Annotated in this window: 107 protein-coding genes, 1 tRNA gene and 4 pseudogenes (2 of these 112 running past the window's edge); 49 read left to right on the forward strand and 63 right to left on the reverse strand. The window is 63.7% G+C overall.

Annotated features, from left to right (window positions below):
* From nrdR to I6F35_RS09300, 6 genes are all read right to left on the reverse strand, one after another.
* On the reverse strand, positions 1-450 hold the 5' portion of the coding sequence (gene nrdR, locus I6F35_RS09275) for a transcriptional regulator NrdR (protein WP_225117345.1). Its footprint begins 33 nt before the window's first position; the window shows 450 of its 483 coding nt (coding positions 1-450); it begins with the start codon at positions 448-450; its stop codon lies off the left edge, out of view.
* An 11-nt stretch (positions 451-461) separates the two neighbouring features.
* Entirely contained in the window at positions 462-1,772 is a 1,311-nt protein-coding gene (gene glyA, locus I6F35_RS09280) for a serine hydroxymethyltransferase (RefSeq protein ID WP_225117346.1), read from the reverse strand.
* 1,247 nt (positions 1,773-3,019) lie between these two features.
* Entirely contained in the window at positions 3,020-3,241 is a 222-nt protein-coding gene (locus tag I6F35_RS09285; protein WP_225117347.1) for a hypothetical protein, read from the reverse strand.
* A gap of 21 nt (positions 3,242-3,262) precedes the next feature.
* Positions 3,263-3,490, reverse strand: coding sequence for a hypothetical protein (locus I6F35_RS09290; RefSeq protein WP_225117348.1), 228 nt, complete (start codon positions 3,488-3,490; stop codon positions 3,263-3,265).
* A 203-nt stretch (positions 3,491-3,693) separates the two neighbouring features.
* Positions 3,694-4,212 carry a MarR family winged helix-turn-helix transcriptional regulator gene (locus I6F35_RS09295; protein WP_225117349.1) on the reverse strand — a complete coding sequence of 173 codons (519 nt, stop codon included), beginning with the start codon at positions 4,210-4,212 and terminating at the stop codon, positions 3,694-3,696.
* A 372-nt stretch (positions 4,213-4,584) separates the two neighbouring features.
* A complete protein-coding gene (locus I6F35_RS09300; protein ID WP_225117350.1) occupies positions 4,585-5,046 on the reverse strand; it encodes a DUF6163 family protein in 462 nt (153 codons plus the stop codon).
* 171 nt (positions 5,047-5,217) lie between these two features.
* Between I6F35_RS09300 and hemB the strand changes: the two genes are divergently transcribed.
* The 3 genes from hemB to I6F35_RS09315 all read left to right on the forward strand — a co-directional run bounded on the left by hemB (position 5,218) and on the right by I6F35_RS09315 (position 7,838).
* A complete protein-coding gene (hemB, locus tag I6F35_RS09305; protein WP_225117351.1) occupies positions 5,218-6,279 on the forward strand; it encodes a porphobilinogen synthase in 1,062 nt (353 codons plus the stop codon).
* Between the two features lie 148 nt (positions 6,280-6,427).
* A complete protein-coding gene (locus I6F35_RS09310; protein ID WP_225117352.1) occupies positions 6,428-6,973 on the forward strand; it encodes an RDD family protein in 546 nt (181 codons plus the stop codon).
* An 88-nt stretch (positions 6,974-7,061) separates the two neighbouring features.
* Positions 7,062-7,838: an arginyltransferase gene (locus I6F35_RS09315; RefSeq protein ID WP_225117353.1), complete on the forward strand. Its 777-nt coding sequence runs from the start codon at positions 7,062-7,064 to the stop codon at positions 7,836-7,838.
* Between the two features lies 1 nt (position 7,839).
* Here I6F35_RS09315 and I6F35_RS09320 read toward each other — a convergent pair whose 3' ends face one another.
* Positions 7,840-9,216 (reverse strand): Nramp family divalent metal transporter, encoded by a 1,377-nt coding sequence (locus I6F35_RS09320; RefSeq protein ID WP_225117354.1) that lies wholly within the window; start codon positions 9,214-9,216, stop codon positions 7,840-7,842.
* A gap of 288 nt (positions 9,217-9,504) precedes the next feature.
* Between I6F35_RS09320 and I6F35_RS09325 the strand changes: the two genes are divergently transcribed.
* From I6F35_RS09325 to I6F35_RS09350, 6 genes and pseudogenes are all read left to right on the forward strand, one after another.
* Positions 9,505-10,629: a porin gene (locus tag I6F35_RS09325; RefSeq protein ID WP_225117514.1), complete on the forward strand. Its 1,125-nt coding sequence runs from the start codon at positions 9,505-9,507 to the stop codon at positions 10,627-10,629.
* Positions 10,575-11,636, forward strand: a pseudogene (locus I6F35_RS09330) (MFS transporter); the annotation flags it as partial. The gene I6F35_RS09325 and the pseudogene I6F35_RS09330, both read left to right, overlap by 55 nt.
* A gap of 130 nt (positions 11,637-11,766) precedes the next feature.
* Positions 11,767-12,984 carry a Bcr/CflA family efflux MFS transporter gene (locus tag I6F35_RS09335; RefSeq protein WP_225117355.1) on the forward strand — a complete coding sequence of 406 codons (1,218 nt, stop codon included), beginning with the start codon at positions 11,767-11,769 and terminating at the stop codon, positions 12,982-12,984.
* Positions 12,985-13,453: 469 nt separating this feature from the next.
* The gene (locus tag I6F35_RS09340) at positions 13,454-14,590 is read left to right on the forward strand and encodes a TRAP transporter substrate-binding protein (protein ID WP_225117356.1); all 1,137 of its coding nucleotides are present in this window, start codon (positions 13,454-13,456) and stop codon (positions 14,588-14,590) included.
* A 136-nt stretch (positions 14,591-14,726) separates the two neighbouring features.
* Positions 14,727-15,317, forward strand: a complete 591-nt coding sequence (locus I6F35_RS09345; RefSeq protein WP_225117357.1) for a TRAP transporter small permease subunit — start codon at positions 14,727-14,729, stop codon at positions 15,315-15,317.
* Positions 15,314-16,720: a TRAP transporter large permease subunit gene (locus I6F35_RS09350; RefSeq protein ID WP_225117358.1), complete on the forward strand. Its 1,407-nt coding sequence runs from the start codon at positions 15,314-15,316 to the stop codon at positions 16,718-16,720. Before I6F35_RS09345 ends, I6F35_RS09350 begins: the two co-directional genes overlap by 4 nt.
* A 92-nt stretch (positions 16,721-16,812) precedes the next feature.
* On the opposite strand, the gene I6F35_RS09355 is transcribed toward I6F35_RS09350, so the two are convergent.
* Complete coding sequence (locus tag I6F35_RS09355) at positions 16,813-18,072, reverse strand: adenylate/guanylate cyclase domain-containing protein (RefSeq protein WP_225117359.1); 1,260 nt, start codon at positions 18,070-18,072, stop codon at positions 16,813-16,815.
* Between the two features lie 111 nt (positions 18,073-18,183).
* On the opposite strand from I6F35_RS09355, the gene I6F35_RS09360 reads away from it, so the two are divergent.
* Positions 18,184-19,344 carry an MFS transporter gene (locus tag I6F35_RS09360; RefSeq protein ID WP_225117360.1) on the forward strand — a complete coding sequence of 387 codons (1,161 nt, stop codon included), beginning with the start codon at positions 18,184-18,186 and terminating at the stop codon, positions 19,342-19,344.
* A gap of 77 nt (positions 19,345-19,421) precedes the next feature.
* The gene (locus tag I6F35_RS09365; protein ID WP_225117361.1) at positions 19,422-19,838 is read left to right on the forward strand and encodes a RidA family protein; all 417 of its coding nucleotides are present in this window, start codon (positions 19,422-19,424) and stop codon (positions 19,836-19,838) included.
* Between the two features lie 24 nt (positions 19,839-19,862).
* Here I6F35_RS09365 and dmeF read toward each other — a convergent pair whose 3' ends face one another.
* From dmeF to rpoZ, 16 genes are all read right to left on the reverse strand, one after another.
* On the reverse strand, positions 19,863-20,822 hold the full coding sequence (gene dmeF / locus I6F35_RS09370) for a CDF family Co(II)/Ni(II) efflux transporter DmeF (RefSeq protein ID WP_225117362.1): 960 nt from the start codon (positions 20,820-20,822) through the stop codon (positions 19,863-19,865).
* Positions 20,823-20,897: 75 nt separating this feature from the next.
* Positions 20,898-21,824, reverse strand: coding sequence for a cation diffusion facilitator family transporter (locus I6F35_RS09375; protein ID WP_225117363.1), 927 nt, complete (start codon positions 21,822-21,824; stop codon positions 20,898-20,900).
* A 100-nt stretch (positions 21,825-21,924) separates the two neighbouring features.
* Positions 21,925-24,177, reverse strand: coding sequence for a DNA topoisomerase IV subunit A (gene parC, locus I6F35_RS09380; protein ID WP_225117364.1), 2,253 nt, complete (start codon positions 24,175-24,177; stop codon positions 21,925-21,927).
* Positions 24,178-24,253: 76 nt separating this feature from the next.
* Positions 24,254-24,883: a phosphoribosyltransferase family protein gene (locus I6F35_RS09385; RefSeq protein ID WP_225117365.1), complete on the reverse strand. Its 630-nt coding sequence runs from the start codon at positions 24,881-24,883 to the stop codon at positions 24,254-24,256.
* Entirely contained in the window at positions 24,880-25,563 is a 684-nt protein-coding gene (locus I6F35_RS09390; protein WP_225117366.1) for an energy-coupling factor transporter transmembrane component T, read from the reverse strand. Before I6F35_RS09390 ends, I6F35_RS09385 begins: the two co-directional genes overlap by 4 nt.
* Positions 25,550-27,100 carry an ATP-binding cassette domain-containing protein gene (locus I6F35_RS09395; protein WP_225117367.1) on the reverse strand — a complete coding sequence of 517 codons (1,551 nt, stop codon included), beginning with the start codon at positions 27,098-27,100 and terminating at the stop codon, positions 25,550-25,552. The genes I6F35_RS09390 and I6F35_RS09395 overlap by 14 nt, the downstream gene beginning before the upstream one ends.
* A gap of 21 nt (positions 27,101-27,121) precedes the next feature.
* On the reverse strand, positions 27,122-27,703 hold the full coding sequence (locus I6F35_RS09400) for an aminotriazole resistance protein (protein ID WP_225117368.1): 582 nt from the start codon (positions 27,701-27,703) through the stop codon (positions 27,122-27,124).
* 202 nt (positions 27,704-27,905) lie between these two features.
* Positions 27,906-28,661: a DNA repair protein RecO gene (recO, locus tag I6F35_RS09405; RefSeq protein ID WP_225117369.1), complete on the reverse strand. Its 756-nt coding sequence runs from the start codon at positions 28,659-28,661 to the stop codon at positions 27,906-27,908.
* A gap of 114 nt (positions 28,662-28,775) precedes the next feature.
* On the reverse strand, positions 28,776-29,156 hold the full coding sequence (locus I6F35_RS09410) for a hypothetical protein (protein WP_225117370.1): 381 nt from the start codon (positions 29,154-29,156) through the stop codon (positions 28,776-28,778).
* A 13-nt stretch (positions 29,157-29,169) separates the two neighbouring features.
* The gene (gene era / locus I6F35_RS09415) at positions 29,170-30,099 is read right to left on the reverse strand and encodes a GTPase Era (protein ID WP_225117371.1); all 930 of its coding nucleotides are present in this window, start codon (positions 30,097-30,099) and stop codon (positions 29,170-29,172) included.
* The gene (gene rnc, locus I6F35_RS09420) at positions 30,089-30,913 is read right to left on the reverse strand and encodes a ribonuclease III (RefSeq protein WP_225117372.1); all 825 of its coding nucleotides are present in this window, start codon (positions 30,911-30,913) and stop codon (positions 30,089-30,091) included. Before rnc ends, era begins: the two co-directional genes overlap by 11 nt.
* Positions 30,910-31,668, reverse strand: coding sequence for a signal peptidase I (gene lepB, locus I6F35_RS09425; protein ID WP_225117373.1), 759 nt, complete (start codon positions 31,666-31,668; stop codon positions 30,910-30,912). The genes rnc and lepB overlap by 4 nt, the downstream gene beginning before the upstream one ends.
* Positions 31,669-31,947: 279 nt before the next feature.
* Positions 31,948-32,367 (reverse strand): holo-ACP synthase, encoded by a 420-nt coding sequence (gene acpS, locus I6F35_RS09430; protein ID WP_225117374.1) that lies wholly within the window; start codon positions 32,365-32,367, stop codon positions 31,948-31,950.
* A complete protein-coding gene (locus I6F35_RS09435) occupies positions 32,364-33,134 on the reverse strand; it encodes a pyridoxine 5'-phosphate synthase (protein ID WP_225117375.1) in 771 nt (256 codons plus the stop codon). The genes acpS and I6F35_RS09435 overlap by 4 nt, the downstream gene beginning before the upstream one ends.
* A 153-nt stretch (positions 33,135-33,287) precedes the next feature.
* On the reverse strand, positions 33,288-35,570 hold the full coding sequence (locus tag I6F35_RS09440; protein ID WP_225117376.1) for a bifunctional (p)ppGpp synthetase/guanosine-3',5'-bis(diphosphate) 3'-pyrophosphohydrolase: 2,283 nt from the start codon (positions 35,568-35,570) through the stop codon (positions 33,288-33,290).
* 218 nt (positions 35,571-35,788) lie between these two features.
* On the reverse strand, positions 35,789-36,181 hold the full coding sequence (gene rpoZ, locus I6F35_RS09445) for a DNA-directed RNA polymerase subunit omega (protein WP_027583153.1): 393 nt from the start codon (positions 36,179-36,181) through the stop codon (positions 35,789-35,791).
* A gap of 350 nt (positions 36,182-36,531) precedes the next feature.
* Here rpoZ and I6F35_RS09450 point away from each other — a divergent pair, with 350 nt between their 5' ends.
* Both I6F35_RS09450 and I6F35_RS09455 read left to right on the forward strand, forming a co-directional pair.
* Positions 36,532-37,173, forward strand: coding sequence for an NYN domain-containing protein (locus I6F35_RS09450; protein WP_225117377.1), 642 nt, complete (start codon positions 36,532-36,534; stop codon positions 37,171-37,173).
* Complete coding sequence (locus I6F35_RS09455) at positions 37,151-37,813, forward strand: uracil-DNA glycosylase (protein WP_225117378.1); 663 nt, start codon at positions 37,151-37,153, stop codon at positions 37,811-37,813. Before I6F35_RS09450 ends, I6F35_RS09455 begins: the two co-directional genes overlap by 23 nt.
* On the opposite strand, the gene I6F35_RS09460 is transcribed toward I6F35_RS09455, so the two are convergent.
* From I6F35_RS09460 to dapA, 4 genes are all read right to left on the reverse strand, one after another.
* Positions 37,810-38,391, reverse strand: a complete 582-nt coding sequence (locus I6F35_RS09460; RefSeq protein WP_225117379.1) for a peroxiredoxin — start codon at positions 38,389-38,391, stop codon at positions 37,810-37,812. The genes I6F35_RS09455 and I6F35_RS09460 overlap by 4 nt on opposite strands.
* A gap of 120 nt (positions 38,392-38,511) precedes the next feature.
* A complete protein-coding gene (gene smpB, locus I6F35_RS09465) occupies positions 38,512-38,985 on the reverse strand; it encodes an SsrA-binding protein SmpB (RefSeq protein ID WP_225117380.1) in 474 nt (157 codons plus the stop codon).
* 1 nt (position 38,986) lies between these two features.
* A complete protein-coding gene (gene mscL, locus I6F35_RS09470) occupies positions 38,987-39,400 on the reverse strand; it encodes a large conductance mechanosensitive channel protein MscL (protein ID WP_225117515.1) in 414 nt (137 codons plus the stop codon).
* A 55-nt stretch (positions 39,401-39,455) separates the two neighbouring features.
* Positions 39,456-40,346 carry a 4-hydroxy-tetrahydrodipicolinate synthase gene (gene dapA / locus I6F35_RS09475; protein WP_225117381.1) on the reverse strand — a complete coding sequence of 297 codons (891 nt, stop codon included), beginning with the start codon at positions 40,344-40,346 and terminating at the stop codon, positions 39,456-39,458.
* A 319-nt stretch (positions 40,347-40,665) separates the two neighbouring features.
* Here dapA and I6F35_RS09480 point away from each other — a divergent pair, with 319 nt between their 5' ends.
* The gene (locus tag I6F35_RS09480) at positions 40,666-42,825 is read left to right on the forward strand and encodes a lytic transglycosylase domain-containing protein (RefSeq protein ID WP_225117516.1); all 2,160 of its coding nucleotides are present in this window, start codon (positions 40,666-40,668) and stop codon (positions 42,823-42,825) included.
* A gap of 51 nt (positions 42,826-42,876) precedes the next feature.
* On the opposite strand, the gene I6F35_RS09485 is transcribed toward I6F35_RS09480, so the two are convergent.
* The 5 genes from I6F35_RS09485 to I6F35_RS09505 all read right to left on the reverse strand — a co-directional run bounded on the left by I6F35_RS09485 (position 42,877) and on the right by I6F35_RS09505 (position 47,196).
* Positions 42,877-43,185 carry a hypothetical protein gene (locus tag I6F35_RS09485; protein WP_225117382.1) on the reverse strand — a complete coding sequence of 103 codons (309 nt, stop codon included), beginning with the start codon at positions 43,183-43,185 and terminating at the stop codon, positions 42,877-42,879.
* A 50-nt stretch (positions 43,186-43,235) separates the two neighbouring features.
* Positions 43,236-43,574, reverse strand: coding sequence for a response regulator (locus I6F35_RS09490; RefSeq protein ID WP_346283149.1), 339 nt, complete (start codon positions 43,572-43,574; stop codon positions 43,236-43,238).
* A 92-nt stretch (positions 43,575-43,666) separates the two neighbouring features.
* A complete protein-coding gene (locus tag I6F35_RS09495) occupies positions 43,667-44,284 on the reverse strand; it encodes a response regulator (protein ID WP_225117384.1) in 618 nt (205 codons plus the stop codon).
* Positions 44,281-46,518: an ABC transporter substrate binding protein gene (locus I6F35_RS09500; protein ID WP_225117385.1), complete on the reverse strand. Its 2,238-nt coding sequence runs from the start codon at positions 46,516-46,518 to the stop codon at positions 44,281-44,283. Before I6F35_RS09500 ends, I6F35_RS09495 begins: the two co-directional genes overlap by 4 nt.
* Positions 46,519-46,767: 249 nt before the next feature.
* A complete protein-coding gene (locus I6F35_RS09505) occupies positions 46,768-47,196 on the reverse strand; it encodes a hypothetical protein (protein WP_225117386.1) in 429 nt (142 codons plus the stop codon).
* Between the two features lie 249 nt (positions 47,197-47,445).
* Here I6F35_RS09505 and I6F35_RS09510 point away from each other — a divergent pair, with 249 nt between their 5' ends.
* From I6F35_RS09510 to I6F35_RS09530, 5 genes are all read left to right on the forward strand, one after another.
* Positions 47,446-48,372 (forward strand): formylglycine-generating enzyme family protein, encoded by a 927-nt coding sequence (locus tag I6F35_RS09510; RefSeq protein WP_225117387.1) that lies wholly within the window; start codon positions 47,446-47,448, stop codon positions 48,370-48,372.
* A 118-nt stretch (positions 48,373-48,490) separates the two neighbouring features.
* A complete protein-coding gene (locus I6F35_RS09515; protein ID WP_225117517.1) occupies positions 48,491-50,167 on the forward strand; it encodes an arylsulfatase in 1,677 nt (558 codons plus the stop codon).
* Between the two features lie 217 nt (positions 50,168-50,384).
* Entirely contained in the window at positions 50,385-51,434 is a 1,050-nt protein-coding gene (locus I6F35_RS09520; RefSeq protein WP_225117388.1) for an HAD family hydrolase, read from the forward strand.
* A gap of 324 nt (positions 51,435-51,758) precedes the next feature.
* Positions 51,759-52,847 carry a transporter gene (locus tag I6F35_RS09525; protein WP_225117389.1) on the forward strand — a complete coding sequence of 363 codons (1,089 nt, stop codon included), beginning with the start codon at positions 51,759-51,761 and terminating at the stop codon, positions 52,845-52,847.
* Between the two features lie 70 nt (positions 52,848-52,917).
* Positions 52,918-53,148: a hypothetical protein gene (locus tag I6F35_RS09530; protein ID WP_225117390.1), complete on the forward strand. Its 231-nt coding sequence runs from the start codon at positions 52,918-52,920 to the stop codon at positions 53,146-53,148.
* Between the two features lie 59 nt (positions 53,149-53,207).
* Here I6F35_RS09530 and I6F35_RS09535 read toward each other — a convergent pair whose 3' ends face one another.
* The 4 genes and pseudogenes from I6F35_RS09535 to I6F35_RS09550 all read right to left on the reverse strand — a co-directional run bounded on the left by I6F35_RS09535 (position 53,208) and on the right by I6F35_RS09550 (position 58,102).
* The gene (locus I6F35_RS09535) at positions 53,208-54,794 is read right to left on the reverse strand and encodes a porin (protein WP_225117391.1); all 1,587 of its coding nucleotides are present in this window, start codon (positions 54,792-54,794) and stop codon (positions 53,208-53,210) included.
* A gap of 780 nt (positions 54,795-55,574) precedes the next feature.
* Positions 55,575-55,661 (reverse strand): annotated as a pseudogene (locus tag I6F35_RS09540) (dihydrofolate reductase); the annotation flags it as partial.
* A gap of 55 nt (positions 55,662-55,716) precedes the next feature.
* Positions 55,717-57,201: an FAD-dependent monooxygenase gene (locus I6F35_RS09545; RefSeq protein ID WP_225117392.1), complete on the reverse strand. Its 1,485-nt coding sequence runs from the start codon at positions 57,199-57,201 to the stop codon at positions 55,717-55,719.
* 220 nt (positions 57,202-57,421) lie between these two features.
* Positions 57,422-58,102 carry a TetR family transcriptional regulator gene (locus I6F35_RS09550; protein ID WP_225117393.1) on the reverse strand — a complete coding sequence of 227 codons (681 nt, stop codon included), beginning with the start codon at positions 58,100-58,102 and terminating at the stop codon, positions 57,422-57,424.
* A gap of 82 nt (positions 58,103-58,184) precedes the next feature.
* Here I6F35_RS09550 and I6F35_RS09555 point away from each other — a divergent pair, with 82 nt between their 5' ends.
* Positions 58,185-59,366, forward strand: coding sequence for an NAD(P)/FAD-dependent oxidoreductase (locus I6F35_RS09555; RefSeq protein ID WP_225117518.1), 1,182 nt, complete (start codon positions 58,185-58,187; stop codon positions 59,364-59,366).
* On the forward strand, positions 59,363-60,931 hold the full coding sequence (locus tag I6F35_RS09560) for an FAD-dependent monooxygenase (protein ID WP_225117394.1): 1,569 nt from the start codon (positions 59,363-59,365) through the stop codon (positions 60,929-60,931). Before I6F35_RS09555 ends, I6F35_RS09560 begins: the two co-directional genes overlap by 4 nt.
* Positions 60,932-61,050: 119 nt before the next feature.
* Here the strand turns inward: I6F35_RS09560 and I6F35_RS09565 are convergent.
* Positions 61,051-61,144, reverse strand: a tRNA-Ser gene (locus I6F35_RS09565).
* 435 nt (positions 61,145-61,579) lie between these two features.
* Between I6F35_RS09565 and I6F35_RS09570 the strand changes: the two are divergent.
* Together I6F35_RS09570 and I6F35_RS40470 are read left to right on the forward strand one after the other, a co-directional pair.
* Positions 61,580-62,344: pseudogene (locus I6F35_RS09570) on the forward strand (DUF1186 domain-containing protein); the annotation flags it as partial.
* 90 nt (positions 62,345-62,434) lie between these two features.
* Positions 62,435-62,542: pseudogene (locus I6F35_RS40470) on the forward strand (SEC-C metal-binding domain-containing protein); the annotation flags it as partial.
* A 48-nt stretch (positions 62,543-62,590) separates the two neighbouring features.
* Here I6F35_RS40470 and I6F35_RS09575 read toward each other — a convergent pair.
* Complete coding sequence (locus I6F35_RS09575) at positions 62,591-63,256, reverse strand: O-methyltransferase (protein WP_225117396.1); 666 nt, start codon at positions 63,254-63,256, stop codon at positions 62,591-62,593.
* A gap of 95 nt (positions 63,257-63,351) precedes the next feature.
* Here I6F35_RS09575 and I6F35_RS09580 point away from each other — a divergent pair, with 95 nt between their 5' ends.
* On the forward strand, positions 63,352-63,984 hold the full coding sequence (locus I6F35_RS09580; protein ID WP_225117397.1) for a TetR family transcriptional regulator: 633 nt from the start codon (positions 63,352-63,354) through the stop codon (positions 63,982-63,984).
* A 73-nt stretch (positions 63,985-64,057) separates the two neighbouring features.
* Here the strand turns inward: I6F35_RS09580 and I6F35_RS09585 are convergent, their stop codons facing one another.
* From I6F35_RS09585 to I6F35_RS09620, 8 genes are all read right to left on the reverse strand, one after another.
* Positions 64,058-64,324 (reverse strand): hypothetical protein, encoded by a 267-nt coding sequence (locus I6F35_RS09585; protein WP_225117398.1) that lies wholly within the window; start codon positions 64,322-64,324, stop codon positions 64,058-64,060.
* 1,341 nt (positions 64,325-65,665) lie between these two features.
* Positions 65,666-67,150: an Asp-tRNA(Asn)/Glu-tRNA(Gln) amidotransferase subunit GatB gene (gene gatB, locus I6F35_RS09590; RefSeq protein ID WP_225117399.1), complete on the reverse strand. Its 1,485-nt coding sequence runs from the start codon at positions 67,148-67,150 to the stop codon at positions 65,666-65,668.
* Between the two features lie 123 nt (positions 67,151-67,273).
* Complete coding sequence (locus I6F35_RS09595) at positions 67,274-68,635, reverse strand: patatin-like phospholipase family protein (protein WP_225117519.1); 1,362 nt, start codon at positions 68,633-68,635, stop codon at positions 67,274-67,276.
* A gap of 209 nt (positions 68,636-68,844) precedes the next feature.
* Positions 68,845-69,126, reverse strand: a complete 282-nt coding sequence (locus tag I6F35_RS09600; RefSeq protein WP_225117400.1) for a hypothetical protein — start codon at positions 69,124-69,126, stop codon at positions 68,845-68,847.
* Between the two features lies 1 nt (position 69,127).
* Positions 69,128-70,603 carry an Asp-tRNA(Asn)/Glu-tRNA(Gln) amidotransferase subunit GatA gene (gene gatA, locus I6F35_RS09605; RefSeq protein ID WP_225117401.1) on the reverse strand — a complete coding sequence of 492 codons (1,476 nt, stop codon included), beginning with the start codon at positions 70,601-70,603 and terminating at the stop codon, positions 69,128-69,130.
* Positions 70,600-70,812 carry a hypothetical protein gene (locus I6F35_RS09610; RefSeq protein ID WP_225117402.1) on the reverse strand — a complete coding sequence of 71 codons (213 nt, stop codon included), beginning with the start codon at positions 70,810-70,812 and terminating at the stop codon, positions 70,600-70,602. The genes gatA and I6F35_RS09610 overlap by 4 nt, the downstream gene beginning before the upstream one ends.
* Before the next feature lie 25 nt (positions 70,813-70,837).
* Positions 70,838-71,125 (reverse strand): Asp-tRNA(Asn)/Glu-tRNA(Gln) amidotransferase subunit GatC, encoded by a 288-nt coding sequence (gatC, locus tag I6F35_RS09615; protein WP_225117403.1) that lies wholly within the window; start codon positions 71,123-71,125, stop codon positions 70,838-70,840.
* A gap of 195 nt (positions 71,126-71,320) precedes the next feature.
* The gene (locus I6F35_RS09620; RefSeq protein ID WP_225117404.1) at positions 71,321-72,397 is read right to left on the reverse strand and encodes a nitronate monooxygenase; all 1,077 of its coding nucleotides are present in this window, start codon (positions 72,395-72,397) and stop codon (positions 71,321-71,323) included.
* Between the two features lie 153 nt (positions 72,398-72,550).
* Between I6F35_RS09620 and I6F35_RS09625 the strand changes: the two genes are divergently transcribed.
* The 4 genes from I6F35_RS09625 to I6F35_RS09640 all read left to right on the forward strand — a co-directional run bounded on the left by I6F35_RS09625 (position 72,551) and on the right by I6F35_RS09640 (position 76,135).
* Positions 72,551-73,438, forward strand: a complete 888-nt coding sequence (locus tag I6F35_RS09625; protein WP_225117405.1) for a LysR family transcriptional regulator — start codon at positions 72,551-72,553, stop codon at positions 73,436-73,438.
* 164 nt (positions 73,439-73,602) lie between these two features.
* Entirely contained in the window at positions 73,603-74,538 is a 936-nt protein-coding gene (locus tag I6F35_RS09630; protein ID WP_225117406.1) for a cyclase family protein, read from the forward strand.
* Positions 74,539-74,725: 187 nt separating this feature from the next.
* The gene (ruvX, locus tag I6F35_RS09635; protein ID WP_225117407.1) at positions 74,726-75,208 is read left to right on the forward strand and encodes a Holliday junction resolvase RuvX; all 483 of its coding nucleotides are present in this window, start codon (positions 74,726-74,728) and stop codon (positions 75,206-75,208) included.
* Positions 75,209-75,211: 3 nt separating this feature from the next.
* Positions 75,212-76,135 carry an AEC family transporter gene (locus I6F35_RS09640; RefSeq protein WP_225117408.1) on the forward strand — a complete coding sequence of 308 codons (924 nt, stop codon included), beginning with the start codon at positions 75,212-75,214 and terminating at the stop codon, positions 76,133-76,135.
* 105 nt (positions 76,136-76,240) lie between these two features.
* Here I6F35_RS09640 and I6F35_RS09645 read toward each other — a convergent pair whose 3' ends face one another.
* The 3 genes from I6F35_RS09645 to I6F35_RS09655 all read right to left on the reverse strand — a co-directional run bounded on the left by I6F35_RS09645 (position 76,241) and on the right by I6F35_RS09655 (position 79,550).
* Entirely contained in the window at positions 76,241-77,014 is a 774-nt protein-coding gene (locus I6F35_RS09645) for a type II CAAX endopeptidase family protein (RefSeq protein ID WP_225117409.1), read from the reverse strand.
* Positions 77,015-77,081: 67 nt separating this feature from the next.
* Positions 77,082-78,728, reverse strand: a complete 1,647-nt coding sequence (locus I6F35_RS09650) for an acyl-CoA dehydrogenase family protein (protein WP_225117410.1) — start codon at positions 78,726-78,728, stop codon at positions 77,082-77,084.
* Between the two features lie 108 nt (positions 78,729-78,836).
* A complete protein-coding gene (locus I6F35_RS09655; RefSeq protein WP_225117411.1) occupies positions 78,837-79,550 on the reverse strand; it encodes a M15 family metallopeptidase in 714 nt (237 codons plus the stop codon).
* Between the two features lie 225 nt (positions 79,551-79,775).
* Between I6F35_RS09655 and I6F35_RS09660 the strand changes: the two genes are divergently transcribed.
* The 4 genes from I6F35_RS09660 (at position 79,776) to I6F35_RS09675 (ending at position 84,091) form a co-directional block, all read left to right on the forward strand.
* Positions 79,776-80,729 carry an aspartate carbamoyltransferase catalytic subunit gene (locus I6F35_RS09660; RefSeq protein ID WP_130579598.1) on the forward strand — a complete coding sequence of 318 codons (954 nt, stop codon included), beginning with the start codon at positions 79,776-79,778 and terminating at the stop codon, positions 80,727-80,729.
* A gap of 4 nt (positions 80,730-80,733) precedes the next feature.
* Positions 80,734-82,035 carry a dihydroorotase gene (locus tag I6F35_RS09665; RefSeq protein WP_225117412.1) on the forward strand — a complete coding sequence of 434 codons (1,302 nt, stop codon included), beginning with the start codon at positions 80,734-80,736 and terminating at the stop codon, positions 82,033-82,035.
* A gap of 95 nt (positions 82,036-82,130) precedes the next feature.
* Complete coding sequence (gene plsY / locus I6F35_RS09670; RefSeq protein WP_225117413.1) at positions 82,131-82,727, forward strand: glycerol-3-phosphate 1-O-acyltransferase PlsY; 597 nt, start codon at positions 82,131-82,133, stop codon at positions 82,725-82,727.
* A gap of 152 nt (positions 82,728-82,879) precedes the next feature.
* Positions 82,880-84,091: a patatin-like phospholipase family protein gene (locus I6F35_RS09675; protein WP_225117414.1), complete on the forward strand. Its 1,212-nt coding sequence runs from the start codon at positions 82,880-82,882 to the stop codon at positions 84,089-84,091.
* On the opposite strand, the gene I6F35_RS09680 is transcribed toward I6F35_RS09675, so the two are convergent.
* Entirely contained in the window at positions 84,086-85,327 is a 1,242-nt protein-coding gene (locus tag I6F35_RS09680) for an amidase (RefSeq protein WP_225117415.1), read from the reverse strand. The genes I6F35_RS09675 and I6F35_RS09680 overlap by 6 nt on opposite strands.
* 123 nt (positions 85,328-85,450) lie before the next feature.
* Here I6F35_RS09680 and dprA point away from each other — a divergent pair, with 123 nt between their 5' ends.
* Positions 85,451-86,563 (forward strand): DNA-processing protein DprA, encoded by a 1,113-nt coding sequence (gene dprA, locus I6F35_RS09685; RefSeq protein ID WP_225117416.1) that lies wholly within the window; start codon positions 85,451-85,453, stop codon positions 86,561-86,563.
* A 129-nt stretch (positions 86,564-86,692) separates the two neighbouring features.
* On the opposite strand, the gene I6F35_RS09690 is transcribed toward dprA, so the two are convergent.
* A complete protein-coding gene (locus tag I6F35_RS09690; RefSeq protein ID WP_225117417.1) occupies positions 86,693-87,094 on the reverse strand; it encodes a helix-turn-helix domain-containing protein in 402 nt (133 codons plus the stop codon).
* A gap of 100 nt (positions 87,095-87,194) precedes the next feature.
* Here I6F35_RS09690 and I6F35_RS09695 point away from each other — a divergent pair, with 100 nt between their 5' ends.
* Positions 87,195-87,803 (forward strand): NAD(P)H-dependent oxidoreductase, encoded by a 609-nt coding sequence (locus tag I6F35_RS09695; protein WP_225117418.1) that lies wholly within the window; start codon positions 87,195-87,197, stop codon positions 87,801-87,803.
* Positions 87,804-87,853: 50 nt separating this feature from the next.
* On the opposite strand, the gene I6F35_RS09700 is transcribed toward I6F35_RS09695, so the two are convergent.
* Both I6F35_RS09700 and I6F35_RS09705 read right to left on the reverse strand, forming a co-directional pair.
* Positions 87,854-88,012: a hypothetical protein gene (locus I6F35_RS09700; protein ID WP_225117419.1), complete on the reverse strand. Its 159-nt coding sequence runs from the start codon at positions 88,010-88,012 to the stop codon at positions 87,854-87,856.
* A 265-nt stretch (positions 88,013-88,277) separates the two neighbouring features.
* Positions 88,278-89,066: an SDR family oxidoreductase gene (locus I6F35_RS09705; protein ID WP_225117520.1), complete on the reverse strand. Its 789-nt coding sequence runs from the start codon at positions 89,064-89,066 to the stop codon at positions 88,278-88,280.
* A 102-nt stretch (positions 89,067-89,168) separates the two neighbouring features.
* Between I6F35_RS09705 and I6F35_RS09710 the strand changes: the two genes are divergently transcribed.
* On the forward strand, positions 89,169-89,642 hold the full coding sequence (locus I6F35_RS09710; protein WP_225117420.1) for a helix-turn-helix domain-containing protein: 474 nt from the start codon (positions 89,169-89,171) through the stop codon (positions 89,640-89,642).
* A gap of 979 nt (positions 89,643-90,621) precedes the next feature.
* On the opposite strand, the gene I6F35_RS09715 is transcribed toward I6F35_RS09710, so the two are convergent.
* On the reverse strand, positions 90,622-90,765 hold the full coding sequence (locus tag I6F35_RS09715) for a hypothetical protein (protein WP_225117421.1): 144 nt from the start codon (positions 90,763-90,765) through the stop codon (positions 90,622-90,624).
* 325 nt (positions 90,766-91,090) lie between these two features.
* On the opposite strand from I6F35_RS09715, the gene topA reads away from it, so the two are divergent.
* From topA to I6F35_RS09750, 7 genes are all read left to right on the forward strand, one after another.
* The gene (gene topA, locus I6F35_RS09720; RefSeq protein ID WP_225117422.1) at positions 91,091-93,832 is read left to right on the forward strand and encodes a type I DNA topoisomerase; all 2,742 of its coding nucleotides are present in this window, start codon (positions 91,091-91,093) and stop codon (positions 93,830-93,832) included.
* Complete coding sequence (gene rnr, locus I6F35_RS09725; protein ID WP_225117423.1) at positions 93,833-96,163, forward strand: ribonuclease R; 2,331 nt, start codon at positions 93,833-93,835, stop codon at positions 96,161-96,163.
* Complete coding sequence (locus tag I6F35_RS09730; RefSeq protein ID WP_225117424.1) at positions 96,151-96,591, forward strand: DUF983 domain-containing protein; 441 nt, start codon at positions 96,151-96,153, stop codon at positions 96,589-96,591. The genes rnr and I6F35_RS09730 overlap by 13 nt, the downstream gene beginning before the upstream one ends.
* A gap of 35 nt (positions 96,592-96,626) precedes the next feature.
* Positions 96,627-97,376, forward strand: a complete 750-nt coding sequence (locus tag I6F35_RS09735) for an NUDIX domain-containing protein (RefSeq protein WP_225117425.1) — start codon at positions 96,627-96,629, stop codon at positions 97,374-97,376.
* Between the two features lie 103 nt (positions 97,377-97,479).
* Positions 97,480-98,805, forward strand: a complete 1,326-nt coding sequence (locus I6F35_RS09740; protein WP_225117426.1) for an LLM class flavin-dependent oxidoreductase — start codon at positions 97,480-97,482, stop codon at positions 98,803-98,805.
* 127 nt (positions 98,806-98,932) lie between these two features.
* The gene (gene rpmG / locus I6F35_RS09745) at positions 98,933-99,100 is read left to right on the forward strand and encodes a 50S ribosomal protein L33 (protein WP_027581235.1); all 168 of its coding nucleotides are present in this window, start codon (positions 98,933-98,935) and stop codon (positions 99,098-99,100) included.
* Between the two features lie 110 nt (positions 99,101-99,210).
* Positions 99,211-99,741, forward strand: a complete 531-nt coding sequence (locus tag I6F35_RS09750; RefSeq protein ID WP_225117427.1) for a hypothetical protein — start codon at positions 99,211-99,213, stop codon at positions 99,739-99,741.
* On the opposite strand, the gene I6F35_RS09755 is transcribed toward I6F35_RS09750, so the two are convergent.
* Positions 99,738-101,132 carry an ammonium transporter gene (locus I6F35_RS09755; protein WP_275945449.1) on the reverse strand — a complete coding sequence of 465 codons (1,395 nt, stop codon included), beginning with the start codon at positions 101,130-101,132 and terminating at the stop codon, positions 99,738-99,740. The genes I6F35_RS09750 and I6F35_RS09755 overlap by 4 nt on opposite strands.
* A gap of 503 nt (positions 101,133-101,635) precedes the next feature.
* The gene (locus I6F35_RS09760; protein WP_225117428.1) at positions 101,636-102,871 is read right to left on the reverse strand and encodes an MFS transporter; all 1,236 of its coding nucleotides are present in this window, start codon (positions 102,869-102,871) and stop codon (positions 101,636-101,638) included.
* Between the two features lie 161 nt (positions 102,872-103,032).
* Here I6F35_RS09760 and I6F35_RS09765 point away from each other — a divergent pair, with 161 nt between their 5' ends.
* Positions 103,033-103,590, forward strand: coding sequence for a TetR/AcrR family transcriptional regulator (locus tag I6F35_RS09765; protein ID WP_225117522.1), 558 nt, complete (start codon positions 103,033-103,035; stop codon positions 103,588-103,590).
* A gap of 198 nt (positions 103,591-103,788) precedes the next feature.
* Here the strand turns inward: I6F35_RS09765 and I6F35_RS09770 are convergent, their stop codons facing one another.
* Together I6F35_RS09770 and I6F35_RS09775 are read right to left on the reverse strand one after the other, a co-directional pair.
* Positions 103,789-105,162: a PleD family two-component system response regulator gene (locus I6F35_RS09770; RefSeq protein ID WP_225117429.1), complete on the reverse strand. Its 1,374-nt coding sequence runs from the start codon at positions 105,160-105,162 to the stop codon at positions 103,789-103,791.
* 15 nt (positions 105,163-105,177) lie between these two features.
* A complete protein-coding gene (locus I6F35_RS09775) occupies positions 105,178-105,543 on the reverse strand; it encodes a response regulator (protein WP_027581229.1) in 366 nt (121 codons plus the stop codon).
* A 226-nt stretch (positions 105,544-105,769) separates the two neighbouring features.
* On the opposite strand from I6F35_RS09775, the gene I6F35_RS09780 reads away from it, so the two are divergent.
* Positions 105,770-106,069, forward strand: a complete 300-nt coding sequence (locus I6F35_RS09780; protein WP_225117430.1) for a DUF3572 domain-containing protein — start codon at positions 105,770-105,772, stop codon at positions 106,067-106,069.
* Entirely contained in the window at positions 106,048-107,355 is a 1,308-nt protein-coding gene (locus I6F35_RS09785; RefSeq protein WP_225117431.1) for a DNA polymerase IV, read from the forward strand. Before I6F35_RS09780 ends, I6F35_RS09785 begins: the two co-directional genes overlap by 22 nt.
* Positions 107,356-107,471: 116 nt before the next feature.
* Here the strand turns inward: I6F35_RS09785 and I6F35_RS09790 are convergent, their stop codons facing one another.
* Positions 107,472-108,296, reverse strand: coding sequence for a cell envelope integrity EipB family protein (locus tag I6F35_RS09790; protein WP_225117523.1), 825 nt, complete (start codon positions 108,294-108,296; stop codon positions 107,472-107,474).
* A gap of 274 nt (positions 108,297-108,570) precedes the next feature.
* On the opposite strand from I6F35_RS09790, the gene I6F35_RS09795 reads away from it, so the two are divergent.
* The 4 genes from I6F35_RS09795 (at position 108,571) to I6F35_RS09810 (ending at position 111,624) form a co-directional block, all read left to right on the forward strand.
* On the forward strand, positions 108,571-109,038 hold the full coding sequence (locus I6F35_RS09795; protein ID WP_225117432.1) for a RidA family protein: 468 nt from the start codon (positions 108,571-108,573) through the stop codon (positions 109,036-109,038).
* 3 nt (positions 109,039-109,041) lie between these two features.
* On the forward strand, positions 109,042-109,794 hold the full coding sequence (locus I6F35_RS09800) for a glycerophosphodiester phosphodiesterase (protein WP_225117433.1): 753 nt from the start codon (positions 109,042-109,044) through the stop codon (positions 109,792-109,794).
* 106 nt (positions 109,795-109,900) lie between these two features.
* Positions 109,901-111,148, forward strand: coding sequence for a GNAT family N-acetyltransferase (locus I6F35_RS09805; protein ID WP_225117434.1), 1,248 nt, complete (start codon positions 109,901-109,903; stop codon positions 111,146-111,148).
* Between the two features lie 50 nt (positions 111,149-111,198).
* Positions 111,199-111,624, forward strand: coding sequence for an HIT family protein (locus I6F35_RS09810; protein WP_225117435.1), 426 nt, complete (start codon positions 111,199-111,201; stop codon positions 111,622-111,624).
* Between the two features lie 130 nt (positions 111,625-111,754).
* On the opposite strand, the gene tsaA is transcribed toward I6F35_RS09810, so the two are convergent.
* The 3 genes in view from tsaA to I6F35_RS09825 are tightly spaced (at most 60 nt apart) and all read right to left on the reverse strand, a layout consistent with a single transcriptional unit that may run on beyond the window.
* Positions 111,755-112,246: a tRNA (N6-threonylcarbamoyladenosine(37)-N6)-methyltransferase TrmO gene (gene tsaA / locus I6F35_RS09815; RefSeq protein WP_225117436.1), complete on the reverse strand. Its 492-nt coding sequence runs from the start codon at positions 112,244-112,246 to the stop codon at positions 111,755-111,757.
* Positions 112,247-112,306: 60 nt separating this feature from the next.
* Positions 112,307-112,651 (reverse strand): AzlD domain-containing protein, encoded by a 345-nt coding sequence (locus tag I6F35_RS09820; protein ID WP_225117437.1) that lies wholly within the window; start codon positions 112,649-112,651, stop codon positions 112,307-112,309.
* Positions 112,648-112,951: the 3' portion of an AzlC family ABC transporter permease gene (locus I6F35_RS09825; protein WP_225117438.1), read on the reverse strand. The gene runs 440 nt beyond the window's last position; only the last 304 of its 744 coding nucleotides appear in the window; its start codon lies beyond the right edge, outside the window; its stop codon occupies positions 112,648-112,650. The genes I6F35_RS09820 and I6F35_RS09825 overlap by 4 nt, the downstream gene beginning before the upstream one ends.

Below are 112,951 nucleotides of genomic sequence, written 5' to 3' on the forward strand. Positions count from 1 at the left end.
TTCGCTGGTGAGCTCGCCGAGCACCGCCTCGAAATCCTTGGCTTCGCGGAAGTTGCGGTAGACCGAGGCGAAGCGGACATAGGCGACGTCATCGAGCTGGCGCAGATGCTCCATCACGATCTCGCCGATGGCCTCGGAGGAAACCTCGGCCTCGCCGCTGCTTTCGAGCTCACGCACGATCGTGGACACCATCTTTTCCAGGCGTTCGGTATCCACCGGCCGCTTGCGCAACGAGATCTGCAGCGAGCGCACCAGCTTGTCGCGATCGAACGGCACGCGGCGGCCGTTGCGCTTGATGACCGTCAGCTCACGAAGCTGCACCCGCTCGAATGTCGTGAAGCGGAAATTGCAGGTGATGCAGACGCGCCGCCGCCGGATCACAGCCGAATCCTCGGTCGGACGCGAGTCCTTGACCTGCGTATCCAGACTGTTGCAACTCGGGCAGCGCATCTAACGAGCCTTTACTGATAGATCGGGAAGCGGTCGGTCAGCGCCCTCACGCGTTCCTTGATCGCGGCTTCCACCAGCGGCGCCCTGCCGTCCGGCGACTGCTGCAGCGCGTTGAGGACTTCGGCGATCATGCCGCCGACTTCCTTGAACTCGGCGACGCCGAAGCCGCGCGTGGTCGTCGCCGGCGTGCCGAGACGCAGGCCGGAGGTGACGAACGGCGTCTCGGGATCGAACGGAATGCCATTCTTGTTGCAGGTGATGGCAGCGCGCACCAGCGCCTTCTCCGAGACGTTGCCCTTCAGCCCCTTGGGCCGGAGGTCGACCAGCATCAGATGGTTGTCGGTGCCGCCGGAGACGATGTCGAGCCCATGGCCGCGCAGCGTTTCCGCGAGCGCCTTGGCGTTCTCGACAACATTCTTGGCGTAGACCTTGAAGTCCGGCCGCAGCGCCTCGCCGAGCGCGACCGCCTTCGCCGCGATCACATGCATCAAGGGGCCGCCCTGGAGGCCCGGGAAGATCGCCGAGTTGAGCTTCTTGGTCAGCGTCTCGTCATTCCACAGCATCAACCCGCCGCGCGGACCGCGCAGCGACTTGTGCGTCGTCGTGGTCGTGACATGCGCGTGCGGCACCGGCGAAGCATGCACGCCGCCGGCGACGAGACCAGCGAAATGCGCCATGTCGACCACGAGATAGGCGCCGACACTGTCGGCGATCTCGCGGAAGCGCTTGAAGTCCCAGGCGCGCGAATAGGCCGACCCGCCGGCGATGATCAGCTTCGGCTTGACCTGTTCGGCCTGCTTGGCGACCGCATCCATGTCGATGAGCTGGTCCTCGCGCCGCACCGTGTAGTGCGCTGCCTTGAACCATTTGCCGGACATGTTGACGGGCGAGCCGTGGGTGAGATGACCGCCTGCGGCGAGGTCGAGACCCATGAAGGTGTCGCCGGGCTGCAGCAGCGCCAGGAACACCGCCTGGTTCATCTGGCTGCCGGAGTTCGGCTGCACGTTGGCGAATTTCGCGCCGAACAGTTTCTTGGCGCGCTCGATCGCCAGCGTCTCGGCGACATCGACCCATTCGCAGCCGCCATAGTAGCGCGCGCCCGGATAGCCTTCCGCATATTTGTTGGTCATCACCGAGCCCTGCGCTTCCAGCACCGCGCGGCTGACGATGTTCTCGGACGCGATCAGCTCGATCTCGTGGCGCTGCCGGCCCAGCTCGCCCTTGATCGCATCGGCGATTTCGGGATCGGCCTCAGCGAGGGTCGCCCTGAAGAAGGAATCAGGCGCGGAACCGGATTTGGCGCTCGGGGAGGAAGAGGTCATCGGCGAAATATCTCCACCGCCGCAAGCCTTTAGAGGACGCGGTCGGTCAATTGTGGGCGGTCGAAGCTGGTCCGTGAGCGTTATCACATCGCCGGGTGCCGGCCAAGCGATTGCGGTAGGCGCTTGATAATTATGCAAGATATGGTGGGCCTCGACGTGGTTTGCCAGTTCCGCAAGTGGCTGCTCTCCCCGCCGCCACCTCCGTCATCCGGGGGGCGTCCGAAGGACGAGCCCGGAATCCATCGGGCCGCAGGCGCAAGCGGCCCCTCATCCCGAGGAGCCGCGCAAGCGGCGTCTCGAGGGATGGGCCGCGGGCGAGGCTGGGGCCTCATGGTTCTCAAGGCGATGCGAAGCATCGTCCGGAGACGCGCCTTTGGCGCTCCTCACCATGAGGGGCTGATAGCGCATGCGCGGCGGGACGAATTAAGCGAGTAATTCCAACGTGATTTGCCCCGTCCAGCCTTGCCGCAAAAAACATTCCGCTTTCGCCGTCGGGCAAATCAGCATTATGACTCTGCGCGTCTCACCCGAATGAGGGGCGGCTCGCGATCGTCACGAACGTTGCGGTGAGATGCGGTGGACGCGAAGCGTGTGACTGACGAGCACGCGCGTTGCGGACGGCGAAGTCGTGTGGTTCTGGCGCCCCGACGCTGGCGCTAAGTTTTCTTGCGCGAAGAAGTTCGCGCGAGAGATGACGGTGGCAAGAAAGCCCGGTCACCGAGAAGAGCACGAAGTAAGCCTGTAAACCATCGCGCAGGGAAAGCCGGTGTTGCTCCGGTTGACCTGTGGTCCTACCCCCGTGCTTTTTGTTGCACGGGGCCCACGGGTGCAACCGGCACCCGGCTTTCCCTGCGCCCTCACTTCAATAAGAGGGTGAAACGAGACGCAAACCTCGGACGCATCGCGCCGCGAGAACGCGAACTCACATCCTCTTCCCACACTCCACCGTCATGCCCCGCGCAGGCGGGGCATCCAGTACCCGGCGGCTTCTCGGCTCAAGCACCACTGCCTCTGGAATACTGGATCGCCCGCCGGAGCCTGTCATCGGGCGGCCGTTCAGCCGACCCAGTGGCGGACGAGGACAGCGGAGAGCTGTTTGAAATTTGAATCAGAACTCTTCGCCGTCATTGCGAGGAGCGCAAGCGACGAAGCAATCCATGTCTCCGCAATCGGCGCTATGGATTGCTTCGCTCCGCTCGCAATGACGGCGTCGTTTTTCGCTGCGACAATAACAGCGAAGACCGTGGCTACAATCCCGTGTACCCCGCCTTCACGTGGTCCGTAGAGCCGTCGAGCTGACGCAGATAGGTCAATCCGCACACCGTCAACCGGTGCGGGTCGGTCTCGCCCGCTTCGAACAAGGTGCGGACATATTCCGTCACCTTGGCCCGCGCCTCGTCGCTCGCCGCGGCAGTGCGGTTCGCCAGCAGGTCATAGGTCTGCATGATGCGGTCGATCGCGGCTTCCATCTACTTCTCCGGTGGGAATGATCAGATCACGAGGGTTGCAGCTTCGAACTCGGCGATCGCCTTGTTGGCGAGCTTGATCTTGTTGGTCTCGCCGCGGCGGAACATCTGCACGATGATCGTGAGCAATTGCTCGTTGGTGGCATAGCTGTCCGGAATGGTTCCGGTCCTGCGCAGATAATTCGAGGCAATGGCGTAGGCCTCGCCGACCACTTCGACATTCATTGCCCAGATTCCGCGCTCGACCAGCATCTCGCCTTTCTCCGTAGCCGGCGATAAAGCGCGAGCGCGCAATTGGTTCCCGTTTTCGCACAACTCTTTTTGCGGTGCAAAAGCCAGCGCGCACCGGCCGGGCACAGCCGATGCGCTTGCTGGAGGATGAGGGGCTTGCCGGTCTTCTGTCGGGCCGGCTTGGCCGCTCTGGCGAAGTCTTTAGAGGCGAAGTCTTGGAGGCGTTAGAGGCGATACAGGATCTGGTCGGTCCAGAACCGCTCGAGCCGGTGCAGCGACTTGTTCAGCGTCGCGAACTCCTCGTTCGAGATGCCGCCGACCTGCTCCACGGTCTTGACGTGCTTCTGGTAGAGCGCGTCGACGATACGGCGGATCTCCTGGCCCTGCGGCGTCAGGCGAATGCGCACCGAGCGGCGATCAACGCGCGAGCGCTGGTGATCGAGGAAGCCGAGCTCGACGAGCTTCTTCAGATTGTAGGAGACGTTGGAGCCGAGATAATAGCCGCGCGTGCGCAGTTCGCCCGCGGTCAACTCCTTGTCGCCGATATTGTAGAGCAGGAGCGCCTGCACCGAATTGATGTCGGCGCGCCCGCGGCGGTCGAATTCGTCCTTGATGACGTCGAGCAGCCGGCGATGCAGCCGCTCCACCAAAGTCAGGGCTTCGAGATAGAGCGACTGCACCGTCGGCTGGCCGGCGGCGCGATCAGCGGTTTCCACCGCCGTTGAGGCAACGGCTTTGATCATGACACTTCCCCTGTTGTCGTTTTATCGACTTATTCGACGAAACTTGTGTCCCGCCTGATAGGTTCAACTTAAGGGGGCCGTTTGAACATCAGCTTAAATAAGACAATAAAGAGATCATGAATTTAAGACAGTGAATCGCGGATTAAGCCCGTCAATCAAGGACTTTTCGCAACCCTTCATTGACGGTGGAGCGCCCCTGTTCACGCTTCGTCTTCGCGGGTTGTCGCAATCGGAAACAGCTTCACTCGAATTCGAAACGACCGCGTAAGAGGTATGAGGGAACCCTTTACGGTGAGCGAAAAGTTACCCGAGAATTTTCTGAAAATTTTTGCGGTGTCGGTCGCACCCGGTGCATGCGCGGCCGTTAACACGCTATGGCGGCCGCTCGCGGGCGGCCATCCAGGCGAGCGCGAGATAGCCGGCGAGCATCAGCGCTTCGAACGCCACCACCATCAGGCTGCCGCCATAGATGGTCGGAAACATCAATTCGATCACCGCCATCGAGACGACGGTGGTCAGCCACACCACCGCGCCCCAGGGTGTGGCGAGCCACAGCCCGACGGCGGCGACGAGTTCGATGACGGCGAAATAGACGGTCGCGGTCTGCCAGGCCATCGACTGGTTCTCGAACGCCTCCTCCTCGGAGCCGACGAAGCCGGTCACCTGCGCCCAGTGGTAGAGGCCCTTGGCGATCGAGACCACCGCCATGATGCGGAGGAAGAACACGAGCCGCCGCGTCCATACATTGTCGTCCCGCTCGATCCGGTCCGACGACATCGCCGTAACGGATATCGCATTGTCCCGCGGTTGGTCGCGCGCGGAGGTATCAGACATCGCCGAGGTTATCCGTGGAAGCGAAATGGGTCATCGGGGCAGTCTTGGCCCGCCGGGGCGGCAAAATCAATCGCACTTGCGGCAAATCAACGGCGCCGTGACGTTGCCGGACGAGGATGCTAGAATTAGATCAAATCGAAATCCGTCTGCCGTCTTCAGGAGAACAAGCCCATGGCGATCAAATTGGGGCGCCCGATCGAACTGCGCGATGCGCCAAAGCGGCAGACCACTCCCGCCTCCCCGCCTCTGGACCTGACCATACGGCCCCGCCGCAACCGCAAGGCGGAATGGGCGCGGCGGCTGGTGCGCGAAAACGTGCTGACAACGGACGATTTGATCTGGCCCTTGTTCGTCGCTGACGGCCACAATGTCCGCAACCCGATCGCCTCGATGCCCGGCGTCGACCGGCTCAGCGTCGACCAGGCGGTGCGTGACGCCGAGCGCGCGGCCAAGCTCGACATCCCCTGTATCGCGCTGTTTCCCTACACCGAGCCGTCGCTGCGCGACGAGCAGGGCTCGGAGGCACTCAATCCCGACAATCTCGTCTGTCAGGCGGTGCGCGCGATCAAGAAGGAATTCCCCGACATCGGCGTGCTCTGCGATGTCGCGCTCGATCCCTTCACCAGCCACGGCCATGACGGGCTGCTCGAGGACGGCAGAATTCTCAACGACGAGACGGTCGCGGTACTGGTGAGGCAGGCGCTGGTCCAGGCCGAGGCCGGCTGTGACATCATCGCGCCGTCCGACATGATGGATGGGCGCGTCGGCGCCATCCGCGAGGCGCTCGACGCCGAGGGGTTTGGCGACGTGCAGATCATGGCCTATGCGGCCAAATACGCCTCCGCCTTCTATGGCCCGTTCCGCGACGCGATCGGCTCGGCCAAGACGCTGACCGGCGACAAGCGCACCTATCAGATGGACAGCGCCAATTCGGACGAGGCCCTGCGCGAGGTCGAACTCGATATTGCCGAAGGCGCCGACATGGTGATGGTGAAGCCCGGCATGCCCTATCTCGACATCGTGCGGAGGGTGAAGGACACCTTCGCGATGCCGACCTTCGTGTACCAGGTGTCCGGCGAATACGCGATGCTGGCGGGCGCCGCCCGCAATGGCTGGATCGATGGCGAACGCGCGATGATGGAGAGCCTGGTCGCCTTCAAGCGCGCCGGCGCCGACGGCATCCTCACCTATTTCGCCCCGCAGGCCGCGGAGAAGCTGAAGGGGCAGTCGTAGCTGGCTTTGCCTACCCTTGACTGCGCTCGCGGCATCACGCCGCGGAATCGCCGGAATATTTTCGTTCGCTGATGTTCCGAGGCCTTGGCACCCGGGCGGCCCGTTCCCATGTGCTGCCCGGGATAGGGTCCCAGTCGGGAGGGAAATTATGTCTTACGGCGGTTCGGGTAACTACGGTGCCTGGCGTAACGACGGCGGCGTCCCGCCGCACGCATTCGATCCGCAATTGCAGCCGGAACTGTTTCGCGGCGTACTGACTCGCCGGGTGTTTGCCTTCCTGATCGACCTGGTTGTACTTTCGGTACCCGTCATCCTCGGGTATTTGTTCATCGCCGTCTTCGGCCTGCTCACCCTGGGCCTCGGTTGGGCGCTGTTCTGGCTGGCGTGGCCGGCCACGATCGTCTGGGCAATCGTCTATTACGGCATATCGATCGGTGGCCCCTCCTCGGCAACCGTCGGCATGCGCGTGATGGATCTGGAGTTGCGCACCTGGTACGGCGCGCCCGGTTACTTCGTGCTCGGCGCCACGCATGCGGTGCTGTTCTGGCTGTCGGTCTCGTTCCTGTCGCCGCTTGTGCTGCTGTTCGGCCTCTTCAACAGCCGGCGGCGGTTGCTGCACGACATCGTGCTCGGAACCGTGGTCATCAACAGTTCGGTCCGCGGCCACGCGGCATCCGCAGCGCACACTTATTGAGCCAGCCAATTGAGCCCGCCAAGATGATTGACCGCTAGCCTCCGGGGCGCGATGCTGGGAGGCTGTTTGGGAGGCCTGACGACCTGACGTGACCCAGCATTCGCGTGATACACCGCAGTTCTACCTGACGGCGCCGTCGCCCTGCCCCTATCTGCCGGGTCGCCACGAGCGCAAGGTGTTCACGCATCTGGTCGGCGACAAAGCGGGCGATCTCAACGATCTGCTCACCCATGGCGGGTTCCGCCGCAGCCAATCGATCGCCTATCGGCCGGCCTGCGACCAGTGCCGGGCCTGCGTGTCGGTGCGCGTGATCGCCAACGAGTTCCGGCCCTCGCGCAGCTTCCGCAAGATCATGGCTCGCAACGCCGACCTCATTGGCGAGCAGCGTTCCGCGGTGCCGACCTCCGAGCAATATTCCGTGTTCCGCGCCTATCTCGACCGCCGCCACCGCCACGGCGGCATGGCTGACATGACGGTGCTCGACTACGCGATGATGGTGGAAGACAGCCATGTCGAGACCCGGATCATCGAGTATCGCAGGCGCGGCGTCGACAGCGGCATCACCGGTCGCGGCGAGGAATTGATCGCGGTGGCGCTGACCGACGTGCTGAGCGACGGCTTGTCGATGGTCTATTCGTTCTTCGAGCCCTCGCTCGAGAACCGCTCGCTCGGCACTTTCATGATCCTGGATCACATCGCCCGCGCGCGTCGGCTCGGACTGCCCTACGTCTATCTCGGCTACTGGATCGAGGGCTCCAAGAAGATGGACTACAAGGCGCGCTTCCTGCCGCAGCAGCGCCTCGCGCCGAGCGGCTGGCTCCGGGTCGATGCGGACGGCGACATGGCCTCCGAGCCGCAGGATTGATTCAGCCGAGAAACGTGTCGAACAGCAGCTTCACGTTCAGGACGACGATGACGCCGGCCACGAACCAGGCGACCGCAGCGACCGGCATCGATATCGCGAACTTGCCCATCTTGCGTCGGTCGGACACAAACCGCACCAGCGGAATGACCGCGAACGGAAGCTGCATCGACAGCACGACCTGGCTGAACACCAGGAGGTCGGCGGTGCCGCGCTCGCCATAGACCGCCGTGACGACGACGACGGGCACGATCGCGATGCCGCGCGTGAGCAGCCGCCGCGCCCAGCTTGGCAGTCGCAGGTCGAGAAAGCCTTCCATCACGATCTGGCCCGCCAGCGTCGCCGTCACCGTCGAGTTGAGGCCGGAGGCGAGCAACGCCACCGCGAACAGCGTCGAGGCGATGCCGAGGCCGAGCAGCGGCGACAGTAGTTCGAAGGCCTGGCTGATCTCGGCGACTTCGGAATGGCCGGTCCGGTAGAAGGTCGCGGCCGCGACCACCAGGATCGCCGCGTTGATGAACAGCGCCAGCATCAGCGCGATCGTCGAGTCGGTGGTCGCCCATTTGATCGCGTCCCGCCGCCCCTTTTCGGTGCGCTCATAGGCGCGGGTCTGCACGATCGACGAATGCAGATAGAGGTTATGCGGCATCACGGTCGCGCCGATGATGCCGATCGCGATGTAGAGCATCTCGGGATTGGTGAAGATCTCGCTCGACGGCGCAAAGCCGCGCAGCATCGCGGCAACCGGCGGTGCCGCGGCGGTGACCTGGATCGCAAAACAGGTCGCGATCACGACCAGAAGCGCAATCACGAAGGCTTCAAGGAAGCGGAAGCCGCGGTTCATCAGGAGCAGCAGCAGGAAGGCGTCGAGTGCGGTGAGCAGCGCGCCGCCGATCAGGGGAATGCCGAACAGGAGTTTCAGCGCGATCGCGGTGCCGATCACCTCCGCCAGATCGCAGGCGATGATCGCGGCTTCGCAGGCGACCCACAGCAGAAAATTCACCGGCCGCGAAAAGGTCGCGCGGCAAGCCTGGGCCAGGTCGCGGTCGGTGACGATGCCAAGCCGGGCTGCGAGCGCCTGCAGCAGGATCGCCATCAGGTTGGACAGCAGGATGACGGAAAGCAGCGTGTAGCCGAACTTCGAGCCGCCCGCGATGTCAGTGGCCCAGTTGCCGGGATCCATATAACCGACCGACACGAGATAGCCCGGCCCTGCGAAGGCAAGCAGTCGGCGCCACCACCGGCCGGCCGCGGGAATCTCGACCGTCGAGTTCACCTCGGGAAGGCTGCGGGTATCCGGCGCGTCGGCGCGCCATCCGGTGGAAGTCGTCAGCACCTGTGGAAGGTTATCAGGGGTCAATTCGGGCGATCGGGCATCCATAATGCCACAATGGCGGAAAACAGTTTTTGTTGCAACTCACTTGCAACTGCATCTGCAAAGCTGCTGAGCACCATTCGGTGATGGTCGCAGCCGCGGCGTTGGGGGTCAGCACGACTGCGTTGCGGTAAAGTCACACTCCGACGTGAACCGACCTGCGTTAGGTCCCCGTCACACCGCGACATAACGTTCCGCGCTAGAGATGCCGGTGGTATTTGGGGCGTGCTTCACAGCGGGACGTCGGCGATGGCGATAATGCGAACCTTCATCCTTGGCACTGCCGCGGGTCTGATGGCCGCCAGCAGTGCGCACGCGGCCGATCTTCCGGTCAAGGCGAAGGCCGTCGAATATGTGAAGGTCTGCTCGGCCTACGGCGCGGGCTTCTTCTACATCCCCGGTACCGACACCTGCATGAAGATCGGCGGCTATCTCCGGGTCGACGCCACATTCAATGGCGGCGTGCAGGGTTCACCGGCGTGGAACGGTGACGCAGGACAACATAACCGCTATTTCGACTACTTCGCCGCCCGATCCCGTATGCTCTTGTCAATCGATACCCGCACTGCGACTGAATATGGCGTGGTCCGGACTTTCGGGCAGGGCCGGTTTCAGTTCTCTACGCTCGGCAACAACACCTTCAACCCGAACGCGATCAACGGCTCGCTTCCGGTCGCCGGCTCGCAACTGCTCGACACTCCCGGCGGCGGCTACACGACCATCCAGTTCCTGTTTATCCAGTTCGCCGGCTTTACCTTCGGTCAGTCGGCGTCGGCCTACGCGTCGCCTTGGCAGGGCTTCCCCGGCAACATCTCGGACTTCCTGCTCGGAGGCCACAACAATGATACCGGCGTCAACAACATCCAGTACACAGCGGATTTCGGCAACGGAGTGACCGGCACCATCGGCCTCGACGATCCGACGGTGTGGGACCGCACCGCGGTCTACAACCTGTCGCTGCCGCTGAACGCCACGCTGAACACAGGCAACGCCTATGCCGGCGTTCATGCGCCCGATGTGGTCGGCAACATCCGCATCGACCAGGCCTGGGGTCTGTTCCAGATTTCCGCCGCGGCGCATGAGGTCAGCGGCTCCTACAATACGCTCAACGCGCTCGGCGCGCCGGCGGGCGCCGTCGGCCTGCCAGGCGCCGCGCCGACGCCGCTGTCGGAGATCTCCGGCCATCCGGACACCAAGTGGGGCGGCGCGGTGCAGGCCGCGCTGCAGATCAAGAATCTTCCGACTGGTGCCGGCGACGACATCAAGATGGACGCGAGCTATTCCAAGGGGGCGACGAAGTACATCATCTCCTCGTCTTCAACCTCGCCAAGCTTTGCCATGTTCGGCAGCACCAGCGCTCCCGGCTGTTCGCGATTCCCGCGGGCCTGCTTGCCGACCGCTTCTCACGGCGCGTCCTGATGGCGGGCTCCGAAGCGCTGCGCGCGGCGGCGCTGGCCGCAACGCTGCTGCTGATCTGGCTCGGCCTGCTGACGCTGCCCCTGCTTTCCGTGCTCGGCTTCGTCGCCGTGTGCGGGACCGTCGCCTATAGCGTCGCCGCGCCGGCGCTGGTGCCGTCGCTGGTGACGCCGGAACGGCTGTCCGTCGCGAACGCGCGGATCGAGCTGGCGCGCACCGTTGCTTTCGCCAGCGGCCCTGCGCTTGGCGGCGTGCTGGTGGGATGGCTCGGTGCCGCGCCCGCGTTCGGATTTGCCGCCGTACTCTCGGTGATCGCCGTGGTGCTGCTGGCCGGCATCCACGAGCCGGCCCGCACGCCCGCTCCGCGTCGGCATCCGCTGCTGGAGATCAAGGAAGGCGCCGTGTTCGTGTTCCGTCATGAGTTGCTGCGGCCGGTGTTCATCACCCAGTTCATCTTCAACACCGCCTCCTTCCTGCTGCTCGCGGTGTTCGTGCCCTATGCCGTCAGGCATCTCGACCTCTCCGCAACCGGCGTCGGCGCCACGCTCGCGATGTACGGCGTCGGCATGGTGGTCGGCGCGCTTGCCGCGACGCGGGTGATGCAGCGCCTTGCGTTCGGCACCGTGATCGGGCTCGGCCCGGTAACGGGCTTCATTGCCTCCGCCATCATGGCGCTGACAACGGTCGTCGCCACGCCGCTGCTTGCGGGCCTGAGCTTCTTCCTGCTCGGCGTCGGCCCCATCCTGTGGGTGATCTCGACCACCACGCTCCGGCAATCGGTCACGCCGCCCTCGCTGCTCGGCCGTGTCTCCGCCATCAACATCATGAGCTACGGCGCCCGCCCGCTCGGCTCCGCACTGGGCGCGATCGTCGGCGGATTTTTCGGCGCCGAGACCTGCCTCTACCTCGCTGCCGGAATCTTCGGCGCACAGGCGCTGGTGATCCTGCTTTCGCCCGCGGTCTCCCTCGTCAGGCAGCCTGATATGGTGAGCGAACCGGCGGCGTGTTGACGAGAGAAAGATCCAACTGATCTGATCCGCAACCGGAGAATGTTTTGCGTCATGGCCGAATATCCGGCCATGACGCTGGTCTTTCCCGCTTTGTATGATATACGTCATTCAATAGCGAAGCGGGAACATCATGACCGACCAGACTGCGACCCTCGACGCCGCCGAATCTCGCCTACAAGCCTCCTCCGGCGTCGTGCAGATCGCGGTTCTGGCTGCCCTTGCGGCCACCGGCACGCTGGCCACCAACATCCTGCTGCCGTCGCTGCCGCAGATGGCGGCCTCGCTGAAGGTGACGACCCCGGCGGTCACGTCGGCCATCACGATCTTTCTTGCCGTGTTCGCCCTTGGCCAGCTCGTGGTCGGCCCGATTTCGGACCGCTTCGGCCGTCGCTGGCCGGTCCTGATCGGTTTCGCGGTGTTCTTCGCCGGCAGCGTCTGGTGCAGTCTCGCAGAAGACCTCCCGAACCTTTTGATCGGCCGCGTCGTCCAGGCCGCCGGCGCCTGCGCAACCTCGGTGCTGTCGCGCGCCATTGCCCGCGACCTGTTCACGGGAGCCGCCCTGGCACGCGCGATGGCGCTGATCATGATCGCGATGGCGGCGGCGCCCGGCTTCTCTCCGCTGCTTGGCGGTGCGCTCGATCATTATTTCGGCTGGCGCTCGGAATTCGTGCTCGTCGCGGCCTTTGCGGCGCTCGGCGCCATCGCCTATGGCACCGCGCTCGGGGAAACCCATCATTCGACGCGGATCCCGCTAAACCCCCTCGCCATCACGCGCACTTATCTCGGCCTGATCGCAGATCGCCGCTTTGTGGTGCCGGCGGCGACTGTCAGTTTGATCCTGGGGAGCCTGTTTGCGATGTTCTCCGCCGCGCCGCGTATCTTGATCGAGGCGCTGCACTTTTCGCCGATCGAACTCGGCCTGTTCTTTGCCGGCACGGTGCTGATCGTGTTCGCCTCCGGCTGGCTCGCCACCAGGCTCGCACCGCGTCTTGGTCTCGATCGCTCGATCAAAGGCGCATTATGGGCGGCAGCCGCCGGAGGCGTCGCGATGCTCCTGGTCTCGCTCTTCACCCCGGCCTTCCTGCCATTCCTCGGCGCGATGAGCGTGTTCCTGCTCGGCATGGGCATCGTCAATCCGCTCGGCACCGCACAGGCGCTTTCGCCGTTCGGCGAGAAGGCAGGTGCGGCTTCCGCGCTGCTCGGCTTCTGGCAGATGATGAATGCTGCAATCGGGGTTTGGCTCGCCGCGACCGTGTCGCACGCGGCGATGTTCGGCCTCGGCGTGGTGTTGACCGCATTCTCACTGATGGCGGTCGGCCTGTACGCGCTGCGGGCGAAACGAAGCTAGTTCGGCGCTGCGCGTTCTGCCCGACCGGGCGTCTGCCCTTCAATTTGTAGACTCGGCGGGCTCGTCGCGAAAAGCCAGACAAAGTCGTGTCCTCGTCTAGAACATGATCTCCGCGCAAACGCTTCGCGTTTGTCTCCACTTTTCCGGATCATGTTCTAGCCAGACGTCCGTCGGTTGCCGTGGTCGTTTTTCCGAAGAGTCCACTTGAATTTTCGAGCGCATCTCTCCGGGCGCCATTGTCCTTCGCGATGAATCGCATGCGAGAAAATCCTCGGTCGCTGAGCTTTTGGCAGCTCCTGATGGCAATGCCATCCCGGAGCGGGCAAGGCGCTAGCTGAGCGAGGCGTGCCAAAATGCCCTAAGGCGGGGCGGGCGATTGATTTGACCCGCCAAAGCTTCTCACCTACGCTGCCAGCCTTAGAACTGCGCCAATAAAAAAACCAAAGGCGCCTTTGGGAGGAGACGGGAAATGCGCAAACGCATAACGGTCCTGTTCGCCTTCGTGGTGGCAGGTCTTTTCATGGCTTCGCCGGCCCCAGTGCTGTCCCAGGCCGCTCCGACGCCCTTGCTTCTGAAGGGACAGTCCTCACACCCCGCGGCAGCTAACTTCCACCAGATATTCAAGCTCTGGGCCGAAGAGGTCGAGAAGATGTCCGGTGGCCGGCTGAAGATCGAGACCATGCCGGGCGGGGCAATCGTCCCGCCGTTCGAAGTTTTCGACGCGACTTCGAAGGGCGTGCTTGACGTCGGCATGGCGCCCTTCGGGTACATCCAGGGTAGAAACACGGCCACAATTCCGATGTCGCACGGTCCGCTGTTCGGCATGGACGGGCAGGATTACTACGCCTGGTACTACGATGGCGGCGGCACCAAGCTGCTCGACGAATTCTACCGAGACGTGCTCAAACTGAACGTCGTCGGCTTCCCCATCCCGACCGACTACCCGCAAGGGCTTGGCTGGTTCAAGAAGCCGATCAATGGCCTGGCCGACCTCAAGGGCTTGAAGTACCGCATCTACGGCATCGGCGCTGAGACCTACGGACGGCTTGGCGTCGCGGTCGTGACGATACCCGGGCAAGAAATCGTGCCGGCGATGGAGCGCGGCGTGATCGAGGGCGCGGAATGGATCAATTGCCTGGAGGACAAGAAGCTCGGTTTGCACAAGGTTGCCAAGCACTATTACACGCCGGGCATGCATGAGCCGGTGACCGGCGGGCAGCTTATGATCAATGCAGACGTCTGGAAGAAGCTTACGCCCGACCTGCAGGAGATCGTCAAGGTGGCGTCCGTGTACGCCACGAACATGCGCAATTTCGCGTTCAACCGCGAAACCGCGGACGCCTGCCAGGAACTGCTGAAGGAAGGAGTTCAGATCCATCGCACGCCGGACGAGGTTCTGAAGAACTTCCTGGACGAGTGGGAAAAGATCCAGGCCGAGTACGCCGCGAAGAATCCCTTCTATCAGAAGGTGATCGACAGTCAGAAGAAGTACGCGGAGACCGTGGTGCCCTTCCGCCTGTCGTGGTGGCCACCGTACGACTTTGCGGGGCTCTATTACTGGAAGGACAAGATCTACCGCAAGGCGGCGGAAGCGCCTGCGAAATAGAGAGCCGGCACGCGTAGCCCGCGACCTGTGCTGCGGCGGGCCGCCGGATTCTCCGGCGCCTTCCCGGCGCAGGTACTTCCTCGTGAGGGGTACTGGCGGGCTGTGCTTCGCATGACACTGGCAAAGGGGAGCATCGATGCCGGCAGACACCGCGACGTCGCGCGCTGACGGCCCAAGCGGCGATTTCCCGCGGGCGTTCTACGCGGTCATTCGCGGGATCGACCATTTCTCCGATATCACCGGGAAGCTGATCGCCCTCTCGATGCTTTTCCTCGTGGTGTCGATCACCTACGAAGTCGTCGCGCGCTATTTCTTTCGCGCGCCGACAATCTGGGTCTACGAATCAAGCTACATGGTGAACGGCGCGGCGTTCATGCTGGGCTGCGGCTATGCGCTGCTCAAGGGCGCGCATGTCCGCACCGATATCTTCTGGGACAATTATTCCGAACGTGCCAAGGGCATCATCGATCTCGCCTCGTACCTGATCCTCTTCTTCCCGACGATGATCACCATGATGATGATCAGCGTCGATGATGCCTGGAGTTCGTACATACTCGACGAACGTTCGCAGGAGAGCATCTGGCGGGCGATCATGTGGCCCTTCCGCGCTTCGATCCCGTTGTCAGCGCTTCTCTTCATGATTCAGGGCATCTCCGAAGCGCTCAAGTGCTGGTACCAGATTCGTTTCGGGCGCGAGTTCCAGCATCGGGAGAAACTCGAAGTATGACCGGGCTCGAGCTCCTCGGCATGGTGATGTTGCTGGTGATGCTGGCAGCGATCTTCATCGGCCTGCCGATCAGCTTCACCCTGCTCTTCCTCGCGCTGATCTTCGGCTACTTTGGTCTTGGCGTCCGCGTCTTCAACCTCGCATATCTGCAAACCATTGGTCTGATGAAGCAGGATGAGTTCGTTGCGGTCCCGATGTTTATCCTGATGGGATATGTGTGCGACCAGGCGGGCCTCATGGAACGGCTGTTCAAGGCGTTCCGTGATCTGTTCGCGCCGGTGCATGGCGCGCTCTATGTGGTGGTGATCGTGACCGCGACCCTGTTCGGCATCGCCGCGGGCACGGTCGGAGCGACGGTTGCGCTGCTCGGCATCATGGCCGGCCCGATGATGATCAAGGCCGGCTACGACGTGCGCATGTCCGCCGGCGCCATCGCGGCCGGCGGCACGCTGGGCATCCTCATCCCGCCATCCGTGATGCTCGTGGTGATGGCGCCTGTGCTCGATATCTCGATCATCGATCTGTACGCGGCCGCGTTCGGCCCCGGCTTTCTGCTGTCGGGCATGTACATCGTCTACACGCTGGCGCGCAGCTACTGGAATCCCAAGCTCGGCCCGCCCGTCCCGAAGGAGGAGCGGCCCGACTCGATAAGAACCGTATTGTGGGAGTGCCTCGTCGGCCTCGTCCCGGTCACCGTTCTCACCATCATGACTCTGGGCGTGATCCTCGCTGGCCTGACCACGGCTGCCGAAGCCGCCGCACTTGGCGCGCTCGGCGCCATCCTGCTCGTCATCGCATACGGCCGCTTCACCTGGCGCGGGCTGCTCGACGCCTGCTACAACACGCTCGCGACGACCAGCATGGTGTTGTTCCTCGCAGTCGCCTCCAATGTTTTTGGCGCCGTGTTCGCCTGGCTTGGCACCGCCAACTGGATCACCAACGTGCTGCTTGCAGCGCCGTTGCCCGCATGGGGGACGATGACGCTGCTGCTGACCGTCATCTTCCTGCTCGGCTGGCCTTTCGAATGGCCGGCGATCGTGCTCATCTTCCTGCCGTTGCTCGCCCCCGTCGCCAAGGGGCTGGGGTACGACATGGTGTGGTTCGGCTGCATCGTGGCAGTGGTGTTGCAGACCGCATTCCTTTCGCCGCCGGTGGCGATGTCAGCCTATTACCTCAAGCAAGTGGTCAAGGAGTGGAATCTGAAACTCATTTACCGCGGCATGGCGGATTTCATGGTGATCCAGTGCATATGCGTGGCACTGGTCCTGGCGTTTCCGGCAATTGCCATGTGGTTCCCGAACTGGCTCGACGCGCGCCGCAAAGCGGAGCAGTCCATTCAGCTCATGCATCCTCTGCCAGCCAACGCCCTGTTGGAGGAGGGGAGAGTCAGGATCATGCGCTGACGCGGGTAGATTCCGCGCGAAGGCGCTGGACTATCCTTGCCTATGGCGAATCCGCGCGGCCTCACCGAGGACAACCTCTTGAGGCTCCACAGCTAGCTCGCGAGGTAGCGCTCGTACTTTCCGGCCACGACCTCGTCCGCAGCGACGTCCGGATTAAGCGTATAGAGATCCTGCGCCCGGCTGATGCCGCGCAGCGCAAAGCGGCCGGTCGAAACCAGATAGTTCCGCCCTGCCCCATCCAGGCCGTCCCGGAACGCCTGCGAGGTCAAGAGCTCCCGATCGACCGAGCTGCACATCGAAGCGATCCGGCTGACTTCATTGACCGCAGGTCCCACCACCGTGAAATCAAGCCGGTCCTCGCTGCCGATATTGCCATAGAACACCTCGCCCACATGCAATCCGACATAGGCTGACGTGGTCGGCCGCCCCTGAGTGGCGCGGCGGGCGTTGAGCGCCTGCAAATTGCGGCGGAAGCGGTGCTCGGCGCGGAGCGCCGCCCGTTTTGCGATCCCCATGTTCTCCTGCGTGAACATCGCCAGCACGCCGTCGCCGATCAGCTTCAGCACCTCGCCGCCGGCGTCATGGATGGCGTCGATCGAAGCCTGCGCATAATCGTTGAGGAAAGGGATGATCTCGTCCGGCCCGATGCGCTCGCTGATCGCGGTCGAGCCGCGAACGTCCGAATACCACAACACCGCCTTGATACGCTCGGTGATGCCGCGCGAGATGCGGCCGCGCATCACCTGCTCGGCGGTCTCTCGCCCCAGATAGACGCGCGCCAAGGTGCGCGCGATGTCGACTTGCGCTGCCGACTTCACCGCGAGCCCCAGCACCGGCACCAGATCGCGCAGCGCCGCCATGTGATGTGCGTCGAACCCCTCGGACCGGCGGGTGGTCCAGTAGGAGTAGAAGCAGTCCATCTCGCCGATCGTGCCGGCTTCGCCGAACCGGTGCACGAAGGCGACGAAATGCTTGTGGCCCTTCTCCGCAATCTCGTTGATCATCGAGAAATCGAGCGTGGCGCAATCGGCCAGGTCGATCGCCATCTCGTCGTGCCCGTTTTGCAGCATGTGGTAGAAGATCGAACGTCGCCAGGTCTGCCCGGCATCGCCGCTGGAGGTCGAGCCATACTCAAAAATGTCGCTCTCGTTGGTCTCGGCGTCGTTCCAGCGGAACCCGCGGCCCTCGAAGATCGGGTGGAGCGTGTCGATGAAGACCAAGCCGCGCGACAACGGTATGCCGCCGGCGCGGCAGCGCTCGCAGAAACCGCGCAACAGATCGTTCTCGGAGAGGCCTGTCAGGCCCTGGCTGACCAGCCAGTTCATCAGGCGCAGGCGGGGAGCAAGTTCCATGCGCCGATTATGCCGGGCAATCGTGTCGCCCGAAAGATCGGTTGGCGGCCTTGACGACACTTCTGTGACCGGGGCAAATGCCTAAACAGAAGACAGAAACGCGACGGCCCGATGAGCGCCCGGCAGCTCCCGATCATTCTGGCGCTCGGCACCACCCAGACCCTGGCCTGGGCCTCGAGCTATTACCTGCCCGCGGTGCTCGCCGATCCCATCGCGCGCGATCTCGGCATTGCACCCAACTGGATCTTCGCCGCTTTCTCCGCCTCATTGGTGCTTTCGGCCCTGCTCGGCCCCCGGATCGGCCGCCAGATCGACCTCGTCGGCGGCAGGTCCGTGCTGTCGATCTCAAATCTGACCCTGGCGGCCGGGCTGGTGCTGCTCGGCCTCACGCAGTCCATTCCGCTGCTGTTGCTTGCATGGCTCTTCCTCGGCATCGGCATGGGATACGGCCTCTATGATGCCGCGTTCGGTGCGCTCGGGCGCATCTATGGCGAAGCGGCGCGGCGGCCGATCACGGGCATCACGCTGATGGCGGGCTTTGCCTCCACCGTCGGCTGGCCACTGAGCGCGTGGGGGCTGGAGACGATCGGCTGGCGCGACACCTGCTTTGCCTGGGCGGCGGCCCACCTTCTGATCGGCCTGCCGCTCAACTGGCTGATGCTGCCGCCAGTGCCCGGCGCCAAGGCCGCGGCGGCAAATGCGGTGAAGCCGCATATCCCGATCGACCGCCCCATGATCCTGCTGGCGTTTGCGTTTGCGACCGCCTGGACCGTCACCGGCGCGATGGCGGCGCATTTCCCGCGCATCCTGGAGGCGGCCGGCGCGACCCCGGTGCAGGCAATCGCCGCCGGCGCCCTGATCGGTCCGGCGCAGGTCGGGGCGCGCGTGATCGAGGCATGGCTGCTCAGCCGTTATCACCCGCTGCTCTCGACCGAGCTCGCCTGTCTCGGCCACCCGATCGGCGCCGCGATCGTGGCAATCGCCGGCGGCGGCGCAGCAAGCGTCTTCGCGCTTTGCCACGGCGCCGGCAACGGCATCCTGACGATTTCCCGCGGCACCTTGCCGCTCGCGATCTTCGGCGCGCAGAACTACGCCTACCGCCTCGGCATCATCGGCGCACCGGCCCGGATGGCGCAGGCAGCAGCCCCGCTGCTCTTCGGGCTGCTGCTCGACCATATGGGTAGCGGCATCCTGATCGTCTCCTCGGCGCTCAGCCTGGCGGCGCTCGGCGCACTGCTCTTGCTGCGCCAGAAGCGCGTGTCGCCGCAATAGGCACCCTTCCCTTCGCGCGCCGTTTCGCGCACAACTTGATCCCAGAAGCCCGACAATCGATTGGGAAGGCAGTAGTCATGGCAAGCGAAATGCCGCCGTCGATCCGACGCATCAATCCGCCAGAGCTCGGGACACCTCCCGGCTATTCACAGGTTGTGGAAGCCACCGCTCGCCGCTTCATCTTCATCGCCGGCCAAACCGCCGCGGACCAGGACGGGGCTGTCATTGGAAAAGGTGATTTCGGTGTCCAGGCAGAGCGGGTGTTTGAGAATCTTACCGCCGCGCTTCGCGCAAGCGGCTGCACGCCAGCCAATCTCGTGAAACTTACCGTGTTTCTCACGGACATGAACAATCTCGCTCGCTATCGCGAAGCGCGCAGCCGTTTCTTCGCTTCGGTTACGCCCGCAGCCGCGCCGGCGGTAACGCTGGTGGAAGTATCAAAGCTCTACGGCCCCGATTTCCTGATCGAGGTCGAGGCGATCGCAGCCGCTTGAGGCTTCGCCCAATCGCGCCTGGCCTCAAGGCGCGTGCGCCGGCTCGTGGTGCGGACAGGCCTCGACCTCGATCGTGATATGGCTGAGGCCGAGCAGACCGCCGAGGCGGCGCTTGTAGGTGACGGGCGGCAGCGGATGGTCGGAAACGACCGAGATTACCGCCGCGCGATGGCCGGGGCCGACCTGCCAGAGATGCAGATCAGTCACGCGGTCACCCTTGATCTCGAGCCGCTCGCGAATGACGGCTTCGAGCTTCTTGTCGGGGCTGACATCGAGCAGAACAGCGCCTGACGCCTTGATCAGGCCGTAGGCCCAGCTCGCGATCACCGCACTGCCGATGATCCCGACCGCCGGATCGGCCCAAACCCATCCCGCGGACATCGCAACCAGCAACGCCGCAATGGCGAGAATGGAGGTCGCGGCATCCGCCATCACGTGGACATAGGCGGCACGAAGATTGTTGTCGTGGTGGTGATGATGATCGTCGTCGTGATCATGGGCATGGCCACGACCGTGATGATGGTCGTGATCGTCGCGGAGCAGCCAGGCGCTGGTGAGATTGACGGCAAGTCCGAGCACCGCAACTGAAATCGCCTCCCCGTAAGCAATCGAGACCGGATGAAGCAGCCGGTCCACACTCTCCCAGGCAACCTGCACGGCAATCATCGCCAGGATGATCGCGCTCGCAAAGGCGGCGAGATCGCCGAACTTGCCGGTGCCGAAACTGAAATGCGCATTGCCGGCCTGCCGCCGCGCGAACAAATAAGCCAGCCCGGCAATGCCCAGCGCCGCCGCATGCGTTCCCATGTGCCAGCCGTCGGCAAGCAGCGCCATCGAGCCGGACCACCACCCCGCCGCGATCTCGCCGATCATCATGACCGTGGTCAATGCCACCACGAGCCAGGTGCGCCGTTCGTTATGCTCGTGCTTTGCGCCCAGGAACATATGCTCGTGGGTCCACTGATCGATCGAATGCGAGTGCATGGCTCATTCCTCGGATATTGCGTACGTCACAATATAGGCGCTCCAGCGGGAAGGTCCTAAATGGGACCGTCGCTGTTAGACCAATTCTTCCGGCGCCAGCTTGCAGGCCGCGCCGTCGGCCTCGACCTGCAGCGTTGCATGGTGAATCCTGAAGCGGTGCGAGAGCTCCGCGCAGACGTGGTGCAGGAACGCATCGTCGTGTCCGCCCGGCCGGACCAGATGCGCAGTCAGCGCGGTCTCGTTGGTGCTCATCGCCCAGATGTGCAGATCGTGCACCTCGGAGACGCCATCGAGCCTGCGGAGAAACTCCCTCACCTCGGCAAGTTCGATACCCCGCGGCACCGCATCGAGCGCGAGGTTGACGCTGTCGCGCATCAGACCCCAGCCGCTCACCACCACGACCAGCGCGATGAGGAGGCTGATCGCCGGATCGATCCACAGCCATCCCGTTGACATGATCAGGAGCGCTGCGATGACGACGCCCAGCGAGACGCTGGCATCGGCGGCCATATGGAGGTAGGCGCCGCGGATGTTGAGGTCGCCGTGCCGACCGCGCATGAACAGCAGTGCCGTGCCGCCATTGATGAGAATGCCGAGCGCCGCGACCCAGACCACCGTCCAGCTCGCCACCTCGGCCGGCTCGCGCAGCCGGTCGAGCGCCTCCACCGCGATGCCGCCGACGGCGATCAAGAGCAGCCCGGCATTGAACAGCGCGGCCAGGATCGAGGCGCGGCGATAGCCGTAAGTGTGCGTATCCGTCGGCCGCCTCCCCGCCAGCCACGCTGCGCCCCATGCCAGCAGCAGCGAGAACACGTCGGAGAGATTGTGGACGGCATCAGAGATCAGCGCCAGCGAATTGGCGGCATAGCCGAACACCAGCTCTGCGATCACGAAGGCGGTGTTGAGCGAGGCGCCAATGGCAAAGGCCCGGCCGAAATCATCCGGCGCGTGGCTGTGCCCGGCATGATCGTGCGCATGGGAATGATCGTGATGATGCGCCATGCCGATGGTTATAGCGCGCCGATTTACGAATACTATTACAGCAATTCCGCTGTCGTCCCGGCCTTGAGCGGGGACGGCGAGATTTCCATGCCGCGCAGGACTACTCCACCGCGCGATTGAACTTGTTGGACTTCGGCAGGCCGTGCGCGAGGCGGCCGGCATCGGCGCGGTTGCCGCGCCAGTCGGAGAGCTCCTTCATGCTCATGCCGTGCTCGCGGCCGGCGGAATCCTTCCAGGTCAAGCCCACGCTGGAATCGAACACCGCGACGTCGGACAGCGAGGCGCTGGTATATTTCTGCAGCCGCACGCCGCGGCCGCGGGCCATTTCCGGCACCTGATCGAGCGGAAACAGCACCATCTTGTGGTTGGTACCGATCACCGCGACGGTGTCGCCCGCCACGGTCGCGATCGCGCGCGCCTCGTTCGGCATCTCGACGTTCAGCACCTGCTTGCCCTTGCGGGTGGTGCCGACGCAGTCGTCCTCGTTGACGACGAAGCCCTGCCCCTCGCTGCTCGCGATCAGGAACTTGCGGCCGCCCTTGTTGACGAACAGCGACACGATTGCTGCATCCTGCTCCATGTCGATGAACATGCGGATCGGCTCGCCATGGCCGCGCCCGCCCGGCAGCTTTGCAACGTCGAGCGAGTAGAACTTGCCATTGGTGGCGAACAGCAGCAGTTTCGACGTGGTCTCGGCGAAGAAGGCGTGGTCGAGCTTGTCGTCGGTCTTGAAGGCGAGCCCCGAGAGATCGGCGACATGGCCCTTGAGCGTGCGCACCCAGCCTTTCTCGGAGATCACGATCGTCACCGGCTCGCGTTCGACGAAGGCTTCCTCGATCGCAGCGAGATCGTGCTCGGGCGCGTCGGCAAAAGTGGTGCGGCGCTTGCCGAGCGGCGTCTTCGGTCCGAACATGTCGCGGACCTTCCGCACCTGCTCGCCGACCTTGGACCACTGCTCGGGCTCGGAGCGGAGCAGCGCCTCGATACCCTTCAGCTCCTTGCGGAGGTCCTTGTCCTCGGTCCGGATCTCCATCTCCTCGAGCCTGCGCAGGGAGCGCAGGCGCATGTTGAGAATGGCGTCGGCCTGGACATCGCTGAGCTTGAACGTCTTCATCAGCACCGGCTTCGGCTCGTCCTCGGTGCGGATGATCTTGATCACCTTGTCGATGTTCAGATAGGCGATCAGGTAGCCGCCGAGGATCTCCAGCCGGTTCTCGATCTGGCCCTTGCGATAGTTGGTGCGGCGCACCAGCACATCGCGCAGGTGGTCGAGCCATTCGCGAAGGCACTCGGCGAGGCCGACCACCTTGGGAATTTTCCCTTTCACCAGCACGTTGAGATTCAGCGAAATCTTGCTTTCCAGCTCGGTCAACCGGAACAGCGATTCCATCATCAGCTCTGGGTCGACATTGCGCGACTTCGGCTCGATCACCAGCCGAACGTCATCCGCCGACTCGTCCCTGACCTCGCCGACCAGCGGCAGCTTCTTCTGGTCGATGAGCTCGGAAATCTTCTCGACCAGGCGTGACTTCTGCACCAGCCACGGGATCTCAGTGACCACGATCACCCAGGTGCCGCGTGCACCCTCTTCCTGCTTCCAGCGCGCACGCGTGCGGAACGAGCCGCGGCCGGTGCTGTAGGCCTCGGTGATCGCTTCCTTGGAATCGATGATGATGCCGCCGGTCGGGAAATCCGGTCCCTTGACCCATCTGAGCAGCGCCTTCGACTTGGCATCGGGCTTCTCGATCAGGTGCAGCGCGGCGTCGCAGAGCTCGGCGGCGTTGTGCGGCGGGATCGAGGTCGCCATGCCCACCGCGATGCCCTGCGAGCCGTTGGCCAGCAGGTTCGGGAAGCCGCCGGGCAGGACCACCGGCTCTTTGCCACTGTTGTCGTAGGTCGGGCGGAACTCGACCGCGTCCTCGTCGATGCCGTCCAGCAGCAACCGGGCGACGTCGGTCAGCCGCGCCTCGGTGTAACGCATCGCGGCGGGGTTATCGCCGTCGATGTTGCCGAAATTGCCCTGACCGTCGACCAGCGGATAGCGCGAGGAGAAATCCTGCGCGAGGCGCACCATGGCGTCATAGATCGCCTGGTCGCCATGGGGATGGTACGAGCCCATCACCTCGCCGACGATCTTGGCTGACTTCTTTGGGATAACGCCCGGATCGAGCCGCAGCAGCCGCATCCCGTAGAGGATGCGCCGATGCACCGGTTTCAACCCGTCGCGGGCGTCCGGCAGCGCGCGATGCATGATGGTCGAGAGCGCGTAAGCGAGATAGCGCTCTTCCAGCGCATCGCGCAGCGGCACCTCGTGAATTTCAGGCCGTTCCGGCGGAATCAGTGGCTTTCCCATGCCGACGGGTTAACCGCTTCGGGCGAATCGGGCAAGAATCGATTCGGCTTCGTACCCCGCAGAAAAGCCCGATTTTTCAGCCCGCGCCAGCCAGGGTCGCCGGATCCGGCGTGGCATGGCCATTGGCGATGGTGAATTGCGGGATATGGCCGAGCCCGGTCACGAGCGCGGCATCCGCGCCGAGCGGCTTCTTCCACTCGTGCCCCTCGGTCAGGATCACGCCGATGCCGACCACATCGGCGCCGGCCTGCCGCACCAGCTTCAGGGTTGCCGCCAGGCTCGAGCCGGTCGCCACGACGTCATCGACCACAACGACCCGCCTGCCCTTCAGCAACGGGATGGCGCGGCGGTCGAGCAGCAGACGCTGCGATCCTGATGAGGTCACCGATTGCACATATTCGACCAGCGCGTCGCCGAGATGAATCTTCGGCGATTTCTGCACGATGACGTATTGATCGAGCCCGAGATGACGCGAGACTTCGATCGCGACGGGAATGCCGAGCGTCGCCGCGCCGACCACGATGTCCGGCTTCTTCTCCTTCAGCCGCGCGGCCAGCGCCTTCCCGATCCGCTCGCCGAAGCCGACGCCCATGTCGATCACCATCAGCAGCGAGATCGCCAGCCGCTCGTTGATGGCGACGAGCGGCAGCTCCGTCGGCTCGCCGGCGATGTCGACGGTATAGGTGGCGGGGGTCAGTGCGTTCATGTGGTCTTGCCCGGGTTCGTTAGTGGGAAGTCGGTTTGGATCGTGAGCCAGCCGATGTCGCGCCAGCTCGTGCGCGCCATCTTCGGATCGAAGCCGTAGATGGACAGCGAAAGCGCGATCGTTTCGGCCATGCGGAAGGTCTGCACCATCAGCGGCACGCCGCGCGCCAGCGCATAGAGAATGCGCCGCGGCAGCGGACCGCGATCGAGCTCAAGGCCGCGCGCCCGCTGGGTCTCACCGATGCTCTGGAACTCCTCACGCATCAGGGGGATCATGCCGACGACGAGCACCAGCACGAGCGTCAGCGAGCCCGGCAAGCGGAGCCGGCTGCAGGCCGCGAGCAGGGTGCCGGCCGAGGTGGTCTCGATCGCGACGAAGAAGCTGCCGGTGGTGGCGATCAGGCGGAACGCCATGCGCAGCGCATCGTCGATCGCGACGACGAGCGGTGTCCCGTTCCAGACGAAGCTCAAGGTCCAGCTCAGCGTCACCAGGGCGCCGACCAGCGCCATCAGTTTCAGGTAGCCTTTGGTCTGCGGCAGACGGCAGGCGATCACGACCGCCAGCACGATCGCGGCGATCGCGCCGGCAGTCAGCGCGCTGCCGGCGACCCAGCCGAGCGACGATAGCAGCAACGCCGCCAGCAATTTGAGGAACGGATTGATGCGATCAAGCCGATGCACGCTGTCCTCCTCCGATCGTCCCGACGTGATGATCCGGGCGCGGCCAGCCGCGGCGCGCAAATACGTCCGAGGACCAGGCCACCTCGGTGGTTCCGTCAAAGGCCAGCCGCCCATCCTCCAGGATCAGCACGCGGTCTGCGGCGCAGTCGACAAGCTGCAGATCGTGCGAAACCAAAAGCGCCGCGCAACCCCTTGTACGGCAACGATCGAGAAAGGCCAGCACGCCGGCGCGGGAGACGCTGTCGCAGGCGATCAGCGGCTCGTCCAGGATCACGACCGAAGGCGCAGTTGCCTCGATGCACACAAGCGCCAGCATCAGTTGCTCGCGCGCCGACAGCGCGAATGGCGAAAGCTCAGCCCGGTCGGCAAGGCCGACGCCCTTCAGAAGTTCGATCGCGCGGTCGCGATGCGCAGCCACGGCCTTGGCGCCGGCATCGCCGCCGGACAGCGAGAACACGACCTCCTCCACCACCGAGAGCAGGAAGAACATCCGCCGCAAATTCTGCGCGACATAGCCGATCTGGCCCGCCCGCCGCGCGATGGTCCAGCCGGCGCTATCGTGACCATTGATTTCGATCGTCCCGCCAGCCGCCTTCTGCAGGCCGAGCAGCGTGCGCATCAGCGTCGTCTTGCCGGCGCCGTTGCTGCCGATCAGCGCGGCCACCTCGCCCTTGCCGAGTGCCAGGTCGATCGACCGCAGCACCGGCTCGCCGTTCGGACGGCGAAGCGTGCTCGAAAGCTGCCTGACCGAGAGCGCCGCACCCGACTGCACCAGCGGTACTACGGCACGCGGCAGTGGCGGCGCAAAGGGCGGCTCGATACCGGCGACCGCATACGGCGCTGTGGCGCGAGCGGCCGCCTGCCACGGCAGATCATCGATGATCCGCCCCTCCTTCAGGAACACCACGCGATCAGCCACGCCGTCGAACCAGGCAAGGTCTTGCTCGGCGATCAACAGCGTCAGCTTCGTCTTCCTGAGTTCGCGCAGGATGCCGATCATGCGCAGCCGCGCGTCGGGATCGATTCCGCTGGTCGGCTCATCCAGGATCAGCACATCCGGCTGCCAGACCAGCGCCGAGGCGAGCGCCGCGATCCGGCGTTCGCCGCCGGAGAGCGTCCGCACCGTGCGCCCGATCAGCCGGCCGATGTTCATCTGTTCGATCACGCCGGCGACGCGCGCGCGGATCTCCGCCCGCGGCACACCCCGGTTCTCCAGCGGAAAGGCGATCAGATCCTCGACGGACAGATCCCAGACCTGGTCCTCGACCGATTGCAGCACGAGGCCGACGCGGCGAAACAGCTCACTCCCACTGATCGCGCCGAGATCTGTGCCGTCGAGCGCCACCGCGCCCTGCATGTGGTGAGGCCGGATCAGCTTCGGAATGAGACCGGCCGCGACCGCAAGCAGCGTCGATTTTCCCGAACCGCCCGCCCCCGTCACCATCGTGGTGCTGCCGGCTTCGAGACAGAGATTGATATCGGACAGCACGTCGGCGTCGGCCCGAAAGCCGACGCTCACCTCGCGCAGATCGAGCATCCAATGCGCTCCCGACGGCGGTCAGAACCGGTGCAGCGTGCCGCGGCTGATGCCGGCCAGCAGTTTTGCGCCTGGCCGCACCAGCAGCGGCGTTCCAATCACCATCGGCACGATGTCGGACAGGCCGAGATAGAGCATCGCATACCAGAACGGGAAAATGCCGAGCATCGCGAGACTGGCCGACACCGCCGCCACCATGATGATGCCGACCACCGCGCAGATCACCGCGATCTTGAGCAGCACCGGCATCGACAGGTCGAAATTGGTCTTGCGCAGATTGATCAGCAGCGGCGGTGCGGCGCCGGTCAGCCCGACCATGATGCCGTCGACGATAAGCGAATGCGCTGGAATGAATGTGCCGGCCAGCAGCGACCACACGATGGTGCCGATATAGCCGCAGATGAACCCGCTCTTCGGCCCGAGCAGCAGCCCGATCAACGGCGGCAGGAACGCAAAGATGCGCCATTGGATCACGCCCGGCACGAGCTGGATCGGATTGGCATAGGCCCACAACACCCCCGTCGCCACACCGCAGACGACCGCAAGGACGATGGGAAAGAAACCGACCGAGTCGGATTCGCTGTAGGTGATTTGCGTACTCATTGCATGCTCCCCGTCATGAGTTTGCCCAGAGATTTTCAGGCAAGTTTCGGGCCATGCGCTATGGAACAAGGCTGAGGATCGCACGCAATCGAACCACTACAGATGCATTCGCAATTTCGACGGGCATCCCGTGAGTGATTTGCTAGCCGGGGTGTTGCCCCAGATGGAACGCACCGCTCGCTGCGCGTGGCGGCAGTCGCGGTCAGAACGGGTCGATGCCGGTCCTGACGCGGCGGCGAGCCACCGCGTTGATAAAGCCTTCCCTGGCGTCGGAATGCCCCTGCCCGCGCGGCTCGAGCACGTTGCGCAGCAGGAAGCGGCCGGTGAGCGCAAAGCCGTCGAGCAGGTCCTGGTCCGACCAGATGCTGCCGTCGTCAACGTCCTCGCGCAGGAAGGGCGGCAGCGGCATCAGGCGGTCGCGCCAGGGTTCGCCGGCGGCGCGGGAGACCGCCCCGCCGGATTTCGGCGAGACGTAGACCAGTTCGGATGTCGCCCCGGTCGCCGCGCAGTTCGAGAGGTCGAGCCCGAAGCCGAGTTCGGCCAGCATCGCCAGTTCGAAGCGGATGAGATGGACCGCGGCGGCGCCGGCGTCCTCGAAATCATCCAGCGTCTGCTCCAGCATCTCATAGATGTCCTGGTGCGGATCGCGCTCGGGCAACAGCCGCGCCAGAGAAGCCAGATGAGTGACGCCGTAGACGGCATGCGACGACGCCAGCAAATTGGCAGCGCGCAGCCGCGTGCCATCGAGCTGGTAATAGCCGAGATGCTCGTCGAGCCGCGCCCGCCACATCGCGGTGACGCTGTTGCCGGGCTGCAGCAGCGGCCGCATCCGCGCGCTGGCCCCGCCGCGCACCAGGCCGAGATGGCGGCCGTGCTCGCGCGTCAACAGTTCGACAATGGCGGACGATTCGCCATGCCGCCGCACCCCGAGCACGATGCCTTCGTCGGTCCATTCCATGGCGCGGAGATTAGCATGCAGGGTGGGCAAAGCGTAGCGTGCCCAATACCTCTTGCACCGATCGTGAATGGAGGGCACGCTTCGCTTGCCCACCTTGCGCGCGACCACACGCTCCTACGCGTTGAACCAGCCCTGAGCGTCGCCGGTGAAGGAGAAATAGAGCCCGGCCGCCGTCAGCGCGCAGGAGATCACCTCGACGCCGCTGTCGAACTGAACCCCAGCGCTGCCGATCACCTGCAACAGCGAGATCATGGACAGGAAGAGCACCGCGGCCAGCACCCAGCGCGGCCAGTTCTTGCGCCGCTGCGCAGCCAGGTAGACGAAATAGACCAGGAGCATGATCAGGCCGGCCTGCATCAAGGTGACGGCCGTGATCATCTGTTCCGTCATCTCGCCACTCGGGGTGCGGTCCTGGAACGCCACCGACAGTGCGTCCAGCGTCAGCGACAGATACAGCAGCACCTCGAACAGAAGCACGTTTCTGGGTACTTTCATCGGAAGAACCCGATCATTCCTTGGGAAACTCCAGTCCCATTTCCCGGTAGCGGTCGGGATCGTCGCCCCAATTCTCGCGCACCTTGACGAACAGGAACAGGTGCACGGGAACACCCATGATCTCGGCGATCTCCTTCCGCGCCTCGGCGCCGATCGACTTGATCGTGGCACCTCCTTTGCCGAGCACGATCTTGCGCTGACTCTCGCGCTCGACAAAAATCGTCTGCTCGATGCGGATCGACTTGTCGTTGCGCTCGGTCCAGCTATCGGTCTCCACCGTCGATTGATACGGCAGCTCCTGGTGGAGCTTCTGGTAGATCTTCTCCCGCGTGATCTCGGCCGCCAGGTGCCGCATCGGCGCGTCCGACATCTGGTCCTCGGGATAGAGGAACGGCCCGGCCGGCACCATGCCTGCCAGCGCCCGGCGCAGGTCGTCGACACCATCGCCAGACAACGCCGAGATCATGAAAGTGTTCTCGAACCGCAGGCGGTCATTGGCGGCCTTCGCCAGCGCCAGCAATTTTTCGCGCGGCACCAGGTCGATCTTGTTCAGCACCAGGATCTTTGGATGGGCGACGCTGTCGAGCCTGGCGAAGATCGCCTCCGCTTCCGGATCGATGCCGGACTTGGCGTCGAGCAGCACGCAGACGAGGTCGGCATCGTGCGCTCCGCTCCAGGCGGTCGACACCATGGCGCGATCGAGCCGCCGTCTCGGCGCGAAGATGCCGGGCGTGTCGACCAGGATAATCTGCGCATTGGCCTCGATCACGATGCCGCGGATCAGCGCCCGCGTGGTCTGCACCTTGCGCGAGACGATGGTGACCTTCGAGCCGACCAGCGCGTTCACGAGCGTCGACTTGCCGACGTTCGGCGCGCCGATCAGGGCGACGAAGCCGCAGCGCGTCCCGGCTGGACCAGCTTCCGCCTGCGCCTCAGCCGTCATGACTGCCGGCGCCTTCGCGGGCGATCATTGCGGACGCCGCCGCCTTCTCCGCAGCGCGCTTGTTGGGGCCGACACCCTCGGCCGGCGCCAGGCCCGGAAGATCGACGGCGACGCGGAATTGCGGGTCGTGATGCGGCCCGGTGCGTTCGACCTCGCGGTAGACGGGCGTCGGCAGACCCCTGCTCTGCGCCCATTCCTGCAGCATGGTCTTGGGATCGCGCAGCGGCCGGCGCAGCTTGCGCATCCGCTCGATCCAGTTGCGCTCCACGAACTTCGCGGCGGCGTCATAGCCTCCATCGACGAAGATGGCCCCGATCACGGCCTCACAGACGTCACCCAGCACGGATTTGCGCAACCGCGCGCCCTCGACCGCCTTGACCATGCCGAGCTTGATGTCGTCGAGCAGGCCGAGCTGCTCGGCAACGTCGGCGCAGCTTTCCTTGCGCACGAGATCGGCGAGACGCTTCGACAATTCGCCCTCGTCCGCACGCGGATGGGCGCGATAGAGCATGTCCGAGATGATCAATCCAAGCACGTGATCGCCAAGGAACTCCAGCCGCTGGTAGCTGTCGGCGCGGTGGCGGGTCGCCGGCTTCAGCGCGGAGACATGCGTGAACGCCGTCATCAACAGCGCCGGATCGGAGAACTTGTAGCCGATCCGCGCTTCGGTTGCGGCGATCGCCTCCTTCTCGGCGGCCGCCTTGCTGGCCTTGCTGCGCTTCTTCTTCGGCGCAAGGGTGCTGCCCGCGTCGGGCTGCTCGCTCGGCTCGCCGGCAGTCGGAAGACTCTGGATGACAGGCGTATCGTCGTTCATCGCACGATAGTGAATAGGCGATTCCAGCGCACCGCGGTCGGCCAGCGCCAGAACATCCAGGCGTGCTCGCCTTCGGCGATCGAGAAGAAGATCATCTGCGCCCTCCCGACGATGTTCTCGAACGGCACGTAGCCCACCGCCGACAGCACCCGGCTGTCGGTCGAATTGTCGCGATTGTCTCCCATCATGAAGAAATGGCCGGCCGGCACGGTGTAGACATTGGTGTTGTCGTAGAAGCCGTTGTCGACGCAATCCAGCGTCTCATAGCTGACGCCGTTGGGCAGCGTCTCCTTCCAGCGCTTGACGCGCGCGGTGGCGTCGGACCCGCAGGGGTCCTCGCCCATGAAATCGCTCAGCCGCTCGCGCTTGACCGGGGTGTCGTTGATGTAGAGCAGCCCCTCCTTCATCTGGATGCGGTCGCCCGGCAGCCCGATCACGCGCTTGATGTAGTCGGTCGAATCGTCCTTCGGCAGGCGGAAGACGACGATGTCGCCGCGGTTCGGCTCCTGACCGAAGATGCGGCCGGAAAACAAGGGCGGCGACAGCGGGATCGAGTAGTGGCTATAGCCGTAGGAATATTTCGACACGAACAGGTAGTCGCCGACCAGGAGCGTCGCCTTCATCGAGCCGGAAGGGATATTGAAAGGCTGGAACAGGAAGGTTCGGATGACGAGCGCGATGATCAGCGCGTGGATGACGACCCGGACTGTCTCGCCGAGGCCGCTTTCGGATTTCGTCCCTGTGGTCACGCTCATCGCTTTCCCAATTCCCGCAACTGCCTGCGCCGTGGCAGAACGCGCTCCTCACGCGAATCGCGCTTTCCGCGTTCGCGTCACGAAGATGGTTCCTACGTCTGATGTAGAGAGCAAGTCCCGGCGCGAACCCGAATTTGCCCTGGCTCGGTTTACTCTGCGGCGTTTTAGACGGTTGTTAAGGGGCGCGCAATCAAGGGCCGCGTCAAAACTTCATAATCGATTGAAAAATCAACGATTTTTAGTTTTTCCCGATTCCGGACCGCCGCACCGCCCGCCGACTCAAGGTTTGGCTGGTGCGACCGCCGAAATTATGACGAAGGCCTGCGCGAGTGGCCAGTCATCGGTGATCGAAAGGTCGATCTGCGCCTCGAAGCCAGCAGGGGTGATCTGCTTCAGGCGCTCCAGCGCTCCCCCGGTCAGTCGCATGGTCGGCCGTCCGCCCGGCAGGTTCACCACCCCCATGTCACGCCACCAGACGCCGCGCATGATCCCGGTACCGAGCGCCTTGGCGCAGGCCTCCTTGGCGGCAAAGCGCTTGGCATAGGTCGCGACCACCATCTTTTCGCTGTTGGCGCGGCGCAAGGCCTTGGCGCGCTCGACGTCGGTGAAGATGCGGTCGAGGAAGCGGTCGCCGTGGCGGTCGATCACCTTGGCGATCCGGGTGATGTCGATCAGGTCGGAGCCGATGCCGAGGATCATGCCGCGCCCGTGCCCGCGATCGTCCCGCGGCCGCGGTCCATCGCCGCGCGCATGTTCCGGACGGTCTCCTTGAGGCCGACCAGGATCGCCTCGCCGATCATGAAGTAGCCGATGTTGAGCTCCCTGATCTCGGGCAGCGCCGAAATCGTCTCGGCGGTATCATAGTCGAGACCGTGGCCGGCATGGACCTCGAGACCGGCCGCCTGGGCCAGCCTGGCGCCTTCGACAATGCGCCGCCATTCGGCTTCCGCTTTTTCCCGGTCGCCGTCGACCACGGCATCGCACCAGCCGCCGGTATGGATCTCGATCACCGGCGCCTTCAACTTCGCCGCCATCTCGATCTGCCTGGGATCAGCGGCGATGAACAGCGACACCCGGATGCCGGCGTCGCTCAGCCGCGCGATGAACGGGGCCAGGGCATTGTGCTGGCCGATCACGTCCAGCCCGCCCTCGGTGGTGAGCTCCTGCCGCCGTTCGGGCACCAGGCACACGGCATGCGGCTTGGTGGCGAGCGAAATCCGCAGCATCTCGTCGGTCGCAGCCATCTCGAAATTCAGCGGCTTGGAGATTTCCGCCTTCAGGCGCGCCATGTCCGCATCGCGGATGTGGCGGCGGTCCTCGCGCAGATGCGCAGTGATGCCGTCGGCGCCGGCCTCGATGGCGAGCAGCGCCGCGCGCACCGGATCGGGCCGCGCCCCGCCCCGCGCATTACGCAGCGTCGCGACGTGGTCGACATTGACTCCAAGGCGGAGCGGCGGAACGGCCATGATGAACTCGCGAATAAACCTGCTGAACTATCCCCTCATCCTGAGGAGCGGCGTCTCCGCCGCGTCTCGAAGGACGAAGGCCCGGCCGGGGCCTCATGGTTCGAGACGGCGCAAGAGCGCCTCCTCACCATGAGGATTGGCAGTGCGTAAAGTCTACCCATTGACGCGCTCAACCCGTGCGACCACGGCCTTCGCGCGCAACTGGGCGATAATAGCGCTCAAATGCTTGAGGTCATAGACCTCGAGGTCGATGGTCAGCTCGGTGAAGTCGGGCGAGCGGCGCGACATGTGGATGTTGTCGATATTGCCGTCATGCTCGGCGATCACGGTCGCGATCTGCGCGAGGCTGCCGGGCTCGTTGACGTTGTGAACGAGGATGCGCGCCGGGAAGCGCTGCGGCATGGTCTCGTCGATGTCCCAGCGCACGTCGAGCCAGCGCTCGGGCTCGTCCTCGAAATCCTTCAGGGCCGGCGACTGGATCGGATAGATCGTGATCCCCTCGCCCGGCGTCACGATGCCGACGATGCGGTCGCCCGGCACTGCGCCGCCGTTGGGCGCAAACTTGACGGGCAGTTCGGAATTGATGCCGCGCACCGGGATCACCGAAGCCGCGCGCGCCGGATGCGGCGGCGTCTGGGCCTTGGCGGCCAGCGCCTTCCTGGTGCCGTAGCGCACCAGCCGCTCTTCCTTGTAGTCCGGATACATCGCGCGCGCGACGTCGGAGGCTTTCAGTTCGCCACGGCCGACGGACACCAGGACGTCCTCGATCGAGGTGCGCGCCAGCCGCGGCAATGCGCCCTTCAGCTTGTCGTCGGCATATTCGATCTTGGCGCGGGCGAACAGGCGGTCGATGATCCGACGGCCGAGCCCGGCATATTGGTCACGCACGGCGGCACGGGTGGCGCGCCGGATCGCGGCACGCGCCTTGCCGGTGACCGCGAGCGCTTCCCAGGCCGATGGCGGCGCCGACTGCGCCTTCGAGGTCAGGACCTCGACTTCGTCGCCGTTCTGCAGCTCGGAGGACAGCGGCGCGAACTTGCCGTTGATCTTGCAGCCGACCGCGCTGTTGCCGACGTCGGTGTGCACGGCATAGGCGAAGTCGATCACATTGGCGTTGCGCGGCAGCGCGATCAGCTTGCCCTTCGGCGTGAAGCAGAACACCTGGTCGTGAAACAGCTCCAGCTTGGTGTGCTCCAGGAACTCTTCCGGATTGGCGCTCTCCGAGAGGATGCCGATGGTGTGGCGCAGCCAGGCAAAGGCGTTGGACTCGTGCTTCAGCCGCTCGGTCGGCGAGCCCCCTTCCTTGTAGAAGGCATGCGCCGCGATGCCGAATTCGGCGATCTGATTCATTTCCTCGGTGCGGATCTGCAGCTCGACGCGCTGCTTGCCGGGGCCGATCACAGTGGTGTGAATCGAGCGGTAGTCGTTCTGCTTCGGCGTCGAGATGTAGTCCTTGAACCGCCCGGGCACGACCGGCCAGGTCGTATGCACGACGCCGAGCGCACGATAGCAGGCCTCGATGTCGCCAAGCACGATGCGGAAGCCGTAGATATCGGACAATTGCTCGAAGCCGACCGACTTGCGCTCCATCTTGGTCCAGATCGAAAACGGCTGCTTGCGCCGGCCGTAGACGCGCGCGGCGAGGCCGTTCTTCTGCAGGTTCTTCGAGAGTTGGCTTTCGATCTCGCCGATCAGATTGCGGTTGCGGTCGGCGAGCGCATCCAGCCGATGCTTGACCACCGCATAGGCTTCCGGATCGAGCACGTGGAAGGACAGGTCCTCAAGCTCCTCCCGCATCTCCTGCATGCCCATGCGGCCGGCGAGCGGGGCGTAGATATCCAGCGTCTCCTCGGCGATGCGGCGGCGTGAGGCCGGCGGCACGAATTCGAGCGTGCGCATGTTGTGCAGGCGATCGGCGAGCTTGATCAGGAGCACGCGGACGTCGTCGGCGATCGCCAGCAGGAGCTTGCGCAGGTTCTCGGCCTGCTTGGCCTCGCGCGAGACGAGCTCGAGCCGCTTCAACTTGGTGAGCCCCTCCACCAGCGCGCCGATCTCGTGGCCGAACACCTGGTCGATCTCGGCCCGCGTCGCCTCGGTGTCCTCGATAGTGTCGTGCAGCAGCGCCGCGACGATGGTGGCGTCGTCGAGCTTGAGGCCGGTCAGGATCGCCGCCACCTCGAGCGGGTGAGAGAAATAGGGATCGCCCGACGCCCGGGTCTGGGTACCATGCGCCTTCATGGCGTAGACATAGGCGCGGTTCAAAAGGTCTTCGTTGGTATCGGGATTGTAGGAGCGGACACGCTCGACCAGGTCGTACTGCCGCATCATGCGCCCGCGCGGCTTGGGCGGCTTCTGCACCACCGCAGAGTCAGGCGCCACGGCGACCGCGTCGGTCGCGGCCTGCATCTGGCGGGGAGTGCGACGCCAATACGCCATGGGATGACCTGCCTCAGTGAACGAGCCGACCGGGCTCGCGCCTCTAATCTAGTGCGATTTCGAACCAAGCTTTAGCCTGTTCGAACCGAAAATCGTTCAATTTCCGTCAAGCCTTCAGGGACGCATCTGGGCGTCGGAATGTCAACAAAAGCAAAGGCCCGGACAACGCCCGGGCCTTCAGCCAGCTCAACCGTGTTTGGGGGCCGCTCGCCGCGGACCTATTCGTCCTCTTCGGGCTGCTCCTCGGGCGGCGCGAGGCCTTCCAGACCCTTCAGCAACTCTTCCTCGGTCATCCGCTCCATCGCCACTTCGGTGTCGTCGGCATCGACGCTGGCGCCGGCCGAACCGATCAGCGGCACGGTGTCGGGTTCGGGCTCGTCGACCTCGACGAACTTCTGCAGCGAGTGCACGAGTTCCTCGCGCAGGTCCTCCGGGGAGATCGTCTGGTCGGCGATCTCGCGCAGCGAGACGACCGGGTTCTTGTCGTTGTCCCGGTCAACCGTGAGTTGTGATCCCGAGGAGATCATCCGGGCGCGATGGGCAGCCAGCAGGACCAGGTCGAACCGGTTGTCGACCTTATCAATGCAATCTTCGACGGTGACGCGCGCCATATGCTGTCGCTCCGTTAAGTGGACAGGAATTTGTTGATTATTGTGCGTTAGTTATAGGGCGAAGCGGGGTTTCGCAAGATTAAATTTGTGATTTGCCTTCGCCCCAACCTCTGCTAACCCGTGACGGGGCCAGAAGGCCGGAGCGTCCGTAACGCGGCGGAGCGCCGTTGTGGACAAGTAAGTCTCTTCATTGCATCGTCAAAAGTATAGGTATTTCGCCCTCGCCTCACCATAATTGCGATGGTGACTGTCGTTGGGGGAAGATTCACCGAACTTTAGGCTGCAAGGCAGAAAAGGTGCGCGGTTTGTTGCCGCTGCGCCGAGAAGCTAACAAAAGGCGAGAAACTTTGATGTCGTCACCCGTTTCCAACAAGATCGCGCTCTTTATCGATGGAGCCAATCTATATGCAACCGCCAAGACGCTGGGGTTCGACATCGACTACAAGCGCCTCCTGAAGGAATTCCAGAGCCGCGGCACGCTGCTCCGTGCGTTCTACTACACGGCGATCATCGAGGATCAGGAATATTCATCAATTCGGCCGTTGATCGACTGGCTCGACTACAACGGCTACACCGTCGTCACCAAGGCCACGAAAGAGTTCATCGACGCCAGCGGCCGCCGCAAGGTGAAGGGCAACATGGACATCGAGCTCGCGGTCGACGCGATGGAACTCGCCGAGCACATCGACCAGATGGTGCTGTTCTCCGGCGACGGCGATTTCCGCTCGCTGGTCGAGGCGGTGCAGCGCCGCGGCGTCCGGGTGACGGTGGTCTCGACCATCGCAAGCCAGCCGCCGATGATTGCCGACGAACTCCGCCGCCAGGCCGACGTCTTCACCGACCTGGTGGAACTGCAATCCAAGCTCGGCCGCGACCCCTCCGAGCGCCCGGCCCCGCGCGAGCGCGGCGAGTCGCGCCACCACGCGCCGCAATTCCTGCAGCGCGCCACCACGATGGCGCCCCGGGCCGATGACGAAGATTTCGACGACTAGCCTCGTCCCCGCCTCTATCGAACCTGACCGCAACTGCCCGCTCTGCCCGCGGCTCGCCGAGTTTCGCGCCGAGGCGCGTGCGAAGCAGCCCGCCTGGTTCAATTCGCCGGTGGCGTCCTTCGGCGATGCCGAGGCGCGCCTGCTGATCGTCGGGCTGGCGCCGGGGCTGCAGGGCGCCAACCGCACGGGGCGCCCCTTCACCGGCGATTATGCCGGCGACCTGCTCTATGCCACGCTGCTGGAATACGGGTTTGCCGAAGGCGTCTACGAGGCGCGGCCGGACGACGGCTTGAGGCTGATCGATTGCCGGATCAGCAACGCGGTGCGCTGCGTGCCGCCGCAGAACAAGCCGTTGCCGATCGAGATCAATACTTGCCGAAAGTTCCTGGCGGCAACCATCGCGACCATGCCCAGGCTGCGCGCCATCGTGCTGCTCGGCCGCATCGCGCATGAATCGACGGTGAAGGCGCTCGGCCTGCGCAATGCCGCCGCGCCCTTTGCGCACGGTGCCGTGCACAAGGCCGGCAGTATCCGCCTGTACGACAGCTATCACTGCTCGCGCTACAACACGAATACGGGCGTGCTCACGCCCAAGATGTTCCGCGACGTCTTCGCGCAGGTGCGCGCGGACCTGAGCTAGCTACTTACCGGATTTTCCCGCAGCCATTCCAGCACGTCGCCGGCGTTCCGGTCGGGCGGGAACACCGGGTAGAAGACGTGAGTGATGCGCCCATTGTCGATGATCAGCGCCAGCCGCTTGAGCAGGGTCAGCCCCGCCACTTCCATGGCCGGCAGCTTGAGCGCCCGCGTCAGCGCGAGCTTCTCGTCCGAGAGCACCGGGAACGGCAGATGCAGGCGCGAGGCCATCTCGGTCTGGTATTCGTTGCTCTGCGTCGACAGGCCGAACACGTGGCTGGCGCCGGCACCCTTGAGCTCGGCGAACAGGTCTCGGAAGGCGCAGGTCTGCGGCGTGCAGCCGCGCGCGCCCGGGATCATGTCCCAGTCGTCCACCAGCGCGATCTTGCCAGGCTCGCCAGTGCGCGGATAGGCGAACACCACGGTCCGCCCCTTCAACGAAGACAGCATCACTGACGTATCATCGGTCGCCACCAGGCCGACCGGCGGTATCGCCATGCCCTTCAGATGCGCGGCGCCACCATCATCGGTCGGCGCCGGGATCTTGCTCCAGTCGACTTCGAGCAGGCTCTTCTGGTTCATTGGGCCATTCTCCATCCGCAGTCATTGCGAGGAGCGAAAGCGACGAAGCAATCCATCCTTCCGCTTGCGGCGCCGTGGATTGCTTCGCTTCGGTCGCAATGACGGATGGACATGGAAACGTTATCCCCGCGCGCGCATCAGGCGGCCCTTCTCACGGCCCCAGTCACGTTTCTTCACGGTTTCGCGCTTATCGTGCAGCTTCTTGCCCTTGGCGACCGCGAGCTGCAGCTTGGCGCGTCCGCGTTCGTTGAAATAGAGCTTCAGCGGGATCAGCGTCATGCCCTCGCGGTCGACGGCGCCGATCAATTTGTTGATCTGCTTCCTGTGCAGCAGCAGCTTCCGCGGACGCTTCGGCTCGTGGTTGAAGCGGTTGGCCTGCAGGTATTCGGGGATATTGGCGTTGATCAGCCAGATCTCGCCGTTGCGCGCATCGGCATATGACTCCGCGATCGTGCTCTTGCCGCCGCGGATCGACTTCACCTCGGTGCCGGTCAGCGCGATGCCCGCCTCGATCGTGTCCTCGATCGCATAGTTGAAGCGCGCCTTGCGGTTCTCGGCGACGACTTTGATCGGACGTTCGTTCTTCTCGGCCACTTCAGGATTTCTTGAGGAGATCGCGGATTTCGGTCAGCAGTTCTTCCTGCCGGGTCAATTTGGGCGTCGCCGGCGCCGCCTCTTCCTTGCGCTTCAACTGATTCATCAGCCGGATCACGATGAACAGCACGAAGGCGACGATCAGGAAATTCAGGGTCAGCGTCAGGAAACTGCCCCAAGCCAATACGGCACCTTGCTTCTTGGCGTCGGCGAGGTTGGTGGCGGTGACCGACTTCGCCAGCGGCGTGAAATAGTTGGAGAAGTCGAGCCCGCCGGTGACGGCGCCGATCACGGGCATGATGACATCGCCAACCAGCGAATTCACGATCGCGCCGAAGGCCGCGCCGATGATGACGCCGACCGCGAGGTCGACGACATTGCCCTTCATCGCGAACTCGCGGAATTCCTTGAGCATGCGAAGCCCCTTCTCCTCGACTTGGCCGACCGGACCAGTCATTGGCGCAACCGCCCTAGTTGATCAGGCCGGCATGCACCATGGCGCTGCGCACCGCCACGCGCGTGGATTCGGCAACCGGGACCATCGGCAGCCGCAGCCGCTCCTCCAGTTTGCCGAGCAGCGACATCGCGTATTTCACGGGCCCGGGATTGCTCTCGATGAAGAGGTTGGTGTGCAGCGGCATCAACTTGTCGTGCACCTTCAGCGCGGTCGCGACATCGCCCTTCTGCCAGGCCGCATGGAACTCGGCGCACAGCCGCGGCGCCACATTCGAGGTGACGGAGATGCAGCCGTGGCCGCCATGGGCCATGTAGCCGAGCACGGTCGCGTCCTCGCCGGAGAGCTGGTTGAAGTCCTCACCCATCGCCGCGCGCTGCTGCGACACCCGCACCATGCTCGCAGTGGCGTCCTTGACCCCGGCAATGTTCTTCAGTTCCCACAGCCGCTTCATGGTGTCGACCGACATGTCGATCACCGAGCGCGGCGGGATGTTGTAGATAATGATCGGGATTCCAATGGCATCATTGATGGCCTTGAAGTGCTGGTAGAGCCCCTCCTGGGTCGGCTTGTTGTAATAGGGCGTGACCACCAGCACAGCATCGGCGCCGGCCTGCTCAGCGTGCTCGGACAGCTCGATCGCCTCTTTTGTCGAATTGGAACCGGCGCCTGCGATGACCGGCACCCTGCCCTTGGCCTCGGCGATACACCATTCGACCACGCGCTTGTGTTCGTCATGGCTGAGCGTCGGGCTCTCGCCCGTGGTGCCGACTGGAACCAGGCCGTTGGTGCCCTCGGCGATCTGCCAGTTCACCAGGCCGCGGAAAGCCGCCTCGTCCACGGAACCGTTCTTGAATGGCGTCACCAAGGCGGTGAACGAGCCGCGGAAATTTGTCTTGGCTGCCATGGACTTCCTCCAAACGCTTATAAGGGTTGCGGCGCGCGGGTCATCAGGGCCAATTCATATCGGGTCCGACGACCAGGCGAAAGGGCCCGTAGTCTCCCGTCCATAGCCAGCCGCGATTTTGCCGCTGTCATGCGGCAGACATCGCTCCCGGCGACACTTTTAGCATTTTGTCCACATATTCAATCAAATACAGCTAAGGCTTCAGCGAGCAGATGATTCGCCGCCGCAGAGGAAAGTCGTGACCCCTTCCCCCCGCGCCGCCGCATTGCGATCGACCGCCCTGGCGACATCGCTGGCGTTTGTATTCAGCTTCGCCGCGATGGCAGAAGCCGCGGCCAATACAAACGTTCCAGTGCCGAAAGCACGGCCGATCGCCCGCAGTGTGGTTCCCAAAACCGCACCCGCGACGACCGCTACGCCCGCGCCTGCGGCTGCCAAGAATGCCGCCGCGGCCCGAGCGCCATCCAGTGCACCCGCTCCACCCCCACCCCATTTGGCGCCGGCCACGCGACAGCATGCGGCGCCGACCCGGAGCAAGCCGACGGTGCCCGCCGCAGTGGCCGCGACCTCGTCGACCTCGCGGAGCGACAAGGAAGCGCTCGAGAACGTCATCGAGCTGATCCGCAAGCAGAAGCCCGACGATGCGACGCAGGTCGAGGCCACGATCTCCGACCCCGTCGCCAGAAAGCTCGCCGAGTGGCTGATTCTGCGCAGCGACAACAACGGCGCTACGTTCGAACGCTACCGCGCCTTCATCTCGGCCAATCCGAGCTGGCCCTCGCAGACCTTCCTGCGCCGCCGCCTCGAGGCGGCGTTGTGGGACGACCGCCGCGAGGACACCGCGGTCTGGTCGTGGTTCGAGGGCGAATCCCCCGTCTCGGCCAAAGGACGGTTCGCGCTGGCGAAGGCGATGCTCGCGCGCGGCGACCGCGCCAATGCGGAGCGGCTGGTGCGCGAGGCCTGGCGCAGCGACCCCATGAGCGAGGACACGGAGACCGCCGCCCTCGATTTGTTCGGCGCGCTGCTCACCGCCGGCGATCACAAGGCGCGCATGGACACGATGCTCTATGGCACCGAGCAGGAGGCGGCCGGGCTGCGCGCGGCCAAGCGGCTGGGCTCGGGCTATCTCGCGCTTGCCAAGGCGCGTATCGCCGCCAATAAGAAAGCGTCCAACCTGCGGGCGCTGCTCGACGCCGTGCCACGCGAGCTGCACGACACCGGCTATCTCTTCGCCCGCATCCAGTTGCTCCGCCGCGAGGAGAAGTTCGCGGAAGCGGCGCAGTTGATGCTGAGCGCGCCGAAAGATCCGGCCAGGCTCTTCAATGTCGACGAATGGTGGATCGAGCGGCGCCTGTTGGCGCGCAAGATGATCGATGTCGGCGAGCACCGCACCGCCTATCTGATCGCGCGCGATGCGGCGCTGCCCGCCCGCGACATCTACAAGACCGAGCAGGAGTTCACCGCCGGCTGGATCGCGCTGCGCTTCCTCAGAGATCCGGCGCTCGCCGCACAGCATTTCGCCCGCATCGGCGTCGGCAGCGTCAATCCGACCGCGCTGGCACGTGCCGGTTACTGGCAAGGCCGCGCCGCCGAGGCCGCCGGCCGCAACCAGGAGGCGCGCGCGGCCTATCTGCGCGCGGCCGAGCAATCCACGAGCTATTACGGCCAGCTTGCCCGCGCGAAGCTCGGCTTGCCGCAGATCGAGCTAAACGGCGTCCCGCGCGCACGCGGCCTCGGCATCGAGCGATTGGAGATCGTGCGCGCGGCGCAACTGCTCTACGAGCTCGACGCACGCGAGTTCGCGATCCCCATGCTTGCCGACATGGGTGAGAACGGCGATCCCGACGCGCTGGTCGGGCTCGGCGAACTGACGGCGCGCCACGGCGATGCGCGCGGCATGCTGCTGATGGGCAAGGCCGCGCTCAACCGCGGCCTGCCGTTCGACTTCTACGCCTATCCGATCAACGGGATTCCGTCGTTCAAATCGATCGGCCCGGACATCGAGCGAAGCATCGTCTATGCGATCGCGCGGCAGGAAAGCGCGTTCAATCCGGCCGTGGTTTCGCCGGCGCAGGCCTACGGCCTGATGCAGGTCACGCCCGACGCCGGCCGCTATGTCTGCAAGCGCGCCGGTATCACGTTCGATCTCAACCGGATGAAGACGGACTCGGTCTACAACGCCGCGCTTGGCGCCGCCGAGCTCGGCGGGTTGCTCGAGGACTATCGCGGCTCTTACATCCTGACCTTCGCGGCCTACAACGCCGGTCGCGGCAGCGTCAGGAAATGGATCGATCGCTACGGCGATCCGCGCGATCCCAAGGTCGACGCCGTCGACTGGGTCGAGCTGATTCCGTTCTCCGAGACACGCAACTATGTGCAGCGGATCATGGAGAACCTGCAGGTCTATCGTGCCCGCTTCGGCGGCGGCACGCGACTGCAGATCGAGGCCGACCTCCACCGCGGCGCCAGCGTCGAATAATTCTCGTCGCAGCCACCGGCGCGCCGGAAAGCAATGTCAGCACCCTGACGATCAGCGAGCCCATTTGCCTAGTTGCAGACACGTCAAGAGACTGACGTAGCTCGGCGAGCCGCCGATACTCTCCTGCGGAATACACTCCGCCTTCGCAGGGGCAGAGAACGTGGACCACTGGGTCACCAACTGCTGACGCGCCCCTTCCTCATCACTAATGCAGGTTTTTGTCGATTGATCAACTGTGAGTCCGGCTGTTGCCGCCAGGTCAAGCTTGCAGCTTCTGGCGATGTCGAATGCCGGCACTCCGTCGGCCACTGTGACGACGAGTTGCGAACTCACAATAATCATGGAGATTGAAATAGGCATCTCTACACTCCTCTTCTTCTTGTGCGCCTGCAGCAGCAGCTCTTCACTCCTTAGTGCGAGCCACTAAGCGCGCCGTTGATGGCATTAAGCAGGGCCTGTTCCTGCAATGGCTTCCTGAGGCTAGCAACAGGCTCTCCCCGATGACGCAACGCGACGTCGCCGTGCGCCGTGATCAAAATTGTCGGGATTGCTACGCCGTTACTCACCAGATGCTGCTGAAGCTCCAACCCGTTCATCTCTGGCATTTGGAAATCAACAATCAGGCAATCCGGAAGATCGGATGGCGGCGCCGCCAGAAACTCAAGTGCCGATCCGTAAGTCCGAACTCGAAATGCGTGCGAACGCAGCAGCCGACTCAATGCCTTGAGTACGGCCGGATCATCGTCCACGATAGCAATCCATCGAGAAGCATCCGCCATGAAAGATTATTGCGGTTGCAGCCGATCGCGTCGAGTTAGCCCTTGGGCCAATGGTGCTGCTCTTACTTCGGGAGATTGAGCTTCTCGGCCATGCGAACGAGATCGGCAACCGTGCGAACGCCGAGTTTCTCCATCATTCGGCTGCGGTGGACCTTGATGGTCTTTTCGACCGTACCTAGGTCGCCGGCGATCTGCTTGTTCAGCCGCCCTGCCACGACGTGCGTAAACACTTCGCGCTCGCGCGGCGTCAGGGTGCTGACTTTCGCCTGAATCAATCTCAATTCGGAATGAAACCGACGCGACTCGGCATCCCTGGCTTCGGCGCGGGCTACGGCTTCGAACAAATCGTCGTCATTTATCGGCTTGGTCAGGAAATCGATTGCACCGGCTTTCATGGCGCGCACGCTGGTCGGGATGTCGCCCTGGCCGGTGACGAACACCACGGGGCGCTGATAGCCGGCGGTCGCCGTTAACACACGCTGGATCTCCAAACCATCAAGACCGGGCATCGAGACGTCCAAAACCGCGCAGCCGGGCGCATTAGCGTCGTGCTCGCGCAGGAACACCTGCGGCGATGAATATGGCTTGACCTCGTAGCCCTTCCAACGGAGCAGCCTGGACAAGGCCGTCAGCACCCCAGCATCATCGTCGACAAGATAGATTGTCGATTTGTCCGTCATGCAGCACCTGCCGCGGCGTTCTGAACCGGCAGCGAAAATCCCGCAATCGCACCTCCGTCCTCATTGCTGACAAGAGTCAATTTGCCCTCATGCGCCTCTATGATCGTCGTACAAAGGGTGAGGCCCAGGCCAAGTCCATGATTCTTGGTAGTGTAGAACGGCTCGAACAGACGGCCATTTAGCTTCGGATCAATGCCGTGTCCCCTATCTTTCACGAGGACATCCATCCTTCCCGCTTGACCTCCTCGAGTTGAAATCACGATAGAACGTTGTGCCGTCGGGGTCGCGGCCATGGCATCCATCGCATTCATCACGAGATTAAGCAGGACCTGCTGCAACTGTACCGAATCGCCCCGCACCAGGAACTGGCCGCTTTTCAGATCAAGCCTGACGTTGATATCGCGACCGGTGAGTTCGCTGTTGAGCAAACTGATGGTCGATCTGATAAGGTCATTGATATTGACGCATTCCACTTTCCGCTCGCCCTTCTTCAGAAGATGACGAAGACGGTGAATGACCTCGCCGGCCCGATTGTCTTCGTGAACAATTTCTTCGAGCGCATCGCGGATCTCGGCGAGATCAGGTGATTCCTGCGCCAAGAAATGGAGGGCCGCCTGTGCATTTGAGAGGATCGCAGTGAGCGGCTGATTGATTTCGTGCGCAATTGAACCGGACAGTTCACCGAGCACGGACACGCGCATGAGATGTTCAACTTCCAAACGTTGCAGTGCAACTTCAGCCTCGGCCGATTTCTGTTCGGTGATGTCGATGAAGATACCGGCAAGATGATCCGATCGACCGCCACTCTCCGACCGGGAGCGGGCTCGCATGCGAACCCAACGCACCTCACCGCCGGGCAGGACAATTCGGACGTCACCATTGGCGGGCTGCTCCGCCTCAAATGACCGTTCGAGAGCATTGGTTGCAGTTTGCAGGTCATCCGGATGAACAGCCGCAAGGAGTGTGTCACGAGTCAACGGCGCATCGCGCGCAATTCCAAACATTGCCCTGCAATGCTCCGTCGCCCAAAGCTTGTTTCGATGCCAATCAAATCGCCAGAGCCCAATATTGGCAGCAGCGGCAGCGAACGTCATCCGCTCTTCGCTTTCCTTGAGCAGCGTTTCGGCGCGCAGCCTTCTCTGGCGCTGAACGAGCAAGGCGCCAACAATCAGCGATTGCAGGCCAACTATCACGATAGCCGCAACGACGGCACCTCGATGTTCGGTCCAGATCGTCGGTTGCTTGAACAAGACCACGGTATCTGGAGGAAGTTTGCTCTCCTGCAGGTCCCACCGCGCCATTGCCCTATGATCCACGCGATAGTGCTGCCCCGGATCCGTTTGAGGGGCGATCGCGACAGGGTCTTTGCCGGCAAGGATTTGAAGCGCCATGTCCGCCGCGCGGACGCCAACTGATTCAAACGTTTCAACGAAGCCGCCGACGACCCCGTTGCCGATATAGGTGTCATAAGGTGCGTAGACTGGTGCGGGAGAGATGGCGGACAGAGAAGCTGCCACTTGCGCAGGAACGAAGGGCTCGCCTTTGCTGTCGGCAAACACCGTTAGAACGATCACAATCGCATCACGGGGAATCTGCGAGACTTCCTCGACGAGTTTCGCATATGAACGCTCAAACAGATATGTGACTTCGAATTCTGGTCCGCGATCTCCAATGGTTTTGCGGGCAGTCGATTGCCACCGCCGATCCACCTCCCCGCTTCCGGCAATGATGAACAGGCGGCTTGCTTGCGGCTGGAGCCGCTTCGCAAGCGTAAGCGTCTTGTCCAGGTTGAAGTCAGTAATTATGCCGGTGATATTCGTGGGCAGCCGTTGCGCGTGATAGTTTTGTGCGGACACGGACGTGAATACGACCGGGATGTTTGGGCCGATCTCATCGCGGTGCCTGATGATGAACGGAAGAGCTGCGCTTCCCAACGTTATCACCACGTCTGGGGGGCGCTTCTCGTACTTGGCCCGTAGAAACGTCGCAATTCGCGTTTCGTAGTCCGTATCCGTGTTTCGCGCCAGGTCGAGAAAGTCTGCGTCGATTTCGAGCGGTTGCGGCGAGCGCTCCAGCAAGCGCTTTCGAGCGCCGTCTGCAATCAATGTAGTGGCCGGGAACGTGTAATTGAAAGCGTGCAACATCAGCACGCGGCGAGGCTCGGCGGCACGAGATTCCGCTCCAAAGAGAAAAAGGAGAACGACGCTCCACAAAATAATGCGCGTCCTTGTCATTCTGGGAAGGACCCCTGCTCCAAGAACACAAGAGTAAAAATTTACAAAGAACCGCTGTCCGAAGGCACTCCTCTTGAATGATATGATACAACCTTACCACGATTTCTCGACCAGCACCCGCCCCGGGCGGAAGAGGTATTTTATGAGCAAAATCAATAGGCAAACGATTTTGCCGGGGGCGCGGCCCCTCTCGCGCCCCATCCGCGAATTCTAGTCGGTCGGCCGCGGCCCATCAGCTCGTGCGCGGCCTCACGATTTTCCGCGGACGAAGACGACCTCGAACTTCTGTTTGACCACGACCTGATCGTACACGCCCGTCAGCAGATCATTGGCCGCGTCATATCGCAGCGTATAGGTGGAGCCATTGTAACCGGCGGCGCGCAGCTCGAAGAAGAGTTTGAGGCTGTTACCATCGCGAACAGCAATGGCCGTATGAAAAGGCAGCGGTCTGGGGTTGGCGTAGTTGGCATCAAGCCGGCCGTCAGCCTCGACCGAATTGATTGTGATCACATAGCCTCCCTGCACTCTGACCCAGCGACCAGGCAGCGCACCAAACGCGGAGCTGGAGGCGGCGTCCGTTGCGAGAGGCGTTGATGTGGCTGGCGATGGCTGGGTCTGCGCCAATGCCGGGCTCACGAACATCGAAAGTGCAACAATGACAAAGCGCATTCGCATCATGGCTCGTCTCCGATGTTTGGAGGAAATCAGCCTACATGTTCGAGCCCACTTCGAAAAGCCGGCGATGGATTGCACGGATGAACGCCGATGTTGGACCACGGTCCAATAGCGGTAGAGCGTTCTCCTACGTAGCGTCTTTCCGCTCGGATGATACCGATCATCGGTTGGAGAACTGCTCTGATGACAGCGTACCAGACAGCCACGCCTATGTCCGATGTCACCATTCGTAACGGCTCAGATATCGATAAAATGATCTGGATACCCGGTGGCACCTTTCGCATGGGATCGGACAGGCACTATCCGGAAGAAGCGCCGTCGCATCGCGTCACCGTGGATGGCTTCTGGATGGATCGTCATCCGGTGACGAACCGGGAATTCAGGGAGTTCGTGAAGGCTACCGGCCATGTCACCGTCGCCGAGATTACGCCGGACCCGAAGGACTATCCCGGAATGCTCCCGCATATGGTCTATGCGGGCTCGCTGATGTTCTCGCCGCCCAACCATCCGGTCAACCTCCGCGACTTCAGCCAATGGTGGACGTTCGCCAAGGGCGCGGACTGGCGTCATCCCTATGGCCCTAGAAGCAACATCCATGCGCTCGGCGATCATCCGGTCGTGCATGTGGCGTTCAACGATGCGCTCGCCTATGCGCAATGGGCCGGCAAGGAACTGCCAACCGAAGCGGAATGGGAGTTTGCCGCACGCGGCGGGCTCGACGGCGCCGAGTTCGCGTGGGGCGATGAGTTCACGCCGCATGGGCGTCACATGGCCAATACCTGGCAGGGCGAATTTCCTCGCCACAACACCGGTGCCGACGGCTTCGACCGCACCTCCCCTGTCACCGCGTTTCCTCCGAACGGCTACGGTCTGTACGACATGATCGGCAACGTCTGGGAGTGGACGGCCGACTGGTACTCGCCGCGGCACCAAGCCGATGCCCCAAAAGTCTGCTGCATCCCGCAAAACCCGCGCGGAGGTCGCGAGGACGAAAGCTACGACCCAAGAACGACCAACGTGAAGATTCCACAGAAGGTCATCAAAGGCGGCTCGCACCTATGCGCGCCGAATTACTGCCGACGTTATCGGCCGGCAGCGCGACATGCGGAGCCGATCGACACCTCCACAAGTCATCTTGGCTTTCGATGCATCAGGCGAGGAACGTCTGAGAAATCATAGAGAGGAGCGCAACGCCATGTTGGATTGCACATTCGATGCGAAGCCGCCTTCCGCGCCAATCAGGAGTTCTGGCTGGCACGGGCGATCCTGCGCTTCGCTGCTTGGCGCAACGATGTTGATGTCGTTGTCCGGGCCGGCCAATACGCCGGCAACCGCGCAGCAGCCGCCACAGAAGCCGAATATCCTCTTCATCATGGGTGACGACATCGGCTGGATGCAGCCGAGCATCTATCACCGCGGCCTGATGGTCGGCGAGACGCCCAACATCGATCGCATCGGCAATGAGGGTGCGATCTTAATGCATTATTACGCCGAGCAGAGCTGCACGGCGGGCCGCAATGCCTTCTTCACCGGCATGAATCCGCTGCGCACTGGCATGATTCCCCCGCAGCTTCCCGGCAGCCCGTCCTATCTGCGGCCTGGTACGCCGGCGCTCGCCAAATTCCTGCTCGATCTCGGTTACAACACCGGCGAATTCGGCAAGAACCATCTCGGCGACCACACCGACGCGCTGCCGACCGCGCACGGCTTTCAGGAGTTCTGGGGCTATCTGTATCATCTCGATGCCATGCAGGGCGTGAGCTTCCCGGACATCAACAAAACCCCGACCCAGCAGACGGTCGCGCCGCCGTGCCGCAATACGCCGATCCCGGGCCTGCCCGAGGATCCCAGCGCCGTGGATCCCAGGACGGCGGTTTGTTTGACCCCGCCACGCCCGGTGCTGTGGTGCAGGTCCTCCGACGGCACGAGCGCGAAACAGACCTGCCAGGATCAGGGCCCGCTGACGCTCGAGCGTTCGAAGGGGGTGGACGAGGAGATTTCGGCCAAGATCATTGACTTCCTCGACCGCAACGATCCCAAGAGGACCAACAAGCCGTTCTTCGTCTGGTACAACCCGGCGCGCATGCACGTCACGACCGTGCTGAACGACAGGTACATGGCCATGGTCGGCGAGCCGGGCGGCAAGGACTGGGGCGTCAACGAAGCCGGCATGAAGCAGATGGATGACAACATCGGCTATGTGCTGAAGAAGCTCCAGGAAATGGGCCAGCTCGACAACACGATCATCGTGTTCACTACGGACAACGGCGCAGAGACGTTCACCTTCCCGGACGGCGGCACCACCCCGTTCAAGGGCTCGAAGATGAACACCTGGGAAGGCGGCATGCGCGCTCCGGCAGTCATTCGCTGGCCGGGCGTCATCAAGCCCGGGACGGTCAAGAACGACATCTTCGCGTCGCTCGACTGGCTGCCCACGCTTGTCAACATTGCCGGCGGAGACAAGGGCGATGCACTGAACAAGCGGATCATGGCCGGCTCATATCCGGGCATCGTCAAGACCAGGCTCGATGGCGTCGACCAGACCGAGTACCTCTCGGGACGTTCCGAGAAGTCGGCGCGCGATACCTTCTTTTACTATTCCAGCAGCCACCCGTCGGCGGTGCGCTACAAGAATTGGAAGATGTATTTCGCGATAGCTCCCGAAACCGCGACGGGCTTCCTCTCGCCGGGAGTCCAGACCCAGTTCGCAGCTGGCATGGTTAACCTCAAGCGCGATCCATTCGAGACGTCGTGGGGTGATGAGAAAAAGGCGAATTTCTGGTTCAGCGGCGCGCTCGCCGGGCCGGTCACGGCTTACATATACGACTGGAACCTGCTGCCCATCGGCCAGAACCTGTGGCTCAAGGAGCTCGAGACCTACAAAGAGTTCCCCCCGCTTCAAGATCCGGCGAGCTACAACCTGGATCAGGTTATGGAACAGCTCAAGAAGGGTCAGGGGCACCCGAGCCAGTAGTTCGAATGCTTGCGGGTGATGCGGGCGCCCCCACCGGGCGTCCGCACACGACAGGTGAGCGATGAATGCGCTGCGTGAATCGGCAGGTTACCCATCATGAGCATCGTCAGACGCACTTGTGTCGGCCTCCTCACAGCATTCGTCGCCGCGACGACCTTGGTGTCGCCTCTGTGCGCGCAGCCGCGTAAACCATCCGTTTGGCAGTCGGAGGGAGAACATGAAGCCGATCCTGCAGTCTCCTCTCCTTGATCGTCGCTTTCTGCTCTCGTCGATGGCGACGCTTTCGCTGCTGGCCGTCGCCCTCCGTTCGCCTCTCGCCCAAGCACAGGTCCAAGCACAGGCCCAGCGCGACCCGCTGCCGTCCTGGAACGAGGGCGCGACCAAGGCGGCCATCATCGACTTCGTCGCGCGCGTCACGACGCAAGACGGTCCCACCTTCGTGCCGATCGAGCAGCGGATCGCCACCTTCGACAACGACGGCACCCTTTGGGTGGAGCAGCCGATGTACGTGCAGCTGGCCTTTGCGCTCGACCGCGTCAAGGCGCTTGCCCCGATGCATCTGGAATGGAAGGAGAAGCAGCCGTTCGCAGCGGTGCTCGAGGGCGATCTGAAGGCGGTCGCCGCCTCCGGAGAAAAAGGGCTGGCTGAGCTGGTCGCTGTGACGCACGCCGGCATGACGACGGCAGAGTTCGAGAAGATTGTCGTCGATTGGCTTGCCACCGCGCGCGATCGTCGTTTCCAGCGACCATACACTGAACTGGTCTACCAGCCGATGCTGGAGTTGCTGGCCTATCTCCGCGTCAACGGCTTCAAGACCTTCATCGTGTCAGGCGGCGGCATCGAGTTCATGCGGCCATGGACCGCGCGAATCTACGGAGTGCCCCCGGAGCAGGTGGTCGGCTCGTCGATCAAGACCCGATTTGAAATGCGCGACAGCACACCGGTTCTGTTCCGCCTGCCCGAGGTCAATTTCATCGACGACAAGGCCGGCAAGCCGATCGGCATCAACGAGCACATTGGCCGCCGCCCGATCGCGGCCTTCGGCAATTCCGATGGCGACCTCGAAATGCTGCAATGGACGACGCTCGGCGCCAGTGGCGCGCGGTTCGGCCTGATCGTCCACCATACCGACGCGGAACGCGAATATGCCTACGACCGCCATTCGAATTTCGGCAGACTGGATGTGGCGCTGGATGCCGCAACGGTGAACAGGTGGACGGTGGTCGACATGAAGAAGGACTGGAAGCGGATCTTTGCCTTCGACTAGAGCATGATCCGGAAAAGTGGGACCGGTTTTCCGAAAAAGATCATGCTCAAACAAAGAGCTAGAGCGGGATGACGATTCGAAGAAAAGTCATCACGCTCTAGGGCGCGTCGTGGCGAAGCAGTACCAATGCATTCGCGACATGCGCTGCAAAAATACAAACACTAAATTACCAGTTGTGGCCAATCCACAACGGACTTCAAGCCTCAAATATGGCTTACTTGCACTCTGGAGCCGAGCGCGGGAATCGCCGCGCTACAAAATGGAAAGTGCCTTCGTAACCGCCTGAGCCTGATGTAAACGCATTTGCCGCCTGGAGATCGTCAGATGAAAATCACCTTGGGATTTCCGGGCGTTTCTCAACCGGCTCTGGTCGGCTCACTCGCTGTCGCAGCCCTCGCACTATTCCCGCAAATCGCAAGCGCTGACGAAAACGGCATCAGCTTCTGGCTCCCCGGCCTCTTTGGAAGCTTGGCGGCCACGCCGCAGCAGCCGGGTTGGTCGCTGGCGACGATCTACTATCACACCTCCGTATCGGCCGGCGCCGACGTCGCGCGTGCGCGTGAATTCTCGCTCGGCAGGGTTCCGGCCAACCTTACCGTCAACGCAAATCTGAATTTGAGCGTCAACGCCACCGGCGATCTTGGCTTGGTGATCCCGTCCTATGTATTCGCGACGCCGGTGCTCGGCGGCCAGGCGTCCGTGTCTCTCCTGGCGAACTATGGCGTCGTCGGCACCAGCCTGGCGGGGACCTTGTCCGGCGTGCTCACCGGCCCGTTCGGCAACAACGTCCCCTTCGCGCGATCCGACACCATCAGCGACACGACATGGGGATTTGGGGATCTGGCACCGATCTTCCAATTGCGCTGGAACGCCGGCGTCCACAACTACATGACCTACATCACGGGCGACATCCCGGTGGGCGCTTACGAATCCACGCGGCTGTCGAACTTGGGCATCGGACACGGCGCGATCGACGCCGGCGGCGGCTACACCTATTTCAACCCGCAAACCGGCCATGAGTTTTCTGGCGTCCTCGGCTTCACCTACAATTTCAAGAATACTGCAACGCAGTATCAGAGTGGCGTCGACATGCACTTCGACTGGGGTGCATCGCAATTCCTGTCGAAGCAGGTCATGGTTGGCCTCGTGGGCTATGTCTACAAGGAGCTCGGCTGCGACAGCGGCTCAGGCGACCGTGTCGGCTGCTTCCAGTCCCAGGTCGTTGGCGTCGGTCCACAGATCGGGTACCTGTTTCCGGTCGGCGACATGCAGGGTTATCTCAATTTTAAGGCTTACGGCGAGTTCGCTGCGGAAAACCGGCCATCAGGCTGGAATACCTGGCTCACCTTCTCTATCTCGCCGCCCGCGCCCACACCGCCTCCGACGACAAAACCGATCGTCAGAAAATATTAAGGCCAAGCTGTGGAGCTACGGGTCCTAAAAAATATTGAGCGCGGCGCCTTGCTGCCAAGCAGAGGTGGCTGTGATCCGCGATCTCACGACTGACAAAACCAAACGTAACAAGTTCGACCGGCTACACCAGCACCTCAACCAGCTTGCTGATGAGGTTGACTGGGTGATTGCCTCAAACAAGATGGAAGCGTTAGGCCGCATAAGTTCACGGCCTCCTTCTTCTTGCGCCAATCCGTATGTCGCCTATTGGCGTAATGCTCCCGAACGGCTCCACTCTCAAAATGCCGTCAATTCCCAATGACAAAAACCCCCGGCAGCGCGCTGCCGGGGGTTTCTAGATCGGGATTCAGATGATCAAGATCAGAAGTTGCGCTGAACGCGGACGTTCAAGCTGACCGTATCCTGGTCCTTGAAATCGTACCGCGCGACCGGCTTCGGAGCCGGCGGCGCCAAGATCGCCGAGCCGGTGAACTTCTGGTCGAGGTGGAACCACATGACTTCGGCCGAGAACGTCAGGTTCTTGACCGGAGTCCAGCGGGTGATCACGCCGAGCTGAGACACGTTGAAGTCCGGGTTGCAGCTATAGTCGAGGCTCGGAGCCGCGACCCGCGCAGCCGTATAGGTTGCGCAAACGAAGGCCTTCGCAGTGTTGTCGTAACGCACAGCCGAGTAGCTGCCGAACAAGCTCGACGACCAGTAGGGATCCCAGTTGTGGTTGAACGCACCACGGACACCCCACGCCTTGGTCAGGTGAAGGTCTCCGTCGCCACCAGCGAACACCGGCAGGTACACGGCGTCACTGGTCGCACCGAAACCAATGCTCTGATAGGAGCCGAAATTGCTGGCACCACCGAACATTGTGAACAGCGGCGAGGTCGACGACGTCGAGATCACCTGCTTGGTGTCGCCGATGGCGTAGGTCGCATCCAACTTGATGTCGTCGCCGGGACCAGTCGGGATGTTCTTGATCTGCAACGCAGCCATCACCGCACCGCCCCACTTGGTGTCGGGGTGGCCGGAGAGTTCAGACAGGCCTGTTGGCGCCGCGCCGGGCAGACCGACCGCACCGGCCGGAGCACCGGTCGTATTCAGCACGTTGTACGATGCGTTGACTTGATGTGCCGCGCCCGAAATCTGGAACAGACCCCAAGCCTGGTCGATGCGGATGTTACCGACGACGTCGGGAGCCGTCACGCCGCCATAAGCGTTGGCGATACCGCCGGTGGAGGTCAGCGGCACCGTCAGGTTGGCGACGACCGTTCGGTTGAAGACGGTCGGATCATCGAGCCCGATGGTGCCCGATATGCCGTTGCCGAACTGCGCGGTGTACTGGATGTTGTTCACGCCGGTGACGGTGTCGTGACCGCCGAGCAGGAAGGACGAGTTGTTGCCCGGATAACCGTGCCACGGCGTCGCGAAGGCCGAAGCCGACTTACCGAAGGTGAAGCCCGCGAACTGGATGAACACGAATTCGACCGCGACATAGCCACCGCCCGGCGTATGCAGCAGGTTGGCACCTGCAACCGGAAGCGAACCGTTGATCGAGTTCGGGCTGAACGTGTTGTTGCCCAGGGTATCGAACTGGAAGTCGCCCTGAGCGAAGGTGCGGACGACGCCATATTCGGTAGCGGTGCGGGTATCAACCGTCAGCGCCATACGGGAGCGGGCGGCAAAATAATCGGCGTACCGGTTGTGTTGACCGATATCACCACTCCACGCCGGCGAGTCGTAGATGCCGCCGTTGAACGTGGTGTCGACACGCAGGTAGCCGCCGATCTTCATGCAGGTGTCGGTGCCCGGGATGTACCAGAAACCGGCGCCGTAAAGCGAACAGATCTTCACGTACTCGACCGCTTTGGCCTTGACGGGAAGATCGGCCGCCTGTGCCCCGCCCATGGCGAGCAGACCCGCCGCTGAGCCGAGGATAAGGCTCTTAACCATCTTCATGTTAAACCTCCAAGTTGCTCTGTAAGGAAGAGCTGCGGATCCGCCGGGCGAACACCCTGAGGCTGGTTCCCTAGTCCCCCATAAACCCGTCAAGCCGCTTCGCGCTTTCGGACTCCCGCGAAAACGCGAGGGACTTAAGCGAACCACCAAGAACGGGACGACTTCGGGATGCCCCCCTCCGTCGCAGCAACAGAATTACCGAAGGGCCTTGCACAAGCAACAAATGAACCGCTTCGAACCGCTGCGCTTCGCCTGTTTTCCGACGGGTGTTGCACAAATAACACGCAGATGTGATCAAACGGCGCCAACAAGTCATTGAAATTGTTATATATTATTTTAGGCCTCACTTGACCTCTCGATCGCCCTCGCTCTGCGGCGACCGCTACCCTCGCTGAGGCTCGCAAAGACGCCCGTCGAATCAAGTGACTCGGGGCGCTTGATTCCTCGGTCCAGACAGCGAGGACCGGCTCCGAATAAGGACTTAAAAATAGAGGCTCGAGATAAGGACTTGGTCGCGCCGTCGAGCAGTTCGATACTCGCCGGCGCGTTCGGGTCGCCCGAGTTCGTCACGATGAAACTCTGGCGGCGACGGAGATCCAGGCCGGCGCGATCCTCTACTGTCCGACAAATGTCTGAAGGGCACGCTCGATGGTTCCCGAAGTCACTCGATCCCGGAGCCGGCATCGCTCTCGCGGCCAACGTCGGGTTCCAAAATAGGAACCCGCGGTAGCGAACGCGGTTCTTTTGGAAAGGAGAGAGTGGGCCGCAACAATGATTCCACCCCAGCGGGTTGTCGGGACTCTGATCGGGACCGGCTCCGAAACCGTCGAGCGATATCGAGAAGCAGTTCACGCGAACCTTGGACAATGCAGGCTCCTTCCCAAACCGATTGTTACGCAGCCAGTTGCGTTGCTCGTCTGCCCTACAGGGCCCGCGTTCTCACATCGGGTTTGCCGAACCAGGTTCCAAGTGCCTCGTTGAGGCCCATGGCGTTTCCGTCTCCAACCCACGCCACGTGCCCGTCAGGCCGGATCAGGACGGCGGTCGGAGTCTGGACCATGCCCGCCACAGGAAGTTCGCACACGCCTTCAAATCTTGCATCGATCAGCTTCACTCGCTTTGCCCATCCCGTGATGTCGATGTGGCCAGGCTTCCCGAAATTGAGCAGCACCGGCCGTGCATCGTGCAGGAGGGTGAAGAGACGCGTTGGTCCATCGGCGGTGAAAAGGTCGAGGTCGGGCATTCGGCGGCCAAGCAACGGATGTCCCTCGCCGAGGTCGTATCGAATATCGAGGCCTGACATCATTGCAGTGTACCATTTGCGCGGCGCATCCATCTGCATCACCTGCGCCATCATCTCGCGCAAGGCATTTGTCCGCTCGTCGCCACGGTTGAGCGCCGTGAGCGCCAACGTGTTCTTGAGCAAGGCCGCACCGACCGGGTGTCGCTCCGCATGGTAGGTGTCGAGCAGGTTTTCTGGCGAGGCGCCTTTGACCACCTGGGCGAGCTTCCAGCCCAGATTGACGGCGTCCTGGATGCCGATGTTCAGGCCCTGCCCGCCGACTGGAGAATGCACATGGGCGGCATCTCCGACCAGCAACACGCGCCCTTTCCGGTAGGACGCAGCCTGCCGCGCTGCATCGGTGAACCTTGAGAGCCAGCTGACATCGTGGACACCGAAGTCTGATCCGTAAGCGGCAATGAGAGCCCCGCGAAGCTCGTCGACGTCTGGTTTGTCGCCCCGTTCGCAGCGTTGCTCTGTCACGACACCGCGGACGCGCTTACCGCCCTCCAGCTTGCCAAGGGCATAGACGCCCCTTTCGCCATGACGCATGCCCAATGCCGGCTCGTCTGCCATGTCGGCTTCGAAAATCAGGTAGCTGATGGCCGGCTCCCATCCCGGGAATTCGATACCGGCCGTCTTACGGACAAGACTGCGGCCGCCATCGCATCCGACAAGGTACGTCGCCCGCAGGGAGTGGCCGTCATGCAACCCGACGTTCACGCCGGCGTCATCCTGCGCGAAACCGGTTACCTCGCAGCCGCGATAAAACGGCACCGACAATTCGGAAACCCAGTCAGCGAGTTCGCGCTCGATCTTGGCCTGCCACAGCGCGAGCGTGTAGTTGTGTCGAGTCGGGCGATCGCTGGCATCGAGAATTGAACCGCCGAATAGCACGACGTGGTGCTTTTCTCCCTGCGATACGAAGCGGTCGGCTATGCCGCGCTGGTCGAGCACCTCGATCGATCGCGGATGCAGTCCGCTGGCACGCGAGCCCTCGACATCCTGGTTCACGCGCCGCTCGACAATGGCAACATCCACACCCGCCAATGCCAATTCACCCGCCAGCATCAGCCCGGCCGGGCCACCTCCGGCGATGACCACTTCATGCTCGGATGAAGACATTTTTCGCCACCTCACAGAATCACGGTTGGCCCGTCTTCTACGCGATGATCGACGTCTTGAAGCAAGCCGATCGGCCAACAGATTGAATCTGACAATAATGGATCGAACCGTGCTGTAGTCGATGTGTGAGCGAATGGCGGGCCGGGAACGATGGAGATGGGCACTATGCCTTCCGTAGTCACCTAATGTACTCCACAACCCTCTCATCCCTGAATGATGCCTATCGGATGCGTTCTATGCCGGCCAGGATAAGATCGATGCCGGCAAGAAATTGTTCGCGGTCATCATGCTCGGGCAGCACTTTTGCGACTTGCCGGACGAATGGATGTTCTGCCGGATCGAGTTGCAGCCACTTCGCGGCGACGGCTCCGAGGAAGGCTTTGCGAGTCTCTGTCCTATCCGCGTCGCGCGGAAAGTGGCGCGCGCCTGCGGCGTACTGGCCGGCGAGGCCGAGGATGAAACTCATGAGCGCGGTGGCAGCGTTGAATTGCGTGTGCTCCGGGACACCGAGCGCCTGAACCTGACGGCCGACGCCTTCCAGCATTCTCACGACCGCATATTGCCAAGGACTACGAGAAAGCTGCCCCCCGACCCAAGGGTGGGCATGGATGGTATCAAAAAAGCCGAGGGCCATTGTGCGGATCACGTCCTGTGGACTCGATCCTCTCACTGCATCAGCCATGACGCCGGCGATGATATGGTCCGCGGCCGCCGCAAGCAGATCGTTCTTGTCGGCGACGTGCCAGTAGATTGCTCCACTTCCGGTTGCCAGATGCGCCGCGAGGGCGCGGAACGTTAAAGCGTCCTCGCCCGCGCGATCGAGGAGCTCGATTGCGGCCTCGACGATCCGGGTCTTCGAGAGTGCTTCCCTACGCCGTTCGGTTCGAATCCTGTTTGTCATAACGCTCAGCTTGACATGATTGGAACAACGTTCCAATCAATAGCAAATGGAACATCGTTCCAATCAGCGTAGAGAGAGCCTTATTATGACCTCCGTGACGATCGTCGGTGCGGGCCTTGGCGGCCTTGTCCTGGCGCGTGTCCTCCATATTCACGGCATTCCCGCGACGATCTACGAAGCTGAGTCTTCGGCGGAAGCCCGGACGCAAGGCGGCCAGCTCGACATCCACGAGCACGACGGACAGGCAGCGCTCGCTGCGGCCGGTCTCGTCGAGGAATTTCGCGCGATCATCCACGAGGGCGGCCAAGCTACGCGCGTGCTCGACCGACATGGCGGAGTTCTGTTTGAGGAGCCCGACAACGGTGCAGGAGGCCGGCCCGAGGTTCTTCGAGGCGATCTGCGACGCATCCTCCTCGATGCCTTGCCGCCGGATACGATCCGTTGGGGAAAGAAGCTCAGCAGCGTCTCAGCATTCGGCGACGGCCGGCACGAGCTGACCTTTGCCGACGGGTCGGTTACGATTAGCGGGCTTCTCGTCGGTGCCGATGGCGCTTGGTCGAAAGTCAGGCCCCTGCTTTCCAAGGCGGAGCCCGAATATATCGGCACATCGTTCGTCGAAACTTATCTCTACGACGCCGACGAGCGGCACCTTGCGGCCGCCGAAGCGGTCGGCGGCGGCACCATGGCTGCGTCCGCGCCGGGACAGGCGATTTTCGCCCATCGCGAGGCCGGAAACATTCTTCACGCATACACCGCGCTGAACCGCCCCGCCGGTTGGTTCACTGCCATCGACTTCAGCGACGCCGCCGCTGCGACAGCGAGGATCGCCGCCGAGTTCGAAGGATGGGCGCCGGCACTCACCGCGCTGATCACCAAAAGCGAGGCTGCACCGGTCCTCCGCATGCTCCATACCCTTCCGACGCGACACCGATGGAGCCGCGTGCCGGGGGCAACCCTTCTCGGAGACGCCGCACACCTGGCGCCACCGGCCGGAGAGGGCGCGAATCTTGCGATGCTCGACGGTGCCGAACTGGGAGCGGCGATCGCGGCGCACCCCGACGTTATAGAGGCGGCGATCGCCGCCTATGAAGCAACGATGTTCCCGCGCAGCGAGTCAGCCGCGGCGGACGCGCACCAGATCCTGGCGGTCCTTCTCGGCGATCGCGCACCTTTCAGCCTCATCGATTTCTTCACCGGCGCTCGAGCAGAACCGGAAAAGCGCCGCGCATCTCCGACGCAAGCCACTTCAGGAACAAACCCTTGACCTATGATGTCGTGATCGCCGGAGCCGGACCCGTTGGCCTGTTTCTCGCCTGCGAGCTGCGTCTTGCGGACCTTTCGGTCTTGGTGTTGGAACAGGCTGAAGACCCAAGCTCCCCGTTGAAAGGGCCTCCATTTGGCCTGCGAGGCCTTTCGGCATCCAGTCTCGAGGCGTTCTATCGGCGCGGGTTGCTGGACGACATTCACAGGATGTCGGCTACCAGCCCGCTCATCGAAGCCTTTTACCGGCGCGGCGAGCACGGCGGCATCGCCGTCCCGCATTGGGCGCAAATGCAACAGTCACGAAGGCCCGCCGGCCATTTCGCCGGCATCCAGTTCTTCCATGACGATATCGATGCTTCGAAATGGTCGTGGCGTCTGCCGAGTCCTGCCGGCGCCCGCATCGCAGTCTATATGGAGTCTCTCGAATCCGTCCTGGCCAACCGAGCAGGCGCGATCGGCGTCGAGCTCCGGCGCGGCCTCGGCCTCGATAGCTTCGACCAGTCGAACGAAAGCGTAACCGTCCGCGCTGGCGGCGAGACCTTTCGCGCAAGCTGGCTCGTCGGCTGCGACGGCGGCCGCAGCACGGTGCGCAGGGCCGGCGGCTTCGAATTCGTCGGCACCGATCCCGAATTCACCGGCTATTCCGTCGAGGTCGATCTCGCCGATCCAGACAAGCTTCAGCCGGGTCAGCACTACGCACCGGCGGGCATCTACACCTTTGCCCGCCCCGGCACGATCGCCATGGCCGATTTCGATGGGGGTGCCTTCCACCGCACCCAGCCGGTTACGCTTGATCACGTGCAGGCGGTCCTGCGCCGCGTCTCGGGCACCGATGTCACCCTCACCGCGCTCAAGCTCGCCACCACCTGGACCGATCGCGCTTATCAGGCAACCGCGTACCGAAAGGGGCGGGTGCTGCTCGCCGGCGACGCCGCGCACATCCATTCGCCTTTAGGCGGCCAGGGCCTCAATCTCGGGCTCGGCGACGCGATGAACCTTGGCTGGAAGCTAGCCGCAACCATTCGGGGCGATGCGCCGGCAGCTCTGCTCGACAGTTATTTCGACGAACGCCATCCCGTGGGAGCAGCCGTTCTTGACTGGTCGCGCGCCCAGGTCGCGATCATGCGGCCGAGTCGAAGTTCGCGCGCGCTCGAAGCGATCATCCGCGATCTAATCGGCACACGCGATGGAGCGACCTATTTTGCCGAGCGCGTTTGGGGTGTTTCCCTGCGCTATGATCTCGGCGATGGCCACCCGATCGTCGGTCGCAGCCTCCCCGATTTCGAACTGGCCGACGGGAGGAAAGTCGGCGCGCTATTTAAGGCGGATAAAGGCATGTTCCTGGACTTTGACGCCGGCGCGCCGCTTGAAGCGCTTGCAAGCCGCTGGCGAGACAAAATCATGTATGTCGCCAGTGAGGCCAAGGATCGACTGGGCTTGAGCGCAGTGCTTGTGCGCCCCGACGGCGTCGTCGCTTGGGCCAGTGATGGCTCTCCCGACCTTGAGAAGGCTGGCGAAGCGGCGTCGCGATGGTTCGGCGAGCCCAAGATGCGTAGATCGGCGTGAACCAAGCAATGCTACGTTGGCCCAGAACTTTGCCGAAGGCGCCTGTCGGCATGTGACATGTAGAACGCCATTCCGACGATCCAGTCACCTTCCGCTCACTATACTACGCTATACTTTGATGGCGGAGACGGAGGGATTCGAACCCTCGATAGGGCTTTACAACCCTATAACGGTTTAGCAAACCGCCGCCTTCAGCCACTCGGCCACGTCTCCGGCAGCGCCGATATGCCCGAGGTGCGGGCGAGCCGCAAGCGGCAGATTCAGGAGACACCGGACTGTGCGCTGGCGACGGCGGCGGAGGCCTGATTGCCCTGTGGATAACATCCACACGCGAGTCAACCGGATCACCCGGCGCCGGAACCGGAGCCACGAAATAACTTGAATTATTTCAATCAGTTCTGTCAGAAACCTGCTTTGCGATGACAAGGCGGGCTCCATGGTTGGCTTGCCGGAGCTGAGCCTTAGCATTGCCGGCCTTGAGGAATAGCGTGAACTTCTGCCCGGGCGGTCGCAAAACCCGGAGTTCCCTGTTCCTGAAATCGGCTGCCGGCGGCGATGAAAGCTCCGACGGGCCGGCCGGGAATCCGGTCGAAAGCTCTACCGCCAGCACGCGGAGCAGTCCCACACCGCCCTTTCAGGGAGCGCCACATGCGCAAGGAAGAGTTCGAAGCGATTCTCAGCGGCGGCGAAGGCGGCGTCGATGTCGGACCGATTGAAGATCAGCTTTTCCTGCTCGCGACCGAACGACGCTTGCCGGATCTGGCGGTTGCGCAGTGCGCGGTCATGATAGAGGAATCCGCCCCTGCTCTGCTTGACGTGCTCGAGCGCGCGGCGCGCGCAGCACCGCTGACGAAAGAAGATGAGATACTGCTCTTCCGCGGGCTCTATATTCTCGGTGGCGGCCAACAGACTCAAGCCTTCCAGCCGTTGCTACGTCTGTTGCGCCTGCCGACGCGCGAGATAGATCGTCTCCTTGGCGATCTCGTCACCCAGGACCTCTCGCGGATAGCGGCCGGCACTTTCGATGGTGATGCCGACGCGCTCTTTGGCGTCATCGCCGACGCTTCCGTGGACCAGTACGTCCGTGACGCCTTGCTCGGTGCAGCGACGTTCCTCACCTGGAATGGCCAGATCAAGCGCGAGCAGACGAAGGACTGGCTCGTGCGTTTTTTCAACGATCGGCTTGCCGAACCGGACGACGAGGCCTGGAGGGGCTGGCTGCAGTCGATCGCGTTGCTCGGCTTGCGCGAGCTCGAGCCGCTGGCTGATGATGCCTTCAAGGCAGGCCTTGCTCCGGATTTCTCGTATGACCGAGAGGATTTCGATCAGGATCTGCGTGAGGCCGAGCAGCGCCCTGATGATATCGAGCGCTTCAGGGAGCGCCGGCTCGGCCTGATCGAAGACAGCCTCGAGGCACTGCAGTGGACCGACTACGTGGGCGACGAACTGCAGGATGAAGAGGATCCCTTCACCGGCGAGCCGCTCGACCTCCTGGACTGGATGCCATTGGAGCCGGTCAGGAATCCGATGCGGAATGTCGGCCGCAACGACCCCTGCCCCTGTGGCAGCGGCAAGAAGGCCAAGAAATGCTGTCTTGCCCGCAAGGACTGACGCGCTCGGACTGCTCCTTGGGACCACGGCATCTCTGCAAACAGCCGCTCAGCCGATCCGCATCGAAAGCTCGACGTCCTCACCGAACGGCGTGGACATGTAGCCGTTTGCAGGTGAGCGCACGCGCGCCAGGTAGTCGGGGCTGTAATCGGCGTTGTCGGCAACGATGAAGGCGCCGGGCCTGAGGCGGCTTTCCACACGGCTCAGTATCTCGGGATAGAGCGCCTTGGCGCCGTCGAGCAGCAGCAGGTCGATCGTGTCGGGCAGATCGATGCCTAGCGTCTGCAGCGCGTCGCCCTCTCGGATCTCGACGAGGTCGATGAGACCGCCAGCAGTCAGATTATCCCGCGCCCGCGCCACCTTGGACGGTTCGAACTCGCTGGTGATCAGGCGGCCGCCGCCATTGTCCCGCAGAGCTGCAGCGAGGTGCAGGGTCGAAATGCCGAACGAGGCGCCGAACTCGACGATCGTCCGCGCGCCGGAGCCTCGCGCCAGCATGTAAAGCAGCGCGCCGGTCTCTCGTGATACGGCGAGCGGAAAATCTTTTAGGCGGCCGTAGAAGTCGAGGTAATCGGTCTTGCTCCGCATCAGGCGCGAATGCTCTTCGGGCGAGAGATCCGCCACGGCAGGGCTCGCCGTTGGCGACGACGCATCGGCCTGTTCGAACAAGCGATCCAGCAGGGGCGCAAGCGGAGCGGTGGTCAGGGTGGTCATGTAAGTCTCCGGTCTGTGGTCAGCGCGGTCTTGCGCTCGACCAGGAAATACGACTAATTCGTCGCATTTCCTATTCGCGTTCCCAGGCCCGCTCCATGACCGATCGACGAAGTGCCCGGATTTCCTCACGAAAACAGCCCAAACAAGCCCGCTCGACGGAGCTCGTCGCCGCCATTTTGGACGCTGCTATTCAGGTTTTGGCAAAGGAAGGCGCGCAGCGCTTCACCACGGCGCGGGTGGCCGAGAAGGCGGGAGTAAGCATCGGGTCGCTGTATCAGTACTTCCCGAACAAGGCGGCGATTCTGTTCCGGCTCCAGAGCGACGAATGGCGGCAGACCACCGACCTGCTGCGCGGAATCCTTGAGGACGTCCAGAGACCGCCGCTCGAACGGCTGCGCGCCCTGGTCCACACCTTCCTTCGCTCGGAGTGCGATGAAGCCGCGATGCGTGTAGCGCTCAATGACGCCGCCCCGCTCTATCGCGACGCGCCCGAGGCTCGGGAGGTGAAGACATCGGGAGCACGCATTGTTCAAGTCTTCATGCAAGAGGCGTTGCCCGAGGCTTCGGAAACAACCCGCGCATTGGCCGGCGAGCTGATCACGACGACGCTCAGCCAGGTGGGCAAGCAGTTCTCGGAGACTCCCCGCTCGTCCGCGGAGATCGAAGCCTATGCCGGCGCGATGGCCGATATGTTCTGCGCCTATCTTCAGCGCCTCGGACGCGGCTGAGATAAGCACCGGCGCCGGGCACCATGCACCGATCAGCCGCAACAAGGATGATTGCGACGGCGCTCCCGTCGCCTCAATGCGCGGTCATCCAGGCGCGGGCTTCGCGCTGCGCCGCGGCGATCTCGGCTTCCGTCATCTGCTCGGCGATTTCGCGCCGCATCGCGATGGCATCTGTGCGGCCCTTCAGGGCAGCGAGATTGAACCATTTGTGCGCCGCGACGAGGTTGACCACGCCGGAGCGGCCGCTCGCCCAGTAGAGGCCACGCTCGAACAGCACGTCCGAGATCGCGGTCGCGTCCACCGGAATGGCCGTCTCCAGATTGATATGTCCCTGAAACATTCTCGTATCCCCTTCTTATTGTTGGCCGCCCTCCCCCGAGCGCGGCCCCCGTCCACTTCTAACGCCTTGGTCCCCAACGCCGTTTGCCGGCTTGTTGGGGAGATCATGACGGCCAAATTTGAAGGGCAGTTTAAGTATCGCGATGAACGGCATGTAAACGCGCGGGGCGCAGCCGGTTCCCGGAATCCGAGAAGTGCCTGCAGCACAACGGTTTATGCTCAATCGTGAAGTCCGGTTTACCCTGGCGGTTGGCGGAACGATAACCATCGCGGGCAAACACCGACCGGACGCAGCAGCATTGGCGCCCGCCATATCGGCGGAAAGCGAGGCGGTCATGCAAAGCAGATCTGGAAATAAAAAAAGCCGGCACCAGATGGCCGGCCATTGGAACGAGGGCGTCGGCGAACACGTCAGGATCAGATTTCACTGTGGGCTTTGGACCCCTGTGAAATTGCGGAGCCGAGCAGCGGTCCGCACCGAACGAAGAAAACCTGTTTCTTCTGCCGGACCGACTTCGAAAGGCGAACCCTTCTTGTAAGGCGATCCAGCCGTTTGACCTGATGTCTCGCCGACACCCTCTTTCGTCAACCGGAGCCGCCTGGGTGGATTGCTTCAGGGAAGCAGATCGTCCGAAGGTCCGGGTGACGCGCCGGCGTCAATCCGCCGGCATCCTCTCTTGGGCGAGACTTACTTCTTCTTCTTCGCGACCTTCTTGGTCTTCTTCGCAGTCTTCTTCACTGCGCTCTTCGCCTTCTTCGCCTTCTTAGCTTTCTTCGCCATGTTGCCCTCCAATATGAGATGGCTTTACTTCGCTGCGTGCACCCGGGAATCGAGATGCACTGCATCCCGAATACACCAACACATCGAAAAAAACAGCGTCCAGCTTAAGGAAGTGTTGATGTTACGGGGGTGTGAGAAGTGCCCGTGCGCCAGACGGAAGCGCGACGCTGCACGCACTTAACGATGCAGGAAATGCAGCATGATCACCGTCGACACTCATCAAGGATGAAGAAAGCGCCTGTGCCACAGGCATTTCTTGAATTCTCATTTCTTCGCGCGTGATGTCGCTGCGATGTCGGCGCGACTTGGCGCGCGAGCTGAGAACGCGTTGCACGAGCGCTGACTCGCCAATTCCGGCAACCAAAAAAAATTTCGTGGGTAAGCCGTATCCGAGGCATCTTCCCGCCGAAACGACCGTTTTCGGACGAATCGCGGTCGACCGATTCGGTTCGGGGAATGATCCCGACGCGACGATTGAAGGCGCGACGCGGGCCAGCGGACGCCTTTCGCGCATCGCGCGGAGCGCCCGCGGCGATGCTGCTCGCGTCCGCGCGCGACGTGTCAGAGGCCGAGCTTCGACTTCAGGAGATCGTTCACGGCCTGCGGGTTAGCCTTGCCGCCGGACGACTTCATCACCTGTCCGACGAACCAGCCGATCATCTGCGGCTTCGCTTTCGCCTGCGCCACCTTGTCCGGATTGGCCGCGACGATGTCGTCGACCACCTTCTCGATCGCGCCCAGGTCGGTGACCTGCTTCATGCCGCGCGCTTCGACGAGCGCGCGCGGATCGCCGCCCTCCTGCCAGACGATCTCGAACAGATCCTTGGCGATCTTGCCGGAGATCGTCCCCTCGCCGATCAGATCGACGATCGCGGCAAGCTGCTCGGAGGAAACGGGCGAGCCCGTAATATCCCGGCCTTCCTTGTTGAGGCGCCCGAACAGTTCGTTGATCACCCAGTTGGCCGCGAGCTTGCCGTCGCGCGCACGATCGGCGAGGCCGGCGAGGACCTGCTCGTAAAACTCCGCGCTTTCGCGCTCGGCCACCAGCACGCCGGCGTCATAGGGCGACAGCGCCAAGTCGGCGATGAAGCGCGCCTTCTTCTGGTCGGGCAGCTCGGGCAGCTTCGTCTTGAGCTCATCGACGAACGCCTGGCTGAACTCCAGCGGCAACAGGTCGGGATCGGGGAAATAACGATAGTCGTGCGCCTCTTCCTTGGAGCGCATCGAGCGCGTCTCGCCCTTGCCCGGATCGAACAGACGCGTCTCCTGGTCGATCGAGCCGCCCTCCTCGAGGATATCGATCTGGCGCCGCGCCTCATACTCGATCGCCTGGCCGATGAAGTTGATCGAGTTCATGTTCTTGATCTCGCAGCGGGTGCCGAGCGGACCGCCGGGCCGGCGCACCGAGACGTTGACGTCGGCGCGCAAATTGCCCTTCTCCATGTCGCCATCGCAGGTGCCGAGATAGCGCAGGATCGAGCGCAGCTTGGCGACATAGGCCTTGGCCTGCTCGGCATCGCGGATGTCGGGCTTGGAGACGATCTCCATCAGCGCGACGCCCGAGCGGTTGAGGTCGACATAGGACATCGACGGCGACTGGTCGTGCAGCAACTTGCCGGCGTCCTGCTCCAGATGCAGCCGCTCGATCCCCACTGTCACGCTGCGGCCGCCGTCGAGCTCGACCAGCACTTCGCCCTCGCCCACGATCGGCGACTTGTACTGGCTGATCTGGTAGCCTTGCGGCAGGTCGGGATAGAAATAGTTCTTGCGGTCGAACACCGAGCGCAGGTTAATCTTTGCGTTCAGCCCAAGCCCGGTGCGCACTGCCTGCCGCACGCATTCCTCGTTGATCACAGGCAGCATGCCCGGCATCGCGGCGTCCACCAGCGAGACATGGCTGTTCGGCTCGCCGCCGAACGCGGTCGAGGCGCCGGAGAACAGTTTTGAATTGGAGACGACCTGGGCATGGATCTCCATGCCGATCACCATCTCCCAGTCGCCGGTCGCGCCCTTGATGAGCTTGTGTGGTGTGGCAGGTGCGTTCATTGGTCTCGGTTTCCGGACAATTGATATCTGGGACGGCTTTCGGCTTCGCGCAACAGACCGCGCCAGTCAAGCAGGAGAGCATGATCCGGGAAAGATCATGCTCCAACAAAGGGCTTGAGGGGGTCAAAGCCCGCGTCGAAACGCCTGGTAGGAGTTGCTGAGGCGGAGCGCGTCGGCGCCGCCCGCGATCAAGAGGTCGACCTGCTCCGGCGGCAATGCGAACCGCGTCGGGATGGCATTCAGGATGCTCGCGCGCGGCTCGCCCAACTGGTCGAAGCCAAGCCGCTCGACATAGATCTGGACGTCGCCGCATTGCCAATTCCCGCCGACGCCAAGGCGGGCACGGTCCGCGGCCGACAGACCGCACCGCCACCGCTTCAGCTTGCCGGACCAGTCGGTGGCAAGCGCGGAGAACGCCGCATAGCTCGAGCGCACGCTGGAATCGATGGCGGTATCGGCGGCGGCCGCGACCAGCTCCACGCCATTCGGGCCTTCAAGCCGCTGCGCGAAATCGCCGGATATGCCGCGGCCCGCATCGACCACCATGAACAGCATCCGCCTGAGCTTCACGGCCTGCCGCTCGGTCAGCGGCTCATACGGCCGCTCCGCCGCCAACAGACCGATGGTGAGACCGGACAAGCCGAAATTGTCGACGAGCCCGCCGTCGAGCAGCTTCACGTAGCGCATGGAGCCGTCGCGATAGCGCGAATTGGCCTCCGCAAACGAGCGCAGCAATGGCTGCGCGTTCGGATCGCGCCGCACGCGTTCGAGCCAGGCCGGCAGCGGCTTCGAGCAGCCGCCGGGATAGGTCTCGAGCACGATCGGCGCGAACGCCAGCGGCACCGCGGCCGATGCAGCCACCGCTTCGGACACGCGGTAGGAGCGGATATCGCTGCACAACGCATCGAACGAGGTCTTTCCGAACACGAAGGCCGTGCGGTTATAGATGTCCGAGGCGTTGATCCAGACCTTCGGCCGCCTGTCCTCGCGCAGCGCGTCGAACCGCGCGCCGTCGAACAGGTTCTGATCGAGCCATTCGGTCAACTGACTGTTGTTGACGCCGCCGGCGAGCGCACGGCCGATATTGCCGAGGGAGACGTTCGTCTTCAGCCCCTCTTCCGCGTTGCGCAGCAGGAAGCGCTCGCGGAAATCGTCGAGCGCCGCCCGCTTCTTGAGACCGAAATAGGCCGCGGTGATCGAACCGCCTGATACGCCGGAGACGAAGTCGACGCGATCGAGCAGCGTTTTGGCCTGAGCCGAACCACCATGAGAGCGGTCGAGCTCCCTCAGCACACCGAACGAGAAGGCCGCCGCCCGCGTGCCGCCGCCGGAGAAGGACAGCGCGACCATCGCGTCGTCGTCATAGCTCGGAATGTCGCGCCCGAGATTGCCATCGGCGCGTGCATCGGAGAGCGGCACATTGCTTGGCAGGTTGTAGACGGTTGCGCATCCGGCAAGCCCCACCGCAAAACCGGCCGTCAGTATCGTCGACAGCCACGCCCCTATGCCCGATCTACGCACAACACTCTCTTGCCGCAGGCCCCGCCACGCTTCCCCTCAGCCTATCGCCGGCAATCTGGGCGCCCGCGTGGCGCGCAGCGACAGGGCCAGTGTCCATCTGGGTGGATTGAACTGCGGTCAGGTAAAGAAACCGCGTCAAATTGAACCAGGAGCGCCTTCACAACTTGGAGAGGTCAACCAAGCAGCGCGGAGACGATCCGCTCCCATTCAGCATCGAGTCCATCCCTGGCTACCGGCTGGCCGGCCTGGCGGTACCAATAGCCGGCATTGCCGAGATCGCCTTCGACGCGGTGCAGATAGGCATGCACCCAGGCGGCCTCGGCGGAGCTTTCGTCCTGCACGATGCGGTGCGCCTGGTCCCAATCGCCTTTCGCCGCCCACCACAGCGCCGCCAGCGGCGGCGACAGCGAAGGCGCCGGCGCAGCGTCCTTGAGGCTGGCGCGGAAGTCCGCCATCTCACCACCACCTTGGCGGCGTGAAGCGTCCGGCAGCCTGCTCGATCACCTCGCCGAGCGAGAACAGCGTTTCTTCATCGAAGGCACGCCCGATCAGTTGCAGCCCGAGCGGCAATCCCTGCGCATCCTTGCCGGCGGGGACCGCGATGCCGGGCAGACCTGCCATGTTCACCGTCACCGTGAAGATGTCGTTGAGATACATCTCGACCGGGTCAGTGCCGCCCTTCTCGCCGACGCCGAACGCCGCCGACGGTGTTGCCGGCGTGAGGATCGCGTTCACGCCCTTGGCGAAGCAGTCCTCGAAGTCCTTCTTGATCAGCGTGCGCACCTTCTGCGCTCGCAGATAATAGGCGTCGTAATAGCCGGCCGAGAGCACATAGGTGCCGATCATGACGCGGCGGCGCACCTCATCGCCAAAGCCTTCGGCGCGGGTGTTTTCGTACATCTCGCCGATGCTGCGGCCCGGCACGCGCAGGCCGTAGCGGACGCCGTCGTAGCGCGCGAGGTTCGACGATGCTTCCGCCGGCGCCACGATGTAGTACGCCGGCAGTGCGTATTTGGTGTGCGGCAGCGACACCTCGACCAGCTCGGCGCCCGCCGCTTTCAACCACGCGGCGCCGTCACTCCAGAGCCTTTCGATCTCGGCCGGCATGCCGTCGAGGCGATACTCCTTGGGAATGCCGATTTTCATCCCCTTCACCGACCTGCCGATCGCAGCCTCGTAGTCGGGCACGCCGATGTCGACCGAGGTGGTGTCCTTGGGATCATGCCCCGCCATCGAGCGCATCAGGATCGCGGCATCGCGCACCGTGCGCGCGATCGGACCGGCCTGGTCGAGCGAGGACGCGAATGCGACGATGCCCCAGCGCGAGCAACGGCCATAGGTCGGCTTCACCCCGACGGTCGCGGTGAACGCCGCGGGCTGGCGGATCGAGCCGCCGGTATCGGTCGCAGTCGCGCCCATGCACAGCAGCGCGGCGACGGCGGACGCCGAGCCGCCGGAGGAGCCGCCCGGCACCAGATGCGTGTTGGAGCCTTCGCGCCGCCACGGATTGACCACCGGGCCGAAGCACGAGGTCTCGTTCGACGAGCCCATCGCGAACTCGTCATTGTTGAGCTTGCCGAGCAGGATCGCGCCGTCGCGCCAGAGCTGCGAGGTCACGGTCGATTCGTAAGGCGGCACGAAATTGCCGAGGATCTTCGAGCACGCCGTGGTGCGGATATCGCGCGTCGCGAACAGGTCCTTGATGCCGAGCGGGATGCCCGCGAGCGGACCGCCCTCGCCCTTGCCGATCTTTTCGTCGGCAGATTTCGCCATCTCGCGCGCGCGGTCCGGCGTCTCCAGCACATAGGCGTTGAGCACGCGCGCCGCTTCGATCGCGGCGAGATGCGCATCGGTGAGCTCGCGCGCGGTGAAGGACTTGTTCGCCAGGCCAGCTCTAGCCTCGGCGATCGTCAGCGATGTCAAATCGGTCATTTATTGATCGGGCTGCAGAAGAACGGAGACAGGGTCTTGTCGTCGGCGGGATCGTCCTGTTTGGCGCGCGCTCTGTCGGCGGCCTCGAGCTGATCCAGCACGGTTTGCATCACCGCATTCGGATCGGCGGCCTTGCCCTGCCGCTCCATCGCATCGAGATAGTTCATGTAGGCCTGATAGGCCTTTTCATCGTCGCAGAGCAGACACATCGGGCTTCCCGCAAGTGAAGAGTGGTTATTCGACGACCTTCGGCACCAGGAAGAAGTGATTCTCGGTGGCCGGCGCGTTGGCGACGATCTCGTCTGATATCTTGCCGTCAGTGACCACGTCAGCGCGCTTCTTCATCTCCATCGGCGTCACCGACGTCATCGGTTCGACGCCCTGGACATTCACCTCCGAAAGCTGCTCGACAAAGGCAAGCATCGCGTTCAGCTCGCCCTGCAGGTGGGGAACCTCAGCCTCGGAGACCGCGATCCGCGCAAGATGCGCGATGCGGCGGACGGTCGTGGCATCGACTGACATTATATATGGCCTTTGGGCAGCAAGATCAGCCCGCCGTATAGCAGACGCCGGTTTTGCGCCGCAACCCGCGGCACCTCTCCCATCGGGAGAGCGCCGCAGCCCGGGTGGAGCGGAACGCGTAACCGGGACACCTGCATCAATATTCACCGGCGGTCCCGGGCTACGCTGACACTTCACCCGGGCTACGGGACTGAGCTAGCGGCTCAAGGCGCCCATCCGCGCCAATGCCTCGCTGGCCAGCGTCCGCGTCAGCTCGGCCGCCGGCATCTCGCGGCCCAAGGGCAGCGCCTGCCCGGCCCACAGATTGGTGAAATCGGTCCTGCCGAGTTTTTCGGCGGCCGCCTTCAGCGGCGCCAGCGCGGTTGCGGCATGCGGAAAGGCCGGCGCGTCCGGCGAGATCGGCCCGATCTCGGACATCAGGCGGTTGGCGACCCCGCGCGCCGGCCGCCCGGTCATCACGTTGGTGATCACCGTGGAATCGTCCCTCGCCTGCGCCAGCGCGGCACGCGCCGCCGGGCTCACCTTGGATTCCGGGCCGCGCAGATAGGCGCTGCCGATCTGCACGCCGGAAGCCCCCAGCGCGAACGCCGCCGCGATCCCGCGCCCATCCGCGATGCCGCCGGCCGCAACCACCGGCACCTTCACCGCATCCACCACCTGCGGCACCAGCGCGAAGATGCCGGGCTGCTCGGCAATATTGTCGGTCAGGAACATGCCGCGATGGCCGCCCGCCTCGGCACCTTGCGCGATGATGACATCGGCGCCGTGCTCCTGAAGCCAGACCGCTTCCTTCACGATGGTCGCCGACGACATCACGATCGCGCCCGCATCCTTGACGCGCTTGAGCAGCTTTTGCTCCGGCAGGCCGAAATGGAAGCTGACGACCTCCGGCTTCAACTCCTCCACCACCTCGCACATCGCCTCATCGAACGGCGCACGATTGGCGGCATTGACGGGGGCCGCGGAATCCAGCCCAAGCTCCTTGTAGTAGGCTGCAAGCCGCCCCTTCCAGCGAGCCTCGCGCTGCGGATCCAGATCGTCCGGCTGGTGGCAGAAGAAGTTCATGTTGACCGGAGCGGAGACACGCTGGCGGATGATGTTGACCTGCTCGCGCGCCTTCTCCGCCGTGAGCATCGCGCAGGGCAATGAGCCGAGGGCGCCACCTTGCGCGGCAGCGATCACCAGATCCGCATCCATCACGCCAGCCATCGGCGCCAGCACGATCGGAAACTCGGTCTTGAACAGGTCGATAATTCGGCGGTCCGGCCACACGGTTCTTCTCTCCTTGAGGGATCGATGCTCGGCCAGGTCAATACCGCGTCATCATCATCCCGAAAATCTGGACGGCGAAACTGGACCGAACTAACATTCTCGAAAGATGAATACCAGGGAACGTAGCCATCTCTATTATGAAACGAGGCAGTCATGGAACTGACCGACCTCCAGACCTTCGCAACGGTCGCCCGTCTCGGCGGTATCACCCGCGCCGCCGACGAGCTGCACACCGTGCAGTCCAACGTCACCCAACGGATCAAGGCGCTCGAAGCCGAAATCGGCACCGCGCTGTTCGAGCGGCACAGCCGCGGCATGACGCTGACGGGCGCCGGGCGGCGCCTGCTGCCTTACGCGCAGCGAATGGCCGCGCTCTCGCGCGAAGCGATGCTCGCTGCGCGTGACGATGGCGAGCCGAAGGGACCGCTCGCGATCGGCTCGATGGAGACGACGGCGGCCGTCCGCCTGCCGGTGCTGCTTGCCGAATTCCATCGCCGCTTTCCGGCGGTGCGGCTGAGCCTGAAGACCGCGACAACGACCGATCTCGTCACCGCCGTGCTGGACGGCACGCTCGACGGCGCCTTCGTGGCCGGTCCGATCGATCACGCCGATCTCACCTCCACCCTCGCGTTCCGCGAAGAGCTGGTGCTGGTCACCGCGCGCCGCTGGAGCAATCTCGCCGCCTTGCGCGCGGGCACATCGGAATCCGGACCGACCGCACTGGTGTTCCGCACCGGCTGCACCTATCGCCAGCGGCTGGAGCAGATCTTCGCCGATTTCGGCTGGCCGTCGGCCGCGCGGTTCGAACTCGGCACGCTCGACGGTATGGTGGGCTGCGTCGCCGCCGACATGGGCGTGACGCTGCTGCCGCGCGTCGTCGTCGAGCGCAATGCGTTGCATGCCAGCGTCAGCATCCACACGCTCGACCCAGCCTATGCGCGCGCCGAAACGATCTTCATTCAACGCCGCGGCGCGCATCAATATAGCGCGCTGCAGAGCTTTGCCGCCTGCCTCGACGACGACCAGGTCATCGCGGCCTGATCGTTCCGCCCAGCGAAATTCCGACTACCATATTCCGTGACGGAGCCATCACACGTTTCGCGCGGCACGCGTCATCAAAAATTTTTGGCTCGTTGTGCGCGGCTACGTTAGTATGGGGCGCTTTCTACCAACAACCATAACGTCAACATCTGGGAGGGACTGCGATGCGCACCGCATTCGTGTTGTGCTGTTCTATTGCCTTGTTGGCTACGGTCGGAACGGCAAGCGCACAAGACTGGACCAAGTCAAAATGGGGGCCGAACGACGAGATCGGCGCCGCCAACTACATGACGCCCGAGCTCGTCGTCAAAGCCGCATCACTGGTGAAAACCGGCAAGACCTACGCGCTCGGCATTCCCGTCGACACCAAGACGCCCGCCTATCCGCCGCGCACCTTCAAGATGACCGTCGTCCAGCCCGGACAGGCCGGCATCTCGGGCCTAGGTCCGAACAAGGCGACCTATAATGACGACATTCTCGACACCTGGGTCGGCATCGGCAGCCAGCTCGACGGCCTCGGCCATCTCGGCATCGAGCACGTCTACTACAACGGCAACAAGCTCGCCGACTTCGCCGATCCCAACGGCTTGAAGAAGCTCGGCATCGAGAAGGTGCCGCCGATGGTCGCGCGCGGCGTGCTGCTCGACATGGCCGCCTATTACAACACCGACGTCGTCAAGGAAGGCACCGCCTTCAACAAGAAGGAGATCGAGGAAGCCGCGAAGAAACAGGGTGTCGAGATCCGACAGGGGGACGTCGTGATCTTCCATACCGGCTGGCTCAGCCTGATCGGCAAGGACGACAAGCGCTATTCCGCGGGCGAGCCCGGCCTCGGGGTCGAGGGTGCCAATTATCTCACCGGCAAGGGCGTGGTGGCCGTCGGCGCCGATACCTGGGGGCTCGAAGTGCTGCCGTTCGAAACCAACAATGTGTTCGAGGTACACCAGATCCTGCTGGCGAAGAACGGCACCTATATCCTGGAGAACATGGACACCGCCGAACTCGCCAAGGACAGGGGGTATGAGTTCCTGTTCGTGCTCGGACAACCGCGCTGGCGCGGCGGCGTGCAGAGCATGATCAACCCGGTCGCGATCCGGTAACTGTCTCTCCACTCGGGCAGCCTCGTAGCCCGGGTGGAGTGCAGCGCAACCCCGGGGGCGTTTGCGTCACGTTGGCAAGCGCTCCCGGGTTACGCTTCGCTTCACCCGGGCTACTGATTCACCCCGCTGGGGAGAGGTGAAGCACCGGCTTTGCCTACGCACTGCACCACGTGTTAAGCGCATCGGCATGCCCGCCCCTGTCCTCCCCCTGATCGAAGCCGTCGCGCATTGGCCCGTGCGCGGCGCGTTGATCGGGCTCGACCTCGGAACCAAGACCATCGGCGTCGCCGTCTCCGATCCCGATCGCCGGCTGGCGACCGGCGTCGAGACCATCCAGCGCAAGACGTTCAAGGCCGACGCCGCGCGGCTGCTCGCGATCGCCAGCGAGCGCAACGCTGCCGGCTTCGTGCTTGGGCTTCCCATCAACATGGACGGCAGCGAGGGGCCGCGGGCGCAATCGACCCGCGCCTTCGCCCGTAACCTCTCCAATCTGACAACGCTGGCGATCGGGCTCTGGGACGAGCGGCTCTCGACATCAGCCGTCGAACGCGAACTGATCGGCATGGATGTCAGCCGCGCCAAGCGCGCCGAGGTGATCGACGAGCACGCCGCGATCTTCATCCTGCAGGGCGCGCTGGATCGGCTGGCCAGGCTGCGGGGCGAGCGCTGAAGCATGGCTGTCGTCATCGCGGCATTGTTGCCGACATTCCTCCTGATCGTGCTCGGCTTCATCCTGAAGCGGACGTTGCTCAAGCCGGAGGCGCAATGGCAGGGACTGGAACGGCTGACCTACTACGTGCTGTTCCCGGTGCTCTTGATCCAGACGCTGGTGAGGGCCGACCTGACAAAGGTGCCGATCGGCGGCGTCGGCGGCGCGCTGTTCATTTCGGCGCTTGCGATGTCGCTATTGTGCCTTGCACTCCGCCCGCTGCTTGCGCGCGGCGGCGTTGACGGTCCCGCCTTCACCTCGGTCTTTCAGGGCGCCACCCGCTGGCAGACCTATGTCGCGCTTGCGGTGTCAGGCAGTCTCTACGGCGACATCGGGCTAGCGCTCGCTTCCGTCGCGATGGTTGCGATCATCCCGCTGGTCAATGTCTTCAGCGTCTCCGTGCTCGCCCACTACGCCGCGCCCGAAAAGCAATCGGCCCGCGCCATCGTCATGACCGTGGTGAAAAATCCGCTGATCTGGGCCTGCGTCGTCGGGATCCTCCTGAACGTGACCCACTTCCCGCTGCCCAAGCTCTGGCATGACGTCGCCGACGCGCTCGGACGTTCGTCGCTCGCGATCGGCCTGCTCGTCACCGGCGCCGGCCTGCACCTCGAAGGCATGTTCCGTCCGAGCCTCGCCGCCAGCGTCACGGTGCTCCTGAAGCTGATCGTGATGCCCGTGCTTGCCGTGGCGCTCGGACTCGCGTTCGGCCTGTCAGGCGCGAGCCTCGTCATCGTCGCCGTTGCCTCAGCGGTGCCCACCTCCTCCTCTGCCTACGTGCTCGCCCGCCAGATGGGCGGCGATGCCCCGCTGCTCGCCCAGATCATCACGCTGCAGACGATACTGGCGGCGATCACGATGCCGATTGTCATTTCGCTGGTCGCCTAGCACACCACCGTCATTGCGAGCGAAGCGAAGCAATCCATGTCGCCACTTGCGGAGGTATGGATTGCTTCGTCGCTTCGCTCCTCGCAATGACGGCTGAGCAAGCAGCTACGACTGCCCCGCCAGCCACAGCGTCTGCAGCGTCGCCGCAAGATTGTTCGCCCCATGCAGCATGATCGTGAGCCAGGTCGTTTCAAAACGGTAGCGCAGGTAGCCGAAGAGAAGGCCGATCGAAAACACCTGGCTCAGGAAGAACCAGTCATATTGCAGATGCAGCAACGTCCAGACGAGCGACGACAGCAGGATCGCGCCTGCTGGCCGCAGGGCCGACTCCGACCAGCCGCGATAGAGGAAGCCGCGGGCGAAGAGTTCTTCCGATATCGGAGCCGCAACGCAGAACGCGATGACGAGCAGCCAAAGCGCGCCCTCGGCCTGCGCCGATTTCAGCACCTCGCCCATGAAGCCCGGCGAGACGTCGCGGCCGAGCGCCCGCGAAACCAGATCCCAGACGCCGACCAATAGCGCCAACGCGGCCACGCCGATGGCGAAGTTCTTCCAGGAGGTCCAACGCAGCGCAAGATAGTCGGCAAAGGAACTCCGGGTCGGACGGATCGCGATCCAAAGCGCCAGCAGCACGCCCGGCAATCCCGTGATAACCGAGAGCGCAATCGTCAATCCCCCGCCGATGGTCTGGATGACGGACGCAATATTGGGCGCGTCCTGCTTCAGCATGAAATAGATGACGACGGCGAGCTGCCCGAGGAACATGCCGCCGAAGACGAACAAGCCCCACAGCGTCGTACCCCAGAACTTCCACACCCGTGGCGGCGGCAGTGGTGGAGCGGTCGGCAGTGGAGGATTTTCGGAAGCAGGCGCCTCCATCACGTGACTTTCAATCGAGCACGCTCCTGCTCCCCCATCGTCATATCCACCATGACGGCCGGACAATTCAATGCGGCAGCGCCCGCTCCAGCAGCGCGCGCACGTCGCTCTCGGCAAGCTCCACCGCGCCGTACATGCCGGCATGCGTGGTCGCGAGCCGCGTGGCCGCGAACAGCTCGGCATGACGCGGCGTCACACCATTGAGCGCGGCGCTCGCCGCGAGCAGCGCCAGTTTCTCCACGGCCAGCCGCGCCACGCGCTCGCTGTCCGGGCGGCGGAACGCCTTGCCGATAAAGGCAACCGCCTCGCTCGCGCCTGACAGCCCCTGCGTCTCCTCGGCCAAGTCCTGCAGGACGGCCGCTGCGGCATCCGCCTCGCGCGACAGTGCACGCAGCACGTCGAGGCACATCACATTGCCCGAACCTTCCCAGATCGCATTGACCGGCGACTCCCGGTAATGCCGCGCCAGAATGCCCTCCTCGACATAGCCATTGCCGCCCAGGCACTCCATCGCCTCGTAGAGGAACCCGGGCGCGCTCTTGCAGGTCCAGTATTTGACCGCGGGCGTCAGCAGCCGCATATAGGCCGCTTCCTTGGCATCAACAGGCGTGCGGTCGAAGGCGCGGCAGAGCCGCACCACCAGCGCAACCGTCGCCTCGACATGCAGCGCCATGTCCGACAGCACGGCCTGCATCAGCGGCTGATCGGCGAGATGCTTCTGGAACACGCTGCGATGACGCGCATGATGCAGCGCATGCGCGAGCCCCGAGCGCATCAGCCCGGCGGAGGCGATCGCGCAATCCTGCCGCGTCAGTTGCACCATCTGGATGATGGTGCGGATGCCCTTGCCCTCCTCGCCGATGCGCTCGGCATAGGCGCCGTGGAATTCCACCTCCGACGATGCATTGGAGCGATTGCCGAGCTTGTCCTTCAGGCGCTGGAAGCGGATCGCGTTGACGGATCCATCCGGCGCAAAGCGCGGCAGGAAGAAGCAGCTCAGGCCTTCCTCGGCCTGGGCCAGCACCAGGAACGCGTCGCACATCGGCGCCGACATGAACCATTTGTGCCCGGTGATGCGATAGGCATCGCCGTCGCGCTCGGCGCGCGTCATGTTGGCGCGCACATCGGTGCCGCCCTGCTTCTCGGTCATCCCCATGCCGAGCGTCATGCCGCGCTTCTCCCACCAGGGCATGAAGGTCGGATCATAGGAGCGCGTGGCGATGACCGGCATCGTTCTCGCTAACAGATCCGGCTGCGACGCCAGCGCAGCAACGGAGGCGCGCGTCATGGTGATCGGGCAGAGATGCCCGGTCTCGACCTGCGCGGCGATATAGAATTTCGCCGCGCGTACGACCTCCGCCGCACCACCCGCAGGATTGCCGCTGGAGGTCCAGGTCGAGTTGTGCACGCCGGCATGCGCGCTGTGCGCCATCAGTTCGTGATAGGCCGGATGAAACTCGACCACGTCGCGACGGTTGCCGCGGGAATCGAAAACGCGCAGTTTCGGCGTGTTCTCATTGGCGGTGCGGCCCCGCTCCGCCATGACAGAGGAGCCCCAGTGCCTGCCGAATTGCGCGAGTTCACCTTGCGCCGAGGCGCCGCCATTGGCGGCCACCGCCTCGACCAACGGCTTGTCGAGCGTGAACAGATCGACATCCTCGAACGGCGGCGACTGGTTGAAGACCTCGTGGGTCGAGAAGATGATTTGGGTCATGACGTTTCCTGACAGCCGGAACAGAGCATGATCCGGAAAGCTGGACACCGAATTTTCCCTCGCGACAAACGCGAAGCGTTTGCGCGGAGATCATACTCAAACAAAGAGCTAAAGGCGCGGCGGAATCGGAAAATCATAGGCCTGCCCGCCCGCCCCGGGCAGCGAAAAATGCCACCACTCCTTTGAATAGTTGACAAAGCCCTGTCGCGCCATCGCCGCGACCAGCCTCTTCCGCCACCTTCGCTGCGTCGGATTGACCGAGGGTGCGGCGGTATGCGCCTTGACGTCGGCGCAATCATAGCCCGTCCCCATGTCGATGCTGCCTTCCGGCGCCCGCATTTCCACCGGCGCCGTGCAGTCGGCATAGTCTCTGGCGGGGTCGAACCTGCCGGCATTGTCGGCGGCAAGATCGACCAGCGTCAGGTCGAGCGCGGCCCCGCTCGAATGACCGGATCGCGCAGCGATATAGCCAAGCCGGAACAGATCGCCCTTGCGAAAGGCCGGATTGTAGCGCTTGCCGGCCACCGTTTCCCTGCCATCCCTGGACCACGCGACCATCTCGGCGACCGCCCGCGCCGGGCGGTAACAATCGAACATCTTCAGCGACAGCTTTTGTCCCGCCAGTTCCTGCTGCACGGCCTTCAACTTGAGCCCGACCTCGCGCTTCACCACGCATTCGCCCGCGCCGTAGCCCCTGAGCGGCCGGCCGACAAAGTTGTTCGAACCGGCATAGCGGATGTCCTGGATGATGGTCGGATCGACGTCGCGCAGGAACACGAAACCGCCGGGCAGGGTTTGCGCGCGGGCTACCGAAATCGACATGGCTGCCACAATTCCAATGAGTATCGCTTTCACGACGACCTACCCACTTGCGTCATGGCCGGGCTTGTCCCGGGCATCCACGTCCTCTGCAGCAAATCTTAAGTAAGACGTGGATGCCCGGGACAAGCCCGGGCATGACGAGGCCGTGACTGATCGGGGGAAAACTCACCAGCCCCCTATTCCCGCTTGCCCCGCCGACCATCCGCGCCTATAGCTCTGGCTTTAATGACCCCATCATTGAAATCGACCTTTGTCCTCGGTCACCGGCATCTGCTGGGCATCGAGGGGCTTTCCGCTGCCGACATCACCGGCCTGCTCGACCTGTCCGAGGAATATGTCGAGCTCAACCGCCAGGTGGACAAGAAACGCGCATCCCTGCGCGGCCGCACCCAGGTCAACCTGTTCTTCGAGGCCTCGACCCGGACGCAATCCTCCTTCGAGATCGCGGGCAAAAGACTGGGTGCCGACGTCATGAACATGTCGGTGTCCTCGTCCTCGATGCGCAAGGGCGAGACGCTGATGGACACCGCGGTGACGCTGAACGCGATGCACCCGGATATTCTGGTGGTGCGCCACCACGCCTCCGGCGCGGTGGAACTGCTGGCGCGCAAGGTTGACGGTTCCGTGATCAATGCCGGCGATGGCGCGCATGAGCATCCGACCCAGGCCCTGCTCGATGCGCTGACGATCCGCCGCAACAAAGGCCGGATCGAGGGGCTCGTGATCGCGATCTGCGGCGACGTCATGCATTCGCGCGTCGCGCGCTCCAACATCCTGCTGCTCAACACCATGGGCGCCCGCGTCCGCGTGGTCGCGCCCTCCACGCTCTTGCCGCGCGGCATCGAGCGGATGGGGGTCGAGGTCGCCCGCGACATGCGCGAGGGGCTCGATGGTGCCGATATCGTGATGATGCTGCGCCTGCAGCGCGAGCGCATGAACGGCTCCTTCGTCCCGTCGTCGGGCGAGTATTTCCAGTATTTCGGCCTCGACCAGAAGAAGTTGTCCTATGCCAAGCCCGACGCGCTGGTGATGCATCCGGGGCCGATGAACCGCGGCGTCGAGATCGACTCGGCGGTGGCCGACGGCGCGCAATCGGTGATCCGCGAACAGGTCGAAATGGGAGTGGCAGTGCGCATGGCGGTGCTGGAAGCACTCGCCCGCAACCTGCCGAACGCGTGACATCATGCTGACCGATCGTCGCCCAATCCTGCTTGCCAATGCCCGCGTCGTCGATCCCTCGCGCGATCTCGACGGGCCCGCCGATGTCCTGATCGCCGACGGCATGATCCGCGACAGCAAGCGCGGCATCGGCGCCGCCGGCGTCCCCGAAGGCACCGACATCGTCAATTGCGCCGGCAAGATCGTCGCTCCCGGCCTGATCGACATGCGCGCCTTTGTCGGCGAGCCCGGGGCGAACCATCGCGAGACCTTCGCCTCGGCCAGTCTTGCGGCGGCGGCCGGCGGCATCACTACGATCATTTGCCAGCCGAACACCTCGCCGGTGATCGACAATTCGGCGACCGTCGATTTCGTGATGCGCCGCGCCCGCGACACCGCGATCGTCAACATCCATCCGATGGCGGCGCTGACCAAGGGCCTGCGCGGCGAGGAGATGACCGAGATCGGGCTCTTGAAGGCCGCCGGCGCGGTCGCCTTCACCGATGGCGACAAGAGCGTCACCAACGCGCAGGTGATGCGCCGCGCGCTGACCTACGCGCGCGACTTCGACGCGCTGATCGTGCATCACACCGAGGATCCCGATCTGGTCGGCGAAGGCGTGATGAACGAGGGCGAGTTCGCGACCAGGCTGGGGCTTGCCGGCATCCCGAACGCCGCCGAGTCGATCATGCTCGAGCGCGACATGCGGCTCGCGGCACTGACCGGCGGACGCTATCACGCCGCCTCCCTCACCACCGCGGAGTCGCTTGAAATCCTCAAACGCACCCGCGACGCGGGCGCCGATGTCTCCGCCTCGGTCTCGATCAACCACGTCACGCTGAACGAGAACGATATCGGTCCCTACCGGACGTTCCTGAAACTATCGCCGCCGCTGCGCACCGAGGATGACCGCCAGGCCCTGGTCGCGGCGCTGGCTTCCGGTCTCATCGACGTCATCATGTCCGATCACAATCCGCAGGACGTCGAGGTCAAGCGCCTGCCGTTCGCCGAGGCCGCGTTCGGCGCGGTCGGGCTGCAGACCATGCTACCGGCGGGACTGCGGCTGATCCATAATGGCGAGATGGACTTCAAGACTCTGATCCGGGCGATGTCGACCCGTCCTGCCGAATTGCTGGGGCTGCCCGGCGGTTCGCTGCGCGCGGGCTCGCCGGCCGACGTGATCGTGATCGATCCTGATACGCCCTGGGTGCTCGATCCCGCCGACCTCAAATCGCTGTGCAAGAACACGCCCTTCGACGAGGCCCGCTTCTCCGGCCGCGTCGTGCGCACCATTGTCAGCGGGAGGACGGTGTATGAGCATGTCTAACGCGTTTTCAAGCGAAGTGGATACCGGTTCGCGTCAAGAAAACGCGTCAACGAAAAGAGACATGCCAGAAACAAACCGCGCCGGGAGCGCCGGCCATGTCCTCTGATGCCTTCCTGATCGTCGCTCTTCTGATCGGCTATCTGTTCGGCTCGGTTCCGTTCGGGCTGGTCCTGACCAAGATCGCCGGCACGCAGGATTTGCGCTCGATCGGCTCCGGCAATATCGGCGCCACCAATGTGCTGCGCACCGGGCGCAAGGGGCTTGCCGCCGCGACGCTGATCTTCGACATGCTGAAGGGCACGGCTGCCGTCGTGCTGTCGGGCTATCTCGGCGGCCCGAATGCGGCGATGGTGGCCGGGTTCGGCGCCGTCCTCGGCCACCTCTATCCGGTCTGGCTCAAGTTCAAAGGCGGCAAAGGCGTCGCCACCTATATCGGCGTGCTGATCGGCCTGTTCTGGCCGGCCGCGGCCGTCTTTGGCGCGATCTGGCTCGCCACCGCCTTCACCACACGCTATTCGTCGCTGTCGGCGCTGGTCGCAGCCTTCGTCACCCCGATCTTCCTGTGGTGGTTCGGCCACGCCGCACTTGCCGCGCTCGCCGCGGTGCTGACGCTCATGATGTTTTATACCCACCGCGAAAACATCAAGCGGTTGCAGGCAGGCACCGAGGGACGAATCGGCCAAAAAGCCTAGAATTCGCCATCAATCTGTTGAGGACCGGTCACATCCGTTCGAAATTCTCGTGCGGTACTGGCAAACAACGATGTTGGCTGGCATCCTGCGAGTCAAACGGCGTCATACGGTTGCGTCAGAAAGACGAGATCGAACAGGATGGAATCGACGGAATGAGCGCGTCGTGTCCGGTGAGCACGTCAAGCGCGAGCGCCCTGCTCGCTGCCTCCGATATCTGGTCATTCTCCGACGACACGCCGAGTGCCGTCAGTTCGGCAGCGAAATCCAACGCTGAAACCGAGCGGCCTGCTGCCCGGCCACCCCCGGAGCCAATCCTTAATATGCAATCGGCGCGGGCCGACGTGCCAGCGCGCTTGCCGGTCAACAAGCCGAAAAAGGCGGATGCAGGTGAACCTCTCGTCTGGCCCCCGCGAAAATTATCGCTGGCACTGCAGGGCGGCGGCACTTTTGCCGCCTTCACCTGGGGCGCACTCGAGCGGCTCCTGGAAGAACCGAATTGCGCGTTCGACACCATCAGCGGCGCCAGCGCCGGCGCGGTCAACGCCGCACTGCTCGCTTGCGGCCTGGTCGAAGGTGGTCGCGAAGGTGCGCGCGCCGCGCTCAACCGGTTCTGGATGCGGATCATGCACGAGGCTTCGTTCCGCTCGCTGATGCTGGTCGGAGGATTCTCGCCGGCTGGACGCTCGGTCGCGTTCGGGCCGACGCTGCGGTCCGGCCAGTTCGATCCGTTCGATCTCGATCCGCTGCGGCAGGCGCTTGCAAGAGACATCGATTTCACCGCGCTGCAGAGCCCGGCCTGCCCAAGACTTCTGGTGGCGGCGACGCGCGTTCGCGACGGCCGGCAGCAGGTCTTTGGCAATGCCGAGATCACCGCCGACGTGCTGCTCGCCTCGACCTGTCCGCCGCTGATCCATTGCGCGGTCGAAATCGACGGCGAATCTTATTGGGACGGCGGCTTTGGCGCCAATCCGCCGCTGGTCCGATTGGTGCAGGAATCCGAGACGACGAACGTGCTCGTCGTCCAAGTCACGCCGGCGCGCGACAGCTATGTCCCGATCACGCCTGCCGCGATCGATCGCCGCCTCGACCAGATCACGGCCAATTCGGTGCTCAACGCCGAGATCGCAGCCCTGGAATGGGCGCGGCCTGCCGCAGCTCCCGCGCTGCGGCTGTTCCGGATTGCGGCGGAAGACGAGATCGACGGGCTCGCCCAGCGCAGCGCCACCGATCTCGGACCCGGCTTCATCCGCCTCTTGCATCGGAGCGGGCGCAAGGCCGCCGAACGTTTCCTGGCGCAGGACGCCGGCTCGACGCAGATCGAAACGCCGCGCAAATCGCGGGTCGCGGAGCCCGCGCTGCTATAGCTTCGCCAGCGCCATTTCGACGAAGCGCGCCGCCGCCAGCGCCCTGGCGTCGGCGCCGAACGGCGCGATTACCTGCACGCCGACAGGCAGATTGCCCTCGGCGACGTACGCAGGCACGTTGACGCAAGGCACGCCCATCAGCGTCCACAGCCGGTTGTAGCGGGCATCGCCGGTCGACGAGAGGCCCTTCGGCGCGGCACCCGGCGCCGACAGTGTCAGGAGCACGTCGACATCCCCAAATGCTTCGGCGAGCGCCAGCCGCGCGCGACCGGCAATGTCGATCGCCTCGTCGTATTGAGCCGCAGTAACATCCTTGCTGTCGTCGAGACGGCCGCGCAGCAATGGCGGCATCGCGTCATAGTTCTCGCGATATTCCCAGGCGAACGAGCGGTGCGCTTCAAAGTCCTGCACCACCGGTTGAATGCGCCAAGCCTCAGCGATGATCTCGGGCAATGACAATTCGCGAACAGCAGCACCGCCGCGCTCGGCCGCCTGCGCCGCGATCCGCAGCGCCTCCGCGCCGGACGCATCGGGCGCGCCGGCAAAATCCTGCGTGACGACGCCGATCCGCGGCGCTGCGATCGCCTCCGGCAGTCGCAGCGCCGGCCGTCCCGTCATCGCCGCCAGCGCCACCGCGAGGTCACTCACTTGAGACGCGAACAGGCCGACGGTGTCGAGCGTCCAGGAAAAGCATTTGACGCCGACCGTCGGCAGCAGCCGGTAGGACGGCTTGATCGCGGCCACGCCGCAAAACGACGCCGGCCGGATCACCGAGCCTGCGGTCTGCGTCCCCAGCGCCAGCGGAATCATCCCGGCTGCGACTGCGGCTGCCGATCCCGCCGACGATCCGCCCGGCGTATGGTCATGATTGCGCGGATTGAGCGTCGCCGTCGGATCGTTGGCGGCGAACGCCGTCGTCGTGGTCTTGCCGACAGTGGTGGCGCCGGCCTGCTTCAGCATCATCACGACCGGCGCATCGGCGCGCGGACGGTGTCCCCGATAGATCGACGCTCCCATCTCGGTCGGCAAATCCACGGTGTCGATGATGTCCTTGATCCCGACCGCAATACCACGCAGCGGCCCCGACGCTTGCGCGCGCGGGGATTCCGACCGCGACACGAAGGCGCCGATCGTCTTCTCCGCCGCATCGATCGCGGCCAGCGATTGGGCGATTGCTGCGTCGGGCGAGATCTCGCCTTGCTCGATGCGGCGAGTGAGTTCGGCGAGCGAGATCATGGGGAATTTCTCCCTTCCTTGGCCGGATTGCTTTTAGGGACCGTCTCCCGGTCGGGCAAGTCATGAGACGGAGACGGCAAATAAGTTGATCGCAATCTTCGGTTGGGCGAAGCTGCGCCGGCCATGCACGACCGTACCTCCCCGATCCAACTCACCGATTCCGAACGCCTCGACCGCCTGCGGCTGATCCGCTCGGAGAACGTCGGCCCGCGCACGTTTCGCGCGCTGCTCAATCATTTCGGCGACGCGCGCACCGCGCTCGAACATCTGCCCGACATGGCGCGGCGTGGCGGCGGCGGTGCCGGACGCATCTGCACGGTCGAGGAGGCAAAGGCCGAGCTTGCGGCCTGCAGGAAGCATGGCATCAGCCTGGTCGCGCCGGGCGAAGCCTGGTATCCGGCGCGGCTTGCCACGATCGATGACGCGCCGCCGCTGCTCGTCGTGCGCGGCGCGCTCGAGGTGCTGACGCGGCCAATGATCGCGATCGTCGGCTCGCGCAACGCGTCAGGTGCCGGGTTGAAATTCGCTAGCAGCCTCGCCCACGATCTCGGTGACGCCGGCTTCGTCGTGATCTCCGGCCTGGCCCGCGGCATCGATCAGGCTGCGCACCGCGCCACCGTCCAGACCGGCACGGTCGCAGTGCTCGCCGGCGGCCATGACAGGATCTATCCACCCGAACATGAGGACCTGCTCGCGGCCCTGCTCGAACAGGGCGCCGCGATCTCCGAAATGCCGCTCGGCCATGTCCCGCGCGCTCGCGACTTCCCGCGCCGCAATCGCCTGATCTCGGGTGCGGCGCTCGGCGTCGTCATCGTCGAAGCCGCGCACCGTTCGGGATCGCTGATCACCGCGCGCATGGCGGCCGAACAAGGCCGCGAAGTGTTCGCCGTCCCCGGCTCACCGCTCGATCCGCGCGCCGCCGGCACCAACGATCTGATCAAGCAGGGCGCGGCGCTCGTGACGAATGCGAGCGATATCATCAACGCAGTCCAGCCGATCATGGAGCGGCCGCTCGCGCTTGCTGCACGCGAAAGCGATGACGAGCCGCTCGATTTCGACACCGACCCGAGCGAACGCGAACGCATCGTCACCCTGCTCGGCCCGAGCCCGGTCAGCCTCGACGACCTGATCCGGATGTCCGGCTTGTCGCCCACCATCGTTCGCACGGTGCTGCTCGAGCTCGAACTCGCCGGCCGCCTCGAACGTCACGGCGGCGGACTGGTGTCGCTGGTCTAGGCGATCTCCCGTAGTCGCTCACGTGAGCTCTCGCAGCCCGGGTGGAGCGCAGCGCAACCCGTGCTTGTGTGTCAATTCTGAGAGCGGTCCCGGGTTACGCTCCGCTCCACCCGGGCTACGAATCCATCCTCAACCGCGCTCGTTGCGCGCATCGAACTCGCCTCGGGCGCGCTCGATCTCGGGCAGGTGCTCGAACGCCCATTGGCCGAGCGCCTGCACCGGTCGCGAAAGTCCGCGGCCAAGATCGGTCAGCTCGTAGTCGACCCGCGGCGGAATGGTCGGAAATACCGTGCGTGTGACCAGCCCGTCGCGCTCCAGCCCGCGCAGCGTCAGCGTCAGCATCCGCTGCGAGATGCCGCCGATCATGCGCTTGAGCTCGTTGAAGCGCCGCGGCCCGTCGCCAAGCAGCATGATCACCAGCACGCTCCATTTGTCGCCGACCCGCGCCAGCACCGAGGCCACGCCGCGGCAGTCGCTGCCGGTATGCGGGACTGGTTCGAGGACAGGCACATGAATGTGGTCGGGTTTCACTGATGTGCTCCGGTGAGAAAAATGTGCGTTCTTGCGGGCTTTTGCCACAGTCACTCATATAGCGCCAGTTACAAACCTATACCAAAGGGTGACACCAACCATGAAACTCCTGCATCTCGATTCCAGCGTGCTCGGCCCCCACTCCGTCAGCCGGCAGGTCTCCGCCGCCATCGTCGACCGGTTGCGCAAGACACATCCCGGCCTCGAGGTCAGCTATCGCGACCTCACGACGGCGCCCCTCGCCCATCTCTCTGGCTCCCATCTTGCCGCCAGCCAGGGTGCGACGCCGGAAGCCTCGGTGCAGGCTGATATCGCCGCCGGCCAGCAGATGCTCGATGAGTTCCTGGCCGCCGACATCGTCGTGCTCGGCGCGCCCATGTACAATTTCACCATCCCGAGCCAGCTCAAGGCCTGGATCGATCGCATCCTGGTTGCCGGCAAGACGTTCAAATACAGTGCCTCCGGTGTCGAGGGCATCGCCGGCAACAAGCGCGTCATCGTCGCGATCTCGCGCGGCGGCTTCTACGGTCCGGGCACGCCGGCCGCCGTCGGCGAGCATCTGGAGACCTATTTGCGCTGGGTGTTCGGCTTCATCGGAATTGCCAATCCCGAATTCATCTCCGCCGACGGAATCCAGGTCGGGCCGGAGCATCGGGAAAAGGCCGTTGCAGGCGCGCTGCAGGCCGCCGGCAATCTCAGCGCGGCGTAACCACAATCGAGCTGCGTCATGGCCGGCCTCCACCGGCCGTGACGCTGCAGTTAATGCCAGGAGCCCTGCTCGCCGAACATCACCGCGACCAGCGAAATCAACAGGCCGATCCCGCAGAACAGGGCGATTGAGACAAGCTGCCCGTCGTTAGCTTTCTGCGGAGCGCGGGAAAGTGGGACAGAGGGCCGGGCGCGGATGACTGTCGGCATTGCTGCTCTCCAGTTCCAACAAGCAAAGAAAGGTCCCTGCCTATAAGACTGTATTGGCAGCTACGACGAAGGTTCAACACCTCATGTCCCGGTGAGACAGGACGCCACACATGACCGGGCCAGCGCAGGCGGCACGTACTGCCGCCGCGCCCGAGCTTCAGTCCTGATTGAGTCAGAACCGAAGCCTGAGACTGTTCTTTTGACGCGTTTTCCTCACGCGACCCGCTGTCCACGTCGATCGAGAACGCTCTGACCGGATCAGGGCTTATTGCCGCGGGCCCTGTCCCCGATAGATCGGAGCGCCCGCGGGCAAGGCCGTGGCGCCACCGTCGACGAACAGCTCCTGCCCGTGGATATGCGCGGAATCGTCGGAGGCCAGGAACAGCACCGTCTTCGAGATGTGGTCGGGTTCGCCGAGCCCGCGCAACGGCGTGGATAAAGCGATGCGCGCCTCGAATGCCTTCTCTGCTTCCGGCGTCGCGGTCGCGGCGCCCCAGATCGGCGTACGGGTAGCACCAGGCGCGACCACGTTCACCCGAATGCCTCGCGGCGCCAGTTCGGAAGCCATCACGCGCGCCATCGCGCGCACGCCGCCCTTGCTTGCGGCATAAGCCGAATAGCCTGGATTTCCCAGCACCGAGATCACCGAGCCGTTGAGGATGACCGAAGCGCCGTCATTGAGATGCGGCACAGCCGCCTGCACCGTAAAGAACACGGCGGTCAAATTCGTGCGGATCACCTGCTCGAAGGCCGCGAGCGTGGTGCCGCCGAGCGGCGTCTGGCCGGGAATCCCGGCATTGGCGAAGAGGATGTCGAGCTTGCCGAACTTCTTTGCGGCCTGCGCGACTGCAGCTTCCGTCGCCGCGACATCGGTGGCGTCGGCGACGATCGCGAGCGCATTCGGCCCCAGTTCCTGCGCGGCCGCTTCCAGCGTCGCCTGGTTTCGCCCGGTGATGGCAACCTTGGCGCCCTCCTGAATGAACAGACGCGCGGTCGCAAGACCGATGCCGCTGTTACCCCCTGTGATCAATGCCGTCTTGTTCGCCAGTCTCACGATCGCCTCCAGTGGTTGCATGATTAAACTCGATTGCATAGTTAGATAACCTGGTTTTATAATGCAACTACACAAGCCTGTGATGTGCCGACGGAGATCTCGATGGTGAAGCGGACAAGCCTTGAGGGTGCTGAATGCCCGATCGCGCGTTCGCTGGATGTGCTGGGCGACTGGTGGTCGCTGTTGATCATCCGCGATGCGCTGATGGGCCGCCGCCGGTTCGGCGAATTCCAGAAGAGCCTGGGGCTCGCAAAGAACATCCTCACGGTGCGGCTGCGCGCGCTGGTGGACCGAGGCATCCTGGAATTGGTCCCCGCCTCCGACGGCAGCGCCTATCAGGAATATGTGCTGACCCCGAAAGGCTTCGGTGTCTTCCCGATCCTGGTGGCGCTGAGACAATGGAGCGAGGAATTCGACGACCACCCGGAAGGGATCGGCACCACCATGGTCGACCGCGAGAAAGGCAAGCCGGTGAAAAAACTCGCGCTCTGCTCCCAAGACGGCCGGCGACTCTCGTTCGCCGACATCACCTTGAAACGCGGCGCGCCGAAACGAGCCAAGCGCGCTGTGGCGTAGGGTCGTACAGCGCACCGGAAGCCGTCGCCGCGGTCTCAGACCCTCATGGTGAGGAGGCGCTCTTGCGCCGTCTCGAACCATGAGGCCCGTGGCCCATCCCTCGAGACGCCGCTTACGCGGCTCCTCGGGATGAGGGCGAGACCGCGGCGACGCGATCGGACGAATTTAGCCAGCGATTCCAATGTGATTTGCCCCGTCCAGCCTTGCCGCAAAAAACATTCCGCTTTCGCCGTCGGGCAAATCAGCATTATGACTCCGCGCGTCTCACCCGAATGAGGGGCGGCTCGCGATCGTCACGAACGTTGCGGTGAGATGCGGTGGACGAGTGTGTCACGACTGACGAGCGTGACACTCACGGACGGCGAAGTCGTGTGGTTCTGGCGCCCCGACGCTGGCGCTAAGTTTTTTGCGCAAGGTTGCGCGAGAAATGACGGTGGCAAGAAAGCCCGGTCACCGGGAAGAGCGCGAAGTAAGCCGTAAACCATCGCGCAGGGAAAGCCGGTGTTGCTCCGGTTGACCTGTGGCCCTACCCCCGTGCTTTTTGTTGCACGGGGCCCACGGGTGCAACCGGCACCCGGCTTTCCCTGCGCCCTCACTTCAATGCGAGGGTGAAACGAGATGCAAAGCTCGGGCGCCATGCGCCGCGAGAACGCGAACTCACATCCTCACACCACACTCCACCGTCATGCCCCGCGCAGGCGGGGCATCCAGTACGCCGCGCCCTCTCAATTCAATCTCAGGCGCCTCTGGAATACTGGATCGTCCGGTCAAGCCGGACGATGACCGCGGAGAAGCTGTTTGACATTTGAATCAGTATCTCTCCCCCCGCCGTCCCGGCCTTCGCGGCGACGACACCGTGTGGGCGTTGCGACAATTGCAGGATGGGTAGAGCGCAGCGAAATCCATCATCGCGCGGCCTGCTCCATCGCGATGGGTTTCGCTTCGCTCTACCCATCCTATAGAACAGCGTGACGTTCTCTCACGACAGCTTGCGCTTGCTGCGCAGCCGCAGCCGCTCCTCGGCCTCGAGCTTCGCCATGCCTAACAGATGGCTCAGCACCTCCAGCCGGTGGCGCTCGGCGAGCTTCACCAACTCGGCAACAGTCTCCGCAATGAAGGCCACGGCCTCATCCGGGCCGCCCTCCTCGCCGGTCTCATCCAGTTGCGATCGCTTGTCCCGACCGGAAGCAGAACGCTTCCGGCGGCCTCCCGCCCTAGCCAAAAATTTCTTCCAAAAACACCATTTTGAGCAAGAATAGGCCCTTTCCGGACGCAACTCTAGGGCGCATTTTGCAACTTCCTAGATATTAAGTCGTAGGCCCGCCCAGCCCTCTCATTATCCTTCGATTTGACAGGGGCCCCCTCAACACCCATGTTCGCCCCGACAGAGCGGGCCGCGAGTCTCGCGGAACCCTCCTTCAGTTCCTCCCGTAAGCTATTGGAATGACATGAATATCGTCATCGTGGAGTCGCCGGCCAAAGCCAAGACGATCAACAAATATCTGGGCTCCTCCTACGAGGTCCTGGCTTCGTTCGGCCATGTCCGCGACCTCCCCGCCAAGAACGGATCGGTGGATCCGGACGCAAATTTCCAAATGATCTGGGAGGTCGATCCCAAGGCTGCCGGCCGACTCAACGACATCGCCAAGGCGCTCAAGGGTGCCGACCGCCTGATTCTTGCGACCGACCCTGATCGCGAGGGCGAGGCAATCTCCTGGCACGTGCTGGAGGTGTTGAAGGAGAAGCGCGCGCTGAAGGATCAGAAGATCGAACGGGTGGTGTTCAACGCCATCACCAAGCAGGCGGTCTCCGAGGCGATGAAGACGCCGCGCCAGATCGATGGCGCGCTGGTCGACGCCTATATGGCGCGCCGCGCGCTCGACTATCTCGTCGGCTTCACCCTCTCCCCCGTGTTGTGGCGCAAGCTGCCGGGCGCGCGCTCCGCCGGCCGGGTGCAGTCGGTGGCGCTGCGGCTGGTCTGCGACCGCGAGCTCGAGATCGAAAAATTCGTGCCGCGGGAATATTGGTCGCTGGTCGCAACGCTTCTAACCCCGCGCGGCGAAGCCTTCGAGGCGCGGCTGGTTGGCGCCGACGGCAAGAAGATCGCGCGGCTCGACATCGGCTCGGGCGCGGAAGCCGAGGATTTCCGCAAGGCGATCGAAGCCGCGCTGTTCAAGGTCGCGACCGTCGAAGCAAAGCCTGCGCGCCGCAATCCGCAGGCGCCCTTCACCACCTCGACGCTGCAGCAGGAAGCCAGCCGCAAGCTCGGCTTCGCGCCGGCCCACACCATGCGGATCGCGCAGCGACTCTATGAGGGCATCGACATCGGCGGCGAGACCACCGGCCTCATTACCTATATGCGTACCGACGGCGTGCAGATCGATCCGTCCGCGATCACCCAGGCGCGCAAGGTGATCGGCGAGGACTTCGGCAACGCCTATGTGCCCGATGCCCCGCGCCAGTATCAGACCAAGGCCAAGAACGCCCAGGAAGCACACGAAGCGATCCGTCCGACCGACCTGTCGCGCCGTCCTGCCGACCTGAAGCGGCGGCTGGATTCCGATCAGGCGCGGCTCTACGAATTGATCTGGACCCGCACCATCGCGAGCCAGATGGAATCGGCGGAACTGGAGCGCACCACTGTCGACATCGAAGCGAAAGCCGGATCGCGCGTGCTGGAATTGCGCGCCACCGGCCAGGTCATCAAGTTCGACGGCTTCCTCGCGCTCTACCAGGAAGGCCGCGACGACGAGGAGGACGAAGACTCCCGCCGCCTGCCCGCGATGAGCGTGGGCGAGCCGCTGAAGCGGCAGGACCTTTCCGTGACCCAGCATTTCACCGAGCCGCCGCCGCGATTCTCGGAAGCCTCGCTCGTCAAGCGCATGGAAGAGCTCGGCATCGGCCGGCCCTCGACCTATGCCTCGATCCTGCAGGTGTTGAAGGATCGCGGCTATGTGAAGCTCGAGAAACGGCGCCTGCATGGCGAGGACAAGGGGCGCGTCGTGATCGCGTTCCTGGAAAACTTCTTCCGCCGCTATGTCGAATACGACTTCACCGCCGATCTCGAGGAGCAGCTCGACCGCATCTCGAACAACGAGATCTCCTGGCAGCAGGTGCTGAAGGATTTCTGGCGCGACTTCATCGGCGCGGTCAACGACATCAAGGACCTGCGCGTCGCCGAAGTGCTCGACGTGCTCGACGAGATGCTGGGCCCGCACATCTATCCGCCGCGCGCGGATGGCGGCGATCCCAGGCAGTGTCCGACCTGCGGCACCGGCCGGCTGAACCTCAAGGCCGGCAAGTTCGGCGCCTTCATCGGCTGCTCGAACTATCCGGAATGCCGCTACACCCGTCCGCTCGCCGCCGACTCCGAGGCCGCCGCCGACCGCATTCTCGGTCAGGATCCGGACACTGGCTTCGACGTCACCGTGAAGGCGGGCCGGTTCGGCCCCTACATCCAGCTCGGCGAGCAGAAGGATTATGCCGAAGGCGAGAAGCCGAAACGCGCGGGAATTCCGAAGGGCACCACGCCGGCCGACGTCGATCTCGAACTCGCGCTGAAACTGCTGGCGCTGCCGCGCGAGGTCGGAAAGCATCCTGAGACGGGGCAACCGATCGTCGCCGGCATCGGCCGCTTCGGCCCGTTCGTGAAGCACGAGAAAACCTACGCTTCGCTGGAAGCCGGCGACGAAGTCTTCGACATCGGCCTCAACCGCGCGGTGACGCTGATCGCGGAGAAGGTCGCGAAGGGTCCGAGCGGCCGCCGCTTCGGCGCCGATCCAGGCAAGCCGCTGGGTGACCATCCGACGCTTGGCGCGATCGCGCTGAAGAACGGCCGCTATGGCGCTTACGTCACCGCCGGTGGCGTCAACGCGACGATCCCGAGCGACAAGACGCCCGACGAGGTGACGCTTGCGGATGCGATCGCGCTGATCGACGAACGCGCGGCCAAGGGCGGCGGCAAGGCGAAGGCCAGGAAAGCCAAGGCGGAGAAGCCGGCCAAGGCTGACGGCGAAGCTGCGTCCAAGCCTGCCAAGAAAGCGGCGGTGAAGAAGGCGCCGAGCAAGCCCAAATCGGACGCCGCCAGCAAGGCGCGCGCGCCGGTGAAGGCTGCGAAGACATCCGCGGCAAAACCCGCCGCAACAGCGAAAGCGCCCGCGAAGAAAAGCGCTGGCAAGGCCCGAGGGTAAGTGAAACACAGACATGACCATGGCTTTCCGGCCAGGGACGCCATTGTCGCCTTTATCCGCGCCCATCCCGGAAAAGTCGGCACGCGGGAGATCGCGCGCGAGTTCGGGTTGAAGAACGCCGATCGCGCCGAGCTGAAGCGCATTCTGCGCGAGCTCGCCGACGACGGCACGATCGCCAAGCGCGGCCGCAAGATGCACGAGCCGGCCGCGCTGCCGCCCACCGTCATGGCCGACGTCACCGGCCGCGATGCCGACGGCGAGCTGATCGCAACGCCCACCGAGTGGGATACGGAAGAAAACGGCACCGCGCCAAAGATCCGTATCATCACGCCGCGCCATCAGAAGCGCGGCACCACGGCTGGCGTCGGCGACCGCGCGTTGCTCCGCATCGAGATGGTTGACGATGCCGACGGTACGCCCTATCGCGGCCGCATCATCAAGGTCATCGACCACGCCAGGACCCGCGTGCTCGGCCTGTTCCGCGCCCTCCCCGACGGCGGCGGCCGGCTGGTGCCGGTCGACAAGAAGCAGGCGGGCCGCGAACTCAACGTCGCCAAGGCCGACGCCGCGGGCGCGAAGGATGGCGATCTCGTCAGCGTCGATCTCGTCCGCAGCCGAGGCTTCGGTCTCGCTTCGGGCAAGGTGAAGGAGCGGCTCGGCTCGATCGCCAGCGAAAAGGCGATCAGCCTGATCGCGATTCATACCCACGAGATCCCGCAGGAATTTTCGCGCGCCGCCCTCCGCGAGGCCGAGGATGCCAGGCCCGCGACGCTGCAGGGGCGCGAGGACTGGCGCGATGTGCCGCTCGTCACCATCGATCCGCCGGACGCCAAGGATCACGACGACGCCGTGCACGCGGAAGCCGACCCCGATCCGCACAACAAGGGCGGCTACGTCATCCACGTCGCCATCGCCGACGTCGCCTATTATGTGCGCCCGGGCTCGGCGCTCGACCATGATGCGCTGATCCGCGGCAACTCGGTCTATTTCCCGGACCGCGCGGTCCCGATGCTGCCCGAGCGCATCTCCAACAATCTCTGCTCGCTGGTGCCGGGTGAGCCGCGTGGCGCGCTCGCGGTGCGGCTGGTGATCGGCGCCGACGGCCGTAAGCGCTCGCACACCTTCCACCGCGTGCTGATGCGCTCGGCGGCCAAGCTCCACTACGCGCAGGCACAGGCGGCGATCGACGGCAGGCCGGACGACACCACCGGCCCCCTGCTCGATCCGGTCCTGAAGCCGCTCTGGGAAGCGTATCGGATCGTGAAGCTGGCACGCGATGAGCGCGATCCGCTCGACCTCGATCTGCCCGAGCGCAAGATCCTCCTGAAGGCGGACGGCACAGTCGACCGCGTCATCGTCCCCGAACGTCTCGACGCGCACAGACTGATCGAGGAGTTCATGATCCTCGCCAATGTCGCCGCGGCCGAGACGCTCGAGAAGAAGGGCCTGCCGCTGATCTATCGCGTGCATGACGAGCCGACGCAGGAGAAGGTTCACAACCTCCAGGAATTCCTGAAGACGCTCGATCTTCCGTTCACGAAGGCCGGTGCGCTGCGGCCCTCCGTGTTCAACAGCGTGCTGGCCCAGGTCGAGGGCGAGGATTACGAGACGCTGGTCAACGAGGTGGTGCTGCGCTCGCAGGCGCAGGCCGAATATTCCTCGGAGAATTACGGCCATTTCGGCCTGAACCTCCGACGCTACGCGCATTTCACCTCGCCGATCCGTCGCTATGCTGACCTGATCGTGCATCGTGCGCTGATCCGCGCGCTCGGGCTCGGCGACGGTGCGCTGCCCGACAGCGAGACGCCGGAGACGCTTGCCGAGATCGCCGCCGAGATTTCGATGACGGAGCGGCGCGCGATGAAGGCCGAGCGCGAGACCGCCGACCGGCTGATCGCCCATTATCTTGCCGATCGCGTCGGCGCGACCTTTCAGGGCCGCATTTCCGGCGTCACCCGTTCCGGACTGTTCGTCAAGCTCGATGACACCGGCGCCGATGGATTCATCCCGATCCGGACGCTCGGCGCCGAATACTATGACTATGACGAGACGCGGCATGCCCTGATCGGCTCCCGCAGCGGTGCCATGCATCGATTGGGTGACGTGGTCGACGTGCGTCTGGTAGAAGCAGCTCCGATTGCAGGTGCCTTGCGCTTCGAATTGCTGTCGGGCGGACAAGCTATTCCGCGCGGCAGAAAAAGCGAAGGCCGCCGCGAACGCAGGAAGGAAGCGCGCAGCACCAAGGCGGGACGAGCGCCACAGAAAAAGGATCGCAAGCCGGGCAAGCAGAAGTCCGGCAAATCGAAGCGAGGCAAGTCATGGAAACGGTGAAGCCCGCGACCACCATGTGGACGCGTGACGCTGTACCAGTGGAGAAGCGCGATCTGTGGACTGCGTTGAAGCGCGGCGTCCGTTGCCGCTGTCCGCGCTGCGGCGAAGGCAAACTGTTTCGCGCCTTCCTCAAGGTCGACGGTCACTGCCCGGTCTGCGATCTGGATTTTTCGCATCATCGCGCCGACGACCTGCCGGCCTATCTCGTCATCGTCGTCGTCGGCCACATCATGGTGCCGTTGGCTCTATGGATCGAGAAAGACTATTCGCCGCCGGTGTGGCTGCAGCTTTCGTTCTATCTGCCGATGACGCTGATATTGTCGCTATTGCTACTGCAGCCGATCAAGGGCGCGGTCGTCGGTTTCCAGTGGGCGATGCGGATGCACGGCTTCGACGAGAACGCGCCCGACGATGTTCCGCCGGTCTGACGAAATCGACCTCAAGAACAACAAACGGGGATGGAATGACTGACGCAGCGACCGCGATCAAACAGGAAATCAAGGAAGAAAGGGAAGCGGATCATCATCCCTACTTCCGGCCCAAGGATGCCGCGACGCTGATCCTGATCGATCGCTCCGGCGCGAAGCCGAAGGTGCTGGTCGGCAAGCGCCACGACAAGGTCGTGTTCATGCCGGGCAAATATGTCTTCCCCGGCGGCCGCGTCGACAAGGCCGACAACCGCGTGCCGGTCGCGGCTCCAATCAGCCCGGAGCTCGAGGCGAACCTGCTCAAGGGCAGCCCGAAGATCACGCCCGGCCGTGCGCGTGCGCTCGCCAATGCGGCGATCCGCGAGGCCTGCGAGGAGACAGGCCTGTGCCTCGGCCGCAAGACCGAGAAGCCAGCCCGACTCGATGGTCCGTGGACGCCGTTCGCCGACGCGGGCCTCTTGCCCGACCCTTCCGGGCTGTTCCTGATCGCGCGCGCCATTACGCCGCCCGGCCGCGTTCGCCGCTTCGATACGCGCTTCTTCACGGCGGATGCCTCCGCCATCGCCCACCGCGTCGAAGGCGTGGTGCATGCCGACGCGGAATTGGTCGAACTGGTCTGGGTCGAGATCGGCTCCGAGCCGCTGGCGGATGCGCATGCGATGACCAAGAACGTGCTCGCCGAGCTCGACCGCCGGCTCGCCACCGGTCCGCTCCACCACGACGCGCCGGTGCCGTTCTTCCATTTCTACGGCGGCAGGATGCAGAAGGACATTTTGGGCGCGTGACAGGCATATCGCGAAAGCGTGCAAAAACAAAATAATCTTCCCAGTGGCGCCGCGCCGCTTCGTGCCTATTTCGGTTTGAAGGACCCACACGGAAACGGGGCAAATGGCACAGCGTCAACTCAAGCTCGGCGCGTTCATGCGGCCGATCAGCATCCACACCGGCGCATGGCGCTATCCCGGCGCCTGGCCGGACGCCAATTTCAACTTTTCCCATATCAAGCAGCTCACCCAGAAGCTCGAGGCCGGCAAGTTCGACGCCTTCTTCATGGCGGACCATTTGGCCGTGCTGAACATGCCGATCAATGCGCTGAAGCGCAGCCACACCGTGACCTCATTCGAGCCGTTCACGCTATTGTCAGCGCTCTCGACGGTGACGGAGAATATCGGCCTGGTCGCGACCGGCTCGACGACGTTCGACGAGCCGTATCATGTCGCGCGCCGTTTTGCCTCGCTTGACCATATCAGCGGCGGCCGCGCGGGCTGGAATATCGTCACCACCTCCAATCCGGATGCGGCGCTCAATTTCGGCCTCGACGATCACATGGAGCACGCCGAGCGCTATCGCCGCGCGCGCGAGTTCTATGACGTGGTCACCGGTCTCTGGGATTCCTTTGCCGATGATGCCTTCGTGCGCGATGTCGAATCCGGGCTCTTCTTCGATCCGGAGAAGATGCACGTGCTCAATCACAAGGGGAAGTACCTCAGCGTTCGCGGTCCCCTGAACATCGCCCGCCCGGTGCAGGGCTGGCCGGTGATCGTGCAGGCCGGCGCGTCGGAGGACGGCAAGCAGCTCGCAGCAGAAACGGCGGAAGCGGTCTTCACCGGCGGCGGCAGCATCAGCGACGGGCAGAAGCTCTATGCCGACATCAAGGGCCGCATGGACAAGCTTGGTCGCGACCGCGAGCATCTGAAGATCCTGCCGGGCGCATTCGTCGTGGTCGGCGACAGCGTCGAGGAGGCCAAGGAGAAGCGCGCTTTGCTCGACAGCAGGGTACACTACGATAGCGCGATCGCCTCGCTCTCGGTGATCCTGGGCACCGATGCATCTGGCTTCGATCCGGATGGGCCGTTGCCGCCGATCCCGGAAACCAACGCCAGCAAGAGCGGACGCCAGCGGCTGGTCGACGTCGCCGCGCGCGACAAGCTCACCGTGCGCCAGCTCGCGCAGCGCGTCGGCGGCTATGGCGGACTTGCGTTCGTCGGCACGCCGAAGCTGATCGCCGATCAGATGGAGGAATGGCTGACGAGCTACGCGTCCGACGGCTTCAACATCATGTTCCCGTATCTGCCGGGCGGGCTCTACGATTTCGTCGACAAGGTGGTCCCGGAACTGCAGAAGCGCGGGATTTTCCGCAAGGAGTATGAGGGTAAGACGCTCCGGGAGAATCTCGGCCTGCCGCGACCGAAAAACCGGTTTTTCGAACGCTGATCCGCCCGAATTGGGCCCGTTTGGGTCCGGAAAACCTTGACTTTGGGCTGATTGTGACTAGTTTGCCGGCCAAACGCGGGCCGCTTGGCCGGCTCCTGATACCCCATTATTTTCCTGAGGTTTTGACATGGCCAAGGCGGTCACCATCAAGGTCAAGCTCGTGTCGTCCGCCGACACCGGCTACTACTACGTCGCCAAGAAGAATTCGCGCACCATGACCGACAAGCTGGTCAAGAAGAAGTACGACCCGGTTGCGCGCAAGCACGTCGAATTCCGCGAAGCCAAGATCAAGTAAGATCGCGGGACACTACCCACTCGAACGGGGCCCAGCGGCCCCGTTTTTATTTTTGCGGCCCAACGTCATCCCTTATGCTTCGCGGCCCAGATCGGGAGCACAGGGCTCACATGATCGCAACCCTGGACGAGGGAAATGTTGGCGGCTACTCGGTCGCGTACGGCCGCGAAGACATCTACTTTCCCGTCTACATCACCGCCGCCCTCGCCGCGATCTTCCTCACCGCCACCTGGATCACCGGCGCCCTCTACTGGCTGGCGCTTGCGGCAACGGCGGCGGGCTTCACTTACTACAACATCCCGCTGCTGGAGACCGGCCGCCCGACCATCGGCGCCAATCAATACGGCATCTTCATCCAGGCCTTCGGCTTGATCCGGTGGCGGGCCATCGAACGCATCGATCTCGTCCAGATCGCCGAGCGCGCGATGACCGTTCATGAGCTGCAGATCGCGCTCGGCATGCCCTTGAGCGGCGCCCTCGTTGCCGACTGGCGCAAGCAGCCGGCCTATCGCCTCTTGATGCGGCTGCCGTGGCGCATGGACCACCGCGGCGTGCTGCGCGTCAATTTGGAGCCATTCGACCGGACGCCCGACGAGATCCATCGGACGTTTCTGAGGATGTGGCGCTATTACCGCAGTTAGTGCACCACCTCACCATGCAGCGCGAGGTCGAGGCCGTCGCGCTCGGCGTCCTCGTGCACGCGAAGGCCGACGAACACCCTGACCGCGGCGAGGATGATCAGGCTTACGACGGCGTCATACACGATCACGGTAGCGATCCCGACGCACTGGTTGAAGAACTGGCCGACGTTTCCCTCCAGAACGCCTGCCGTCCCTCCATATTGCTCGACCGCGAACACGCCGGTGAGCAGCGCCCCGACAATGCCGCCAATCGCATGCACGCCGAAGCAATCCAGCGCGTCATCATAGTTGAACGTGTGCTTCAACCCGGTGCATCCCCAGTAGCAGAAGACACCCGCCCCGATTCCAATCGCAAAGGCGCCCATCGGCCCGACAAAACCCGACGCCGGCGTGATGGCGACGAGGCCGGCGACTGCGCCGGAACAGATGCCAACGACGGTCGGCTTGCCCTTGAGCGACCATTCCACCAGCATCCAGGTGAAAGCGGCAACAGCCGTGGCAATCTGCGTCACCAACATGGCCATGCCGGCCTGCATCCCCGCCGTGACGGCGGAGCCGGCGTTGAAGCCGAACCAACCAACCCAGAGCAGCGAAGCGCCGATGAAGGTGAGCACCATGTTGTGGGCGGGCCCGGTCTCCTTGCGCTTACCGAGCATGATGGCGCACATCAGACCCGCCACGCCGGCATTGATATGCACGACGGTACCACCAGCGAAATCGAGCACCTTTACCCAAGCGCTCTCGTTAGCGGCGGCGAAGATCCCGTCGGGTCCCCAGACCCAGTGCGCAACCGGCGCGTAGACCAGGATCGCCCACAACCCGATGAACCAGAGCATGGCCGAGAATTTCATGCGCTCGGCAAATGCGCCGGCAATCAGCGCCGGCGTTATGATCGCAAATGTCATCTGAAAGCAGATGTACACGGCTTCGGGAATGGTCGCGGCGAGCGGATTTGGATTGCCGATCCCGCCCTTGCCGATGTCGCTCAGGATGTCCTTGAGAAACATGCGATCCAGGCCGCCGACGAAGGGGGTGCCGGCGCGAAATGCCATGCTGTAGGTCAGGATCGCGAACAGAATCGTGACGAGGCAGGTGACCGCGAAGCTGGTCATCACGGTGTCGCCGACGTTCTTCTTGCGCACCATGCCGCCGTAAAACAGGCCGAGGCCAGGGATCGTCATCATCAACACGAGCGCAACGGATGTGAGCATCCATGCGGTGTCGCCGGAATTCGGCGTGCAATTTTCAAGAACCTTGCCGCCGCAGGTTGGCGGCGCCGCATCCTGAGCAACCGCAATGTCGCCAAGTGCGAGACCGAGGAGTGCAATTCCCAGGAAAGCGGCCGCGAATTTCACGAGCCTTTGGCTCGCACAGGTTTTTGAGTCCATCATCTTCCTCCCAACGCAAGAGAAGGTAGCGAAAGGCTTGAGGCGAGGCTCTGCTGCGGCTGCGCGAATGCGCGCGGCAGCATCACCAAATGTCTGGCGTTTGCCTGCCCGTCCGGTTCTCGCAGTGTGCTGGAGCGCCGCGATTGGTCCGTAGGGACAATGCCTAACCCGCTCGGCGCCGCGGCATGGTCGTCGAGTTTCAATGGCTGGAGACTGGCGGCGACTAACCTCATTGGCTTGCCAGCCCTTCCCGGGTCGCCAAAGCCCGGAAGACCGTCCGTCGGTCTCCGGCTCCAATTCTTAAGCAGAATTAATCAAGTTTCGTGCCATCTCAGAATGCGGAGATAACCCATTGAATGACGTGGACTATAAATTGGTCAACGCGTGAGCGGACCTCGCCATTGCCGATTTTTGCGGCATATTTCTGACTACCATTTAATCACATCGCACCGGCAGCCTCGCGTCGGGCAGCACATCCTCGCGAGGATCGACGCGGGCGACGGACGTTACGCTGCCTTCAATACCGGTGGCTGCGAGGGCCGCATCAGCGCAAACGCCACCTGGATGATGCCGCCAGCCAGCCCCAATGCGACGCCAATACGCCAAGCCAGGGTGTAGGAGCCGAGCGCATCGTACAGCAACCCTCCCCCATAGGCTCCGAGGAAGCTGCCGATCTGGTGGCTCATGAACGCAAGCCCCTGGATCATCGCCTGCCAGCGCAGCCCGAACATCTCCGCGACCGCGCCTGCAACCAATGGCCCGACGCCGAGCCAGAGGAAGCCCATGATCGCTCCGAACAGGAGCGTCGAAGCAGGCGTTGCCGGCAGGATGAAGTACCAGGCGAGCGCCAGCGAGCGCAGGATGTAGATTCCGCCGAGCAGGGCCAACTTGTTCCAGCGCTGGCCGGCCCAGCCAAAAAAGAGAGAGCCGAGCACGTTGAAGCCGCCGATCACGCCCAGCGTCTGCGCGCTCAGCATCGGATCGAGGCCGCAGATCGCGAGATAGGACGGCAGATGCGTGGTGAGGAAGACGAGTTGCATGCCGCAGACGAGATAGGCGCAGGTCATCACCACGAAGGACGCATTCCCGAACGCGGCTCGCGCCGCGGTCACGGCGGTCGCCTCGCTGATCTCCTCTGACGATCTCGGCTTGGGAAGCGGAACCTTGTCAACGCGGCCCGCGTACCAGGCCGCAGGAATCATCAAGAGCGCGAGCAGCACGAAACCGAGGAGCCCGACGCGCCAGCCGAAGCCTTCATTGAGCAGTTGCCCGATCGGGGCCGACAGTAGCGCGCCGAGCGACCCGGCACCCGAGACGATGCCAAGCACGGTCGAACGCACCGTCTCCGGCACCGCGCGCGCTGCAACCGACATCGCGATCGCGGCGGCCGTGCACGCCAGCGAGGTTCCGATCAATACGCCGCCGCCGATCATGATGCTGACGACGCCCTGCGCGCCTGCCATCAGGCCAAGTCCGGCGATATAGAGCAGCGCGCCCACCACCATGACCGGGCGAAAGCCATGGCGCTCCGTCAGGGCGCCGGCGAGCGGCTGCAAAAATCCCCAGGCGAGATTTTGCACCGCAAGTGCCAGCGTGAAGTCTGAAATCGAAATCTTGATGTCATGCGTCAGCGGCTGCATGAAGATGCCGAGGCTCTGACGCAGGCCCATGCTCAGCGTGAGCATGATCGAGGCGCCGATCAGGATGGGAAGCGTGGGACGCAGGACCTGCAGCAAGGGCATTGTTTTTGTTCTCCCTATCGATGGCGGCACGGCAAAGTCCACCTGCGATTCACGCGATTTTTAGTTACACAGACCTGTTTACCTTGGCTATAATGAGGAGGTGCTGTCAAGCGAATGAGATACGGAGCCGTTGCATGGCTTCTCCGCACCAGAAACAGACGATGAAGGACCGCATCCTTCAGACCGCCGATCGGCTGTTCTACCTGAAGGGCATCCGCGCCATCGGCGTCGACACCATCTCCGCCGAGATCGGCATCAGCAAGCGCACGCTCTACAACCACTTTCCGTCCAAGGACGCGCTGATCGCGGCGTATCTCGAGCGCCGCTTCGTGCAGCCGAAGCCGTCGGACAAGTCGCCGGTCGAGCAGATCCTCGGCACCTTCGATGCGCTGGAGCGTCGTTTTGGCGCCAAGGACTTTCGCGGCTGCCCCTTCGTCAACGCGGTTGCTGAACTCGGTGGCGAGGACAAGTCGGTGAAGAAGGTCGCCATCGCCTTCAAGGAAAGCCGGCGCCTGTGGTTTCGCGATCGCTTGCTCGAACTCGGCGTTGCCGATCCGGAGGGGCTAGCGACGCAACTGCAATTGCTGGTCGATGGTTCGATCGCGCAGGATCTCGTCCGCGACGATCCCGCGATGGCGCGTGCGGCGAAACAAGCGGCGCGAGTGCTGCTGGAGAATGCGGGCGTAAAAGTCAGTAGCCCGGACGGAGCAAAAGCGTAATCCGGGGAGCGGAAGGCGAGCGCACGTGCCCGTGGAGAGAACCTTTCACCCAAGCGAATTCGTTGCTGACGGCGGAATCTCTCCCCTCGTCATTGCGAGCGAAGCGAAGCAATCCATTTCGCCGCTTGTCGAGAGATGGATTGCTTCGTCGCTACGCTCCTCGCAATGACGGCGGAGAGACTTTGCGCTACGGAACGGCTATGCCGCCGCTGAAACTACCCTGTTCCGGCCATCATGCTTGGCGCGGTAGAGCGCCGTATCCGCCCGCTTCAGCACATCAACCACCGACTCGCCCTTGCGCTCCAGCGTGGTGAGGCCGATCGAGATGGTGACCTCGATGCGGTTCGCGCCCTTGTTGATAGAGAAGGCTTCACCGGCGATCGAACGGCGCAGACGTTCGGCGACCATGCTGGCGACGTGCAGGTCGGTTTCCGGCATCACGATCACGAATTCCTCGCCGCCATACCGGCAGGCGAGATCGATGCCGCGGATCGACTTGCGGATTCGCGTTGCAAAGTCGCGCAGGACGTCATCGCCGGCATCATGACCATAAGTGTCGTTGATCGCCTTGAAGTAGTCGATGTCGAGGATCATCAGCGCTAAGGGCTTGCCGCGGGCCGAGGCCTGTTCGGCAAGGGTCGCCAGGTGGCTCTCCATGTAGCGGCGGTTATGCAACCCGGTCAGCGCGTCCGTGATCGCCATCTCGATCGAGTTCTGCACATTGTCGCGCAGATGATCGGTATAGCGCCGGCGACGGATCTGCGTGCGCGCACGCGCCAACAGTTCGTTCTTGTCGATCGGGCGCAGCAGGTAGTCGTTGACGCCGATCTCGAGCCCGCGCAACAGCCGCGCGTTGTTGTCGGCGTCCGAGATGGCGAGGATCGGCAGTTGCCGGGTGCGCTCCAGCGAGCGCGCCTGGCTGCAGAGGCGGAGGCCGTCGTAATTGTCGAGGCTGAGCGAGACGATCAGCAGGTCGTAGTTGCCCTCGGCGGCATTGAACAGCGCTTCCGCAGGGTTGGTCTCGACATCGACCGTATGTTCGGCGGAAAGCATCGGCGCGAGCCGTTCGTAGGACGACGGCCGGTCGTCGACAAGGAGGATGCGGCCGCCAAGTCCCTTGTCGGCAATCGCGCTGCGCTCGGGCGCCTGCATGCCGATCTCGAGCGAGGTGATCGCGCGCATGCGCAACTCGTCGGTCATCATCTTCAACCGAGTCAGCGAGCGCACGCGTGCGATCAGCACGACGTCGGACACGGGCTTGGTCAGGAAGTCGTCGGCGCCGGCTTCCAGCCCGCGCACGCGGTCGGCGGGACTGTCGAGCGCGGTGACGATGACCACCGGAATGAAGTGCGTAGCAGGGTTGGACTTGAGCCTGCGGCATACCTCGAAGCCGTCCATGTCAGGCATCATGACGTCGAGCAGGATGATGTCGCATTCGGCGCGTGTGCAGATCTGAAGGGCCTCGGCGCCGTTGGAAGCGGTCAGCACGTCGAAATATTCGGCCGACAGTCGTGCTTCCAACAACTTGACGTTCGCAGGAACGTCATCGACCACGAGGATACGCGCAGACATCGAAACTCCACTCCCCTATCCGATAAAACGTCGGACAGTCTCAATGAATTTGCCGACCGAAATGGGTTTGGACAAATAGGCTTCGCATCCGCCCTCGCGGATGCGTTCCTCATCGCCCTTCATCGCGAACGCGGTGACAGCCACCACCGGGATCTTGCGCAGATCGGGATCGTCCTTGATCCAGCGCGTGACTTCGAGCCCGGAGACCTGCGGAAGCTGGATGTCCATCAGGATCAGGTCGGGATGCAGCTTGCGGACGAGATCGAGCGCTTCGAAGCCATTGCTCGTGCCGGAGGTCTGATAACCGTGCGCCTCCAGCAGGTCGCGAAAGAGCTTCATATTGAGCTCGTTGTCCTCCACGATCAGGACGGTCTTGGCCATCCCGTCCCTCCAAAGCCGTAGGAAACAGTCCCTGATACGGTACCTCCGGTACCGACTTCGGGCGCGTCGAAATGTGAATTCAAACTAGCGCCAGATTCGCTCAAACCCGTTAAGCCCGAACGCTATCTTGTGTGGCGTGGTTTCCACTTGCTTGAACAGGTCCGAAAGACTCGGGCATGATGCGTTTCATTAGAGAACATAAGTTAACGGAAAGGCAAACCGGCCGTTGAAAAAGCCTGTTCAAAACCCCCGCGAAGTAGCTGAAATCGTTGCAGTTCAGGCGCTGGGTTTCATCGCCGGCGACCCCGAAAGGCTGGGCCTGTTCCTGGCCGAGACCGGAATTGGACCGGAGACGCTCCGCTCGGCCGCCTCCGACCCAAAGTTCCTCGGCTCCGTGCTCGATTTCGTGATGCGGGATGACGCGACCGTTCAGGCATTCGCGAAGGCTTCCGAGCTGCACCCGACCAACATTGCCGCGGCCCACCAGGTCCTGAGCGACCCCAAATGGGAACGCGACGTGCCGTGAGCGCGGCGCTCACGAGCAACGGCCCCCGCTGCTTCTGCCGGGATTGCCTCGGCGATCTCGACTTCAAGGCCAGGCGGTGCAGCCATTGCGGCTCGCCGCGCCTGGTCCGCCATCACGCCCTGCCCCGGCTTGCGCTGGCCCATATCGATTGCGACGCCTTCTACGCCACCGTCGAGAAACGTGACAATCCCGACCTCGCCGACAAGCCTGTCATCATCGGCGGCGGCAAGCGCGGCGTGGTCTCGGCTGCCTGCTATGTCGCACGAACGTTTGGCGTGCGCTCGGCGATGCCGATGTTCAAGGCGCTGGCGCTGTGCCCGTCCGCGACCGTGATCCGGCCGGACATGGCGAAATATGTCCGCGTCGGCCGCGAGGTGCGCCACGCGATGCAGGCGCTGACGCCGCTGGTCGAGCCGTTATCGATCGACGAGGCCTTCCTCGACCTCTCCGGGACCGAGCGCGTCCACGGCATGATCCCGGCGAAAGTGCTGGCGGGCTTCGCGCGCGACATCGAGCGCAATATCGGAATTACGGTGTCCGTCGGGCTGTCCTGCAACAAGTTCCTGGCCAAGATCGCGTCCGATCTCGACAAGCCGCGCGGCTTTGCCACACTCGACCAGGACGAAGCGCGCGAGATGCTCGCGGAAAAGCCCGTTGGATTCATCTTCGGCGTCGGTCCCGCGACCCAGGAAAGGCTGATCCAGCGGGGCTTTCGCACCATCGCCGACCTGCAGCGCGCGGACGAGAACGACCTGATGAAACAGTTCGCGAGCGAAGGCCGAAGGCTGTGGCGGCTTGCGCGCGGCATCGACGATCGCCGGGTGGTGGCGGATCGCGGCGCCAAGACGATCTCCAGCGAGACCACGTTCGAGACCGACATCCGCGATTTCATCATACTGGAAAAGCTGTTGTGGAGACTGTCCGAAAAGGTCTCGGCGCGGCTGAAGAATGGCAAGGTCGCAGGTTCCACCATCACGCTGAAGCTGAAGACCGCCGATTTCCGGCCGCGGACCCGCTCGCAATCGATCGCGGCGCCGACGCAGCTTGCCGGAAAGATCTTTGCGGTCTCGCGCGAGATGCTGGCGAAGGAGACCGATGGCACCGCCTTCCGCCTGATGGGCGTTGGCGTCAGCGCACTGCGGCCGGGATCGGCGGCCGATGACACCGACATGCTCGACCGGCGCTCCGCCTACGCCGAGCGCGCGATGGACGGCCTGCGGAAGAAATTCGGAAACGCCGCGGTGATTAGGGGGATTGCGTATCAGGGACCCGAGAAGGCGGAATAGCGTCCCCTACCCGTCGTGCCCCGCGAAGGCGGGGCATCCAATATGCGAGAGCGGCGGCAAGAATACAGACAAGCCGGTGATTGCTGGGTCGTCCGCCTTCGCGGACGATGACGGCATCACTTACACGGCTTTGTATCTTTCACGTCGAACTTGCCCATCGCGCCAGATATCACGAAGTCATTATAATCCAGCACCAGCGCGCGGGAGACGCCGTTCTCGTAGAGCTCGAACGACATCGCATAAACGGGCGTCTGCTCACCTTCGTTGTTCTTGCCATCGCGGTCGTAGTAGCTCACCGTCACCGGCCAGCGCGTCATCGACTTCATGGCGTCGTTCGCAGTCGAAGGGTCTGGTGACGTCGGCGCGCGGTCGCCCGGGATCGGCTGTCCGATCACCGAAAGCGTGTTGTAGACCTTTTCGCCATTGTCGGAGCCGTCATAAACGGAGAGCTCGAGCACGCTCTTGCCCTCGCGCGCGGCCGCGATGATGTGCTGGATCTGCTCGGTCGGGAATACGACGCTGCCTGCGAGTTCGAAGGTCTTCGCCACCGGCTGCTTCAGCTTGACCGTGATATGGTCGCCCACCCGCTCCGCCACGCCGTCGACCGGCGCGGACTCGCTGTCGTTCATCCGCGTATCGATCTTGAAGCGATAGCTCTTGCCGGCGCCGTCCTCCCAGGACGACGAGCGCAGATCGGAAAGCGTCACCTTGCCCTCGCCGCTGTCGAGCTCCGACACCTGGCGGAATTCGGAGGTATAGCCCTCGCAGGCACTGCCGGAGAAATTGTAGAGGATGCGCCCGCGCGCACTGCTGATCGCGTTGGAGCCGCGCGACTTCACCAGGTTGAGCTCGTAGAGCGCCTGATGCGACATAAACGGCACTGTTCCGGCCGTGGCCGCTCCGTTGGTGAATCCCGATCCTGCGGCTACGGCAACGGTCATCGCCAGAACGCGAGGCGGAATCCGGAACAGGCGGGCCATGTACATCCCTTTAGGAAGCGGACGATTCGCCACAATAGTGACGGCTCTATTGCGCCGCAACTGGGGCAGTTTCACAAAAAGGTAACGCCGGAGCACATGAGTGACGCGTTTTCGGCATGTTTCTTCGAAGCTTACCCACAAAACCGCCATTCCTGATCGATCCCCGGCCGACTTGAAAGCGGCGGCACGATGCGCGAAACAGACCTGATTGGTCACTGAACCGGGACGGAAAAACATGGCAGGTACGGTCGAACAGAAACTGGCGGCACAGGGCATTACCCTGCCCGAGCCCGCCGCTCCCGTGGCGAACTATGTCGGCTTCGTTCGCACCGGCAATCTGCTGTTCGTCTCAGGCCAGATTTGCTTCGATGCCAACGGCAAGCTGATCGCCAAGGGCAAGCTCGGCGCCGGCGTCACCCTCGAGCAGGGCGCTGCGGCGGCGCGCGGCTGCGCCATCAACCTGTTTGCCCAGATCAAGGCCGCGCTCGGCGACCTCGACAAGGTGGCGCGGGTGGTGCGGCTCGGCGGCTTCATCAATTCGACGCCCGACTTCCTGGACGCCCCGAAGGTGCTGAACGGCGCCTCGGACCTGATGGTGCTGGCCTTCGGCGACAAGGGCCGGCACGCCCGCACCACCGTTGGCGTCGCTTCGCTACCCGCAGACGCCGCCGTGGAAGTCGAAGGACTGTTCGAGGTCACCTGAGCGATGCGGGCACCCGACTGGCTGACGGCGCGGCCGGTCGCCCATCGCGGCCTGCATGATGCCGCCCGCGGCATCATCGAGAACATGCCGGCTGCGGCGGAGGCGGCCATCGCGGGCAATTTCACCATCGAGTGCGATATCCAGCTCACCGCCGACGGCGAGGCCATGGTGCATCACGACGATGCCCTCGGCCGCCTCACCGAGGGCTCGGGCGCCCTGCTCACCAAGACGGCGGCCGAATTGAAGTCTGTCAGGTTCAAGGACACCGACGAGCGCATGATGTCGCTTGGCGACCTCTGCGCGCTGGTGGCCGGCCGCGTGCCGCTGCTGGTCGAGGTGAAGAGCCATTTTGACGGCGACCGCAATCTGGTGAAGCGGATGGCCGAGGTGCTGGGCAGCTATTCCGGTCCCGTGGTCGGGATGTCCTTCGACCCCGACCAGGTGCTGGCGCTGCGCGAGGTCATCCCAAGACTTCATCGCGGCATCACCGCCCAGCGCACCTATGACGATCAGTATTGGGCCAAGCTGACGCCGGCGCAGCGCGACAGCATGCTGTATCTGCGCCACGGCTTTCGCACCGAGCCGCACTTCGTCGCCTACTGGGTCAACCAGTTGCCGGCGGCGGCACCGTGGATCGCCCGCAACCTGTTCGGCTGCCCGCTTCTGGCCTGGACCGTGCGCACGCCGGAGCAGCGCGCGAAAGCGGCGCGCTATGCCGATCAGATGATCTTCGAAGGTTTCACACCGGGAACCTGAGATGTGGCTGGCGGCCTTGAAGTCGGCATTGCGATGCACGATCTTTGCAAGGCGTTGGTCACCATGGGCGATGGCCGCTCGCACAGGGGACCGGTTCAAATTCTCGATGGCCTTATCTGAAATCACCCTCGAAGCCGTTCCGTCCGTCAGCGATATCAAGGCTGCCGACTGGGACGCTTGCGCCAATCCGACGCCCGATCCGGGCTCGCTCGACGCCCTCGACACGCTGGCTTTATCCAGTTCCGGAGGTCTCGCATGCATCCACGCAAGACCCTCGTATAACCCCTTCGTTTCACATGCCTTTTTTTCAGCATTGGAGGCGTCGGGCTCGGCCGTCGCACGAACCGGCTGGGGGCCGAGGCATCTTCTGGCCAAGCTGGACGACGAGATCGTCGGGATCGTCCCCTGCTACCTGAAATCCCACTCGCAGGGCGAATACGTCTTCGATCGCGGCTGGGCGGACGCCTATGAGCGCGCCGGCGGCCGGTATTATCCGAAGCTCCAGGTGTCGGTGCCGTTCACGCCCGCCACCGGGCCGCGACTGCTAGTTCGGGGTGGCCTCCACCGCGAGCAGATCAGGTCGGCGCTTGCCCATGGCCTGATGGCGCTGTGCGACGCGACCGACGCCTCATCAGTGCATGTGACGTTTGCCAGCGAGGCCGAAGCGAAGTTCCTGGGCGAGCACGATTTCCTGCAACGGACCGACCAGCAGTTCCACTGGCACAATGCCGGCTTCAAGACCTTCGACGATTTCCTCGCCACGCTGAATTCACGCCACCGCAAGGCGATCAAGCGCGAGCGGCGCGAGGCGCTTGCGGCCGGTATCACCATCCACTGGCTGACCGGCGACGAGATCACCGAGGAGGCGTGGGACGCGTTCTTCGAGTTCTACATGGAGACCGGCTCGCGCAAATGGGGCCGGCCGTACCTGAACCGGAAATTCTTCTCACTGATCGGCGAGAGCATGGCCAAGGACGTGCTGCTCGTGATGGCCAAGCGCCAGGGACGCTGGATCGCAGGCGCCATCAACTTCATCGGTTCGGACACGTTGTTCGGACGCAACTGGGGCGCGATCGAGCACCATCCCTTCCTGCATTTCGAGGTCTGCTACTATCAGGCGATCGATTTCGCCATCCAGAACGGATTGAAGGTGGTCGAGGCGGGCGCGCAAGGAGAGCACAAGCTCGCGCGCGGATATCTGCCGCAGACGACCTACTCCGCCCATTACATCGCCGACCCGGGCCTGCGCCGGGCGATCGCCGATTATCTCAAGCGCGAGCGCGCCTATGTCGCCGAGGTCGGCCGCGAACTCAGCGAGGCCGGCCCGTTCCGCAAGAGCGGCGACGAGGCCTGAGCTTTCTGCTAGGACCTGAACTAATTGAGACGCGATGAGGAGCCGACGCCATGCCCGCCGCCTATGATCCCAACAACATCTTCGCCAAGATCCTGCGCGGTGAACTGCCCTGCCACAAGGTCTATGAAGACGAGCATGTGTTCGCCTTCCTCGACATCATGCCGCGCTCTCCCGGCCACACACTGGTGATCCCGAAGGCCCCCGCACGCAACATCTTCGACATCTCGCCCGACGACTACGCTCATGTCGCGCGCGCCTCGCACAAGATCGCCGCCGCGGCGATGAAGGCGTTCCAGGCCGACGGCATCACCGTGCAGCAGTTCAACGAGCCCGCCGGCGGTCAGGTCGTCTTCCACCTCCATATGCACGTGATGCCGCGGCATGACGGGGTCGCGCTGCTGCCGCCGGCGAGCCGCAAGGAGGATGTGAAGGTGCTGGAGGACAATGCCACCAAGCTGATCGCCGCGCTGGGGTAACGGCCACCACCTTCTCCTGTCATTCCGGGGCGCGCGAAGCGCGAGCCCGGAATCCCATCGGGCCGCATACGGCGCAGCGACATGGATTCCGGGCTCGATGCTGTCGCATCGCCCCGGAATGACGGAGGCGCTACTCCATCTCGAAATCGCCCGGCTGCGGCGCCGCCAGCGGGGTGAATTCGCAGCGGTCGGGTTTGACGTCGAGCAGCGGCGTCTCGTCGAGGCAATCCAGTCCGCGCACCAGGATGACGTTGCCCTCGATCCCGACCAGCTTCACGATCGAGGACGCGATCGGGTTGGGCCGCACCGGGGAGCGCAGCGAGAAGGCGCCGCGGGTCTTTCCGTTGCTCTTCGGGCTCTGCAGCACGAGGTCGCGTCGCGACTGGTGCAGCCAGTAGAGCACCTCGAGATTCGCATAGAAGTCGACGCCCTTGATGGCGGGCACCCATGGCTCGAAAATCTCCAGACGGCAGACCGGGCCATCCTGGCGTCCCTGCCGCGGTGTCATCAGCCGCGACGTCCAGGGCGTGCGGATGCGGCCGATGAAGACGAGGCCGGCATCCTCCGCCGGCGGCATCTCGACCGCGACTTCTCCCGGGCGTATTTCACCTTTTCGAACCATGTCTCAATCCAGGGATAGCTGCTTTGGTGCCGACAGTAACGGATTGCGCACGGGCTGCAATCAGCCGAACCACCATTGGCCGCCGACCAGGATCACTTCGCCGACGGCGACGCCGGCGAAGATCGATTTCCGTGACAGCATGAAAGCGATAAAGCCCGCGGCCACCGCGCCATAGCGCAACACGCCCGGAACGCTTGCGAGCGCGCCCGGCGGCTGCACCACGATCTGCGCGATCACTCCGGCCAGGATCGCGGTCGCGACCGCCCTCACCCACACCAGAAGCTCCGAGCTCTCGTCGAGCCCGCCGCCGAACCACAGGCCCAGCATGCGCCAGATCTGGTTCGGAATGACGCCGGCCACGAAGAGCACCACGAGCGCGTGCCAGTCGCCGATGAAGGTGCTCATGCGATCGCCTTTGCCCTGAGCCGATGCACGCCATAGGCGATGCTGCCGGCGACGACGCCACTGACCAAAATGTCCAGTCCGCTGTCCAGCAGCGTCGCAACCGGATAGAGCGCCAGTCCCAGCGCCAGCGCGACGCCGTCGGCAAGCTCTCGACAATTGCGTGCGGTGGAGAACAGGAACGCGAGCGGCGTCAGCATCAGGATCGCGGCGGCAAAGAGCTGGGAAAGATTGGCGGCCAGCAGATAGCCGACGGTGTTGGCCACGACGGAGAGGAAGACCAACCCGCAGCCGAGCCCTTGA

It is taken from the genome of Bradyrhizobium sp. BRP22 (genome assembly GCF_020194175.1).
Lineage (GTDB): Bacteria > Pseudomonadota > Alphaproteobacteria > Rhizobiales > Xanthobacteraceae > Bradyrhizobium.

Coding starts and splice junctions, on each gene's coding strand:
- era (WP_225117371.1), bottom strand. CDS start 30,099: ATGACGGCTGAGGCGCAGGCGGAAGCTGGTCCAGCCGGGACGCGCTGC.
- dapA (WP_225117381.1), bottom strand. CDS start 40,346: ATGGCAGCCAAGACAAATTTCCGCGGCTCGTTCACCGCCTTGGTGACG.
- rpmG (WP_027581235.1), top strand. CDS start 98,933: ATGGCCAAGGCGGTCACCATCAAGGTCAAGCTCGTGTCGTCCGCCGAC.
- I6F35_RS09290 (WP_225117348.1), bottom strand. CDS start 3,490: ATGCTGGTCGAGCGCGGAATCTGGGCAATGAATGTCGAAGTGGTCGGC.
- I6F35_RS09410 (WP_225117370.1), bottom strand. CDS start 29,156: ATGAAAGTACCCAGAAACGTGCTTCTGTTCGAGGTGCTGCTGTATCTG.
- I6F35_RS09285 (WP_225117347.1), bottom strand. CDS start 3,241: ATGGAAGCCGCGATCGACCGCATCATGCAGACCTATGACCTGCTGGCG.
- rnc (WP_225117372.1), bottom strand. CDS start 30,913: ATGAACGACGATACGCCTGTCATCCAGAGTCTTCCGACTGCCGGCGAG.
- I6F35_RS09735 (WP_225117425.1), top strand. CDS start 96,627: ATGACTGACGCAGCGACCGCGATCAAACAGGAAATCAAGGAAGAAAGG.
- I6F35_RS09400 (WP_225117368.1), bottom strand. CDS start 27,703: ATGAGTACGCAAATCACCTACAGCGAATCCGACTCGGTCGGTTTCTTT.
- gatA (WP_225117401.1), bottom strand. CDS start 70,603: ATGACCGATTTGACATCGCTGACGATCGCCGAGGCTAGAGCTGGCCTG.
- I6F35_RS09385 (WP_225117365.1), bottom strand. CDS start 24,883: ATGAACGCACTGACCCCCGCCACCTATACCGTCGACATCGCCGGCGAG.
- tsaA (WP_225117436.1), bottom strand. CDS start 112,246: ATGGTTCGAAAAGGTGAAATACGCCCGGGAGAAGTCGCGGTCGAGATG.
- hemB (WP_225117351.1), top strand. CDS start 5,218: ATGGCGATCAAATTGGGGCGCCCGATCGAACTGCGCGATGCGCCAAAG.
- I6F35_RS09665 (WP_225117412.1), top strand. CDS start 80,734: ATGCTGACCGATCGTCGCCCAATCCTGCTTGCCAATGCCCGCGTCGTC.
- I6F35_RS09485 (WP_225117382.1), bottom strand. CDS start 43,185: ATGCCTATTTCAATCTCCATGATTATTGTGAGTTCGCAACTCGTCGTC.
- I6F35_RS09375 (WP_225117363.1), bottom strand. CDS start 21,824: ATGGCGCATCATCACGATCATTCCCATGCGCACGATCATGCCGGGCAC.
- I6F35_RS09695 (WP_225117418.1), top strand. CDS start 87,195: ATGAAACTCCTGCATCTCGATTCCAGCGTGCTCGGCCCCCACTCCGTC.
- I6F35_RS09755 (WP_275945449.1), bottom strand. CDS start 101,132: ATGATGGACTCAAAAACCTGTGCGAGCCAAAGGCTCGTGAAATTCGCG.
- I6F35_RS09505 (WP_225117386.1), bottom strand. CDS start 47,196: ATGATGCGAATGCGCTTTGTCATTGTTGCACTTTCGATGTTCGTGAGC.
- gatC (WP_225117403.1), bottom strand. CDS start 71,125: ATGTCAGTCGATGCCACGACCGTCCGCCGCATCGCGCATCTTGCGCGG.
- I6F35_RS09610 (WP_225117402.1), bottom strand. CDS start 70,812: ATGTGTCTGCTCTGCGACGATGAAAAGGCCTATCAGGCCTACATGAAC.
- mscL (WP_225117515.1), bottom strand. CDS start 39,400: ATGCTCAAGGAATTCCGCGAGTTCGCGATGAAGGGCAATGTCGTCGAC.
- I6F35_RS09310 (WP_225117352.1), top strand. CDS start 6,428: ATGTCTTACGGCGGTTCGGGTAACTACGGTGCCTGGCGTAACGACGGC.
- I6F35_RS09340 (WP_225117356.1), top strand. CDS start 13,454: ATGCGCAAACGCATAACGGTCCTGTTCGCCTTCGTGGTGGCAGGTCTT.
- I6F35_RS09360 (WP_225117360.1), top strand. CDS start 18,184: ATGAGCGCCCGGCAGCTCCCGATCATTCTGGCGCTCGGCACCACCCAG.
- I6F35_RS09525 (WP_225117389.1), top strand. CDS start 51,759: ATGAAAATCACCTTGGGATTTCCGGGCGTTTCTCAACCGGCTCTGGTC.
- I6F35_RS09500 (WP_225117385.1), bottom strand. CDS start 46,518: ATGACAAGGACGCGCATTATTTTGTGGAGCGTCGTTCTCCTTTTTCTC.
- I6F35_RS09810 (WP_225117435.1), top strand. CDS start 111,199: ATGCCCGCCGCCTATGATCCCAACAACATCTTCGCCAAGATCCTGCGC.
- I6F35_RS09365 (WP_225117361.1), top strand. CDS start 19,422: ATGGCAAGCGAAATGCCGCCGTCGATCCGACGCATCAATCCGCCAGAG.
- ruvX (WP_225117407.1), top strand. CDS start 74,726: ATGCCCGCCCCTGTCCTCCCCCTGATCGAAGCCGTCGCGCATTGGCCC.
- I6F35_RS09740 (WP_225117426.1), top strand. CDS start 97,480: ATGGCACAGCGTCAACTCAAGCTCGGCGCGTTCATGCGGCCGATCAGC.
- I6F35_RS09350 (WP_225117358.1), top strand. CDS start 15,314: ATGACCGGGCTCGAGCTCCTCGGCATGGTGATGTTGCTGGTGATGCTG.
- I6F35_RS09510 (WP_225117387.1), top strand. CDS start 47,446: ATGATCTGGATACCCGGTGGCACCTTTCGCATGGGATCGGACAGGCAC.
- I6F35_RS09450 (WP_225117377.1), top strand. CDS start 36,532: ATGTCGTCACCCGTTTCCAACAAGATCGCGCTCTTTATCGATGGAGCC.
- acpS (WP_225117374.1), bottom strand. CDS start 32,367: ATGATCCTCGGCATCGGCTCCGACCTGATCGACATCACCCGGATCGCC.
- I6F35_RS09515 (WP_225117517.1), top strand. CDS start 48,491: ATGTCGTTGTCCGGGCCGGCCAATACGCCGGCAACCGCGCAGCAGCCG.
- I6F35_RS09790 (WP_225117523.1), bottom strand. CDS start 108,296: ATGACCGTTGCCGTAGCCGCAGGATCGGGATTCACCAACGGAGCGGCC.
- I6F35_RS09625 (WP_225117405.1), top strand. CDS start 72,551: ATGGAACTGACCGACCTCCAGACCTTCGCAACGGTCGCCCGTCTCGGC.
- I6F35_RS09325 (WP_225117514.1), top strand. CDS start 9,505: ATGGCCGCCAGCAGTGCGCACGCGGCCGATCTTCCGGTCAAGGCGAAG.
- I6F35_RS09800 (WP_225117433.1), top strand. CDS start 109,042: ATGCGGGCACCCGACTGGCTGACGGCGCGGCCGGTCGCCCATCGCGGC.
- I6F35_RS09575 (WP_225117396.1), bottom strand. CDS start 63,256: ATGACCACCCTGACCACCGCTCCGCTTGCGCCCCTGCTGGATCGCTTG.
- rpoZ (WP_027583153.1), bottom strand. CDS start 36,181: ATGGCGCGCGTCACCGTCGAAGATTGCATTGATAAGGTCGACAACCGG.
- topA (WP_225117422.1), top strand. CDS start 91,091: ATGAATATCGTCATCGTGGAGTCGCCGGCCAAAGCCAAGACGATCAAC.
- I6F35_RS09460 (WP_225117379.1), bottom strand. CDS start 38,391: ATGAACCAGAAGAGCCTGCTCGAAGTCGACTGGAGCAAGATCCCGGCG.
- I6F35_RS09820 (WP_225117437.1), bottom strand. CDS start 112,651: ATGAGCACCTTCATCGGCGACTGGCACGCGCTCGTGGTGCTCTTCGTG.
- I6F35_RS09760 (WP_225117428.1), bottom strand. CDS start 102,871: ATGCCCTTGCTGCAGGTCCTGCGTCCCACGCTTCCCATCCTGATCGGC.
- I6F35_RS09675 (WP_225117414.1), top strand. CDS start 82,880: ATGAGCGCGTCGTGTCCGGTGAGCACGTCAAGCGCGAGCGCCCTGCTC.
- recO (WP_225117369.1), bottom strand. CDS start 28,661: ATGGAATGGACCGACGAAGGCATCGTGCTCGGGGTGCGGCGGCATGGC.
- I6F35_RS09795 (WP_225117432.1), top strand. CDS start 108,571: ATGGCAGGTACGGTCGAACAGAAACTGGCGGCACAGGGCATTACCCTG.
- I6F35_RS09770 (WP_225117429.1), bottom strand. CDS start 105,162: ATGTCTGCGCGTATCCTCGTGGTCGATGACGTTCCTGCGAACGTCAAG.
- I6F35_RS09545 (WP_225117392.1), bottom strand. CDS start 57,201: ATGTCTTCATCCGAGCATGAAGTGGTCATCGCCGGAGGTGGCCCGGCC.
- I6F35_RS09345 (WP_225117357.1), top strand. CDS start 14,727: ATGCCGGCAGACACCGCGACGTCGCGCGCTGACGGCCCAAGCGGCGAT.
- I6F35_RS09300 (WP_225117350.1), bottom strand. CDS start 5,046: ATGTCTGATACCTCCGCGCGCGACCAACCGCGGGACAATGCGATATCC.
- I6F35_RS09520 (WP_225117388.1), top strand. CDS start 50,385: ATGAAGCCGATCCTGCAGTCTCCTCTCCTTGATCGTCGCTTTCTGCTC.
- I6F35_RS09655 (WP_225117411.1), bottom strand. CDS start 79,550: ATGTCGATTTCGGTAGCCCGCGCGCAAACCCTGCCCGGCGGTTTCGTG.
- I6F35_RS09320 (WP_225117354.1), bottom strand. CDS start 9,216: ATGGATGCCCGATCGCCCGAATTGACCCCTGATAACCTTCCACAGGTG.
- I6F35_RS09535 (WP_225117391.1), bottom strand. CDS start 54,794: ATGAAGATGGTTAAGAGCCTTATCCTCGGCTCAGCGGCGGGTCTGCTC.
- I6F35_RS09680 (WP_225117415.1), bottom strand. CDS start 85,327: ATGATCTCGCTCGCCGAACTCACTCGCCGCATCGAGCAAGGCGAGATC.
- dmeF (WP_225117362.1), bottom strand. CDS start 20,822: ATGCACTCGCATTCGATCGATCAGTGGACCCACGAGCATATGTTCCTG.
- I6F35_RS09640 (WP_225117408.1), top strand. CDS start 75,212: ATGGCTGTCGTCATCGCGGCATTGTTGCCGACATTCCTCCTGATCGTG.
- I6F35_RS09335 (WP_225117355.1), top strand. CDS start 11,767: ATGACCGACCAGACTGCGACCCTCGACGCCGCCGAATCTCGCCTACAA.
- lepB (WP_225117373.1), bottom strand. CDS start 31,668: ATGAGCGTGACCACAGGGACGAAATCCGAAAGCGGCCTCGGCGAGACA.
- I6F35_RS09435 (WP_225117375.1), bottom strand. CDS start 33,134: ATGGCCGTTCCGCCGCTCCGCCTTGGAGTCAATGTCGACCACGTCGCG.
- I6F35_RS09455 (WP_225117378.1), top strand. CDS start 37,151: ATGACGAAGATTTCGACGACTAGCCTCGTCCCCGCCTCTATCGAACCT.
- glyA (WP_225117346.1), bottom strand. CDS start 1,772: ATGACCTCTTCCTCCCCGAGCGCCAAATCCGGTTCCGCGCCTGATTCC.
- I6F35_RS09440 (WP_225117376.1), bottom strand. CDS start 35,570: ATGGCGTATTGGCGTCGCACTCCCCGCCAGATGCAGGCCGCGACCGAC.
- I6F35_RS09585 (WP_225117398.1), bottom strand. CDS start 64,324: ATGTTTCAGGGACATATCAATCTGGAGACGGCCATTCCGGTGGACGCG.
- parC (WP_225117364.1), bottom strand. CDS start 24,177: ATGGGAAAGCCACTGATTCCGCCGGAACGGCCTGAAATTCACGAGGTG.
- gatB (WP_225117399.1), bottom strand. CDS start 67,150: ATGAACGCACCTGCCACACCACACAAGCTCATCAAGGGCGCGACCGGC.
- dprA (WP_225117416.1), top strand. CDS start 85,451: ATGCACGACCGTACCTCCCCGATCCAACTCACCGATTCCGAACGCCTC.
- I6F35_RS09295 (WP_225117349.1), bottom strand. CDS start 4,212: ATGATCAAAGCCGTTGCCTCAACGGCGGTGGAAACCGCTGATCGCGCC.
- I6F35_RS09750 (WP_225117427.1), top strand. CDS start 99,211: ATGATCGCAACCCTGGACGAGGGAAATGTTGGCGGCTACTCGGTCGCG.
- I6F35_RS09355 (WP_225117359.1), bottom strand. CDS start 18,072: ATGGAACTTGCTCCCCGCCTGCGCCTGATGAACTGGCTGGTCAGCCAG.
- plsY (WP_225117413.1), top strand. CDS start 82,131: ATGTCCTCTGATGCCTTCCTGATCGTCGCTCTTCTGATCGGCTATCTG.
- I6F35_RS09550 (WP_225117393.1), bottom strand. CDS start 58,102: ATGACAAACAGGATTCGAACCGAACGGCGTAGGGAAGCACTCTCGAAG.
- I6F35_RS09765 (WP_225117522.1), top strand. CDS start 103,033: ATGAAGGACCGCATCCTTCAGACCGCCGATCGGCTGTTCTACCTGAAG.
- I6F35_RS09495 (WP_225117384.1), bottom strand. CDS start 44,284: ATGACGGACAAATCGACAATCTATCTTGTCGACGATGATGCTGGGGTG.
- I6F35_RS09660 (WP_130579598.1), top strand. CDS start 79,776: ATGACCCCATCATTGAAATCGACCTTTGTCCTCGGTCACCGGCATCTG.
- I6F35_RS09480 (WP_225117516.1), top strand. CDS start 40,666: ATGGCAGAAGCCGCGGCCAATACAAACGTTCCAGTGCCGAAAGCACGG.
- I6F35_RS09645 (WP_225117409.1), bottom strand. CDS start 77,014: ATGGAGGCGCCTGCTTCCGAAAATCCTCCACTGCCGACCGCTCCACCA.
- I6F35_RS09580 (WP_225117397.1), top strand. CDS start 63,352: ATGACCGATCGACGAAGTGCCCGGATTTCCTCACGAAAACAGCCCAAA.
- I6F35_RS09600 (WP_225117400.1), bottom strand. CDS start 69,126: ATGGCGGACTTCCGCGCCAGCCTCAAGGACGCTGCGCCGGCGCCTTCG.
- I6F35_RS09700 (WP_225117419.1), bottom strand. CDS start 88,012: ATGCCGACAGTCATCCGCGCCCGGCCCTCTGTCCCACTTTCCCGCGCT.
- I6F35_RS09395 (WP_225117367.1), bottom strand. CDS start 27,100: ATGCTCGATCTGCGCGAGGTGAGCGTCGGCTTTCGGGCCGACGCCGAC.
- I6F35_RS09650 (WP_225117410.1), bottom strand. CDS start 78,728: ATGACCCAAATCATCTTCTCGACCCACGAGGTCTTCAACCAGTCGCCG.
- I6F35_RS09785 (WP_225117431.1), top strand. CDS start 106,048: ATGGGAACGCGACGTGCCGTGAGCGCGGCGCTCACGAGCAACGGCCCC.
- I6F35_RS09805 (WP_225117434.1), top strand. CDS start 109,901: ATGGCCTTATCTGAAATCACCCTCGAAGCCGTTCCGTCCGTCAGCGAT.
- I6F35_RS09730 (WP_225117424.1), top strand. CDS start 96,151: ATGGAAACGGTGAAGCCCGCGACCACCATGTGGACGCGTGACGCTGTA.
- I6F35_RS09710 (WP_225117420.1), top strand. CDS start 89,169: ATGGTGAAGCGGACAAGCCTTGAGGGTGCTGAATGCCCGATCGCGCGT.
- I6F35_RS09775 (WP_027581229.1), bottom strand. CDS start 105,543: ATGGCCAAGACCGTCCTGATCGTGGAGGACAACGAGCTCAATATGAAG.
- I6F35_RS09630 (WP_225117406.1), top strand. CDS start 73,603: ATGCGCACCGCATTCGTGTTGTGCTGTTCTATTGCCTTGTTGGCTACG.